The 102,773-nt window shown below is 72.3% G+C and carries 101 protein-coding genes and 3 pseudogenes (1 of these 104 only partly in view); 46 read left to right on the top strand and 58 right to left on the bottom strand.

What is annotated here, in order from left to right; translation table 11 throughout:
- Positions 1-8: 8 nt before the first annotated feature.
- The 3 genes from AB0K12_RS37770 (at position 9) to AB0K12_RS37760 (ending at position 2,047) form a co-directional block, all read left to right on the top strand.
- Positions 9-137, top strand: coding sequence for an STAS domain-containing protein (locus AB0K12_RS37770; RefSeq protein ID WP_364572108.1), 129 nt, complete (start codon positions 9-11; stop codon positions 135-137).
- 403 nt (positions 138-540) lie between these two features.
- On the top strand, positions 541-672 hold the full coding sequence (locus AB0K12_RS37765; RefSeq protein WP_364572102.1) for a hypothetical protein: 132 nt from the start codon (positions 541-543) through the stop codon (positions 670-672).
- 88 nt (positions 673-760) lie between these two features.
- The gene (locus AB0K12_RS37760) at positions 761-2,047 is read left to right on the top strand and encodes a PP2C family protein-serine/threonine phosphatase (RefSeq protein ID WP_364572100.1); all 1,287 of its coding nucleotides are present in this window, start codon (positions 761-763) and stop codon (positions 2,045-2,047) included.
- Between the two features lie 25 nt (positions 2,048-2,072).
- On the opposite strand, the gene AB0K12_RS37755 is transcribed toward AB0K12_RS37760, so the two are convergent.
- A complete protein-coding gene (locus AB0K12_RS37755; RefSeq protein WP_364572098.1) occupies positions 2,073-2,498 on the bottom strand; it encodes a Tn3 family transposase in 426 nt (141 codons plus the stop codon).
- Here AB0K12_RS37755 and AB0K12_RS37750 point away from each other — a divergent pair.
- The gene (locus AB0K12_RS37750; protein WP_364572110.1) at positions 2,468-2,671 is read left to right on the top strand and encodes a hypothetical protein; all 204 of its coding nucleotides are present in this window, start codon (positions 2,468-2,470) and stop codon (positions 2,669-2,671) included. The genes AB0K12_RS37755 and AB0K12_RS37750 overlap by 31 nt on opposite strands.
- 218 nt (positions 2,672-2,889) lie before the next feature.
- Here AB0K12_RS37750 and AB0K12_RS37745 read toward each other — a convergent pair whose 3' ends face one another.
- On the bottom strand, positions 2,890-3,828 hold the full coding sequence (locus AB0K12_RS37745) for an alcohol dehydrogenase catalytic domain-containing protein (protein WP_364572096.1): 939 nt from the start codon (positions 3,826-3,828) through the stop codon (positions 2,890-2,892).
- Between the two features lie 93 nt (positions 3,829-3,921).
- On the opposite strand from AB0K12_RS37745, the gene AB0K12_RS37740 reads away from it, so the two are divergent.
- Positions 3,922-4,707, top strand: a complete 786-nt coding sequence (locus AB0K12_RS37740; protein WP_364572094.1) for a TetR/AcrR family transcriptional regulator C-terminal domain-containing protein — start codon at positions 3,922-3,924, stop codon at positions 4,705-4,707.
- Positions 4,708-4,832: 125 nt separating this feature from the next.
- Here the strand turns inward: AB0K12_RS37740 and AB0K12_RS37735 are convergent, their stop codons facing one another.
- The 10 genes and pseudogenes from AB0K12_RS37735 to AB0K12_RS37690 form a co-directional block, all read right to left on the bottom strand.
- Positions 4,833-5,561, bottom strand: a complete 729-nt coding sequence (locus tag AB0K12_RS37735) for an AAA family ATPase (protein WP_364572092.1) — start codon at positions 5,559-5,561, stop codon at positions 4,833-4,835.
- Between the two features lie 123 nt (positions 5,562-5,684).
- Positions 5,685-5,771: pseudogene (locus AB0K12_RS37730) on the bottom strand (transposase); the annotation flags it as partial.
- A 105-nt stretch (positions 5,772-5,876) separates the two neighbouring features.
- On the bottom strand, positions 5,877-7,010 hold the full coding sequence (locus tag AB0K12_RS37725) for a thiopeptide maturation pyridine synthase (protein WP_364572090.1): 1,134 nt from the start codon (positions 7,008-7,010) through the stop codon (positions 5,877-5,879).
- On the bottom strand, positions 6,998-7,987 hold the full coding sequence (locus AB0K12_RS37720) for a lantibiotic dehydratase C-terminal domain-containing protein (protein ID WP_364572088.1): 990 nt from the start codon (positions 7,985-7,987) through the stop codon (positions 6,998-7,000). Before AB0K12_RS37720 ends, AB0K12_RS37725 begins: the two co-directional genes overlap by 13 nt.
- Complete coding sequence (locus AB0K12_RS37715; protein ID WP_364572086.1) at positions 7,984-10,566, bottom strand: lantibiotic dehydratase; 2,583 nt, start codon at positions 10,564-10,566, stop codon at positions 7,984-7,986. Before AB0K12_RS37715 ends, AB0K12_RS37720 begins: the two co-directional genes overlap by 4 nt.
- A 120-nt stretch (positions 10,567-10,686) precedes the next feature.
- On the bottom strand, positions 10,687-10,866 hold the full coding sequence (locus AB0K12_RS37710) for a hypothetical protein (RefSeq protein WP_355413690.1): 180 nt from the start codon (positions 10,864-10,866) through the stop codon (positions 10,687-10,689).
- A gap of 38 nt (positions 10,867-10,904) precedes the next feature.
- Positions 10,905-12,446, bottom strand: coding sequence for a SagB family peptide dehydrogenase (locus AB0K12_RS37705; protein ID WP_364572083.1), 1,542 nt, complete (start codon positions 12,444-12,446; stop codon positions 10,905-10,907).
- 23 nt (positions 12,447-12,469) lie between these two features.
- Complete coding sequence (locus AB0K12_RS37700) at positions 12,470-14,374, bottom strand: TOMM precursor leader peptide-binding protein (RefSeq protein ID WP_364572081.1); 1,905 nt, start codon at positions 14,372-14,374, stop codon at positions 12,470-12,472.
- Positions 14,375-14,420: 46 nt separating this feature from the next.
- Positions 14,421-16,355: a hypothetical protein gene (locus AB0K12_RS37695; RefSeq protein WP_364572079.1), complete on the bottom strand. Its 1,935-nt coding sequence runs from the start codon at positions 16,353-16,355 to the stop codon at positions 14,421-14,423.
- 481 nt (positions 16,356-16,836) lie between these two features.
- Positions 16,837-17,277, bottom strand: coding sequence for a hypothetical protein (locus AB0K12_RS37690; protein ID WP_364572077.1), 441 nt, complete (start codon positions 17,275-17,277; stop codon positions 16,837-16,839).
- A 152-nt stretch (positions 17,278-17,429) separates the two neighbouring features.
- Between AB0K12_RS37690 and AB0K12_RS37685 the strand changes: the two genes are divergently transcribed.
- Positions 17,430-18,689, top strand: a complete 1,260-nt coding sequence (locus AB0K12_RS37685; protein WP_364572075.1) for a sensor histidine kinase — start codon at positions 17,430-17,432, stop codon at positions 18,687-18,689.
- Complete coding sequence (locus AB0K12_RS37680; RefSeq protein WP_364572073.1) at positions 18,674-19,321, top strand: response regulator transcription factor; 648 nt, start codon at positions 18,674-18,676, stop codon at positions 19,319-19,321. Before AB0K12_RS37685 ends, AB0K12_RS37680 begins: the two co-directional genes overlap by 16 nt.
- A 207-nt stretch (positions 19,322-19,528) precedes the next feature.
- Here the strand turns inward: AB0K12_RS37680 and AB0K12_RS37675 are convergent, their stop codons facing one another.
- On the bottom strand, positions 19,529-20,491 hold the full coding sequence (locus AB0K12_RS37675) for a VOC family protein (protein WP_364572071.1): 963 nt from the start codon (positions 20,489-20,491) through the stop codon (positions 19,529-19,531).
- Between the two features lie 90 nt (positions 20,492-20,581).
- On the opposite strand from AB0K12_RS37675, the gene AB0K12_RS37670 reads away from it, so the two are divergent.
- Positions 20,582-21,160 (top strand): TetR family transcriptional regulator, encoded by a 579-nt coding sequence (locus AB0K12_RS37670; RefSeq protein WP_364572069.1) that lies wholly within the window; start codon positions 20,582-20,584, stop codon positions 21,158-21,160.
- Positions 21,161-21,358: 198 nt separating this feature from the next.
- Here the strand turns inward: AB0K12_RS37670 and AB0K12_RS37665 are convergent, their stop codons facing one another.
- Complete coding sequence (locus AB0K12_RS37665) at positions 21,359-21,916, bottom strand: GNAT family N-acetyltransferase (protein ID WP_364572067.1); 558 nt, start codon at positions 21,914-21,916, stop codon at positions 21,359-21,361.
- A gap of 104 nt (positions 21,917-22,020) precedes the next feature.
- Complete coding sequence (locus tag AB0K12_RS37660; RefSeq protein ID WP_364572065.1) at positions 22,021-24,723, bottom strand: AAA family ATPase; 2,703 nt, start codon at positions 24,721-24,723, stop codon at positions 22,021-22,023.
- A gap of 136 nt (positions 24,724-24,859) precedes the next feature.
- Here AB0K12_RS37660 and AB0K12_RS37655 point away from each other — a divergent pair, with 136 nt between their 5' ends.
- Both AB0K12_RS37655 and AB0K12_RS37650 read left to right on the top strand, forming a co-directional pair.
- Positions 24,860-25,945, top strand: a complete 1,086-nt coding sequence (locus AB0K12_RS37655) for an alkene reductase (protein ID WP_364572063.1) — start codon at positions 24,860-24,862, stop codon at positions 25,943-25,945.
- Entirely contained in the window at positions 25,942-27,225 is a 1,284-nt protein-coding gene (locus AB0K12_RS37650; protein WP_364572061.1) for an MFS transporter, read from the top strand. The genes AB0K12_RS37655 and AB0K12_RS37650 overlap by 4 nt, the downstream gene beginning before the upstream one ends.
- A gap of 153 nt (positions 27,226-27,378) precedes the next feature.
- On the opposite strand, the gene AB0K12_RS37645 is transcribed toward AB0K12_RS37650, so the two are convergent.
- Positions 27,379-27,681: an SDR family oxidoreductase gene (locus tag AB0K12_RS37645; protein WP_364572059.1), complete on the bottom strand. Its 303-nt coding sequence runs from the start codon at positions 27,679-27,681 to the stop codon at positions 27,379-27,381.
- Positions 27,682-27,923: 242 nt separating this feature from the next.
- Here AB0K12_RS37645 and AB0K12_RS37640 point away from each other — a divergent pair, with 242 nt between their 5' ends.
- Complete coding sequence (locus AB0K12_RS37640) at positions 27,924-31,634, top strand: WD40 repeat domain-containing protein (RefSeq protein WP_364572057.1); 3,711 nt, start codon at positions 27,924-27,926, stop codon at positions 31,632-31,634.
- Here AB0K12_RS37640 and AB0K12_RS37635 read toward each other — a convergent pair.
- Both AB0K12_RS37635 and AB0K12_RS37630 read right to left on the bottom strand, forming a co-directional pair.
- Positions 31,595-32,482, bottom strand: coding sequence for a hypothetical protein (locus AB0K12_RS37635; protein WP_364572055.1), 888 nt, complete (start codon positions 32,480-32,482; stop codon positions 31,595-31,597). The two genes, AB0K12_RS37640 and AB0K12_RS37635, sit on opposite strands and share 40 nt — an antisense overlap.
- 75 nt (positions 32,483-32,557) lie before the next feature.
- The gene (locus AB0K12_RS37630) at positions 32,558-32,938 is read right to left on the bottom strand and encodes a hypothetical protein (protein WP_364572053.1); all 381 of its coding nucleotides are present in this window, start codon (positions 32,936-32,938) and stop codon (positions 32,558-32,560) included.
- Positions 32,939-33,350: 412 nt separating this feature from the next.
- On the opposite strand from AB0K12_RS37630, the gene AB0K12_RS37625 reads away from it, so the two are divergent.
- Positions 33,351-33,956: a hypothetical protein gene (locus tag AB0K12_RS37625; protein WP_364572051.1), complete on the top strand. Its 606-nt coding sequence runs from the start codon at positions 33,351-33,353 to the stop codon at positions 33,954-33,956.
- On the opposite strand, the gene AB0K12_RS37620 is transcribed toward AB0K12_RS37625, so the two are convergent.
- Positions 33,931-35,103: a hypothetical protein gene (locus AB0K12_RS37620; protein ID WP_364572049.1), complete on the bottom strand. Its 1,173-nt coding sequence runs from the start codon at positions 35,101-35,103 to the stop codon at positions 33,931-33,933. The genes AB0K12_RS37625 and AB0K12_RS37620 overlap by 26 nt on opposite strands.
- 147 nt (positions 35,104-35,250) lie before the next feature.
- Positions 35,251-36,132, bottom strand: coding sequence for a helix-turn-helix transcriptional regulator (locus AB0K12_RS37615; protein ID WP_364572047.1), 882 nt, complete (start codon positions 36,130-36,132; stop codon positions 35,251-35,253).
- 128 nt (positions 36,133-36,260) lie between these two features.
- Between AB0K12_RS37615 and AB0K12_RS37610 the strand changes: the two genes are divergently transcribed.
- Complete coding sequence (locus tag AB0K12_RS37610; RefSeq protein WP_364572045.1) at positions 36,261-36,953, top strand: SDR family oxidoreductase; 693 nt, start codon at positions 36,261-36,263, stop codon at positions 36,951-36,953.
- A gap of 67 nt (positions 36,954-37,020) precedes the next feature.
- On the opposite strand, the gene AB0K12_RS37605 is transcribed toward AB0K12_RS37610, so the two are convergent.
- Complete coding sequence (locus AB0K12_RS37605; protein WP_364572043.1) at positions 37,021-37,116, bottom strand: hypothetical protein; 96 nt, start codon at positions 37,114-37,116, stop codon at positions 37,021-37,023.
- Positions 37,117-37,236: 120 nt separating this feature from the next.
- A pseudogene (locus tag AB0K12_RS37600) lies at positions 37,237-37,301 on the bottom strand (hypothetical protein); the annotation flags it as partial.
- Between the two features lie 1,301 nt (positions 37,302-38,602).
- Here AB0K12_RS37600 and AB0K12_RS37595 point away from each other — a divergent pair.
- From AB0K12_RS37595 to AB0K12_RS37585, 3 genes are all read left to right on the top strand, one after another.
- On the top strand, positions 38,603-39,151 hold the full coding sequence (locus AB0K12_RS37595) for an RNA polymerase sigma factor (RefSeq protein WP_364572040.1): 549 nt from the start codon (positions 38,603-38,605) through the stop codon (positions 39,149-39,151).
- Complete coding sequence (locus AB0K12_RS37590; RefSeq protein WP_364572038.1) at positions 39,151-39,972, top strand: hypothetical protein; 822 nt, start codon at positions 39,151-39,153, stop codon at positions 39,970-39,972. Before AB0K12_RS37595 ends, AB0K12_RS37590 begins: the two co-directional genes overlap by 1 nt.
- 100 nt (positions 39,973-40,072) lie before the next feature.
- On the top strand, positions 40,073-40,615 hold the full coding sequence (locus AB0K12_RS37585) for a hypothetical protein (protein ID WP_364572036.1): 543 nt from the start codon (positions 40,073-40,075) through the stop codon (positions 40,613-40,615).
- Here the strand turns inward: AB0K12_RS37585 and AB0K12_RS37580 are convergent.
- From AB0K12_RS37580 to AB0K12_RS37570, 3 genes are all read right to left on the bottom strand, one after another.
- A complete protein-coding gene (locus AB0K12_RS37580) occupies positions 40,605-41,075 on the bottom strand; it encodes a hypothetical protein (protein WP_364572034.1) in 471 nt (156 codons plus the stop codon). The two genes, AB0K12_RS37585 and AB0K12_RS37580, sit on opposite strands and share 11 nt — an antisense overlap.
- A 185-nt stretch (positions 41,076-41,260) precedes the next feature.
- A complete protein-coding gene (locus AB0K12_RS37575) occupies positions 41,261-42,682 on the bottom strand; it encodes an MFS transporter (protein WP_364572032.1) in 1,422 nt (473 codons plus the stop codon).
- Positions 42,683-42,867: 185 nt separating this feature from the next.
- Positions 42,868-43,773: an MBL fold metallo-hydrolase gene (locus tag AB0K12_RS37570; RefSeq protein WP_364572030.1), complete on the bottom strand. Its 906-nt coding sequence runs from the start codon at positions 43,771-43,773 to the stop codon at positions 42,868-42,870.
- A 93-nt stretch (positions 43,774-43,866) separates the two neighbouring features.
- Here AB0K12_RS37570 and AB0K12_RS37565 point away from each other — a divergent pair, with 93 nt between their 5' ends.
- Positions 43,867-44,817 carry an AraC family transcriptional regulator gene (locus AB0K12_RS37565; RefSeq protein ID WP_364572028.1) on the top strand — a complete coding sequence of 317 codons (951 nt, stop codon included), beginning with the start codon at positions 43,867-43,869 and terminating at the stop codon, positions 44,815-44,817.
- On the opposite strand, the gene AB0K12_RS37560 is transcribed toward AB0K12_RS37565, so the two are convergent.
- On the bottom strand, positions 44,774-44,944 hold the full coding sequence (locus AB0K12_RS37560) for a hypothetical protein (RefSeq protein ID WP_364572026.1): 171 nt from the start codon (positions 44,942-44,944) through the stop codon (positions 44,774-44,776). The two genes, AB0K12_RS37565 and AB0K12_RS37560, sit on opposite strands and share 44 nt — an antisense overlap.
- A gap of 339 nt (positions 44,945-45,283) precedes the next feature.
- Between AB0K12_RS37560 and AB0K12_RS37555 the strand changes: the two genes are divergently transcribed.
- Positions 45,284-46,123, top strand: coding sequence for a methyltransferase domain-containing protein (locus AB0K12_RS37555; RefSeq protein WP_364572024.1), 840 nt, complete (start codon positions 45,284-45,286; stop codon positions 46,121-46,123).
- 59 nt (positions 46,124-46,182) lie between these two features.
- On the opposite strand, the gene AB0K12_RS37550 is transcribed toward AB0K12_RS37555, so the two are convergent.
- From AB0K12_RS37550 to AB0K12_RS37535, 4 genes are all read right to left on the bottom strand, one after another.
- Positions 46,183-47,421 (bottom strand): MFS transporter, encoded by a 1,239-nt coding sequence (locus AB0K12_RS37550; RefSeq protein WP_364572022.1) that lies wholly within the window; start codon positions 47,419-47,421, stop codon positions 46,183-46,185.
- Positions 47,418-48,422 (bottom strand): GNAT family N-acetyltransferase, encoded by a 1,005-nt coding sequence (locus tag AB0K12_RS37545; RefSeq protein ID WP_364572020.1) that lies wholly within the window; start codon positions 48,420-48,422, stop codon positions 47,418-47,420. The genes AB0K12_RS37550 and AB0K12_RS37545 overlap by 4 nt, the downstream gene beginning before the upstream one ends.
- Positions 48,419-49,153 (bottom strand): YqcI/YcgG family protein, encoded by a 735-nt coding sequence (locus tag AB0K12_RS37540; RefSeq protein ID WP_364572018.1) that lies wholly within the window; start codon positions 49,151-49,153, stop codon positions 48,419-48,421. The genes AB0K12_RS37545 and AB0K12_RS37540 overlap by 4 nt, the downstream gene beginning before the upstream one ends.
- A gap of 90 nt (positions 49,154-49,243) precedes the next feature.
- Positions 49,244-50,155, bottom strand: coding sequence for an NAD(P)H-binding protein (locus AB0K12_RS37535; RefSeq protein WP_364572016.1), 912 nt, complete (start codon positions 50,153-50,155; stop codon positions 49,244-49,246).
- Here AB0K12_RS37535 and AB0K12_RS37530 point away from each other — a divergent pair.
- Positions 50,126-50,707 carry an Lrp/AsnC family transcriptional regulator gene (locus tag AB0K12_RS37530; RefSeq protein WP_364572014.1) on the top strand — a complete coding sequence of 194 codons (582 nt, stop codon included), beginning with the start codon at positions 50,126-50,128 and terminating at the stop codon, positions 50,705-50,707. The genes AB0K12_RS37535 and AB0K12_RS37530 overlap by 30 nt on opposite strands.
- A gap of 32 nt (positions 50,708-50,739) precedes the next feature.
- Positions 50,740-51,273, top strand: a complete 534-nt coding sequence (locus AB0K12_RS37525; RefSeq protein WP_364572012.1) for a MarR family transcriptional regulator — start codon at positions 50,740-50,742, stop codon at positions 51,271-51,273.
- 5 nt (positions 51,274-51,278) lie between these two features.
- Here the strand turns inward: AB0K12_RS37525 and AB0K12_RS37520 are convergent, their stop codons facing one another.
- Positions 51,279-51,644, bottom strand: coding sequence for an SgcJ/EcaC family oxidoreductase (locus AB0K12_RS37520; RefSeq protein ID WP_364572010.1), 366 nt, complete (start codon positions 51,642-51,644; stop codon positions 51,279-51,281).
- Between the two features lie 89 nt (positions 51,645-51,733).
- Between AB0K12_RS37520 and AB0K12_RS37515 the strand changes: the two genes are divergently transcribed.
- On the top strand, positions 51,734-52,378 hold the full coding sequence (locus AB0K12_RS37515) for a TetR/AcrR family transcriptional regulator (RefSeq protein WP_364572008.1): 645 nt from the start codon (positions 51,734-51,736) through the stop codon (positions 52,376-52,378).
- Here AB0K12_RS37515 and AB0K12_RS37510 read toward each other — a convergent pair.
- The gene (locus AB0K12_RS37510; RefSeq protein ID WP_364572006.1) at positions 52,328-53,539 is read right to left on the bottom strand and encodes an MFS transporter; all 1,212 of its coding nucleotides are present in this window, start codon (positions 53,537-53,539) and stop codon (positions 52,328-52,330) included. The genes AB0K12_RS37515 and AB0K12_RS37510 overlap by 51 nt on opposite strands.
- Positions 53,540-53,657: 118 nt before the next feature.
- On the opposite strand from AB0K12_RS37510, the gene AB0K12_RS37505 reads away from it, so the two are divergent.
- Positions 53,658-54,911, top strand: a complete 1,254-nt coding sequence (locus tag AB0K12_RS37505) for an AlkA N-terminal domain-containing protein (protein ID WP_364572004.1) — start codon at positions 53,658-53,660, stop codon at positions 54,909-54,911.
- On the opposite strand, the gene AB0K12_RS37500 is transcribed toward AB0K12_RS37505, so the two are convergent.
- Entirely contained in the window at positions 54,855-55,406 is a 552-nt protein-coding gene (locus AB0K12_RS37500) for a helix-turn-helix domain-containing protein (protein WP_364572002.1), read from the bottom strand. The two genes, AB0K12_RS37505 and AB0K12_RS37500, sit on opposite strands and share 57 nt — an antisense overlap.
- A 119-nt stretch (positions 55,407-55,525) precedes the next feature.
- Between AB0K12_RS37500 and AB0K12_RS37495 the strand changes: the two genes are divergently transcribed.
- Together AB0K12_RS37495 and AB0K12_RS37490 are read left to right on the top strand one after the other, a co-directional pair.
- Positions 55,526-56,458, top strand: a complete 933-nt coding sequence (locus tag AB0K12_RS37495) for an SDR family oxidoreductase (RefSeq protein WP_364572000.1) — start codon at positions 55,526-55,528, stop codon at positions 56,456-56,458.
- A gap of 240 nt (positions 56,459-56,698) precedes the next feature.
- A complete protein-coding gene (locus AB0K12_RS37490) occupies positions 56,699-57,664 on the top strand; it encodes a hypothetical protein (protein WP_364571998.1) in 966 nt (321 codons plus the stop codon).
- On the opposite strand, the gene AB0K12_RS37485 is transcribed toward AB0K12_RS37490, so the two are convergent.
- From AB0K12_RS37485 to AB0K12_RS37475, 3 genes are all read right to left on the bottom strand, one after another.
- On the bottom strand, positions 57,657-58,901 hold the full coding sequence (locus AB0K12_RS37485; RefSeq protein ID WP_364571996.1) for a hypothetical protein: 1,245 nt from the start codon (positions 58,899-58,901) through the stop codon (positions 57,657-57,659). The genes AB0K12_RS37490 and AB0K12_RS37485 overlap by 8 nt on opposite strands.
- Positions 58,902-59,021: 120 nt before the next feature.
- On the bottom strand, positions 59,022-59,825 hold the full coding sequence (locus AB0K12_RS37480; RefSeq protein ID WP_364571994.1) for a class I SAM-dependent methyltransferase: 804 nt from the start codon (positions 59,823-59,825) through the stop codon (positions 59,022-59,024).
- Positions 59,826-59,834: 9 nt separating this feature from the next.
- Entirely contained in the window at positions 59,835-60,290 is a 456-nt protein-coding gene (locus AB0K12_RS37475; protein ID WP_364571992.1) for a transcriptional regulator, read from the bottom strand.
- Positions 60,291-60,580: 290 nt separating this feature from the next.
- Between AB0K12_RS37475 and AB0K12_RS37470 the strand changes: the two genes are divergently transcribed.
- Positions 60,581-61,363, top strand: coding sequence for a class I SAM-dependent methyltransferase (locus AB0K12_RS37470; protein ID WP_364571990.1), 783 nt, complete (start codon positions 60,581-60,583; stop codon positions 61,361-61,363).
- 68 nt (positions 61,364-61,431) lie between these two features.
- Here the strand turns inward: AB0K12_RS37470 and AB0K12_RS37465 are convergent, their stop codons facing one another.
- Positions 61,432-61,680 carry a hypothetical protein gene (locus tag AB0K12_RS37465; RefSeq protein ID WP_364571988.1) on the bottom strand — a complete coding sequence of 83 codons (249 nt, stop codon included), beginning with the start codon at positions 61,678-61,680 and terminating at the stop codon, positions 61,432-61,434.
- 123 nt (positions 61,681-61,803) lie between these two features.
- On the opposite strand from AB0K12_RS37465, the gene AB0K12_RS37460 reads away from it, so the two are divergent.
- Positions 61,804-62,052, top strand: a complete 249-nt coding sequence (locus AB0K12_RS37460) for a hypothetical protein (protein WP_364571986.1) — start codon at positions 61,804-61,806, stop codon at positions 62,050-62,052.
- Here AB0K12_RS37460 and AB0K12_RS37455 read toward each other — a convergent pair.
- Genes AB0K12_RS37455 through AB0K12_RS37430 form a run of 6 tightly spaced genes read right to left on the bottom strand, consistent with a single transcriptional unit; the run spans position 62,021 to position 70,208 of the window.
- The gene (locus AB0K12_RS37455) at positions 62,021-63,769 is read right to left on the bottom strand and encodes a hydantoinase B/oxoprolinase family protein (RefSeq protein WP_364571984.1); all 1,749 of its coding nucleotides are present in this window, start codon (positions 63,767-63,769) and stop codon (positions 62,021-62,023) included. The genes AB0K12_RS37460 and AB0K12_RS37455 overlap by 32 nt on opposite strands.
- On the bottom strand, positions 63,766-65,811 hold the full coding sequence (locus AB0K12_RS37450; RefSeq protein WP_364571982.1) for a hydantoinase/oxoprolinase family protein: 2,046 nt from the start codon (positions 65,809-65,811) through the stop codon (positions 63,766-63,768). The genes AB0K12_RS37455 and AB0K12_RS37450 overlap by 4 nt, the downstream gene beginning before the upstream one ends.
- A complete protein-coding gene (locus AB0K12_RS37445) occupies positions 65,808-66,701 on the bottom strand; it encodes an LLM class flavin-dependent oxidoreductase (RefSeq protein WP_364571980.1) in 894 nt (297 codons plus the stop codon). The genes AB0K12_RS37450 and AB0K12_RS37445 overlap by 4 nt, the downstream gene beginning before the upstream one ends.
- Positions 66,698-67,660: an ABC transporter permease gene (locus AB0K12_RS37440; protein ID WP_364571978.1), complete on the bottom strand. Its 963-nt coding sequence runs from the start codon at positions 67,658-67,660 to the stop codon at positions 66,698-66,700. The genes AB0K12_RS37445 and AB0K12_RS37440 overlap by 4 nt, the downstream gene beginning before the upstream one ends.
- Entirely contained in the window at positions 67,657-69,186 is a 1,530-nt protein-coding gene (locus tag AB0K12_RS37435; protein ID WP_364571976.1) for a sugar ABC transporter ATP-binding protein, read from the bottom strand. The genes AB0K12_RS37440 and AB0K12_RS37435 overlap by 4 nt, the downstream gene beginning before the upstream one ends.
- Positions 69,186-70,208, bottom strand: a complete 1,023-nt coding sequence (locus AB0K12_RS37430) for a sugar ABC transporter substrate-binding protein (RefSeq protein ID WP_364571974.1) — start codon at positions 70,206-70,208, stop codon at positions 69,186-69,188. The genes AB0K12_RS37435 and AB0K12_RS37430 overlap by 1 nt, the downstream gene beginning before the upstream one ends.
- Positions 70,209-70,461: 253 nt before the next feature.
- On the opposite strand from AB0K12_RS37430, the gene AB0K12_RS37425 reads away from it, so the two are divergent.
- Entirely contained in the window at positions 70,462-70,926 is a 465-nt protein-coding gene (locus AB0K12_RS37425) for a DUF6623 family protein (protein WP_364571972.1), read from the top strand.
- A gap of 16 nt (positions 70,927-70,942) precedes the next feature.
- On the opposite strand, the gene AB0K12_RS37420 is transcribed toward AB0K12_RS37425, so the two are convergent.
- Positions 70,943-71,425 (bottom strand): MarR family winged helix-turn-helix transcriptional regulator, encoded by a 483-nt coding sequence (locus tag AB0K12_RS37420; protein ID WP_364571970.1) that lies wholly within the window; start codon positions 71,423-71,425, stop codon positions 70,943-70,945.
- A 96-nt stretch (positions 71,426-71,521) separates the two neighbouring features.
- On the opposite strand from AB0K12_RS37420, the gene AB0K12_RS37415 reads away from it, so the two are divergent.
- Positions 71,522-71,974: a MarR family winged helix-turn-helix transcriptional regulator gene (locus tag AB0K12_RS37415; protein WP_364571968.1), complete on the top strand. Its 453-nt coding sequence runs from the start codon at positions 71,522-71,524 to the stop codon at positions 71,972-71,974.
- Here the strand turns inward: AB0K12_RS37415 and AB0K12_RS37410 are convergent.
- Together AB0K12_RS37410 and AB0K12_RS37405 are read right to left on the bottom strand one after the other, a co-directional pair.
- On the bottom strand, positions 71,940-73,061 hold the full coding sequence (locus AB0K12_RS37410) for a prolyl oligopeptidase family serine peptidase (protein WP_364571966.1): 1,122 nt from the start codon (positions 73,059-73,061) through the stop codon (positions 71,940-71,942). The two genes, AB0K12_RS37415 and AB0K12_RS37410, sit on opposite strands and share 35 nt — an antisense overlap.
- Positions 73,048-73,617 carry a TetR/AcrR family transcriptional regulator gene (locus tag AB0K12_RS37405; protein ID WP_364571964.1) on the bottom strand — a complete coding sequence of 190 codons (570 nt, stop codon included), beginning with the start codon at positions 73,615-73,617 and terminating at the stop codon, positions 73,048-73,050. Before AB0K12_RS37405 ends, AB0K12_RS37410 begins: the two co-directional genes overlap by 14 nt.
- Before the next feature lie 81 nt (positions 73,618-73,698).
- Between AB0K12_RS37405 and AB0K12_RS37400 the strand changes: the two genes are divergently transcribed.
- The 7 genes from AB0K12_RS37400 to AB0K12_RS37370 all read left to right on the top strand — a co-directional run bounded on the left by AB0K12_RS37400 (position 73,699) and on the right by AB0K12_RS37370 (position 79,525).
- Entirely contained in the window at positions 73,699-73,872 is a 174-nt protein-coding gene (locus AB0K12_RS37400; RefSeq protein ID WP_364571962.1) for a hypothetical protein, read from the top strand.
- Positions 73,873-73,974: 102 nt separating this feature from the next.
- Positions 73,975-74,973: a sugar phosphate isomerase/epimerase family protein gene (locus AB0K12_RS37395; protein ID WP_364571960.1), complete on the top strand. Its 999-nt coding sequence runs from the start codon at positions 73,975-73,977 to the stop codon at positions 74,971-74,973.
- A complete protein-coding gene (locus AB0K12_RS37390) occupies positions 74,970-75,869 on the top strand; it encodes a transketolase (RefSeq protein WP_364571958.1) in 900 nt (299 codons plus the stop codon). The genes AB0K12_RS37395 and AB0K12_RS37390 overlap by 4 nt, the downstream gene beginning before the upstream one ends.
- Positions 75,869-76,825: a transketolase family protein gene (locus AB0K12_RS37385; RefSeq protein ID WP_364571956.1), complete on the top strand. Its 957-nt coding sequence runs from the start codon at positions 75,869-75,871 to the stop codon at positions 76,823-76,825. Before AB0K12_RS37390 ends, AB0K12_RS37385 begins: the two co-directional genes overlap by 1 nt.
- Positions 76,818-78,371 (top strand): FGGY family carbohydrate kinase, encoded by a 1,554-nt coding sequence (locus AB0K12_RS37380; protein WP_364571954.1) that lies wholly within the window; start codon positions 76,818-76,820, stop codon positions 78,369-78,371. Before AB0K12_RS37385 ends, AB0K12_RS37380 begins: the two co-directional genes overlap by 8 nt.
- Positions 78,368-78,505: a hypothetical protein gene (locus AB0K12_RS37375; RefSeq protein ID WP_364571952.1), complete on the top strand. Its 138-nt coding sequence runs from the start codon at positions 78,368-78,370 to the stop codon at positions 78,503-78,505. Before AB0K12_RS37380 ends, AB0K12_RS37375 begins: the two co-directional genes overlap by 4 nt.
- Before the next feature lie 69 nt (positions 78,506-78,574).
- On the top strand, positions 78,575-79,525 hold the full coding sequence (locus AB0K12_RS37370) for a sugar-binding transcriptional regulator (protein WP_364571950.1): 951 nt from the start codon (positions 78,575-78,577) through the stop codon (positions 79,523-79,525).
- 10 nt (positions 79,526-79,535) lie between these two features.
- Here AB0K12_RS37370 and AB0K12_RS37365 read toward each other — a convergent pair whose 3' ends face one another.
- Positions 79,536-80,153, bottom strand: a complete 618-nt coding sequence (locus tag AB0K12_RS37365; RefSeq protein ID WP_345406269.1) for a maleylpyruvate isomerase family mycothiol-dependent enzyme — start codon at positions 80,151-80,153, stop codon at positions 79,536-79,538.
- 57 nt (positions 80,154-80,210) lie between these two features.
- Here AB0K12_RS37365 and AB0K12_RS37360 point away from each other — a divergent pair, with 57 nt between their 5' ends.
- Complete coding sequence (locus AB0K12_RS37360; RefSeq protein ID WP_364374959.1) at positions 80,211-80,825, top strand: TetR/AcrR family transcriptional regulator; 615 nt, start codon at positions 80,211-80,213, stop codon at positions 80,823-80,825.
- A gap of 4 nt (positions 80,826-80,829) precedes the next feature.
- On the opposite strand, the gene AB0K12_RS37355 is transcribed toward AB0K12_RS37360, so the two are convergent.
- Positions 80,830-81,765, bottom strand: coding sequence for a LysR family transcriptional regulator (locus AB0K12_RS37355; protein WP_364571947.1), 936 nt, complete (start codon positions 81,763-81,765; stop codon positions 80,830-80,832).
- A gap of 99 nt (positions 81,766-81,864) precedes the next feature.
- Between AB0K12_RS37355 and AB0K12_RS37350 the strand changes: the two genes are divergently transcribed.
- Positions 81,865-83,052: an MFS transporter gene (locus tag AB0K12_RS37350; protein WP_364571945.1), complete on the top strand. Its 1,188-nt coding sequence runs from the start codon at positions 81,865-81,867 to the stop codon at positions 83,050-83,052.
- A gap of 156 nt (positions 83,053-83,208) precedes the next feature.
- Here the strand turns inward: AB0K12_RS37350 and AB0K12_RS37345 are convergent, their stop codons facing one another.
- The 6 genes and pseudogenes from AB0K12_RS37345 to AB0K12_RS37320 form a co-directional block, all read right to left on the bottom strand.
- A complete protein-coding gene (locus AB0K12_RS37345) occupies positions 83,209-83,739 on the bottom strand; it encodes an ATP-binding protein (protein WP_345406255.1) in 531 nt (176 codons plus the stop codon).
- Between the two features lie 59 nt (positions 83,740-83,798).
- Positions 83,799-84,038, bottom strand: a complete 240-nt coding sequence (locus AB0K12_RS37340; RefSeq protein ID WP_345406252.1) for a helix-turn-helix transcriptional regulator — start codon at positions 84,036-84,038, stop codon at positions 83,799-83,801.
- A complete protein-coding gene (locus AB0K12_RS37335; protein WP_364571942.1) occupies positions 84,038-84,655 on the bottom strand; it encodes a DUF2975 domain-containing protein in 618 nt (205 codons plus the stop codon). Before AB0K12_RS37335 ends, AB0K12_RS37340 begins: the two co-directional genes overlap by 1 nt.
- A 76-nt stretch (positions 84,656-84,731) precedes the next feature.
- The gene (locus tag AB0K12_RS37330; RefSeq protein WP_364571940.1) at positions 84,732-85,016 is read right to left on the bottom strand and encodes a hypothetical protein; all 285 of its coding nucleotides are present in this window, start codon (positions 85,014-85,016) and stop codon (positions 84,732-84,734) included.
- A complete protein-coding gene (locus AB0K12_RS37325; RefSeq protein WP_364571938.1) occupies positions 84,988-85,749 on the bottom strand; it encodes an ABC transporter permease in 762 nt (253 codons plus the stop codon). Before AB0K12_RS37325 ends, AB0K12_RS37330 begins: the two co-directional genes overlap by 29 nt.
- Positions 85,750-85,826: 77 nt before the next feature.
- A pseudogene (locus AB0K12_RS37320) lies at positions 85,827-86,450 on the bottom strand (ATP-binding cassette domain-containing protein); the annotation flags it as partial.
- Between the two features lie 87 nt (positions 86,451-86,537).
- On the opposite strand from AB0K12_RS37320, the gene AB0K12_RS37315 reads away from it, so the two are divergent.
- The 4 genes from AB0K12_RS37315 to AB0K12_RS37300 are packed head-to-tail and all read left to right on the top strand — an operon-like array spanning position 86,538 to position 91,390.
- Positions 86,538-87,641: a sensor histidine kinase gene (locus tag AB0K12_RS37315; RefSeq protein WP_364571936.1), complete on the top strand. Its 1,104-nt coding sequence runs from the start codon at positions 86,538-86,540 to the stop codon at positions 87,639-87,641.
- Positions 87,638-88,285, top strand: coding sequence for a response regulator transcription factor (locus tag AB0K12_RS37310; RefSeq protein WP_364571934.1), 648 nt, complete (start codon positions 87,638-87,640; stop codon positions 88,283-88,285). The genes AB0K12_RS37315 and AB0K12_RS37310 overlap by 4 nt, the downstream gene beginning before the upstream one ends.
- Positions 88,286-88,304: 19 nt before the next feature.
- Positions 88,305-89,051, top strand: a complete 747-nt coding sequence (locus AB0K12_RS37305; protein WP_364571932.1) for a beta-phosphoglucomutase family hydrolase — start codon at positions 88,305-88,307, stop codon at positions 89,049-89,051.
- Complete coding sequence (locus tag AB0K12_RS37300) at positions 89,048-91,390, top strand: glycosyl hydrolase family 65 protein (RefSeq protein ID WP_364571930.1); 2,343 nt, start codon at positions 89,048-89,050, stop codon at positions 91,388-91,390. Before AB0K12_RS37305 ends, AB0K12_RS37300 begins: the two co-directional genes overlap by 4 nt.
- Before the next feature lie 3 nt (positions 91,391-91,393).
- On the opposite strand, the gene AB0K12_RS37295 is transcribed toward AB0K12_RS37300, so the two are convergent.
- A complete protein-coding gene (locus tag AB0K12_RS37295; RefSeq protein WP_364571928.1) occupies positions 91,394-92,686 on the bottom strand; it encodes an NB-ARC domain-containing protein in 1,293 nt (430 codons plus the stop codon).
- Between the two features lie 177 nt (positions 92,687-92,863).
- On the opposite strand from AB0K12_RS37295, the gene AB0K12_RS37290 reads away from it, so the two are divergent.
- The 3 genes from AB0K12_RS37290 to AB0K12_RS37280 are packed head-to-tail and all read left to right on the top strand — an operon-like array spanning position 92,864 to position 99,625.
- Positions 92,864-96,400 carry an AAA family ATPase gene (locus tag AB0K12_RS37290; RefSeq protein WP_364571926.1) on the top strand — a complete coding sequence of 1,179 codons (3,537 nt, stop codon included), beginning with the start codon at positions 92,864-92,866 and terminating at the stop codon, positions 96,398-96,400.
- Between the two features lie 37 nt (positions 96,401-96,437).
- Positions 96,438-97,085, top strand: a complete 648-nt coding sequence (locus AB0K12_RS37285) for a hypothetical protein (RefSeq protein ID WP_364571924.1) — start codon at positions 96,438-96,440, stop codon at positions 97,083-97,085.
- Positions 97,082-99,625, top strand: a complete 2,544-nt coding sequence (locus tag AB0K12_RS37280; protein ID WP_364571922.1) for an NACHT domain-containing protein — start codon at positions 97,082-97,084, stop codon at positions 99,623-99,625. Before AB0K12_RS37285 ends, AB0K12_RS37280 begins: the two co-directional genes overlap by 4 nt.
- A 450-nt stretch (positions 99,626-100,075) precedes the next feature.
- Here the strand turns inward: AB0K12_RS37280 and AB0K12_RS37275 are convergent, their stop codons facing one another.
- Both AB0K12_RS37275 and AB0K12_RS37270 read right to left on the bottom strand, forming a co-directional pair.
- The gene (locus tag AB0K12_RS37275) at positions 100,076-100,639 is read right to left on the bottom strand and encodes a F0F1 ATP synthase subunit B (RefSeq protein WP_364571920.1); all 564 of its coding nucleotides are present in this window, start codon (positions 100,637-100,639) and stop codon (positions 100,076-100,078) included.
- Positions 100,640-100,654: 15 nt separating this feature from the next.
- The gene (locus AB0K12_RS37270) at positions 100,655-101,326 is read right to left on the bottom strand and encodes an MFS transporter (RefSeq protein ID WP_364571918.1); all 672 of its coding nucleotides are present in this window, start codon (positions 101,324-101,326) and stop codon (positions 100,655-100,657) included.
- Between AB0K12_RS37270 and AB0K12_RS37265 the strand changes: the two genes are divergently transcribed.
- The gene (locus AB0K12_RS37265) at positions 101,316-101,585 is read left to right on the top strand and encodes a hypothetical protein (protein WP_364571916.1); all 270 of its coding nucleotides are present in this window, start codon (positions 101,316-101,318) and stop codon (positions 101,583-101,585) included. The two genes, AB0K12_RS37270 and AB0K12_RS37265, sit on opposite strands and share 11 nt — an antisense overlap.
- Positions 101,586-101,622: 37 nt before the next feature.
- Here the strand turns inward: AB0K12_RS37265 and AB0K12_RS37260 are convergent, their stop codons facing one another.
- Complete coding sequence (locus AB0K12_RS37260; protein WP_364571914.1) at positions 101,623-102,438, bottom strand: nuclear transport factor 2 family protein; 816 nt, start codon at positions 102,436-102,438, stop codon at positions 101,623-101,625.
- Positions 102,439-102,545: 107 nt separating this feature from the next.
- Here AB0K12_RS37260 and AB0K12_RS37255 point away from each other — a divergent pair, with 107 nt between their 5' ends.
- Positions 102,546-102,773: the 5' end (the start) of a helix-turn-helix domain-containing protein gene (locus AB0K12_RS37255; protein WP_364571912.1), read on the top strand. It continues 348 nt past the right edge of the window; only the first 228 of its 576 coding nucleotides appear in the window; its start codon is at positions 102,546-102,548; its stop codon lies off the right edge, out of view.

Below are 102,773 nucleotides of genomic sequence, written 5' to 3'. Positions count from 1 at the left end.
GGATCGGCGTGCTGATCGGCGTGCGAGCCCGTGCCCGGGCACGGGGCATCACGCTGGCCCTGACCGGCGTTCCCCCGCGCGTGGCCCGGCTGCTGCGCATCACCGGGCTGGACCACCGCTTCCCCGTCATGGCGTGACGGGCATGCCGACCGCCACCCGCACCACCGCAGAGGCGGCCTAAGACGGCCATGCGCCGTTCCCCCGGCCCGCCGTCTGGTGCGCCGCCTCCCTGCTGCTGCCGTTGTTCGCGGCGGGCTGGGCGATCAGCGGCACCCTGTACGGCGCTGTGACCGCGTTCATCTGGGCCGGCCTGGTCCGCATCGCCCTGCTGCAGCACGTCACCTGGAGCGTCAACTCCCTGTGTCACATGATCGGTGAGCGCCGCACAAGACCCGCCGCCACGACCGGTCCACCGACCTGTGGCCGCCGGCGCTGCTGTCCTTCGGGGAAAGCTGGCACAACGGCCACCACAGCCAGCCCGGCTGCGCCCGACACGGCTGCGGCCCACGCCAGATCGACCCCTCCGCCGCGCTCATCCGCATGTTCGAACGCCTGAACTGGGCCACCAACGTGCACTGGCAGCCCGCCGACGTCCTCGGCCACCCACGCATGGTGGCCGGCAGGCACACCCTGCGCACCAGCACCCACCCCAGCGCGCTCAGGGGACGTTAGCCCCGGTCAGCACGCGTGAAAGGAGCTCGTTCCGCATGGAGGAGACGATCTATTGTGAGGGGAGGGGCTCCAGGGGGAAGGCGTCAAGGTGACGGGTGATGGTGAGCGGATGCTGGGCGGCCTGCTGGACGCCACTCAGCTGTCCGCGATGGAGGACCTGCCGGGCCTGGTCGCCGCGTACGGACGGCTGGCCGGCTTCTCTCAGACGATGATCTACGTAGCTGACCTGCAGCAGCAGTTGCTGCTGCCCTTGGCCGGGCAGCGCGACGTGTACGGCGAGCGGCTTGAGGCCATCCGGATCGACGCCACCATGGCCGGGCGCGCCTTCCGCGGCGTGGAGATCGTCGAGGCCCGGCATGTGATGGATCCCGCCGCTCCTGAAAGCGTCCCTGCCTCGCCGGCCGACGAGGTGCCGCAGCGACTATGGGTGCCGTTGCTGAGCGGCACCGAACGGGTCGGCGTCCTGGGAGTGAGCGTGCAGCGGGGATCTGAGGCCGCGGCGTTGCTGGCCGGCCGGCTGGCCTCGCTCGTCTCGCTGCTGCTGATCAGCAAGCGCCCCTACAGCGATTCCTACGCCCGCCTGGTCCGCGCCCGGCCGATGACGCTGTCGGCCGAGGTGTTGTGGAACCTGCTGCCGCCTGGGGGCTTCGCCGACGACAGGGTGGTGGTCAGCGCCGCGCTGGAGCCGGCCTACGAGGTGGGCGGAGATGCCTACGACTACGCGATCGACGGCGACACCCTGCATGTGTCGATCTTCGACGCGATGGGGCACGACACCGCGGCCGGGCTCACGGCCACCATCGCCATCGGGTCCGCTCGCACCAGCCGCCGCCAGGGCACGAACCTGCCTGCGACGAGCGAGGCGATCGACGCGGCGATCGCCGAGCAGTTCACCGGCCGCTTCGCCACCGGCGTCCTAGCCGATCTCGATCTGCGGACCGGCCGGCTGGCCTGGGTCAATCGAGGGCACCATCCGCCGTTGGTGATCCGAGGCGGCCAGCAGGTCGCCACCTTGACCAGCGTGCCCGACCCCCCGATGGGTCTGGGCTGGGGAGTGTCCACCGGGCTGCTGCATTACCAGCTCGAACCCGGGGACCGGCTGCTGTTCTACACCGACGGCATCATCGAGGCCCAGAGCCCGGACGGGAAACTGTTCGGGCTGGAGCGCTTCATCGACTTCGTCATCCGCCGCGAGGCCGACGGCATGTCGGCCCCGGAGACCCTGCGCCGCCTGATCCAGGCCATCCTGGCACACCAGCGCGGCCGGCTGCAGGACGACGCCACCGTACTGACGGCCGAATGGCGCACCCAGCGGCAACAGCCGCTCACCCTGGAACGCTCCAGGATGACCGCGCCGCATGAGGCAACACGATGATCAACAGCCGTCGGCCCGCCGAAAATCAGGCGGCCAGCTCGGCATCGGTGAAGTCGGCCTCTTTGAGGAGGGGATCGAACGGGTCTGGCTGGCGATGGAGGTCGTCGGTGGCGTAGGCGCCGAAGCGGCTGATGTGGGCCCGCAGGTACGGGGCGATCTGGCCGAGCTGGTCGGCGGTGATCCCCCAGCCCTCGGCGACGAGCTGCCGCACGACGTCGGAGACGTCCAGGGCGTTCTGGAAGACGACCAGGTTGGCCGGCAGCGTGTTGAACTTGATCAGTTTCTCCTGCTCTTCGGGGTCGTTTTCGGCGGGCACGCCGCCGAAGCCGAGCCACTTGGAGAACCCGTTGCAGGACTCGGCCTTGTTGGTCGCCGCGGTGATGCGCGGGTGGTGATGCGGACCAGGCAGGCGCGCTGGTCGTGCACCTGCTCGAGGTCGACCATGACCCACCGCAGCCAGGTCTCCTGCAGGACGTCCTCGGCGTCGGCGGCCGAGCCGAGCATCTCGGCTACGACAAGCACCAGCGCGGTGCCGGCGAGACGGGCGGCAGCCGCAACGGCGCCCGGTCCAAGACCGTCCTACGCATCAGGTGCATTCTCCTTGATCAGGAGTTACACCAGTGACCGTGCAGACCCCCGCTCCGGGGACGCGAAACCACCCCTGCCCCTCGAAGTCGATCACAGTGCCGTCCCTGGCAGGTGCGGCCCTGTCGGATACTCGTCTGGATCTTCGTGCGCCTCTGGAGGTCGCAGTGCAGCCTTGGCCTCGGGTCGGTTGCCATGGGTCCCGAGTAGAGCGTCGCCGCAGGCCACAGCGGGTGATGGCGGCGGAGAGAGGGCCGTCAGGGGTGGAGGACGACCTTGATGGCTCCGGAGGCCCGGTCACCGGCCACGCGGAAGGCCTCTGCGGCATCGTCGAGGGGGAAGCGGTGGGTGATCACCGTCTGCGCTATCGCAGGGTTGCCGGCGAGCAACGCTGCGGCCTGTTCGGTGTCGCGGATGCCGTCGTGCCGGCTGTAGGAGATGGAGTTGATGTAGGTGAGTTCCTTGACCAGGCTGGCGACGCCCGGGATGGGTACGGTGTGCACGTAGACGCCCAGCAGCACGATGCGACCGCCGGGGCGGGCCAACTCGGCGCACCGGGCGAGACCGGACTCGCTGCCGGCGGCGTCGATCACGACGTCGTAGAGGCCTTCGGTTGGGCCGGCTTCGAGACGTTCCGCAGCCATCCTCTGGTGCTTGTGGCGCACCTCGATATCAACGTCGTGGCCGCGCTGCCGGGCCGCGGCCACGGCCAGCAGCCCGATGCTGCCGCCGCCGACGACCGCCACCCGCTCGCCCGGCGTGAGCGCCGCCCTGCGGACGCCGTGCCAGGCCACTGACGCCGGCTCCACGAGGCAGGCGTCGCGTACGTCCAGGCCGGCCGGAAGCGGGACAAGCATGTTCTCCGGGACCGTCACGGCATCGCACATACCGCCGTTTCGGAATATGCCGAGCGTTCCGTGCTCCGGGGCAGTGCACCGCTGGACATGGCCGGTGCGGCATTGGTCGCACTGTCCGCAGTAAACCAAGGGTTCGACGGCATAGCTCCGGCCGTCGGCGGCGGTACCGGCGAACTCGTGGCCGTAGGTGTAGCCCTGAACGGTGTAGCCCTGAACGCCGCCGGCCGCGAAGTTCACGTCGGTCCCGCAGATGCCCGTCGAGGCGATGGTGAGGCGTACGCCGGGCGCTACCGGTTCGTCGATCTCGGTCACGAGGATGCCCTGGTCGGTGTTACGCACTGCGCGCATGATGACCTCTTCAACTCGCCGCTATGTGAACGCTGTTAGCTTATGGTAAGTGATCGGTGTTCGCCTAGGCCGTATCGTGGTCCCGTGCGCGAACCCACCACGACAGGCATGGCCGGCGAGCTGCCGCCGCATGACCCGCGGGAGAACCAGCAGGCGGAACCGAGGCCGGGCACGGCGGCCTGGTGGCTTGCCCAGGAGAACGAACCGGCGCGGCGGCGGCGGCGCAGATCACTGACCCTCGATGCCGTCCTCGACACGGCCATGGCCCTGCTCGACACGCGCGGGGTGGCCGCGCTGACGATGCGCAACATCGCCGAGGGACTCGGCTGCACGCAGGCGTCCCTCTACCGCCACGTGCGCAACCGCGAGGAACTGGTGACCCTGCTGGTCGACCGGGCACTCAGCGTGGCGAGCTCGGTGCCGCCCGGCGACACGGACTGGGCCGAGAAGGCGGCGTGGTCCGCACGCCTGTTCCGCGAGCACCTGCTCCGGCACCCCGGCGTGGCCTCGCTCCTTCGCGGGACCGAGCGGCTCGGCCCCAACTCGCTGGCCGGGGTGCAATACTCCCTCGAACTGTTCATCGGCGCCGGCTTCAGCCCCCGGCTCGCGTACGCCGCCGCATCGTCGCTGGCCACCTTCATCATCGGCTCGGTGAACTTCAATCTCGGCCTGGACTCGTCAGATCCCGAAGAGAGCCGTCACCGGCGCCTGCTGTACCGCTCCCGAGACGCCGCGGCCTTGCCCCTGATCGTGCAGCACGCCGACGCCCTCGCGGAGGTCAGCAGCGACGATGAGTTCGAAGTAGGCCTCAAGGCATTGTTGACCGGCTTCCGGGCCCTGGTCCAGAACCCGGACATCACGCACGCTTAGCGCACCTGGCCGGCCTTCAAGCTGCTGACCGGCTCCAATGACGGTCGCCCGGAAGCGGCCCCTGGGTCGGCCGCGCGGAGAGCGTCGGCCTCGACACGCAGGCGGGCGGGGGACCTCTGAAGGAGTCAGCCTTCTTCCGTCACGTACCGCAGGTAGAAGTCCGGCTTGGCGAGAAAGCGCCGCCAGTCGTCGACCAGCTGAAGCTCCTCCCACCTCGTGGCCTGAATGCCGTGCTCTCCCAATTCGATGATCTGTGCGCCAGGAAGGCCGGCCAGGATCGGCGAGTGCGTCGCGCAGATGATCTGGCCGCCTTCGAGCGAGACGCGGTGCATGAGACCGAGCAGGCGAAGGCAGGATCGAAACGACAGGGCCGCTTCGGGTTCGTCCAGCACATAGAGTCCCGGCCCGGACACCATGCGGTCGAGAACCGTGAAGAACCCTTCGCCGTGGGACTGCTCCGTGAGGTCGTCCTCCCAGAATCCAGGCATGCCGGACACGTTCTGTCCCAGGTTGAAGAGTGTCTCGGCGCGGAAGAAGAAACCTCGTCGCTTACGTCGAGGACCGCGCAGGAGTTTGAGCCCTGTCGCGGTGAGTTCGGCGTCGAGCGCCTCTCCCAGCGGAGAAGGCATCCCTGTCGATGCGTACCTCGTACCGGCTTTGCCGCCCTCGGAGTTGATGCCGCACACGTCGGCGATGGCCTCGATCAAGGTGGATTTCCCTGAGCCGTTATCCCCCACCACGAACGTCACCCGGTCGGTGAAGGCCAGCCCAGACGCCTCCAGATGACGGACCAGGGGCAGTGCGGCAGACCAGCCGGCCAGAGGGCGCGAAACGTCAAGCCGCGTCAGCAGCACGTCAACCGCCTTTCCACCGCTTCGAGAAGCTCATCTGTGTTCACAAACCGGGTGTTCGCCGCCCCATCAGGATTGCACGACCCTGTCCGGCGTCGAGTCGCACCACAGGAACGCCCACCCCGGAACCGCGCCCACCAGACGGATGATCGCCGCCCGGTCGGGGAAGATGCCCACCACGTCGGTGCGGCGGCGGATCTCCCTTGACGAACGCGAGAACGTCTGCAGCCGTGGCGAAGATGCCGCCGGCCTCCGCCGCCGAACCGGCACGCGCCGCCGACCTGGTCGCCGAGCTGAAACGCGCACTCACCGCCTACCTCAGGAACACGCCGGAGACCCCGTGACCCTGGTGAAGCGGCGCAGCGCCTCCACCCCCGACACGCCGTAGACGTCCTCCACCGCGTCCGCCAGCAGGTGACAGGTCCTGAACCGGTCCAGCGGGGTGAGCCCGAGCCGCGTCAGATGCAGATACGTGTAGTTCAGCAGCACCCGGTACCGGCGGAAGGCCGGGCTGCGGAAGATCACCTCGTGGTAGGCCGGGTTGTCGAACACGAGCCGCTGCAGCTCGCTCGGCTCCCGCTGCGGCGCGCGCGGCTCCCCCGGCCGGGCCGCGAACGCCTCACCGGGCTCGATCGCCGGCTGCACCAGCCGGCCGTCGTCCATCATCGCCGCGATCCGCGGCCGGTAGCGCTCCAGCAGCGCCGCCCACTCCCGCACGAACGGCACCGCCGCCGCGCCCGGGTCGTCCAGGCAGGCCACGACGTCGCGGACGCGCCCCGTCAGCGCCGCCCGCCGCTCGGCGAACACCCGCTCGAACGACGCGCGGGCCGCTGCAGGGTCGGCCGCCCACGTCAGGTACCCCTCGGCGTGCATCCGGAACGACAGGTAGCTGCGGTCGATGCGCTGCGAGGTGTGCGCGATGGTCAGCATGAGGCTCAGCGCCAGCCCCGTCTTGCCGTCATGGCCGTCCCGTACGTGCTCCAGCATCTCGAACAGCAGCGGGGTCGCATCAGCGTAGAACGCGGCCAGCAGCTCGGCCTCCTCATCGGTGCCCAGGACGTGCCGGCGCGAGTCGTAGGCGGCGTCGCGGATGGAGTTGTCCGGCGGCCACGGCGTCAGCGGGCCGCGCTCCTGCTCCCGCATCGCCATCAGCCGGTGCCTGGGCAGACTGTCGGCCGGATCGAGCACGGCTGTGGAGGGGTGCTCGCGCAGGTACGCGCCGACCACCTCGTCCACGCGCGGCCGCACCACCCGCTCCCACGCCTCGGGCGCCGCCTTGACGTTGATCCGCAGGTGCGGGCCCTGCCGCCAGTGACGCAGCACGTACGCCTGCTCGATCTCGCCGCGCAGCCCCTCCAGCAGCGGGCGCACCGCGTCCAGCAGCAGGGCGTCCTTGCCGGGCGCGTGGTAGTAGACGTGCACGCAGTGCCAGACGGGAGTCAGGGGGACCACCTCCGGGAGTCGGCGAGACCGGCCACGGCGCGGCCGGCCAGGAACGTCGTGTGCTGCTCGGCTCCGGCACGCAGCCCCAGCCGGTTGTGGAACAGATGAACGCACCGCATCAGGATCAGCGCCACCGTGCGCCGCTCGGGCGGCGCCGCCAGCGCGAGGGCCGCGTGCGGCGAACCCGGATCGCGCGGCACACACCGGCCTTCGGCGTGCAGCACGTCCAGCTCATCCCGCAGGGCCCGCAGCGACGCCGCCCACGCGGCCAGCAACCCGCCGGCCGACTCCGGGCCCTCCCACAACCTGCGGGTCTGGGCGAGCAGCGCGTCCTTCCGCCGCCGCCAGTCCTCCTCCACCGCCGCCGCCGCTGCGGCGGGGCCGCGCATGGCGGCGGCCAGGCGGTGGGCGGCCGAGGGCAGGTCGGGCTCGCACGCGGCGACCGCCATCGTCAGCGCGGCCAGCCCGATCGCGGTGCGGCGGCCCATGTCCGTGCCGGCGGCCAGCACCTCCAGAGCGAGGCGGCTGGAGACGGCGAAGTGACGCTCGGCGGCGGCCACGCAGGCAGCGTCACCGTACGCCTCGTACTCCGGCAGGTACCCGATGAACGCCACCGTGCCCGGCTCGTGCAGCCGATCGTCATAGTCGGCACGGCGCTCACCCCTGGCCATCGCGGCGGCGAACGCCCGATAGGAGTCCGCATCCACCGCCGGGGACGGATGACCGGCGAAATGCGCCGCAGCACGCTCGCGCACCAGGTTACGGACGTCCTGCTGGCGGGCGGGGTCGGGCACCTGCAGCCGCAGCCGCACATGCTGGCCGCCCTCCCAATAGCGCAGGAAGAAGGCGCGGCGGATCGTCCCGCAGGCCACCAGCTCCCGCGTCACCGGCCTCACCACGCCCATGATCAGCGGGTCCAGGTCGCCGAAGTGGAACAGGTGCGCGCTGACCCACCGGTCCTCGCCCGCGATCGGATGCGCCGTCATGACGCCGGCCTGGCGGACAGCTGGATGACGTACTCGGTGACCCGCGCCTCGTCGCCGTAACGGGGGGCCTGCGAGGGGTCGGGCAGGGCCTCCTCCACAACCAGCAGCGCGCCCGGGTCGCGCAGCGTGCGCACGAAACCGGTCAGCAGCAGCAGGTCGGTGACGTCCACGTACATGGGCTTGCGGTCCTTGCTGAGCAGCCCCGCCAGCAACCCCTGACCCACATCGACGACCCGGGCGAAGAAACGGCGCGGCACCCCGTGCCCGGCCAGCCACTCGGCCAGCCTCGGCAGGTACGCCGCCTCGCTCTCCCCCTTGGCCGGCACCGGGAACACCCCGGCCCGCATCCGCCACGCCGCCCGCGCCACCGTCACCCGCCCCACGTCCATGCGCGGCCAGCACTCCACCACGCCCTCCTGCGGCGGCTCACTCCGGGTGCGGAACACCCACCCGGGCACCATCGCCGTGGACGGCTCCCCGAACACCCGCACCAGGAACTGCAGCCACGGCGGCAGCCAGTACTGAGCCGTCATGCCCAGATGCACCGGCCTGACCGGCCGTCCGGACCCGTCCAGCAGGGTCAGCCGGTCGTGCTCCCGGTCGTAGCCGACGGTGAGCTCCGCCGGCGTCACCGCCGGCAGATGCGCGTCCGGTGCGGTGAACGGGTGATCGAGCGCGACGTCCGCCGTGGCCGGCCGCACGTTCAGACCGCCGCCGGCCAGGCCGCGGCACTCGGCCACCAGCACATCACCCTGCGCCGCCCGCAACTCCTCGACGGGCGGCGCCTCGCCGCCGGCCAGCGTGACCAGCCGGTGCAGCCGCGACAGGCCGCGCCCGTACCCGGCGGAGACGGAGTTGACGACGGCCCGCATACCGGCCGGGCCGGGTATCGCCTGCACGTAGCAGCAGATGGAGCCGGGCGGCCGCACGAAGCCCGGCCAGCCGTCCGCCAGCGCGGCCAGGCGGGCGGCCGTGAGATCCACCACCGAAGCCCCGCCGCCCGTGGCAGGCCCCGCGCCGAGGCGGTCCCAGAAGCCGCGCCGCAACTCGGTCAGGCGTTGCAGACCAGGAGGCACATCGACGTCGGGCAGGGCGCGGGTGCCCGCGACCGGGTCGCGCAGCATCGCCCGCAGCAACTCCCCGCCCGCGCCCGGCGCGCCGCTGTGGACGTCGCGGTACAGGGCCATCGCGTGCAGGCGGCTGGCGGGGCCGTACCGGTCCACGAAGTACGCGGCGGCGGCGACCTTGACGGGCAGGTCGGGGTCGAACAGGCCCAGCAGCCCGCGCAGCGCGTCGAGGTCGTCGCACACGCCCCGCCAGGCGGAGGCGTTCAGCCGCCCCGCGGCGCCGGGGATGACCGCGCTGTGCCACAGCAGGTTCTTCTCCGGCAGGGACGGCCCCGGCGGCAGCACCTCCCGCAGCGCCGCCCGTACGACGCCGGAGTTCCTCGCCGGCTCGGCCTGGAGCGCATCCGCGACGCGGGAGACGGCCAGCGCGTACGGGGCCGGCCCATCGGCCGCCAGCCACGACGCCAGCTCCCCCATCGGATCAGGCCCCTGCTCGTCATACGGCGGCACATACTCCACCAGCCCCGCCTCGGCCAGCGGCTCGATCCCCGGGGCGGCCGCCAGCGTGGCGTCGTCCTGCCGCCGCACCCAGTCCAGAGCCTGCCGCACCTGCGCCGTCGCCGGCACCGACGACAGCGGCTCCCCATGCCCGGGGCTGAGGAACCACACACGCTCCCCGTCGTCGGCGGCGGACGGGTTCACCCGCAGCCGAGCCCGCTCACGCACCCGCCGGTGCCGCGTCAGCACCGCCCACAGCGGGCGCAGGACCGCCCGGTCGAGCTCGGCCATGACCAGCCAGGACGGCTCACCGCCCGTGGCCACCGCCGGCCCGTCCGTCTCCCACCGGCCCAGCCCGCCGGCCGTGAACGTCGCGTACGGACTCGTCTTGACACTCGCCCTGGCCAGATAACGCGCCAGCCGCAACACCTCCTGCCGCTCCGGCGGCCGGCCGCCCAGCCACGCCTCAAGCCGATCGGCCAGCACCGCGCTGCCCTGCGCCAGCCCGTGCCGGAACCCGGCATCGGACACCGCCTCCCGCAGCACCCCCGTCTTCTCCCGCGCCTCCTCGGCGAGCACACCGGGAAGCGCCGCCCGCAGCTCATCGGCGCGCCGCCGCAACGCCGTCCACGCCCCGATCCTGGCCGCCAGGCCCGCCGGCAGCGCGCCCAGCACCTCGGCGGACACCGCCCGCCCGCCCAGGCGCCGGCCCGCGAACACCGCGCGCCGCAACGCCACCAGCCCGGCACGCAGCGGCCCCGCCGCCACACCGCCGATCACCTCGTGCAACGGCTCCGACAGCTCCGCGCCCTCCCGCCGCAACCGGGACGACACGTCCGCCAGCTCGTCCACCAGCCGCCACGTACGGGTGCACCGCATCCGCTCCAGCCCCGCCACCGGCAGCCCCGCGACACGGACCGCGACAACGGGCGACAGGGCATAATCGGGGTCAGCGAGCCTTGAAGAGTCACCGTCCCCCGCGACGGGGACGGCGGCGTGCGCTATCTGGGTCAAAGGAAACGCGCTCCTCGAAGGGGTTCGTCAGGGGCCGAGGGCGCTCACGGCACGGGCGCCCTCGGCCCTGCTCGTCATCCCGGTGGCCGCGGCGGGCTCACCGGAGGACCGGCACCGGCGCTACAGCTCCGGAGCCCAGCAGCTCATCGCCGTCAGGTACGACGAGCAGTAGCCCGGCGACGACGACGCCCCGGTCTCGATGCTGCCGTGGCCCTCGGCCACGATGGAGTCGGCCGACACGACGTCGATCGAGTCGACCTCCAGGCCACGCAGGTCGAGCTTCAGGTTCTCAGCGGACATGTGCACTTCTCCTTCTGCTGTGTATCCGTCGAAAGGGGTCACGCTTGTCGGTCGGGTGGCATCACCTCCTGGCTGACGAGGCCGTGGATCGGGCGGGTCACCAAGGGCCCGCCGGTCGGTGGGGTGCCCATCGCCAGGAACGACAGGCTCCTCAACGGGCTCGCCGCGAGACCGAGCACCTCGTCGGTGGTCTCGTTCGCGCCGTCGGAGTGGATGCGGGCCGCCAGGCCCAGCGCGGTGGCGGCCAGCGCCGCCCGCTGGACGATCAGGCCCGCCTCCATCTGCTGCATCCGGTACCAGCGGTCACCGAACGCCGGCGCGCCCGCCACCGGGTCGCCCACCGGGATCAGGACGGCGGCCGCCCCGCGCAGCGCCACCTGCGTGTTCGGCAGCAGCGGGCCGGTGGTCACCGCGTCGATCGGGATGGTCGCGGGCGGCTCGTGCAGGGTGTGGCCGGCCGGGTCGTACCAGTAGGCGGCGCGTGGCAGGCCGTCCACCCGCAGCGGCAGCAGGCACAGGGCCGTGGCGGCCGGTCCCTTGGTGGTGCCGGGCAGGTCGGACGGGTAACCGGCGCAGGCCGCCCGCAGCACCGCGCCGAGCGCCCCGCCCGCGAGCGGGACCGGGCGGTAGCCGGCCAGGGGTGAGGCGCGGCGTTCCATGCCCGGCTCGTGCGGCATGGGTGCGGGCTCAGGGGCCGGGCGGGCCGCCCGCGCGGGCGGGCGAGGCGGGGCAGGCGGGTCCGACGTGTGAGGGGCTGCGAGCGTGCACGCCCGGTGCAGGGCCGCGGCGAGCCCGCCGGCAGGCATGGGCCGGGGAAGGGGCCTGCTCTCGTCCGCCGCCGGCCGCGAGACCAGCTCATCGAGCGACGGCGGCTCAGCCCGCGGGTGCTTCGTGGGCGCGTGGGACAGGGTGAGGGCGGCCAGGGTCGCTTCGCGGGCGCCGTCGAGGCCGAGCAGCCGATCCACCTCGCCGTCCGCGAACCGCACATGCGCCCCGCCCGCCAGCCCCAGCCGCTCGGCCACGGCCAGCGCCTGCGCGATCAGCACCCCGGTCTCCTGGCAGACCAGCCGGTAACCGAAATCTCCGTACTTGAACATCGACCGCCAGAACACCGCCGACAGCACGACCACCACATCCGCCCGGCCATCCCCGCCGAGCAGGCCGGTCAGCGCAGGGACGTGGTCGCCGCCCCGGACGCGCTCAAGAATGTGGTGCACCGGGTCGTAGTGGTACAGCGCGGCGGGCAGGTGCGGCTCCCCCGCGGCCACGTACGCCTCGACCGGATAGAGACCCCCGCCCGACGGGGCGGGCCGGCCCGCGAGCAGCATCGGCGGCCGCCCCAAAGGCCGGCCGCCGTCACCGAGGTGGTGGGACCAGACGATCCGGGTCAGGCCGAGCAGGTTCCGCAGCAGCTCACCCAGCGGATGTGCGGCGTTCCAGGGGAGCGGCACGCGTTCAGCCCTCGGGTAACGCTTGTGGCGGGTCGGGGCGGCGGCCCAGTCGATGTCCAGCGGGCGCCGGTTCCGCATGGCGGCCAGGTAACGGCTCGTGGCCGCGCCAGGCGCCGTCGTCGTGTGCACGCGGGCTTCCTCTCGGTGACCGGTCACGGGAACGGGTGCGGGTAGGGGTTCAGCTCGTCGGGACGCAGATCCCGGTCCCGATGACCGAGGAGCCTGGGCAGGGCGAGCAGGCGCGGCAGGCCGTGGACGCGCCGGTAGCGGTGACCGAACGTCATGGAAAGCGTCCCCGGCACGATCACCTTCGCCGCGTACATGCCGGCCGCCCGCGCCTCGGGCGAGGTGATGTCGACGGCGATCACGTCCAGCCCGGTCGCCAGGTAACGGCCCGCCAGCTCCGCCACGTCCGCGCAGAGGTCGTCGTGGCGGGGCCAGGCGGCGCGGGCCCTGATCTCAGGCAAGGACAGCGCGGGCCCGTGGCGCGGCAGGAAACCCAGCCTGCCCGCCGCGTCCGGGTGGGCGCAGGCGAGAGGATGGTGCTCCAGCAGCCGCACCTGGTCGGAGTCGGCCACCAGCCGCGCCGACGCCTCGGCGTCGTAACGTTCGAGATGGCCGGCCAGCATGGGGCTCACGTCCTCAAGCGCCCGGCGCAGCGCCCGTTCCGGGTCGAGGTGCGAGGCGGAGCCGCACAGCGCGTACGGACGGCCCGGCCCACCCAGCGCGTCCACCGCCATCACCCAGAACACCGGCACCCGCTGCTCCATCAGCGCCGCGAACGCGTGCACGTCGTAGCCGAGCCGGTCACGGACCCGCTGGGCGAGCATCGGGATGCGCCGGTCCGCCGCCGAACCGAGGTCCACGCGCGGGACGGGCATCCGCGCGTACCAGGTGGCCAGCGCCGCGTCACGCTCGGCCACCTCCAGCAGCCCGTACAGCACCGCCTCCGCCGGATGACCGCCCAAGGCGCAGCCGTTGGAGCACTCGTAGGCGAAACCGAGGTCGTCCTTCGGGCGAGGACCGAAGAACGCGTAGCTCTCCGGCACCAGCACCGGCGCGTCCCGGCCGAACGAGTACCCCCACACCCACGTCGTCGCACGCTCCGGATCGAAACGGGTGAACAGGAAGCCCGGCTGGTCGTACCAGTCGTCCGGATACAAGCCCAGCGCACGCGGATCGAGCGCCCGATCGGCGATCTCGCTGTACGCGGCCCGGACGGTGGTCCGGCGGCTGCGCGGATGGATGCCCGCGATCCGCTCCAGCGCCTCCGCGATCGCGGTCGCCCGCGCCGAGGCGAAGTCGTCGCTGCGGCCGTAACCGTGATGGCTCTCGTGCTCGGTACGCGACGGGCTCAGCCGCGCCACCGCCATCGGACCGCCGCCGCGCTCCTGCGCCACCACCGCCTGCACGATGCCCGTCTCCGCGTCCACGAACAACCGCTCCAGCTCCGCCCCGTCGATCTCCCCGACCCTGAACGTCCCAGGGTCCGGCTTGGGCGCCGGGCGCGGCACGTACCGTCCGGCCTGCGGCCCGTCGTCCGCCCGCATGCCGCAGTCGGGGCACAACGGATCCGGCAGGAACGCGTGCCGCCGCACCGCACCGCTCGTCAGCCGCACTTTCAGCAGCGCGCCGGCCGTACGCGCGGAGCCAGGATCGCGCCGCAACCGGCGAACCTCCTCTGCGACCAGCGCGGCGACCGTCCGCGACACCAGCGGCGTGAGCAGCGTCGTCGCCCGGGACCCAAGATCGGCGCCCCACTTCGAGCGCAGGGCGTCACGGGCCGGCGCATCAGGACGGTTGCCCGCCCGCCGACGCGCCACACACGCCGGGCAACCGGGCCGGCCCGGACGCACGGCCGGACCCACCAGCACCCACCCGGCCTCGACCCGCACCGGCAACCACGCCACACCCCGCTCCGCCGCCAGCCTCGCCACCGCCGGATACGGCCGCACGTCATCGGCATCGCTCGCCACGACGATCGCAGCCCCGGCCGGCTCGGCCGCGAGCGCCCGCCTGATCGCCCCTTGCAGCCGCCCCTCCCCAAGGACGGTCACCAGATCGGGATCCGCGACGGACCCCGCGACGGACCGCACGACGGCCTCACTCATCGAGCAGAACGACTCGAGCCACGAACGGCAACCGCCGCGACACCTCAGGATCACCGTGCAACGGCACCGCAACAGGCACCTTCCCGATCCGCCGCAACGCCCCGGCCATCACCCTGACGGCCTCCACCGGATCACCACCCGGCGGCCACAGGGGATTGAACCGCGCCCCGGACGCTTGGGACTGCCACCGCAGCAGCAGCCGTTCCAGCCCGTCCCGGATCGCATCGGTGAGCGTAGGACCGACGGACACCAGCACCTCCTGACCGGGAACCGCGAGCGCGACGGCGGGCACACCGAGCACAGCGCTGTGATCATGAACGTCCGGGCTCTCCCCCGCGAGGGCAAGCTGCCGCATCAACGCCTCAACCTCCGGGTCCTGCGACGGCCCGATCGGGGCTGCTGTCCGAGCGGGTGGTGATCCATGCGAGAGGCGCTCGCGCAGGAGATCCTCGCAGTGGGCCCGCAGACCGGCCGCCAGCGCCTCCGTCCAGCTCAACCCGGCACCGGTCCCGACCGGCGGCCGCGACGCGCTCTGTGGGGTGCCGAGGCCGGTGAAGCGCACGTCGCGGGGCGAACCGTCAGGCAGCGCCACCCCCCGGACCTCCTCGCCCGGGCGCAGAGCCAGCACGCCGTACGCGGCCAGGGCCGCGAGCAGACAGCGCAACCGAGCCGTCCGCTGATCGGCTCCCCACCCGAACACCTCCCGCGCCGGTGCCCAGCCGGGCAGCACACCGGACGGATCGGAGACCACCGCCCGGCACACCGCCACCGGCGACTGCACCAGCGCCTGCTCATCCAGCATCCCGAGCACACCCAGCCGTGCGTCGACCAGCTCGGCGGTAAGGGCGAGCAACCCGTCCACCTCGACAGCGCCCACCGCCTTGTCCGCCGCGGGAGCCGCGGCGAGCGCCTCCGCCAGCTCTTCGACCGGATCGGAGCTGCCCCCTTGAGTACGGGTGGCGCGGGGGTGGGCCAGGAAGCGGTGCGGAAGTGTGTCGAGAGTGCGCAAATCCACCCGGATCAGCTCACGTTCCGAGCCCGTGTCGAGCCCCGTGACGCGGCTGAAGCAGGCCAGCGCCACGATGGCGGCGACCACCGTGGGCACCGGCCCCGTCAGCAATTCCTCGCCGGGCGGGGCCGGGGACGCGGCGGGCAGGCCGGCGAGCCGGTGCCAGCCCGACTCGGCCGCGGTCTCCGAGGGCCGCCCCACCGGGCCGACCCAGACCTCCGCCGGGCGGACCAGGGCCTGCCCCAGCACGATCCCGGCCGCCTCGCAGGCTCGGGCCGCCGCCACCAGCTCATCGAGGTCCGCGCTCACCTGGAGCACGATGTCGGCGTTCCCGGCGATCGCCCGCATGTCGCCGGGCAAGGGCAGCGTACGGATCTCCTGAAGAGGATCACGGCGAGCGGCGTCCGCGACCCGCCGCACCCGCTCAAGCCCGCCCCGGCCACCGTCCTGCTCAGGGCCGGGGGCGATCACCGTGACGTGCCGCCAGCCCGACCCCACGCACGCCTCCGCCAGCGCCTCCGCCAGCGGCCCCGCACCCACCAGCGCCAGCCGCGCGCGCCGGATCCGCTCGAAGCGCTCCTGCGGCGAGTCGAGCGCGTAGCCGATGAAGGCGACCTCCTCCGCGTACGCCCGCAGCTCCATCTCGCTCAGCCCATGGGCGCGGGCCTGCCGGGCGTCCACCACGAAGCGCCACTCGGCGAGCTGGCCCACCAGCCGCTCGACCATGGCCTTCCGGTCGCCGGACAGGTTCGCGGTGAGCTCGCCTAGGGTGTGGTGACCGGTCAGCGCGGGGGCCAGCCGGGTGAGCCACGCGTAGGCCTGCCGCCCGCGCAACGTGCACGCACCGTAGTCGCTGTGAACGTAGGCGCCGTCGGGGCATTCGACGAACCGTACGTCGTCTCTAAGCTGCGGTCTCATCGCCGAATCGGCTTTTGGGAGCGCTCCCATGAAGTGGATATTACGAACGGAAAGCCTTTATGTAAACCCCATATCACCCCTTTAATGGAGGCCCGATGCCGGTTATAATCCTCAATTCCCCTTCACGGTCACGGAATGTCACTTACCGAAAAAGGGAAGCCTTCGATCGCTCCGGCCACCGGCGAATATCGTCGAACATCAGCGGATCGGGGTGGAGGCTTGGAAAACCTCCACCCCGATCCGGATGCAACCGCATGTCCGCCGTTTCCACCACGCCCGTCGAGAAGCCCGTCGCCTGTCGAGAAGCCCGTCGTCCCAGCACCCTAGCTCTGTGACCGCTCGTCCCAGGATCCACAGGCCATCTGCGAGAAGGCACCGCATCCTGCCCCGGACCGGCAGACGCGGTCTCACGTGGGACCGGCCGGCGCCACCGAAGGTGGGGAGGCGTCACCGGGGGTGGAGAAACGCGCTCGACGCCCGATCAGCGCCTCTTGGGGAAGGCGGCGCGCAGTGCGGAGCTGCGGGTGATGAACGCGACGCGGATGATGGGCAGCATGCAGACGACCTGCATCACGGCGTACCACAGCGGACAAATCCCCGGGATCAGGTCGACGCCGATGATCGCTATCGGCATGATGACGGCGAGAGCACGCACCCGCTCGAAGGCCCGTCGAGATCCCCGGGACGCGGAGACCGTCATCCAGTAGATCAGCACGGCCACCACCGGCAGCAGGGCTGCCCGGACCCACATGAACGTGTTCACCATATGACCGCTGCTCGATACCACGATGACTGCCAACAGGGCGATGGCGCTGAGTGCGCCGTACACCTTGATGCTGTTCTTCGCCGTGCCGAAGGCCCCTCGGGTGCGGGGTGTGCTGAGGAGTGCCGCCCCGGTCGTGGCGTGTGTGTTGGATTCCATGCTCAGCGACGCTACGAAGCGGTCGGTCGAGGCGGTATCGGTCCAGGCGCACGGGTGGGTGGGGCCAGACCCACTCCTTGGCCGGTCAGGGCAGTGGCGCGCTCCGCGCGGTGCACAGTAGAAGCATCGAATGGAGAGGCGAAGGAAGAGGCATGCGGCAGTTGGGTACCTGGGCGGGGCACATCGGCGTGGGGTTCGTGCGGTCGTGCGTGGTGGCGGTCGTCACCATGCTGGCCCCGGCCGTGTGGGCCGCGGCCGTGGCGTGGGCCATCTGGTGGGGTGCAGCGAACCCATGGTCGTGGCTGGGGCCGTTCGTGCTGGTGTGCGTGGGCACCCTCGGGCTGTCCCGACCGGTCTGCCGGCTGGTCCGTTCGCTGGTGGCGAGGTGGACGGGCACCTTCATCCCCGCCGGCTACCGGGAGGCCGGGCCGGTGGTGCGGATGTCCACCGGGTACTGGTGGAACGGCTTCTCCTACGAGCGCAGCCGGCGTGACGCCCTCCTGGACCAGAAATGGCGGGTGCGGTGGAAGGATCCCGCCGTCTGGCGCGACCTGCGGTTCACCGGGATCGTGCCGTTCGCCGCGGGCGTGGTAGCGGCCGTTCCGCCGGCCGGGGCGGTCGCGGCGGTCCTCGGGCTTGGCCGGCCAGGGCTCACCGCGCGCCTGGCCGCAGTGCTCGGCTTGGTCGTGGCCATCGCCACCGCCCCGTACGCCTGGCGGCTGCTCGTACCAGTGGCCGCCCGCTTCCTGCGCCCGTCGCGCGCGATGGCGATGACCGAGCGGGTGGAGGAACTGACCGCCCAGCGCGCCGACGCAACGGTCGCGCAGGCCGCCGAGATCCGCCGGATCGAACGGGACCTGCACGACGGGGCGCAGGCCCGCCTGGTCGCGCTCGGACTCGCGTTGGCGACCGCCGAGAAACTCATGGAGACCAACCCCGGCCAGGCCAAGGCGCTGATGCGGGAAGCACGGGGCGGTGCCGCCGCCTCGCTGGCCGAGCTTCGCGAACTGGTCAAGGGGATCAGCCCGCCGGTGTTGAACGAGCGGGGGCTCGTCGACGCCGTCCACGCCCTGGCCATGGACATCCCCCTCGACGTGGCCGTCAGCGCCGACGCCGGACTGCGCCTGGACCCCGCGATCGAGGCGGCCGTCTACTTCGGCGTCGCCGAACTGCTGACCAACGCGGTCAAACACGCCCAGCCGTCCCGGGCGCGGATCTCCCTCGCCCAGCACGACGCCGATCTCATCGTCGAGGTCGAGGACGATGGGCGGGGCGGGGCCGATGTGCGCGCCGACGGCGGACTCGCCGGTCTGCGCCGACGCCTTGCGGTCTTCGACGGCACCCTGGAGATCAGCAGCCCACCGGGCGGCCCGACCCGTGCGAGGATGACACTGCCATGCGACTCGTTGTAGCCGAAGACCTCTACCTCCTGCGCGAGGGGATGGTCCGCCTGATCCAGGCGTACGGGCATCAAGTGGTGGCCACCGCGGCCACGGGCCCCGAGACGCTGGAGGCGCTACGGAGATGGCGCCCGGACGTCTCCGTCATCGACGTCCGCATGCCGCCGAACCAGTCCGACGAGGGCCTGCGCGCGGCCCTGGCCGCCCGTGCCGAGATGCCTGGACTGCCGGTCCTCATCCTCTCCCAGCACGTGGAGCAGCTGTACGCCCGGGAGCTCCTGGCCGACGAATCCGGCGGCGTCGGCTACCTGCTGAAGGACAGCGTGTTCGACGCCGACCAGTTCATCGGCGCCCTGGAGCGGGTCGCGGACGGCGGGACCGCCATGGACCCGGCCGTCATCGCCAAGCTGCTGTCCAGCAGCTCCCCTAGCCGCGGGCTCGAGCGGCTCACCGAACGCGAGCACGCCGTGCTGGCTCTCATGGCCGAGGGACTGTCCAACCAGGCCATCGGCCGCCGCCTTTTCCTCAGCGACAGCGCCATCAGCAAGTACACCACCTCCATGTTCGGCAAGCTCGGCATCGTCGACGACGAAGACACCAACCGCCGCGTCCGCGCCGTCCTGGCCTACCTGAACAAGCGCTAGCTCGACGGGGCGCCTGGCACGTTCACCTGACCGCTCATGCCCGCCGAACATGGCCCCCGTCCCCAACCCCGACCTCGCTGGTTGACGGCCGCTGCGACAGCACCCCTGGGTAGCGGCGGTGACCTGCGCGGTGCCTTCGACCTCGACGCCCAGGTGGTCCATGCGGGTGTCCTCGCCCGCCTCGCCTTCCACCGTGCGGAGGTCGCCTCAGTGGTCCTGGCGAAAGATGATCGCGGCGCCCAGGGCGGCGGTGGAAGGCACGAACATCTCTCCGGTACCGGTGTGGGTGACGGGGATGTCGTTGTCGCGCAGGAGCCGCTCGGTGGCGGCGATGTCGCGTACGGACACTGCGTAGGCGACGAACGCCGGCAGGGCCGCCGGGCGTTCACCTGGCAGCAGGCCGGCGAGCGCCGAGGCTGCCACGATCGTGATGTCCGCCCGGTCGAAACGCGTCACCTGGCCATCCCGTGCCTGGCCGAAGTAGGTGCCGTAGCGGTGCTCAAGCTCGGGAAACGCCGAGTCGGCGACGCACAGCACACATTCGACCAGCCCGGTGGCGCCGTTGGGATGGTTGGTGTGCTGCTCGCCCTCCCGTGCCTCGACTGGAGCGTTCTCGGCGAATCCGATCCTGCCTTCCGGCACCCGCCCGGCAGGCAGATGGGGATGGGAGATCTCCAGGTAGCGGGCGGGCTCCATCTTGGTCCCGGTGCTGGTCTCGACGGGTCGCTGGATGGCGTGCACGCCACCATGGCTGACGTCAGCGGCGGTCAGCCGCGCGGCCACGCTGTCGATGTCCGGCGTGTCGGCGATCATGATGTGAAGGCCCTGGAAACGCTGGAGCATGGACGTGATGTTGGCGGCGGTGGCGCGAATGGCCGCCATCAGCCCCGCCAGCTTGTCGTCAGGCACCTGCAGCGGGATGGAGCGGGCGTCGCCGGGCATGCGGCCGGGGCCGTCGATGACGGCTACCAGTTCGATGAAGTTGCGGGGGAAATACACATGGGTGTTGGCCACGCCGAACGGTTCGGCGTGGCCTCCCGCGACGCGCTGGAGGACGGGATAGGCGGGCGCCGGCATGGTGAAGCCGAGCCGGCGGTACCGCTCCATCGCCTGGTTCATGTCCTGCACGACGTGCCCGACGTGATGCAGGCCGTTGATGTCGTCGCCCATGACGGGCCACCTCCGTACCCGAGGAGAATTTGAAAGCTGACTCGCTTTTGAGAGTAAACCATCATTTGCGAGGGCGATAAAATGTGGCGTATGAGTGACAGCGGGCTACGCGAACGCAAGAAAGCCAAGACCCGGGAGGCGATCCTGCGCGAAGCGTTCAGGCTCTTCCGTGAGCGCGGCTACAACGCCACCACCGTCGAGCAGATCGCCGCAGCCGCCGAGATCTCCCCCGCGACCTTCTTCCGCTACTTCCCGACGAAGGAGCACCTGGTCGCACTCGATCGCTTTCCGCCTCTCGTCGAGGCCCTGGCCGCTCAGCCACCGGGCCCACCGGTCACCGTGCTGCGCGGCGCATTCCGCTCGGCGTTCGCCGCCCTGTCCGCCGAAGAGATCGCCGCGGGACACGCACGAGAGGTGTTCGCGGCTACCGTGCCCGAACTACTGGTGGCCAACCTGCGCAAGAGTCCGGGCCTGATCCGCGAGGTCGGCGACATCGTGGCGGACAAAGCCGGATGCGCCGCGGACGACCCGCGGATACGCAACGCCATCGGTGCTGTCATCGGGGTCGTGGCCATGGTCTGGCTCCAATGGGCACAAGATCCCGCTATGGACGGACCCGCCGAGATCAACACGGCGCTGGCGCACCTGGAGTCCGGACTGGGCCTGTAGACCGACGCACCGCGGCCACATCAAGGACATCCCGCCGCCGGACAAGACAGTCGACATGGTCATCTCCATGGGCTGGTGGCGCGAACCCCAGCGGGAAGCCTTCCCTGGCCCCCAGCCGCGCCGGCAGGAGAGCGGCGGCCCGCATGAGTGACAGCGTGATCTTCGTCCCGGCGGGGGCTCCCAAGCACCTCCGCCCGATCACTCATGAGCGGGCCATTCCTCCGCCAGAAGCGCGTACGAAAGACCGTCCAGCCATCCCTTGGTGCGATGAAGTGAATCCCTCACCGTATGCTGCTCCCGGCGCATCCCGACCCGCTCCATCAGCCGCCACGACGATTCGTTGTCGTAGAAGCAGTCCGCATGCAGACGGCGCAGGCCAAGACCCTTGAAGGAGATGTCGATGAGGGCGCGTACCGCTTCGGTCGCGTAGCCCCTGCCGCCGTAAGAGGGATCGAGCGTCCACCCGAGCTCTCCTTGAACGCCTTCCGCCCGGTCAGCAACCTCTTCCTGAGCCCAGCCGTCCTGGACCTTCAGCGTCAGGTCGCCGATCACCCGGCCGTCCAGTTCGACGATGAGCAGATCCGCGAGCCGCTCCTCGCGAAGAAAACGCTCACGGTAGCCGTCATAGGTCTCCGTGGCGGCCACGACCCATTCATGAATCTCCGGCAGCTGCCGGAAGACCCAGGTCGCGTCCAGATCACCCGGGCAAGCCCGGCGCAACAGCAGCCGCTCGGTGCGAATCGGCCAGTCCAGCATGTCAAGAGGATGACGCATGAACCCTCATACTGACAGCGAGCTGCGGTGACGCACAAACGGAATACTGACCGACGACGCTCGCAAAGCCTCCGCGTCCTCGGCGGTCATGAGGAGCCCAGATCGAGGTGGCCCAGCTCGCGGCGAGAGCGGATGCCGAGCTTGCGGAACGCCCGATAGAGATGGTGCTCCACAGTGCGAGGACTGAGGAACAACTGGGCGGCGATCTCCCGGCTGGTGCCGCCATCCGCGGCCAGCCGCACCACCTGAAGCTCCTGCGAGGTGAGCCGGTCCAGCGGATTGGCGGCCGTGGGCTCGGCCATGACGGATGACTCCCCCGTCGCCTTCAGCTCGGCGCGCGCACGTTCCACCCACGGAGCGGCTCGCAACCGCTCGAAAGTCTTCAGCGCCGAGCGCAGCGGGACCCGCGCGTCGCTACGCCGCTTGGCACGGCGCAGCCATTCGCCGTACAGCACCTCAGTCCGAGCCCGCTCGAACGGGCGGTCGGCGCGCTCGTGCGCGGCGAGCGCCCGCAGGTAGTCGTCCTCGTCGTTCGTCAGCAGCGCCCGGCTGAGCGCGGCGAGCGCCTGCGCCCATGGCTGCTCACCCGCACGCGCCCACTTCTCCAGCCGGCGCAGCGGCTCGGCGGCCCGCTCGGGCTCGCCCAACCGCACTGCCGCCTCCACCTGGTACGACCAAGTCACCACGAGCCCCCCGGCGTGCCGCAGCGGCCCCCGCGTGGCCGTCTCCAACCGGTGCAGAGCGGCTTCGTACCGGCCGAGCCCCAGATCGAGCAGGCTGAGCGCGGCGATGCCGGCCACACCGCCGGTATCAGGCTCGACAGCAGCGAGCTGTACACAGCGTTCCTCATCCCCCTGAATCGCGGCGACCTTGGCCAGCACGGCGTTCAGCCGCGGCAACCGCTGCTCCAGCCCGGTGTCGCGGGCGATGCGCACCGCCTCCGCCACAGACGCCTCGGCGTCGCGGTGCCGCCCGGTCAGCACCTGCACCCCGGCCAGGTCCTGCAACACCTGCGGCAGTGAACCCACCAGCCCGTGCCGACGACACCGTGCCACCTGCGCCTCAGCCAGCTCAGCGGCAGCCGCGTCCGCACCGAGAATCATGGCGCAGAACGACGCCCACGACATGGTGATGTCATGGGTGGCGAGTTCGTCCAGCTGCACCGGCATCGCGGGCCGGCCCCCGCTCAGAAGATCCGGTACGGCGCGTGGCGCACCGGCCACGAAGCCCGCCAACAGCGGCAGACCTTGCGCGTAGTTCTCCTCCACGAGATGAGCAAGCCCCACCACCATCGGATCGGCCCGGCCGAGGTCACGCAACCGCGCCGCCGCCGCCCGAATCGACTCCCGGTCACCACTGAACCATCCGTACCCGGCGGCCGTACGCAGCATCGCCACCGCCGAGTCCGGGTCGGCATGCGCGGAGCGTTCCACCAGGACGCGGGCCGCCAGCCGCGGCTCGCCCAGCTCGAACTCCACCACAGCCCGCACCCCCGCCAGCCGCGCCAGCGACTCGCCGTCGTCCACCAGGCGCTCGGCCTCGTCGACCAGCGAGGCGGCCTGCGCCGCCTGCCCGGCCGACAACGCCAGCGACGCCGCCTCACCCAGCCGCACCGCCCGAGTACGCGGATCAGGGGTCAGGCCCGCCGCCTGCTCATACAGCCCCGCCGCAGCGGCGTACGTGACGCGGGCACGAGCGTGCTCGGCGGCGCGGGCGATCTGCGCGGCGACCTCCTCGTCAGGCGAGGTGGTCGCGGCGGCCAAGTGCCGGGCACGCGCACCCTCCTCGACGGCCGTCTCCGCCAACGCCCTATGGACCGTGACCCGCCGCGCCAAGGGCGCGCCCTGGTAGGCGGCGGTGGCGATGAGGGGATGACGGAAAGTGATGACGTTACCCCTGACGTCGACCAGCCCGGCCTTCTCGGCCTCCTCCAGGTCCTCCACCCCGACACCAAGCGCGGCGGCGGCACCCAGCAACGTCGGCAGGTGCCCGCGCCCCTCGGCGGCGGCAGTCAACATCATCAGGCGGGTACGCCGCGGCAACTGCCCGATCCGGGAGCGGAATGACGCCAGCACCCGCTCAGGCACCGGCATCGGGCCGGCCGCGGAGGGATGGCGGCGTCGCGCAGCGGCGAACTCGAGCAGCGCGAGCGGATTGCCCGCCGAATCGGCGATCACCTCATCGCGGAAGAGGGGCATGAGCCCGCGCTCCTCCAGCAGCAGCGCCGCATCCCGAGGTGACAGCCGTGACAGCCGCAGCTCCGGCAGCCCAGCCGCCGCAAAACCCTCCTCACGCGTGGCAAACAGCATCGCCACCCCTTCGGCGGTCAGCCGCCGGGCCGCGAACAGCAACGCGTCGGCACTCGCCCGATCCAGCCATTGCGCATCATCCACCAGGCAGAGCAGCGGTCCGTCCTCGGCCGCCTCCGCCAGCAGAGTGAGCACGGCCAGCCCCGACAGGAACCTGTCGCCCCCAACCGTCCCCTCCTCGCCCAGCACCGCGCGCAACGTGGCGGCCTGCGGGGCAGGCAGCGCCTCGATGCGTTCCTGCATCGGCCACACCAGCTGGACCAGCCCAGCGAACGCCAGGTCGGCCTCCGCCTCAATACCAGTGACGCCCAGCGTCCGCACCGGCTCGCCATGGGCGGCTTCCCGGCGAGCCCAGGCCAGCAGCGCGGATTTGCCGATGCCCGGCTCCCCGCGCAGGACCAAGCCGCCACTGCGGCCGGCACGCGCGGCGTCGATCAGCTCCCGGATCGCCGCCTGCTCGCTCGCCCTGCCGTACAGCACCGACGCCTCCGCCCGCATATACGTACGCCCGACCTTCCGTAGGCAACTACCGAAACCTTACCGATTCGGCCCGTAAACGCTCGCTCATACCGTCGGACCAGCACTAACGCACCGACCATCGCGGAGACACACCATCATGGACACCTTCTTCGAACCCATGACCATGGGTGAACTGACCCTGCCCAACCGCCTCGTCATGGCGCCCATGACGCGCAACCGCGCCCCCGGCGGACTGGTCACCGAACTGACCGCGGAGTACTACGGCCAGCGCGCCGCCGCAGGGCTCATCATCACCGAAGGCACCCAGCCGTGCGCGCTGGGGCAGGGCTACATTGACACCCCCGGCCTGCACACGCCCGAGCAGACGGCCGCCTGGCAGCGCGTCACCGAGGAGGTGCACCGACGTGGCGGCCGGATCTTCGCCCAGCTGATGCACTCCGGGCGCATCGGTCACCCCACCCTCTACCCCGGCGAAGAACTGCCCATGGCTCCCTCGGCGATCGCCTCGGGAGAGCGGCTGTACACCCCCGACGGACTGCTCGACCACCCCACGCCCCGCGAGATGACCATGGCGGACATCGCCCGGACCTGCGACGACTTCGCGACGGCGGCCAGCCACGCGATCCACGCCGGATTCGACGGGGTAGAACTGCACGGAGCCAGCGGCTACCTGATCCACCAGTTCCTCTCCGACAACACCAACCGGCGCACCGACGCCTACGGCGGCTCGGTGGAACGGCGGATCCGTTTCGCCGTGGAGGTCGCCATGGCGGTCAGCGACACCATCGGAGCCGCTCGCACCGGCATCAGGATCTCACCCGGTATCACCTACAACGGCATGGCCGAAAGCGACACCGAAACCCTCTACACCGAACTGGCCCGTGCCCTCGCACCGCTGGGCCTGGCATACCTTCACGTGTCGGAGAACGGCACGCGCGGCGTCACCAAGCTGCTGCGCGCCGAGTGGCCAGGCACGCTGATCCTCAACCCGCACCCCACGGACGGCGACGCCCCGGCCACCCCGCAAGACGGGATGGAGGCGCTGCGCTCAGGCCTCGCAGATGCCGTCGCCTACGGCAGGCTCTGGCTGGCCAACCCCGACCTGCCCGCCCGGATCGCGGCGGGCGGGCCGTACACAGAAGCCGACCCGGCCACCTTCTACGGCGGCGACCACCGCGGCTACACCGACTACCCGACCCTCACCGAAGCGGACACCCGATGACGCGCGACTTCCTGCCCGACGCCCACAGCCGGCTCACCGCACGCTCCCCTAGCGATGAGCGCGTCGCGCAGCGGCGCCCAGGCGGGCAGGCACCCAGCGGCTGGCTGGCGCTGCTCGCCGGACCCATGTCCTTCGGCATCGCCGGACCAGCGCTGGTCCTGCCCGACGCCGCCCGCGACCTGGGCCTGACGACCGCCGCGGTGACGTGGACCGTCACCGCCTACGGCTGGGCCATCGCAGTCGGCACCCCGCTCATGGCGGGCCTGCAGAGCCGGCGCGGCACCCGCACCGCCCTGACAACCTGCACCACGTTGATACTGCTCGGCACGATCCTCGTCGTGACGGTGCCGTTGCTGCCCATGCTGGTGGCCGGCAGCGCGCTGCAAGGACTCGGCGCCGCCGGCCTGACCACGATCGCGATGAGCCTCACCACCTCGGCCCGGGCGATGGGCCTGGTCACCGCGTCGCTGGCGACGGTCGGATCCACCGCGCCACTGGCCGGTGACCTGGTCGCGACCCTGCTGGACTGGCGCGCCACCCTGGCACTGCCGGTGCTCAGCGTGCTCGCCGTGCCCGCGGTACTGAGCAGACGCCCCGAAACGCCGCTACGGCAGACCCGGCTCGATCTATCCGGCGCGATACTGCTGACGGCACTGGTCACCGCGCTGGTGTTCGTCCCGTACGCGTGGCAAGCGGCCGGCACCGTCGCGGTGGCCGCCGGGGTGGCGTTGGCGCTGTGGGTACGGAAGCGGCCGGACGGGTTCGTGCCCGCCGTGGTACTGCGGTCCCCGCTCTTCCCCGTCGCGGCCGCAGCGGCTTTCCTGCTGGCTGTGGCGAACTTCGGGATGATGTACGCCCTGCCGCCTCTCCTCACGGAGGGCGCGGGCTGGACCGGCGCCCAGGTCGGAGTGGCGATCACCTGGCCGCTGCTGTTCGGCGGGCTCGCGTCCTACGGATTGATCACAGTGAGCGCGAGAGTCCCGTTCAGCGTCCTCGCCACGCTCTTCCCCACGCTCGCCGTAACAGGCGTCGCACTGGCGGGCCTGGTGGCCGCCACGGCGCTGCCGGCCGGCGCCGCATCAGGAGCAGCTCCCCTCGCCCTGCTCTTCGCCCAGGGGCTCACCTCGATCGCGGCCGCCTCCGGGCAGGGAGCGTTCGCCGCGCGCACAGGCGCCGCCGTGCCAGAGGCGGCGCGCCCCGCAGCGATGGGCCTGTTCAACCTGGCCTACCTGCTCGGTGCCGCCTTCGGCCCAGCAATCGCCACGCTGCTGGTCGGTTGACCGTGATGATGGAGAATGATCGCTTCCCGCCTCACCGAGGCCAACGGCGAGCCCATGATCCGGATTTGTCGTCGAAGGACGTACGGGCGAAGCCCGTGCATGTGTGAGGGTAGGTGTTGCATCAGCCCGGCGCCTTTACAAAGTAAGTTAGGACTACGTGGTCGTCCCGCCCGAGGCGTCGAGCCGGTGGCCGGTGACGTAGGCGCTGTCGTCGCAGGCCAGGAAGACGACAGCGCCGGCCACGTCCTCCGGCGTGCCCAGCCGGCCCAGGGGCGTCTGGGACATCAGCCAGGCCAGCGCCGGGCCGACCAGCCGCCCCTCATGCATGTCCGTGTCGATGACGCCGGGCGCCACGAGGTTGACCGTGATCCCCCGTGACCCGAGCTGCTTGGCCAGGGCGACGGTCATGACGTCGAGCGCGGCCTTGGACATGGCGTAGTCGATCGCCCTGGGCATGGCGTCGATCTCGATCGACCCTCGACTCCCGCACCGCCCACCTCTCCCCCGAGGAACGCTTCCGGCAAGGACGCGACCGCATCCTCGACGCCATCGCCGCGCTGATCCCCTCGCTTCACGCTCGGTGAGCGAAGTGGTCCTGCAGCATCACGGCACGGCTCAGGGATGTCCCTGGCGGGTTGACGCCGACCGGTCACTGATCACGATGGAGTGCGGGCGGACACCGGGAAGCGGGGGACGACATGACCGGACGTGGCAGGAACAGGGCGGGCCGGCCGGAACGCCCGGTGGATCCGGACTCGGGACCCGTCGCCCGCTTCGCCGGGCAATTACGGCAGCTACGGGAGGAGGCCGGCACCCCCAGCTACCAGGTGCTGGGCAGGAAGGCGCACTACGCGGCCAGCACGCTGGCGGCGGCCGCCAAGGGCGACCGGCTGCCGTCACTGGAGGTCACGCTGGCGTATGTGGCGGCGTGCGGCGGCGACGAGGAGGAGTGGCGGGTACGGTGGCAGGCCGCCGCCGATGCCGCCGCCGGGCAGGGCAGGTACACCGCCGGGCCGTGCCCCTACCCCGGGCTCGCCCCGTTCACCGAGCAGGACGCGCCCGTGTTCTTCGGCCGCCAGCACCTGGCCGACCACATCCGCGAGGAGCTGCGCCGGCCGGACGCGCGGGGGATCCTCGCGGTGTTCGGAGCCTCGGGCAGCGGCAAGTCGTCCCTGCTGCGGGCGGGGGTGCTGCCGTCGCTGGGCCCCGGGTGGCGGCACTGCCTGCTGACGCCGGGTGACCGGCCGGCGGCCGCCCTGGAAACCGCTCTCGCCGAAACCGGCGACGATCAGGAGTCCCGGCTGGTGGTGGCGATCGACCAGTTCGAGGAGATCTTCACGCTGTGCGCCGATCCCGGCGAACGGGAGTCGTTCCTGAACACCGTCGCCGGCATCGCGGGCGACGTCCGCGTCCTGATCACCGTACGGGCCGACTTCTACCCGCACTGCTCGCGCCACCCGCGGCTGGTCACCGCCCTGCGGGAGGGGACACAGATCCCGCTGGGACCGCCGAGCCCGGCGGACCTCCACGCCATGATCACCCGGCCCGCCGGGCTCGCGGGGGTCAAGCCGGACGGCGACCTGGTCGCCACCCTGCTCGCCGAGGCCGCCGACCAGCCGGGAGCCCTGCCCATGCTGGCGCACTGCCTGCGGCAGACCTGGCACCGCAGGACGGGGACGACCCTGCGCCTGGCCGACTACCGCGCCGTCGGCGGCCTGCGCGGCGCGATCGCCCAGACCGCGGAGGAGGTCTACGTCCGCAGCGACCCGGCCGGCCAGCTGCTCCTGCGCGACCTGTTCGTCCGCCTGACCGCGCTGGGGGACGACACCGAGGACACCCGCCGCCGCATGTCCCTGGCCGAGCTGCACGGATGGGGGCACGGCGCCGACGTGGAGCGCCTGCTCGACGAGCTCGCCAGGGCCCGGCTGGTCGTCGTGCAGGACGACACCGTCGAGGTCGCCCACGAGGCCGTCATCTCCGCCTGGCCACGGCTGCGCCGCTGGCTGGACGAGGACCGCGAGGCCCTGCGCGTCCACCGGCAGCTGACCGAGGCCGCCACCGCGTGGGAACGGCTCGGCCGCGACAAGGACGCCCTGTACGGGGGCACCCGGCTCGCCCTGGCCCGCCGCATGGTCGAGCATCGCGCCACGCGGCTCAACGCGGTGGAGCGCGGCTTCCTGGAGGCCAGCGTGGCCGCGAGCAGGCGGCGCAGCAGGCGGGCCCGCCAGTCGGTCGCGGCGATGGCGGTCCTCCTGGTGCTGGCGCTCTGCACGACCGCGCTGGCCGTACGGGAGCAGCGCGCGGCCACCCGCCAGCGCAACGTCGCCGTCGCCGAGCAGGTCGCCGAGCAGGCCGCCGGGCTGCGGGGCCGCGACCCCGCCCTGGCCGCCCAGCTCAGCCTGGCGGCCTTCCGCCTGGCCCCGACCACCGGCACGCGCGGCGGCCTGCTCAGTGCCCTGCCTGGCCCGCACGCCACCCGGCTGACCGGGCACGAGGACAATGTCACCTCCGTGGCCTACGTCCCAGGCGGCGGGCTGCTGGCCACCTCGGGCCGGGACCGCACGGTACGGCTCTGGGACGTCGCCGACCCGCACCAGCCGCGCCGGCCGGCGACGCTGACCGGGCACACCGACGTCGTCAACGCGGTCGCGGCGAGCCCGGACGGCCGCACCATCGCCAGCGCCGGCTGGGACGACACCGTCCGGCTGTGGGACGTCGCCGACCCGCGCAGGCCACGCGCGGCGGCGGTGCTCGGCGGGCACACCGGCGACGTCAACGGCGTCGCGTTCAGCCCTGGCGGGCGGCTGATGGCCAGCGCGAGCACCGACAGGACCGTACGCGTGTGGGACGTGGCCCGCCCGTGGAACCCCGAGCCCGCGGCCGTCCTGACCGGCTCCCGTGACACGGTGGTGCGCGTCGCCTTCAGCCGCGACGGGCGCACGCTGGGCGCCGTCGGCTGGGATCGCACGCTGCGGCTGTGGCGGCTGGACGCGGACGGGCGCGCCGTCGCGGGCGCCGCCGTTCCGACCGGGCACACCGCGCCCGTCGGCGGACTGGCCTTCTCCCCCGACGGGCGTACCCTCGCCACCTCCAGCGCGGACCGCACCGCCCGGCTGTGGGACGTGGCCGGCCTGCGGACCAGGCACCTGGCGACCATGACCGGGCACCGCGACTCGGTGCGATCCGTGGCGTTCGGCGCCGGCGGCCGCCTGCTGGCCACCGCTGGGCTGGACTACGACGTACGGCTGTGGGACCTGTCCGACCGGCGCCGCCCGTGGCGCTCGGCCACGCTCTCCGGCCACTCGGGCGCGGCGGTGTCCGCGGCCTTCAGCCCCGACGGGCGCGTCCTGGCGACCAGCGGGGACGACCACACCGTCCGGTTGTGGGACCTCGCCACCGTGCCGCTGACCGGGCACCGCGATCTCGTCAGCGCCGTGGCGTTCAGCCCGGACGGCCGCCTGCTGGCCAGCGGCGGCAGCGATCACACCGTCCGGCTGCAAGCCGCGGACGGCACAGGCCCGCTGATGAACCCCCTGACGGGACACACCGGGCACGTCAACGGTCTGGCCTTCCGTTCCGACGGCCGCCTGCTGGCCAGCGCCGCCTTCGACGGCACCGTACGGCTGTGGGACCTCACCGACCCGCGCCATCCCGAGCCGCTGACGAAGCTGACCGTCGATGCCGGGCACGCCAACGCGGTGGCCTTCCGCCCGGACGGCCGCGTGCTGGCCACCGCCGGCTCGGACGCGGTGGTGCGGCTCTGGGACGTCACCGACCCGCGCCATCCTGCCGAACTGGCGGAACTCATCGGCCACACCGACGGCGTCAACGCGGTTGTCTTCCGTTCGGACGGCCGCCTGCTGGCCAGCAGCGGCTGGGACCGCTCGGTACGGCTCTGGGACGTCACCGACCCGCGCCGCCCCACCGAGCAGGCGAAACTGACCGGCCACACCGACGGCGTCAACGCCGTGGCGCTCTCCCCCGACGGCCGCACCCTGGCCACCGCCGGTTTCGACGGCACCGCGATCCTGTGGGACCTCCTCCGCCCGAGACGCCTGGCGACCCTGGCCTTGGAGGCGGGCACCATGTACGCCGTGGCGTTCGCCGCCGAGGGGCGCGTCCTGGCCACCGCCGGCGCCGACGGCATGATCCGCCTGTGGGACCCCGCAGCCCCGCGTTCCGGTCCCACCGCCGTACTGAGCGGCCACACCGATCGCGTGCACGCGGTCGCGGCGGCGGCGCGCGGCTCCGCCCTCGCCTCCGCCGGCGCCGACCGCACCGTGCGGCTGTGGGACGTCGACCCGGGCCGCGCCGCCGCCGCGATCTGCGACCGCGCGCATCCGCGCCTCACCCACGCCGAGTGGCGGCGCTACTTCCCCGACGTGGACTTCCGGTCGCCCTGCCCCTGACCGGCCCCCAGGACGTCCGCGGCGTTCCGCACGATCCGATCGAGCCTGCGGCGGTGGCGTTCGAGCCGGTCGAGGTGGCGGGCGGCGAGTGTGCGCTGTGTCGCCAGCTCGGCGTCCACCGAGGCGCGGACGAATCTCGACGCGTTCTTGCACCTGATGTCGTCGAGCGCGGCGCGGCGTTCCGCCGCCGTCGGGTGCGGGTCCCCGTTCCTGGCCCTGCTCCAGTGGACGTACGGCGCCTTGACCGGGTCCTCGAAGCGGTACCCGGCGTGCGCCATGCAGCTCTTCCATGCGTCGGCCGCCTTGAGCACCGACGGGTGCCGCTGCGCGATCTCCCAGCCCTGCCTGTCGAGCCGGGGAACCGGGTTCCCGGTGTCCGGGGACGTGCCGCGTTCCAGCACGCGGTTCGCGGCCGCCCTGCAGCCTCCGGCGGGCAGGCCGTCGATGCCGGCGGGACGTCCCCGGGCGTCCGTGCCGTTGACGACGAGGTACGCGTGGGACTCGACGTCGATCATGCCCTCCCACGGAGGGGCCACGATGCCGGGGACGCTGAGGCGGTATCCCCATTTCCTGGCCGTGGCCTCGTCGTACAGGCCGTAGCGGTCCAGGTACGGCACCCGCCGGGGGCCCTGGGGCAGGGCGGGGAGCACGGCGCCGAACTTCGCGGCGCACCGGCCGGTGAGCAGGTATCTGGCCCGGATGGTGGTCTCCAGCTCGGCATCGGTGAGGTCGTAGGCGTCCAGCGGATAACGCACGCGGCCGAGATCGACCGGCGCGGGTTCGCGCACGTTTCCCGCGCAGCCGGCGGCGAGCAGCGCGACGAGGATGAGGAGCCCGGTGCGGGCCATGACGAGGACCTCCTCGGGAGGGTTCCGAAGCCCGCGCCGGGACCCGCTCGGGACGGGTCCCGGCGCGCGCGGTCACTAGCAGATCCTGGCCGTCGCGCTCCGATCGTTCTCCCAGGTCGCCAGGTCACGGACGCCGGTGTTGGGGTGCGTGCGGAAGGCCAGGCTCCCGTTGGAGTCGTACACCCTGGCGTAGGCGCCGCCGGTCTGCCGGTCCCAGTACGAGCTCACCCGGTTGTACAGGTAGCCGAAGGTGATCCATTCGCAGACGGTGTAGCGCTCGACCGCGCCGCCGCAGCCGGAGCTCTCGTAGAAATGCACCCAGCCTGCGCTCGGCGTGGCGCAGGCCTGGGGCGCGGGCGCCGCCTGCACCGTCGCCGCCGTCGCGGCGGCCGGCGCCACGCACAGAGCGACCGCGAGCGCCGCGCCGACAGCTCCCAGCTTCGAAACTCTTCGCATTTCTTCTCCTCTTTCCCGATGAAGCTCGGACGCCGCCGACTTTGTCACCATAAAACGCACTCCAGCAAGACATCCCCGAGGCACGATAAATTGCTGTCAATGCGATGAGCTGCACCAACACCATTGTCCAGGGTTTATCCGATGCATTATCCGGCGATTATCCGACGGCCATCATCCGCGCCACCCGTTCGGGCGTCCGCGCCAGAAAGCGATATTCCAGCTTTGTCGTGCTTACGCACGGGACGCCGCTCGTCCCGCTCCTCCCCGATGACCCCTCCCCGATGACTCCTCACTGACCTTCCAGGACTGAGCGACAGGCGAGCGTATGCTCGTGCGTCGTCACGGGTGTGCGGTGCCGACGGCGGGTGCCATGCCGTGAGTACGCTGCCGGCGAGCCGAAGAAGGTGGAGACGTGACGGGACTTCCCCAGGCCGTCGCCGACGCACCGGGCCTCGCCCTGAGCCGGGCTTCCTCGTCGCGCGTGGTCCTGCAGGGCGCCTCGGTCGTGCTGCACTACGAGCCCGTCCAGGCCGAGCTCGACCGGCGGCGGCGCTGCGGGCTGGGGGCCATCACGTCACCGGACGCGTTGCGCGTGCTGTCGGATCTGCCGGTGAACGCGCCGATGCCGCCGTCGGTCATCGACAGGGCCGCGCTCGACCTGCTGCCGAGCGGCGCGATCCAGGTGGACCGGGGCCGGGTCACCCGGTTGGCGGTGGCACCGATCGAGGCGCGTCTGGCGGTGGTGCCGGCCCGATCGTGGCGTGCGGGGCTGGAGCGGGCGGGCCGGTTCGCGCCGTTCTGTTCCCGCGCGATGCTGCTCCCCAAGCCGCCGCGTGATCTCGACGTGGTACGGATGGAAGCCGACTTCTACGGCATCGGCGTGATCGTCGACGCCGAAGGCGAATCGTGCGTGCTCGTGCCACCAGCGCCCTTCGAACGCCGCCGACGCACCGCCGCGGGGTGGCTGTTCCTGGAGCAGGCCTACCGGCAGATCACTCCGTCGCCTGCGGAGTCATGACCGGCTGATCATCGGTGCCGAGCGGCAGGCCGGCCCACTTCTCCAATGACTTGGGCGGTTTGAGGCGATGGGGCTGCTTGAGGCGGGCGTTCTCCAGTTCGTGTGCCTGCACGGCCTGCTTGCACCGGGCGCGCCACCAGATCTGCCGGTCGGCGGGGGTGGGTTGTTCCAGCAGCTCAGGTAGCCACGCGTTCCAGGTGGCGCTGTTGTGCGCGTGCGCCGCCGCCTTCGTGGCGTTCGTGAGGCCGAGGAAGCCGTCCAGCGGTCTGCCCTGGCACCGGCTGCACGTGCAGGTGGGCGGGACGGTGTTGGCATAGAGATCGGCGATGAACTTGGCGCTGCTGAAGCGCAGCAGCTCGGGCATGAGCACCGACGGATAGATCGCTCCGCCGCCGGAGGTCTCGGCGGCTTCACCGGCGGGCACGAGGTGCCGCAAGGAGCCGCCCGCGCCGATGCCGGCGAAGCCGGCGCCGTGGGCGAGCGCGTCGAACCCGGCCAGGTCGGTACGCCACAGCCCGGTGCCCGGCACCTCGGCCAGCAGCCGGCGAAGCTGCTGCGGGGCGGCCGCGAACTGCTGCAGCGGGTCGTACTGCCCGCCGAGGACGAGCGCGACGGGGTGCTCCATCGCGCGGATCGCGGCCACCAGCGTGGGGCGCGTCTCTGGCCGCAGCCAGTCGATCGAGACGGCGAGCGTCACCACGACGTCGCCGCGCCGCAGTGCCTTGACCTGCCTCACCACGGCGTCCAAGGGCGCGGGATCGCCGGCCCTGATGTAGCGGGTCGGGGTGATGGCGAAGGATGCCCCGTTGTCGAGCTGCTCCTGAAGCGCGCTGTCCAGGTCACCGCCGAACAGGGCGTCCTCCGGCAGGCGGAACGGCGCGTCAGGGGTGGCGACCTCTTTCTCGTAGGCGGCCCGATCTTCGGCCAGCACTCCGGTGAAGGTGCGGCGCAGCGCGTTCAGCCGGGTCGAGGAGCCGGCGCCGCACACCACCAGGCCGCCGTAGTCGGGATGCAGGTGGTCGGGTGCTTCGGGCAGGAGATCGGCGCGCTCCAAGGTCAGGGCGCGCCCGGCGATGGCGCGGCCGGCCGGCGAGGTGAGCGAGGGGGTCGCGACGGTACGGGTCGATGCGCTGGTGCGGTCGTCCATGTCCTCACCTCGTGAGACAGCTCCAGGCCGGATCTCGCCATGCACCGCTGTTCCGATTCTCAGGTTACGACGACGGGCTGTTCCTCCCGGCAGAAAGGATCAAGAGGGTGTCTTCAGAGGAAGGTGGTCGGGGAGGGAGAAACGGAATCATCGGTGGCCGGCGGACGCGGTCCAGCTCGCGAGGAGCTTGAGGCGTTCCTCGGTGGGGGTGCCGGGCTCGGTCGTGTAGATGATCAGGTCGTGGACGGCCCGTTGCGGCAGCGGCAGGTCCAGGTGCCGGAACGTCATCTCCAGGCGGCCGGCCTCGGGATGGTCCAGCCGCTTGTCGCCTTCGTGACGGATGCGGACGTCGTGACCGGCCCACATCGCGCGGAAGCCGGGGCTGAGCGTGGACAGCTCGCCGACGAGCTCGCGCAGGGCCTGGTCGTGGGGTTCGCGTCCCGCTTCGGCGCGAAGCACCGCGACCGTGGCCCTGGCACCGTCCTCCCAGTCGACGAAGAAGTCCTGCGAGCCGGGATCGAGGAAGAAGTAGCGGGCGAAGTTGGCGCGGCCCCGGTCGGCGGTGGTGCCGCTGGCGAACATGGGCGCGTACACGGCCCTGCACAGCGCGTTGCTCGCGACGATGTCCAGCCGCCCGTTGCGGACGAAGGCCGGGGCCATGGTCATGGAGTCCACCATCCACTGGACGGAGGGCGGGAGCGTGACGTCCTTGCGGCGCCGCGGCCTGCGGCCGGCTAGGCGGGCCGCCCTGGCCAGATCGAGCAGGTACGTGCGCTCGTCCTCGTCGAGCCGCAACGCCTGCGCGACCGCCTCCAGCACGCTCTCGGAGACGCCGCCGATGTGGCCCTTCTCCAGCCGGGTGTACCACTCGGTGCTCACGCCGGCGAGCACCGCGACCTCCTCGCGCCGGAGCCCGGGAACCCGCCTGCGCCCGCCGGTGGGCAGCCCGACCCGCTCCGGGGCGAGCTTGGCGCGCCGGCTGACGAGGAAATCGCGGATGTCCGACCGGTTGTCGGCGGGGGCCTCCATGCCTCCACCGTAACCGCGGTGCGGCCGTCAGGGAGGTTGCGTTCGTACCCCCCATAAAGGCGACCTTGGCCCGCTCGGACGGCGCCGCTTCCATGAAGGTGTCTTCCTCACCTCAAGGAGTCCTGACCATGACCGGCAAGACCGTACTGATCACCGGCGCCACCAGCGGCATCGGCGCCCGCACCGCGCGCTCGCTCCTCGACCGCGGCCACCGCGTGGCCGTCACCGGCCGCGACGAGAGCAAGCTGAAGACGTTCCTCGACGAGGCGGGCCACGCCGACCGGCTGCTCGGTCTCGTCGCGGACGCGGCGGACTGGGCGGACACCGAGTCGGCCGTCACCCGAACCGTGGCGCGCTTCGGGGCCCTCGACGCGGCCGTGGCCAACGCCGGGTTCATGTCCGGCGACTCCATCGGAGCCGGCGACCCGGCGTCGTGGGCGCCGATGGTGCTCACCAACGTCCTCGGCCCCGCCCTGCTCGCGCATGCCGCCCTCCCCCACCTCGAGGCCGGTGGCGGGCGCCTGGTGCTCATCGGCAGCGTCGCCGGCGTGAAGAACTCCCCCGGCAACCTCTACTCCGCCACCAAGTGGGCCACGACCGGGCTCGCCGAGAACCTGCGCCTGCTCGCCACGTCCCGCGGCGTCGGCGTCACCCTCGTCAACCCCGGCATGATCAACACCCCGTTCTGGGGCGGCGCCGACGTCCCGCCCTTCGCCCTGCCACCCCAGCCCATCGCCGAAGCCGTCTGCTTCGCCCTCGACCAGCCGCCCGGCGTCGACCTCAACACCCTGACCATCCGCCCCCTGGGCCAGCCCGCCTGACAATACTTCGACGGCCGATATGTAATCCGTGCATGATCGCAATGACCGAGGCGACGGTGTGAGCGCCTCACCGCAGGCGGCGGAACCACGACCTGGTACGGCGGAGCAGGTCGATGCGGTGGTTGCGTTCGGCGATGGCGTGGCCCTCGCGCGGGTACACCACGAACTCGTGCTCGACGCCGAACCTGCGTAGCGCCCGGTGCAGGAACTCCGCCTGTCCGGGTCGGCGATTCCCTGCTCGATCAGCAGGTCGATGCCGGTGATCACGTCCTGCCACTCCTCGCGGCCGACCGTGCCGTTCACCGCGAAGGCGTGACCGTGGCCCTGGCCGCCCCGGGGATTGGGCAGGAAGACGGCGTGGCCGTCGGCGGCCAGCCACTGCGCGGGCTCGTGATACTGCAGGAGCAACTGGTCGGCCCAGCGTCCGTACGGGCCGCCGTGCGCGAACGTGACCAGGGAGAACGGGCCGTCATCCCGGGACTTGCCAGGTGGCAGGACGAGCAGGCCGTCCAGCTCCAGCCCGTCGGGCCCCCGGTAGGACAGGCGTTCCTGAGCGCCCCACTCGATCGCGCGCAGCTCGGGCGCGGTGCCGGTGCGCCGTACCAGCGGGCCTTGAACGGGCCCCGCGAAGACCGATCGTGGCTCGTACGCCTCGCTCCTGGCCACCGCGACCGTCGCGCCGTCCGCGTCGGCCGTCAGCCAGAACGCCTGCCCCGTCAACCGCAGGATTTCGACGAGCCTTCGCGTGACCGGGTCGAGGCGGTGGATCGCCGCGTCCAGCCCGTCCGCGACCAGCGCCAGCCCGCCTGAGTTCAGGGTGAGCGGGCAGAACGGCAGACCTTCGGTGAGGTTCCGGTGCTTCCCGTCCGTCAACGCGACGTCGAGGACGGCGTTCCCGCCGACGAGGCCGGGTGGCGTCGTCGCGACGTAGGCGACGTGCCACCCGTCCACCGCCGCCCACCAGGTGAGCGATCCCGCCGGCACGGCGGCCGCGCCCAGCTCCCGCGTCTCCCCGGTGGCCGGGTCGAACAGGTGCAGGCGCGGCGTCAGGTCGCCGGTGTCGGGCGACTTCTGCGTGAGTACGGCGAGCATGCCGCCCCCGGGCCGCTCGGCCACCTCGGCCACATGCCGCCCCTGGAAGACCTCCGGCGTGTGAACCTCGCCACTCCGCACGTCGAGCAGCCGCAGCCGGTGCCGGCCCGCGGCCTCGCTCCACACCCACGGGTCGCTCTCACCGGCGTCCTGCGACAGCACGGCCACGGTGCGGTGGTCGGCGAGCGGCAGGTACGCGGCCGCCTCGCCTTTCCACGATCTTCGGTCGCCGCCTTCGACCCGCTCCCGATGCAGCTGACCTTCCGTCCGGAAGTAGACGTACCGCGAATCAGGCGACCACTTCGGGTCGATCCCTTGGCCCAGCTCCCTCGGTGGTGCGTCCCCGTCCACGCCCACCACCCGGATGGTCCTGCCGGGCGTCACGCCGTAGGCCACCCGGCGCCCGTCCGGCGAGATCACCGGCCCGACGGGCAGGCGTGCGTCGACCACCAGCTCTTCAGTCAGCATCGGCCGATACTCGCACGATCGGGGTGAAACCATCGGGCGAGTCCGGACAAGTACCCGGTGTCGGACTCGTACGGAAGAAGGCAGGCAACGTGGACCGTAAGCAGCGCTTCGAGGTGATCTACGTTGCTCATTACGCCGACATCCTCGCCTACGTACGGCGGCGTACCGAGTCCCCTGAGGACGCCGCCGACGCGCTCGCCGAGACGTTCGCCACCGCCTGGCGGCGCTTCGACGACGTTCCCGAAGGGCGGGACGCGCGCCTGTGGTTGTTCGGGGTGGCCCGCCGGGTGCTGGCCAACGGCCGTCGGGCCGAGTCGCGCCGGAGTGAGCTGGTCGAGCGGCTCGGGCAGCAGCTCGCGTTATGGGCGGCGGAGTCCGCGCAGCCCGGCGACGAGCTGCGCGGCGTGCGGGAGGCGTTCGGCCGGCTGAGCCCGGGCGACCGGGAGATTCTCGCGCTGGCCGGGTGGGAGGGGCTGAGCGCCGACGAGATCGCCGCCGTGCTCGGCTGTACGCGCGGCAATGCCCGGTTGCGGCTGCACCGGGCCAGGAAACGGCTGGCCAAGCAGCTGGCGGCGAGAGGCGTGGACGTGACCCGCATCGGCCTGCGTGCCGTCGCGATGACGAAGGGAGCTCTGTGATGCACGAGATCGACCGCCTGGTGGCCGGCATCGCACCCGACCCCGGTCCCGGCCTGACGCCGATCGGCAGGGAGCTGCTGGACGAGGTCACCTCCGTGCCCGTCGCCGCGCGCCGTCGGCCGAGCGTCCCGAGGTTGCGCAGGTGGGCGGCCGTGCCGGTGCTGGCCACGCTGACCGCGCTGATGTCGTTCGGCGTCGCGCAGGCGCCGGCGTCGGCCGCGCTGGACATCAAGCTGGTGGACGACCACTACGTGATCACGGTCAAGGACCTGGCGGCCGAGCCCGCGGTGTACGAGCGGGAGCTGCGGGCCAGGGGGATCAACATCACGCTCACGCTGGCGGCCACCTCCCCGACCCAGGCCGGGCAGCTGTTCGTGATCAACGACATGGACCGGCTGCGGTCGGGCGAGCCGGTGCCCGCCGAGGGGCCGATCAAGCCCATCGACGGTCCCGGGCCGTGCGAGCGGCCCGGCGGTTGCCCCGTCGGTCTCAAGGTGCCGGTCGGCTTCGACAAGAGCGCGCGCGTCATCCTCGGCCGCCGGGCCGCACCCGGGGAGCGGTACGCGATGCCGACCGGGATCGCCATGCCCGGCGCGCCCCTGCACTGCGTGGACTACGCCAACCGGACCGTCGCCGAGGTCACGGCCCTGCTGCGCGAGCGCGGCGTCACCCCGTCGTACACCGCCCACAGCCGGCAGCGCAGCTTCACGCCTCCGGACGACTGGTACGTGCTGGACGGCGTCATGAGCGCCGACGGCCAGGCCCTCCTGCTCGTCGCCGACAAGCCCGGCGACGAGCGCCCGCAGCCGGCCGGCTGCTGACCCCTCCCCGGCCACACGGCCCCCCGACGACCGCCGTACGGCCGGCCGCTGCCCCCCTCCCCATCGCACGGCTCTCCGGCCGCCGTGCGTTCTCCTCGGCATGCCCCCACACGATCGGATGCACCGTGCTCGCCGACAGCTGACCAGGACGATCGCGCTGCCGCTGCTGCTCGTCGTGCTGGTGCTGGCGGTGCGGCGGGTGGGGTGGCGGCCGGTGGGGGCGCTGGCACTGGCGGGTGCGCTGCCCCTGGCCGGCTACGCCGGCTGGTATGCCCAGTACCACGGCCGGTTCGCGATCAGCGGCGCGGACGGCGTCGCCCGGTGGGCCCGCACCATGACGTTCGCCGGCTGCGCCCGCATCCAGCCGCCGCCCGGCCTCGCCCGCCTGTGCCCGAACGGCACGAAGGTGGACGCGGCCTCCGAGGACGTCCGGGCACCAGGGGCCTCGCTCAACCTGCTGCCCGGCGACCGGTTCGCGCACCATCAGGCGGGAGTACGACCCGGACATCCGGGGCCTGACGCCGGTCTCGCCGTACGCGGACGTTCTCATCGCCTACCAGTACGTCGCCCACCTGTGCGGCCCGTTCCTGGCCGCGCTGCCTGGCCGCCGCCCTCACCTGGTCGAGACCGGCTCATGCCTTGAAGTAGGCGTTGGCCCGGGGCTGGAACATCAGGGTCAGCGCCCCGAACACGGACAGCACGTGCAGGACACGGCTCGTGGCGAAGACCCAGCCCACCGCGTCCAGACCGGCCATGGCTTCGACGATCGAGCCGCCCGCAAGCACGTACTCGATCGGCTCCTTGACCAGCGAGATCGTGCCGAACACGCCAAGGGTGACGGCGAGGGCCCAGCGCGCCCAGTTCGCGCCGCGCCGCAACCGCAGCGCCAGGAACGTCGCCCCCGCGAACACGGCCACCCGGAACCCCATGCCCGGCAGCAGATCGGTCACCTGGACGCCGTCGTACAGCATCGTGACGGCCATGAGCGCGGCCTCTAAAGCGCCGAACGCCACCGCTGCCAGCCACAGCGTGGCGGCGGTGCGGAGGACGGGCGGAGGGGTGGCGGGTGTGGCGGGGGTGGTGCGGAGCTCGGTGACGGTCATGGCGGCCTCCTCAGATGCGTGCGTACCCCTGGAGTCTTCACCGTGCGACCGGCCCGGATCATGCCCGCGCTCCCCCTACTTGAGGTAGGGAACGCCCTACCCCTGACAGGTGCCGGTGCGGCTCACGTCCCATCGCCTTCATGCAGCTGACCGAGGACGAGGAGGCCTTCCGCCAGGCCCGCCGATCAGGGCCGGCAGCTCACCGGCTCCGGCTCGGCGTTCCTCTCGACGCCGGGCCGGGGACGCGGGCGCGGCAGGAACAGCGCGGTGAGCATGCCGATCGCCATAGCGCCCGCCGCGATCAGGAAGGAGGCGCGGAAACCGGCCAGGCTGGGGACGGTGACGCCGCCCAGCTGGTACGCGGTGCCGGCGAGCACCGTACCGATGACCGCGCTGCCGATCGACGAGCCGATCATCCGCATCAGCGTGTTGAGCGCGTTCGCCGCACCCGTCTCCGCGGCGGGGGTGGCCGAGGCGATCAGGGCGGGGAGCGAGGAGTAGGCGAGGCCGGTGCCCACGCCCAGGATCGCGGTGACGACGAGGCTCTGCCAGGCGGCGCTCATCAGCCCGAGCCCCGCGACGTAGCCGGACGCGATGATGAGCATGCCGAGGATCAGGGCGGCCTTGGGCGTCCGGGACAGCCGGGCGTAGAGGGGGGTCGTGAGCATCATGGCCAGACCGAGCGGGGCCATGCACAGTCCGGCCACCACCATGGACTGCCCGAGCCCGTGACCGGTGCTCGTCGGCAACTGCAGGAGCTGGGGCAGGACCAGCGAGACGACCAGGAAGGCCATGCCGACCATGATCGAGGCCAGGTTGGTGAAGAGCGCCGCCGGACGGGCCGAGATGCGCAGGTTCACCAGCGGTGCGGGGAGCCGCAGCTCCATCACCGCCCACAGGACGAGGACGGCCGCCGCCGCGGCGAACAGCCCGAGCGTGACGCCGGAGGTCCAGCCCCAGTCGCCGCCCTTACTGATCGGCAGCAGGAGGAGTACGAGGCCGGCGGACAGCCCCACCGCGCCGCGTACGTCGAAGGTGCCCTGCGCGCGTACCCGTGACTCGGGGACGGCGAGGAGGGTGAGGACGACGCAGAGGGCGCCGAGCCCGGCGGAGCCGTAGAAGAGCACGTGCCAGTCGGCGACCTGCGCGACCAGCGCGGCGGCGGGCAGCGCGAGGCTGCTGCCGATGCCCATGGACGAGCTCAGCAGCGCCATCGCCGGGTCGCGCCGCTCGCGGGGCAGCAGGTCGCGCAGCAGGCCGAGGCCGAGGGGCACCGCGCTCATCACGACGCCCTGGAGGGTGCGGCCGGCGATCATCACGTACAGGTCACTCGTGAGGGCGCTGATCAGGGCGCCGGCGACCATCGTCGCGAGGCTGACGATCAGCATGCGGCGCTTGCCGTGCAGGTCGCCGAGGCGGCCCATGATCGGGGTGGCGACGGCGCCCGCGAGCAGGGTCGAGGTGATGACCCAGGTGGCGTCGTCCGGGCCGGTGCCGAGCAGGCGCGGCAGGTCATGGAGCACCGGGATGAGCAGGGTCTGCATCACCGAGACCACGATGCCCACGAAGGCGAGCACCGGGACGAGGGCGCTCGAGGTGCGGGTCATGAAGGACGATCTCCAGAACGTGAGGTGTTGCGATGAGGGAGGCGCCGGCCCGTGCCGGTTCACGGGCCGACGAACCAGGGGCAGGTAGCCGACGGGCCGATGCCTCAGGCCACGGGCCGCCGCCTCAGGGGCGGGGGCCTCAGGTGGTCGCCCCAGGCCGATGCCTCAGGGCAGGGGCGGGGGCCTCAGGTGGTCGCCCAGGGGCCGAGGGCGAAGGCGTCGCCGTTGCGCTGGACCTCCAGGGCGCCCGGGCCGCCGAAGTGGGCGGGGATGAGGAGTTCGCGTTCGTCGGCGGCCCGCGCGAGGATCCGGTGGCGGCTGGCCTCGGCCTGTGCGGGGTTCAGGCAGGCGTTGCTGTTGAGGCAGGGGTCGAGGATCTGGACCGGGCTGTGCAGCAGGTCGCCGGCGAAGACCGCGCGGTCGCCGCCCGAGGCCAGCCGCAGCACCGACGAGCCGGGAGTGTGGCCGGGCGCGGACTCCAGGGTGAGGTGGTCGTCGATGCGGTGGTACCCGTCCCACAGCACGGCCTGCCCTGCCCGGTGGATGGGCGCGATGCTGTCCTCGTAGAGCAGGCGGTCCGCTTCCTGTACGCCCCCGCCGTACGCGTTGTCCCGCCCGTAGTGGAAGTCGTCGGCGGCCGGGATGAGGTACTGGGCGTTGGGAAAAGCCGGCGCCCACTCCCCGTCCGCGTCCACGGTGTTCCAGCCGACGTGGTCGACGTGCAGATGGGTGTTGACCACGACGTCCACGTCCTGCGGCCGGACCCCGGCCCGCTCCAGGAGGGCGAGGAACTCGCTCCTGGCCCGGTGGAACGGTCCCATGCCGGGCCGCTCGCGGTCGTGGCCCACGCCGGTGTCGACCAGCACGGTACGTCCGCCGCTGCGCAGCACCCAGCTCTGCAGGGCGCTCACCATGCGGCCGGTGCCGGGCTCCCAGTGGTCGGGCGCCAGCCAGTCCGCGTTGGCCTTCCACACCTCGTCGTCGGCGTTCGCGAAGAACTCTGAGGTGGGCAGGAAGGGTGCGTGCCACTCGAGGACCCGGATGACCTCGACGTCGCCCAGGATGATGCGCTGTGGGTTCTCGTTCGTCATGGTCAATGACCTTAGGAAGCGGCGGGTGATCCGCTCAATGCCTGTTCGGCTCAAGAAAATACGAATGCGTATCACGCGAGATATTCTGGACGGATGGACGTGGTCAGTGACGCGATCTCCGCCGTTCATCTCGGGCACCCGCGGTTCGATCGGGTGGGGTTGGACGGGAGCTGGTGCGCGCGGCTGGACCCGTACGACGGCGCGGGCTTCCACGTCGTCCTCAAGGGCGGCTGCTGGCTCCGCACCGACGGCGGCACCGCCGTATCCCTCAATGTGGGCGACGCGGTGCTGCTGCCCCACGGCACCGGCCACGTGATCGCCGACTCCCCCGGCGACCCGGAGAAGGCGGTGTCGTTCGAGCGATGGCTCGCCGCAGCGGAGCCGCGCCGGCACGGCGCGACGGAGCTGCTCTGCGGCAAATACTGGCTCGACTGCAGCCGCATGCATCCGCTGATGGCCGAACTGCCCGAGGTCGTCCACCTGCCCAGCCGCGTGGGCACCCACCTGGAGCTGCGCGCCGCGATCGACCTGCTCGCCGGCGAGCTGGACGAGGTGCGGCCCGGCTCCCACATCGCGCTCCCGAACCTGCTCGACCTGCTCCTCGTCTACATGATCCGGGCCTGGATGACCCAGACCACCAGCGGCGCCTGGCCCAGCGCGCTGGGCGACCCGGTGACGGCCGCCGCGCTGCGGGCGATGCACTCGCAGCCGGCCGCGCCGTGGACCATCGACCGCCTGGCCGCCGAGGCGGGCGTCTCCCGTCCCACGCTGGCGCGCCGGTTCACCGCCCTGGTCGGGCGGCCGCCGATGGCGTACCTCACCTGGTGGCGGGTGATCAGGGCCGCCTCGCTGCTGCGCGACACCAAGAACACGCTGGCGGCCATCGCCGAACGCGTCGGCTACAGCAGCCCGTACGCGCTCTCGCACGCCTTCGAGCGGGAGTTCGGCACCACGCCAGGGCGGTATCGGGAGATCGTCCGGTCGGGCGCCTCCCCGGTGCCTACTGCGGCGTCCGGCCGCCGACCGGCCGATCGGAGAGCGTGACCTCGACCGTGACGCGCGGGTCGTCCGGCCGCGGGAGCCGCAGGTCACGCTTGAACGCCTCGGCGTCGTCCGGCCGCTCCTTCGGCTGAACGGCGACCTTGATTCGGCCGGTCTCCTTCTCGTACATGCCCAGAAGACGCGCCGGCGGGCGGAAAGGTCCAACTGCTTTTCCCACCACTTCGCTCACGGAAAGTGAAGAAGTCGAGGTAAAAGGCATCGCGCCCTTACTGGACTTTCCATGAAGGGTGCCGGGCGTAAAAAATCATCAGGCCCCGGCGCTTTATCCGGGATTCCTGGGTATGGAGTTGTCTCACCATCCAGGAAAGGAGGTCGAGTCAGCCCGGGCGCAGCTTTTCCGCAAGCCTTCCCTACCGGGGACAAGGCTCTTGCATGCGCTTATAACTCCTGCTCAAGCAGGGGATGAAACGTCCGCAGAATCCTGCATCAGAATTCCGGAGAAAAACGCATGACGCAAACCGCGCATCGCCCGTACAATGTCCGGACCGCGCCGCCGAAAGAAGCCGTCCGGCAGGTTTACGAATTCATCTCCGCCGAGTACGACGACCGCATTCCCGGCCTCACTCCGGCCGACCGCCGATTCACCGACACCGAGCTCGACTTCATTCTCGGCCGGGTCGGTCCCGAGGACTCCGTGCTCGACCTCGGCTGCGGCACCGGCCGGCTCACCCTCCCTCTCGCGGCGCTGGCCAAGGAGGTCGTCGGGCTCGACCTCTGCGACGGGATGCTGGCCGTCGCGCGGCGCAAGGCGGAGGAGGAAGGGGCCGACATCCGGTTCGACCAGGGCGACATGTGCGACCTGCCGTACCCGGACGACAGCTTCGACGTCGTCACGAGCACGCTGGCGCTCATGCACATCCCGCTGGAGGCGCGGGGGACCGCGTTCGCCGAGATCGCCCGGGTGTTGCGGCCCGGCGGACGCCTCCTGACCGGGGTGAAGAACGCCGCGTTCGAGCAGCTCACCCGGGCGGACCGGTTCGCGACGGTGGACATCACCGACGTCGACAACAAGACCCTGGTGTTCACCGGCACCCGCGACGGCGAGCAGCGGGAGGCCCCCTGGTTCAGCTTCACCCCGGACGAGCTGGAGGAGTTGTTCTCCGACGCCGGGCTGCGGCCCGCGCGGCTGCGCGGCAACTGCGTGGTCGCGGCGTGGATGGCCGACCAGATCCTCGCCGACCCCGGCATCTACGCGATCGTCGAGCGGCTGGAGACGGCGCTGAACGAGACGCCGCCGTTCAGCCGGTTCGGCTACTACATCCTGGCCGAAGCGGTGAAGCCCGCCTGACGGGCCGACGGCCGGGAGGGACCGGGAGGACGGTGCCCGTCCTCCCGGTTCTCGCGTGCTCAGGCGGAGGTGGACTCGCGCACCGGAGGCGGCCCGGAGTCCTGCAGGAACGGCGCGCGCAGCCAGGGGAAGGCCGCCGCGCCCAGCGCCGAGGCGGCCAGCGCCACCACCGCGAGCAGCGCGAAGCTGCCGCCGCCGAACACCTGGTACGCGGCCGTCGCCACGAGCGGCCCCGCGACCCAGCCGAGGTCGGAGATCAGCCCGAACCAGCCGAACGCCCATCCCTGACGTCCCTCCCCGAGCCGTCCGATGACCGCCCGCATGTTGACGTAGACCAGTGGCTGCACCGCCATGAGCCCGATGAAGGCCGCGGTGAACACCCCGTACGCGCCGGTCAGCCAGGCCACCGCCAGGGCCGCCGCCTGCACGGCGAAGACCGCGGCCGCCAGGGGGAAGCGGCGCGACAGGCGCATGACCCGGCCGCCCACCCAGGAGAAGGCGGCGAAGACGGCCAGCCCGGCGAAGAAGCTGAGCGAGACCGCCCGCTCCCCCGCCCCGAGCGGCCCGGTGCCGTGCAGCGGGAACAGCGGCTCCAGCGCCGCGTACACCGCGTTGTTGGCCAGATCGAGCAGGCCGAGCACGACGACGAGCGGGATCAGCGGCAGCCGGGAGAGCCGCTCGGCGGGCGCGCGCGACGCGCCGCCGCTCACCGGGCTCTGTCCGGGCCGTCCTGTACGGCGGAACGCCAGCGCCACCAGCACGGTGGCCAGCACCGTCAGCACCGCGCCGCCCGCGAACGCGGACCGGAAGTCGATCACCCCGGACAGCGCCGCGATGAGGCCGGGCCCCACGGTCATCCCGGCCACCGCCGCGGTCCCGAACCAGCCCAGCGTGCGGTCGGAGCCGTGCCCCGACTCGGTGCCGAGCTGCGCGGTGAGCCGGTAGAGGGCCGGCATGGCCAGCCCTTCCCCGATCCCCCACACGAACCGGCAGGCCACCACCTGGCCGGAGGTGGTGGCCAAGGCCAGCGCCCCGGTCGCCACGGCGGTGACGGCCAGGCCGGCGATCGCGATGGTCCTGCCGCCGATCCGGTCCACGAGCCAGCCGCCGAGCGGCTGGCAGAGCGCCTTGGCCGCGGCGAAGCCGGCGAAGGCGACGCCGATGAGCACCGCGCTCATCTGGAAGGCCGTGTTGAGCGTCGGGACGAACGGGATCAGGACGGTGTACGCCACGTTCGCCACGCCGACGGCGCCGAGCAGCGCGACCAGCCGTAACCGCACGCCGGCCCGGCCGCTCATCCGGGTCTGCCCAGGAAGTCGCTGACGCGGCGGTGCATCTCGGCCAGCCGTCCGGCGTAGGCGGCTCTGCGGGCGAGCAGGTAGACCGGGCTCCACAGATCGACCGGTTGGAAGCCGAGGCGCTGCTTGAACTCCAGGTTGCCGCGCCCGAAGTCCACCCACCGGCAGCCGCGATCGGCGGCCGCCGCGATCGCCTCATAAAGCAGGAAATAGTACGGGAAATGGGTCTTGAGCAGCGCGTAGTCGATCCCGGCCGCCCACAGCACCAGACAGCCGTCCCACTCGAAGGAGAGCAGCCCGGCGGCCGGCCGCCCGTCGAGATCGGCGCTGAGCAGCCGGGCGCCCGGCACCTCCAGCAGCGCCCGCAGCGCCGCCTCGCTGTAGAGCGGCGGGGTGCCGTGCCGCTCGGCGGACTGGCGGGTGAGCCGGGCGAACGCGGCCAGCACGTGGCCGGCCTCGGTGCGGTTCCTGTCGTGGTAGGTCAGCCCGGCCTGCGCGCCGCGCCGGTGGTAGCGCCGCAGCCGGCCCCGGTGGGAGGTGGCCAGCCCGTCGAGGTAGCCGTCCATGCCGTCCGCCAGCCGGACGCGGCACGTGGCGTCGAGCCGGACGAGCGCGTCGGGCCGTGGCAGGGACTCCAATGCCGGGCCGGGCTCCAGGTTGGTGACGACCAGCGCCTCCGCGCCCCACTCCCCGGCGATCTCCAGGGCGCGTGCCACCGTCCCCGACGCGTCGGGCACCTGGTTGAGGGGGTTGGCGACGGCGTACACGGTGGACAGGTACGCCACCGGGCCCTCCCACACGGGCGGCAGGTCCGCGTCGCCCTCGTACCCGCGCCACAGGGGCGAGTCCGTGACGAGCTGCAGCGTGACCGGCACGTCGCCGGCCCGCAGCCGGACGTGGGCGGCGGTCGCCTCCATCCCGCCGGCCAGCCAGGCGTCCTGCCAGCGCCCGGTGGCGAAGATCCGGCCGCAGTCGGTGCCGGGGTCCGCGATCGTGGTCACGACGGTCTCCCTTCCTGCAGCGGGCAGCGGTCCACGAGCGGGACGTTGGCGTCCGGCAGCACGTACTGCTTCCACTCCCGCATCTCCGTGTCGCCATAGGCCAGCTCGACCAGCTGGGGATGCGGCGGGACGTCGTCCCAGCGCCCCACCCGCTCGTAGATGCGCTGCCGGATGCGCTCCCCGCCCGGGTCGTCGCGGTTGGTGCCGAAGAACACCCTTCTGGGCTGGAAGCACATGAGGAAGTGATCGCCCATGCGCCGGCTGTGCCGCTGCCGGTAGGCGGGGATGCAGGGAAAGACGAACATGGGGTCGCCGGCGAAGCAGAACTCCCACTCCGGATGGTCGGGGTCGCTGGGGATGTGCGCGGGCCACGGCTCCGGGTCCTGGGCGCGCAGCCGGCGCAGGGTCTCCCAGAAGCGCCGCTCGTGGGCGGCGAAGTCGCGCTCGCCGGTGTCGGGGAAGAAGGCGATGAGCAGGTGGCGGCGGCGCGGGTGCGCGCGGGAGAGCGCGATGAAGTCGGTCAGGGTCGGGGGCAGCACGCCGAGGTCCTGCTCGCCGGCCACCCAGGTGTAGCGGATGTGGCCCTGGGCCTCGGCGGTGGTGCCGAAGGTGCAGGGGAAGCCCGGGTCGCTGATCACGGCCCGGTAGTCCTCGTACGCCTCCCTCACCCAGTCCTGGCAGGCACCACCCGTCAGGTCCTCCCTGGTGAGCAGGCGGGATGTTCTGGCCATGGGGGCTCCTCCAGATGCGCGGGCGATGCACATTGTTTGCGTGCGTCAAGCACACATACCGCGCAGGGCGGCTCCCTAACATGAGGCCGCTCAGCGGAAGAGGTCGCGGTGATCGTGAGCCCACTGGCGGAACGTGCGGGGCGGTCGGCCGGTGAGGTCCTCGACGGTGGAGGTGACCAGGGTCGAGGGTGAGCGGACCTCGGCCGCCGCCAGGAGGGCGTTCACCAGGGCGGGCGGGCGGCCGTCAGCGAGCATCCGCGCCCGTGCCCGCTCGACGGGGACCTCTTCGAAGCGCAGGTCGCGAGCGATCGCCGCGCCGATCGCCCGCACCTGTTCCGGACGGCTGATCGGCCGGGGGCCGGTCAGGCGGTAGGTCCTGCCCGTGTGGGCGTCATCAGTGAGAGCGCGGGCGGCGACGGCCGCGACGTCGCGCGGGTCGATGACCGCCGTCGCCGCCGTCAGCGGGCCGCGGACCACGCCAGTGGTCCGGATCTGGCCGGCCCAGCCCAGCGTGTTGCTGGCGATGGTGTCCACCCGCACGATGGTGCTCGGCAGGCCGGACTGCTCGATCAGGCGTTCCATGCCGGCGTGCATGCTGAAGATGGGGTCGTCGCGTTCCTCGTCGCCGTCCACGCCGATCGATGACAGATAGACCAGGCGGCGGGTGTGGCGGGCGATCGTCTCCACGACGGCGGGCGCTCCTTCCGTGGTGAGGAACGGCCAGATCAGGAAGACCGTGTCGATGCCGGACAACGGGCCGGACAACGGGCCGGACAACGCGCCGGACAACGCGCCGGGCAGGTCTTCCAAGGTGCCGGTCACGGCATCGCCGCCGCGCTGGCCCGCCGTCCCGACACGGCGTGGGTGCAGCTCGTCTCCGGGGGCACGGAGGTGCAGTGCGTCGTCCGCGCCCGCGTCGCCGGTGAGAGCGAGCGGCTTCTCCGTGAACGTCTCCCCCGCCACGGCCAGGTCGTGGACATCACCGCGTACGCGCTGCTGCACACCTACTACGGCTCCCCCGGACGCGTCCGGCTGCTCGACGCTCTCACGCCGGAGGAGGCGGATCAGCTCGGACCCGGACCCGAGGCGGTGACGGGCGCCGGCCTGCCGCACTGCGACGCCGACGACCTGCGGCTGCTGAACGTCCTCGCTCACGACGGCCGCACCGGGCTCGCCGAGCTCGCCGCCGCCACCGGCTGGTCGCAGTCCACCGCGCGGCGGCGGATGGACGAGCTCCAGGCCACCGGCGCGCTGCACTTCTACGCCGAATTCGACCTCTTCCACCTCGGCTATCGCGCGGGCCTGCGGCTGTGGGCCGCCGTGCCGCCCGCCGAGCTGGCCGCCACCGGCGCGGCCCTGGCCGCTCATGAGGAGACGGTCTTCGCCGCCGCCACCACCGGCCCGACCAATCTGGTCGCCACGATGCTCTGCACCGACGCGCACGACGCGTACCGGTACCTCACCGAACGCGTCGCCGCCCTGCCCGCCATCACCCACGTGGAGACGACCCCGGTCGTCGAGACCCGCAAACGGCTCGGCCGGCTCCTGCGCTGACGGGCGATTCCCCGTGTCGTTAGACTCGCACGGTGAGCCTGGAGCGAGCGGTCAACCTGTACGGCGCCTCCGCGCTGGTGGCCGAGGACGCCGTCCGCCGCGCCTGGCAGACCGCGTTGCCCGGTAAGTCCGAGTCGCTGGCGGCGGGGCTGGTCGCGCTGGCCACGTTCGGAGACCTGTTCGTCGACGAGCTGAGCAGGGCGTTGTTCCTCACCCACTCGGGCACCACCCGGCTGGTCAACCGCCTGGAGGAGGCGGGCTGGGCGACGCGCCGCGCGGGCGACGACGACGCCGACCGGCGCCGCGTCCTCGTCTCGCTCACGCCGGAGGGCCGGAAGGTGGTCGGCGACGTGCTGGCCGCCCGGCAGGAGGCGCTCGCCGCGCTGCTCGCCCCGCTCAGCGAGACCCAGCGCGAGCAGCTGTCCGGCATCCTGGAGACGATCCTGCGCAGCCACGGCAGCGACGGGCGCAGCCTGCACACCACGTGCCGGCGGTGCGACCACCAGGTGTGCGTGCCGTGCCCGACGCTCGAGGCCCACCGGGCGGCCACCGCCACGGAGACCTGACGCGCTCAGCCCGCGACCATCGGGGTGGTCTGCGCCAGCGCGATCCGCCAGTCGCCGTCCTCCTTGACCAGCGCGAACGTCAGCGCCCCCGTACGCCCGTCATTGACGTGCTTGACCAGGTGGGCCAGCGCCACGTCGGGCCGCAGGAAGGTCACGCCGAGCAGCTCGTTCTTGGTCAGCACGTCCTTCAGCGGCGTGCTCAGCGCCTTGGACATCACCTCCTTGACCTGGTCGCGCCCGCGCAGCCGGACGCCGGTGAAGTTGACCAGCGCCACCTCCTCGGTCAGCAGTCCCGTGAACCCGGCCACGTCGCCCTGCAGCTCCTCGGCGTCGCGGACGAGCCGCTCGATGGCCTCGATGTCGGCGTTCATGATGCTCCTCCTCAGTTAGCGGAGCGATTCGCTCCGGTCTGCACGTTACTGCGGAGTGAATCGCTCCGCAACTGCTAGGATCCGTGACGATGAGCACGCGAAAAGACCGCGCGGAACGCAACGACCGCGCATTGCTGCAGGCCGCCCGCGACGTGCTGGCGGAGGACGGCGCCCACGCGTCCGTCGCCGCCATCGCGGCCAGGGCGGGCGTCGGCGTCGGCAGCCTCTACCGCCGCTACCGGACCAAGGAGGAGCTGTTCCAGCGGCTCAGCCTGTTTTCCCTCGATCACTGGAACGAGGCGGCCGAGCAGGGCCTGGCCGCTCCCGACCCGTGGGCGGGTTTGACGGGGTTCGTCCGCAGCTGCATCGAGTTCGGGCAGGGCTCGCTCGCGCCCGTCGCCGGCACCATCGAGGTGACCGAGGAGATGAGCGCGAAGTCCCGTCGCGGCGACGAGCTCCTCGACGAGCTGGTACGCCGTGCGCACGCGTCCGGCGACCTGCGCACCGACGTGACCGCGACCGACATCTCCCTGCTCATCGAGCAGCTCGGCCGCTCCCCCGTGGTCGATCAGCTGCGCAGGCAGGGCAGGGACGACCTGCTGCCCGCCGCCGCCGAGGCCCGTCGGCGGCTGATCGCGATCACGCTCGACGGCCTGCGGCCAGGGCACGACCCGCTGCCCGGGTCACCTCCGGGCGATGAGCTGTTCACCGGCCGCTGGTCGGTGGAGGAGTAGCCGGCAGGCGGGCACGAGCGCGAGCCCTGTCATGACCAGCGCGGCCGGCATGAGCCTGCCCGCGTCGAGCAGCGGCGTCACCAGCGCGGCGCCGAGGGGCGGCGTTGCCTGCATGAGCGTACGCAGCCAGGCGAAGCCGCGCCCCCGCCACTCGGCGGGGATGCGGGCCATGCGCACGGTCTGGGCCCACACCGTCATGGGCGCGCTGAACATCCCGATGACCAGGAACCCGGCGGCGACCCCTTCGAGGTGCGGCGCGGCCAGCACGGCGAGGAAACCCATGGCCGCGACGGCCTGGACCAGCCCGATCGCCCGCAGCGGCCGGGAGCCCGGCGATCGGGCACCCGCCACCGCCGCGCCCACCAGCTCACCGGCCGACAAGGCGGCGAGCAGGAATCCCAGCGCCTGCGGCCCGCCGGGCAGCTGCGTCTTCGCCAGCCACGGCCCGACGACCATCAGCATGCCCATGGCGACGTTGAAGGCCATGAACGCCACCGTGGTGACCACCAGCACCCGATCGCGCAGCAGCCCGGCCGGCCGCGTGCTCCCCTCCTTGGACGGCGCGGGCGCGAGTCGGCGGCGTACGAGGAGCGCGCAGGCGGCGAGCCCCGCGTACGACACCGCGTCGAAGGCCAGGACGGCCTCGGCCCCCACCCCGGCGATCAGCAGGCCGCCGAGCGCCGGGCCGATCATGCCCGCCAGGCTGAAGCTCAGGGACTCCAGCGCGTTGGCCGCGTCACGGTCCTCCTCACGGACCAGATCAGGGATGGCCGCCGGGAACGCGGCCAGCGGCACCATCTTGAACAGCCCGTAGACCGCGGCCACCACATACGGCAGCGCCTCAGGCACCTCGCCCACGGCCGCCATGACGGGCACGGCCGCCATCGCGGCTCCCCTGATCACGCTGTCGGCGGCGAGCACGTGCCGCTTGTCGAACCGGTCGAGCACCGGCCCGGCCAGCAGGCCGCCGACGAAGACGGGCAGGGTGTGGCACACGGTCAGCAGCCCCAGCCTGGCGGTGCCGCCGGGCTGGGCGAGCACCAGCCAGGCCAGCGCGACGAACGTCATCCCGTCGCCCACCAGCGACAATGACGAGCCGAACCAGAGCAACCGGAAATCGCGACCCGACAGCGGGCGCCGGTAGTGAGTGACGATGGACATGCGATCAAGGCTGGCGACGAGCCCCGCGATGCGCTGGCGGCCATCGGCCGCCAGCGCCTGCTCGCCGTCCGATGCCCGCCAGCCCGGCCACGCGGCCCCTGGCACCCTAGGAGGGGTGATGGGTGAGGACGCCGTCTACGCGGCGATGGAGAGCAGGGACCCGCGCTTCGACGGCTGGGTCTTCGTCGCCGTCACGACCACCCGCATCTACTGCCGCCCCAGCTGCCCGGCGGCCATGCCCAGACGCGAGCATCTGCGGCTGTTCCCGACGGCCGCGTCCGCGCAGGTCAACGGCTATCGCGCGTGCAAGCGCTGCCTGCCGGACGCCGCCCCCGGCTCCCCCGAGTGGAACCTGCGCGCCGACCTGGTGGGCAGGGCGATGCGGCTGATCGAGGACGGCGTCGTGGACAGGGAGGGGGTCGCCGGGCTGGCGGCCCGGCTCGGCTACAGCGCGCGGCAGGTGCACCGCCAGCTGGTCTCCGAGGTGGGGGCGTCGCCGCAGGCGCTGGCGCGGGCGCAGCGGGCCCAGACGGCCCGCGTCCTGCTGGAGTCGACCGGCCTGCCGGTGGGCGACGTCGTGTTCGCCTCGGGGTTCGGCAGCGTGCGGCAGTTCAACGACACCATCAGGCAGCTGTACGGCACCACGCCGACGGCGTTGCGGGCCAGGGCCGGATCGAGCACGCCCGGCGTGATCGCGCTGCGCCTGCCGTACCGGCCGCCGATGGACGTGCCCTTCATGCTGGCGGCGCTGGGCGCGGAGGCGGTGCCCGGCATGTCCGAGTGTGTGGACGGCGGCTACCGGCGCTCGCTGGTCCTGCCGTACGGCACCGGCGTCGTCACGTTGTCGGATGCACCCACGCACGTGGCCTGCGAGCTGCGCCTGGACGACGTGCGCGACCTCCAGGCGGCCGTGAGCCGCTGCCGCCGCCTGCTCGACCTGGACGCCGACCAGCAGGCCATCGACCGCCGGCTGGGCCCCCTGGCCGCCGCCGCTCCGGGGCGTCGCGTCCCCGGCACGGTGGACGCCGCCGAAGTGCTCGCCCGCGAGCTGCTCGGCCCCGAGCGCCTGGCGGAGCTGGTCGCCCGGTACGGCAAGCCGCTGTCCGTTTCCGTCGGCGGCGTGACCCGTACCTTTCCCCGGGCCGAAGTGCTGGCGGAGCTGGGCATCGGGACCGACCCCGAGCAGGCGGCCGGGCTACCCGAGCGCGCGGCCGCCGTGATCAGGATGCGTGCCCTGCGCGATCCGGACGTCGTCCTCCCGGGTGTCTCGGGCGCGGACCGGTGGCGTCCGTGGCGCTCGTATGCGATGCAGCACCTAGAGGGCGCGCAGGTCGTCGAAGGTCTGGACGAGGTGCGCGTCCAGGCTTTGTGACGGGTCGTCGATCCAGGCCTGGAGCGCCTCGTGGAAGGCGGCCCACCCGGCGCGGGCGGCCAGGATGGCCGGCCGTTCGGGGACGCCGCGTTTGCGCAGCGCCTCCGCCATGGCCTCGGCCATCGACGCGCCCTTGGCGAGGTCGCGCTCGCGCAGCGCCGGCGTCTCGGCGATGATCTGGAGCCGCGGCTCGGCGAAGGGCCGGGTGCTCTCGGGGATGTGCCGGACTTCGCGGAAGGCGTGTTTCAGCACGTCGAGCGGGCCGAGGCCGTCGGGCGCCGCGGCCACCGCCTCGACCACGGCCGTGCGCAGGTCGGCCTCGCCGTCGAAGAGAACCTCGCGCTTGTCGGGGAAGTGGCGGAAGAACGTGCGTTCGTTGACGCCGGCCCTGGCCGCGATCTCGGCGGTGGTCGTCCCGTCGTACCCGCGCTCCAGGTACAGCTCCAGAGCCGCCTCCCGGAGGCGGCGGCGCGCTTCTGCTCCGCTACGTGGCACGCAGGAAGACTACCTCACATGTCAGCCACTGACCTAACTTGACGCCAGCAACTGACACTACTTATGGTCAGTGACTGGCGCTAAGAAACGCCAGTAACTGACATCATCGGGAGAGTGTCATGCATGTCTTCGTCACCGGCGGCACCGGCCAGACCGGCCCCGCCGTCGTCGCCGAGCTCGTCGCCGCAGGTCACACCGTGACCGGCCTCGCCCGCTCGGACACCACGGCCGCCCTGCTGAAGTCACTGGGCGCCGAGCCGGTCCGCGGCTCCCTGGACGACCTCGACGTCCTGCGCGCCGGCGCCGAGGCCGCCGACGGGGTCCTGCACATGGCGTACGGCGGCGACTTCTCCGACCCCGACGCCATGATGCGGCGGGACGTCACCGCGATCGAGACGCTCGGCCGGCCACTGGAGCACACCGGCAAGCCGCTCATCATGACCTCGGGCACGCTGGTCATGCCCGAGGGGCGGGAGTTCACCGAGAAGGACGAGCCCGACCCCGAAGGGCTCGCCTCCTTCCGCATCGCCGGCGAGCGGGCGTGCCTCGACTTCGCCGCGCGAGGGGTGCGGGCGATCGCGATGCGGCTCGCTCCCACCGTCCACGGGCCGAAGGACCGCGGGTTCATCCCCATGCTGATCGCCACCGCGCGGGAGAAGGGCGTCTCGGCGTACGTGGGTGACGGCGCCAACCGGTGGCCCGCGGTGCACCGGCTCGACGCGGCGGCGCTGTTCCGGCTGGCGCTGGAGCAGGCGCCCGCGGGCAGCGTGCTGCACGGCGTGGCCGAGACCGGCGTCATGTTCAGGGACATCGCCGAGGTGATCGGCCGCCGTCTAGGCGTCCCGGCGGTCTCGCTCACCCCGGAGGAGGCCGCCACCCACTACGTCAGCCCGTTCATGGCCAAGGTGTACGCCTTCGACGGCCCCGCCTCCGGCCGCCACACCCAGGAACTGCTCGGCTGGTCCCCCGTCCACCCGGCCCTGCTCGACGACCTGGAGCACGGCGACTACCTGGCCCCCGCCTCAGCGGGTCGGGGCTCGGAGCGACCCTGACACGGACGCGATCCTCGGGCGCGACCACGATCTTCAAGGTCCCCAAGGCCATGACCGCAGGCTCGCACATCGGGTCAGCAGCCGGATCGGGACGCCATTGGTACGGCTGGCCCTACCCCTAGGGGAAGGGCTGGCCGTCCTGCGGTTGGGGGGTCGCCGGGCTGGGGCGGAACCACCCCGGTTCCTACCGTTGGGGCTGTTCCTTCCCCCCTGCGGCTCCCGCTTCGAAAGGGCAGGCCGATGCCCGAGGTCCTCGAACCCGTCCGTCCCGCGGTCCGGCGCCTGCACCGCCCGCTCCTGCTGATGGTCGCCTCCATGACGCTGCTGCTGGTCGTCTCGGCCGCCGGCATGGTGACCGACGACCGCGTCCTGCTCGGCGCGTCCGTCTGGGCGAAACCCCTCAAGTTCGCCGTGTCGTTCATCGTGTACGGCCTCACCCTGGCCTGGATGCTGAGCCTGCCGCACAAGGCGGGCCGCTGGACCTGGTGGATGGCGACGCTGCTGGCCGTCACCGGCATGGTGGACGTCGGCGTCGTCGCGGTGCAGGCGGCGCGCGGCACGTTCAGCCACTTCAACCAGGCGGACGACCCGTTCACCAACGGCATCATGCTGATCTTCGGCATCGGCGTGCAGCTGCTCATGCTCGCGAACTTCGTCCTCGCCGGGCTGCTGATCTTCCAGCGGGTCGGCGACCGGGTGCTGACCTGGGCGATCCGCGCGGGCCTGGCCTTCGTGATCGCCGGGATCGGCCTCGGGTTCTGGATCCCGGCGAGGTCCGCCGAGGTGTGGACGGCCATCGACGCGGCCGGCCACGCGATCCCGCTGGCCTCCCAGCACAACGTGGGCGTCCCGGACGGCGGTCCCGGGCTGCCGCTCACCGGCTGGAGCACGGTCGGCGGCGACCTGCGCATCCCGCACTTCGTCGGCCTGCACGGGCTGCAGGTCATGCTGGTCGTGGCGCTGGTGCTCGGGCTGCTGGCCGGCCGGGTCGCCCGGCTGCGTGCCGAGCGGACCCGGGTGGGCCTGACGCTCGTGGCCGCCGCGGCGTACACGGGGCTGATCGTCCTGGTGACGTGGCAGGCCGTACGCGGTCAGCCGCTGATCCACCCCGACGGCCAGACGCTGGGCGCGCTGGCCCTGCTGGTGGCCGCCACGGCGGCGGCCGGCTGGGCGGTCGTCGCGGCGGGCGGCCGCCGCCTCAGCTGAGCCAGCTCGCCACCTGCGAGCCGACCGAGGAGTGCCAGCCGAGCGTCAGGTGGTTGGCGCTGGCGACGAGCGCGGTGCCGGCCACGTTGCCGATGCCGGTCCTGGACAGCGCGCTGGTGGTGAACACGACGCCGTCGCTGGGCCCGCGGTTCTCGTTGTAGATGCCGACGACCGTGGGCGACCCGCCGGCCAGCAGGTACGTCGCCACCGACGACGGCACCCCCGCCTGCTGGATGCGCGAGATCAGCGACCCGGCGTCGATCGCCGCCTGGATGCCCGGCCCCGCTGTGAAGAAGCCCTGGCCGCCGTAGTAGGTGGTGTACCAGTCCTGCTGGGTCTGGTCGATCCCGTACGTGCCGTCGAAGCGGGCCAGCATCTGCCGCTGCCCCGGGTAGGCGTCGTACCCGCCGGTCGGCACGAACGAGAACTCGGGACGGTAGGCGTAGACGCCGTAGCAGGTCATGTGGGTGTGCGGCGCGGGCGAGTTGACCTGGCCGCCGCACTCGGGCCAGATCGACAGGTCGTGCGCCCAGCCGTGCGCGAACGGGTAGTCGTAGCCGGCGTTGGGGCCGCCGATCGTGACGAGCCTGCGGACGTCGCCGGCGTACGAGCGGCCCCAGCTCGGCTTGACGGACGAGACGTACATGCGCGTGGACATCATGCCCTTGCTCCACCCCACCAGGTCCACGGACGAGACGCCGAGCCTGTCCTTGATGACCGCGATGGCGTCGCCGACCTGCTGGGCCTGCATGAAGTTGTCGCCCTCCTTGTGGGCGAACCCGATCGCGAACACCCGGTGACCGGCGTCGGCCAGGCGCTGCATCAGCCCGGTGCGCGGACAGGTCATGGCCCCGCAGCCGAAGCCGCCCGACTCGCCGGGGTTGGCCCAGGCCCTGTCGGGGTTGTCGTTGGCGCCGTGCACCAGCAGGACCGGCGTGGTCTTGGGGTTGGCGTTCCAGCCGGGCGCGTAGTAGAGCAGGAACCGGCCGGAGAAGGGCCGCTTGACGCCGCCGAAGAAGGTCAGCCGCTGGCCGTCCTGGTCGCCGCGGCCGTCCGGCGGATAGCTCTCCTGGGTGAAGCCGGAGGTGGTGTCGAGGTAGCGCTCCACCCTCGACCAGCCGTTCGCGACGCTGGTGTAGGTGGCCTCCAGGGTCAGGTACGACGGGGTCGCCGCCTGGGCGGGCACCGGCACCAGCAGCGCGGCGAGCAGCACCGCGACCGTCCAGAGGTAACGCATCGAATCTCCTGTCCGCAGGGCACCGGCGACGCCCGCCATCGTCGCCGGATCCCGGCGGCCGTTCCAGCGCCACCCGCCACACATTCGCCGCGCCGTACGTGTGCGCCCGGCACACCGGCCTCAGAACCGGTAGCGCAGCACCCTGACGCCTTGCCGAGACAGCGCGGTGCTGCGGGCGGTGAGCCGGGTCAGCGCCCGCAGGGGCTGCGGGAAGCGGGCCGTCTCCGGGGCGCGGGTGAGGATCTGTTCCTCCTCCAGTGCGAGGCCGGCGCCCCAGGACTCCGGCTCGCGCGGGTCATCGAAGCCCTGGGCGGCGCGGATGCCGAGCGCCCTGATGGTCGGGTGGTACTTCATGGCCCAGGCCGCGAAGCGGGTGTAGCCGTTGAGCGCGAGCTCGCCCGAGGGCAGGTGGCTGGTCAGCGCGCGGGTCATGGCCTGGAAGGTGTCGCCGGGCATGAAGGGCAGCAGCCCCTCGGCGACGATCATCGCAGGCCGGTCGGCGGGGATCTCCTGCAGCCAGCCGGAGCCGGTGAGGTCGGCTCCGACGAGGCGGGAACGGCCGGGCAGGCAGGCGTCGCGCAGCTTCACCACCTCGGGGAAGTCGACGTCGTACCAGTCGACGCCGGGCGGCGGGTCGCAGCGGTGCACTCTGGGGTCGAGCCCGCAGCCCAGGTCGAGCACCACGCAGCCGGGGTGGGCGGCGACGTACGCGCGGACCGCGTCGTCGAGCCTCTTGGTGCGCAGGGCCGTGGTGACGACCAGGTTGGGCTTGATCTTCAGCTTGGCGAAGTCGTAGTCGATGCCGGCGGCCAGTTCGGCCGACAGCGCGTCGCCCAGGATGGGGGCGGGCCGCCCGGCGTCCAGGGCCTTGGCATGAAGGGTGAGCAGCAGCGTTTCCTGGATCAGCCCGAGTCGGGGGTGCATGGTGGTTCCTCAGCGGCGTAGGGGATGGCGGGTGGCGAGGTCCTGCAGCCAGGTCAGTGAGTCGTGAGCGGCCTTGATCCGCTCGGCGCGCCGCTCGTCGCCGCCCGCGATGGCGAGCCCCTCGTCGGCGATCTCGCCGAACGCGCTCAGGCTCTCCAGCTTGCGCTGGATGACCTTCTGCCAGGCGTCGTCCTCGATGCGGTAGTAGGCGGTGCGATCGCCCGGCCGGCGGACCTTCTTGACCAGGCCGATGGCCGTGAGGAAGCGCATGTTGGAGGTGAGCGAGGCCCGGCTGGCCTGGATGACGTCCGCGATCTGACCGGCGGACTGCTCGGCCGGGTCGCAGATCATCAGCCAGCCGAGGATGCGCCCGGTGATGGGCGGCAGTCCCCACTCCTCGACGCAGAACGCCGCCACCCGCTCGACCCAGCGCAGCGTGCGGTCCTGCTCTTCCTCAGTGGTCATCGTCCGTGTCCTTCTGTGGTGATCGTGTGCCGGTTCACTGTGCCATGGCGGCCACCGACTCGTACGTGCAGGCCGGAGCGGCGTCCGCGTCCATGGTTCTCCTCTCTGTGCTGCTAGACATTTCAATCATGACTGAAATAACTAGCATTATCAAGCGGGCGAGCCTGGCCGCGTCGCGCGACGGGCGGCACGGCATGCCGGAGAGCCTCGCGGGGCTGCCGGGGCGGGCCGGGCACCGGACCCGGGCCTTTGCCGCCGATCCCCGCCTTCCGTCATGATCAAGTATGGCGATGACTCAAGAGCTGCTCACTTACTACGAGCAGGACAGAGAGCACAGCCGCCTTCGAGAAGGGCGCGGCCGGTTGGAGTTCTGGCGGACACAAGATGTCCTGCGGCGGATGCTTCCGCCGGCGCCAGCTCGGGTGCTGGACGTGGGCGGCGGCACGGGCGTGCATGCCGAGTGGCTGGCCGCTGATGGGTACGACGTCGAGTTGCTAGACCCCATCCCACTTCACGTGGAGCGGGCGCGCGAGCTAACCGGGATATCAGCACGGTTGGGCGATGCACGCCAACTGCCTGTGCCCGATGAGAGCGTAGACGTTGTTCTGCTCCTGGGCCCGCTTTACCACCTGACCGAGCGGGCCGACCGAGTCGGAGCTCTGGCAGAAGCCCGGCGTGCCGTACGACCCGGCGGCCTAGTGGTGGCAGCGACCATCAGCCGCCACTCGGCCGTCCACGATGGAGTACGCCAGGGGTTCTACCTCGACGAGAAGTTCCGCGCGGCAGCCCATGGCGCCGCCGCAGGCGGGATCATGCGGTCGCCAAGGTCAGGGTTCACCGCATACTTCCACGAGCCGGAGGAGATTCCACTCGAGTTCGCCGACGCGGGATTTCCCGAAGTCAAGCACTACGGACTGCAGGGCGCCTTCTGGTTGTACGGGGATGTCGACGACTGGCTTGACGATCCAGAGCGCCGCACCCTCATGCTGGATGCGCTGCGCTCGATGGAATCAGTGCCGTCGCTTCTTGGAGTCAGCGGGCACATACTCACCGTCGCCCACCGCGAGCGATGACTATCGGGGGCAATTGCGCTCAACACCTTACAGTTGCCTCCTCCCGAGGAGAGTTCGGTGCAGATCGTCTACTCCCGCGTCTCCACCGCGACCCAGTCCCTGCTGCGGCAGCGCCACATCCTCACCGAGGCCGGCCTTCTTGTGCGCGCCGAAGGCGTCGCGGAGGGATTTCGGCCTGCCGACGGCGTCGACCTGTCGTACTCCGCCAGCAACGCCGGCTCGACCTTCACCTGGCCGGCCACGTAGTCCACCGCGGCCTTGGGCAGCTCACCCACGTGCCGTGGGAACCGGCCCTCCTGCTCGAAGAACTTCAGCATCAGGCCGAACCCCATACGACGCGCCGATGGGCGCCACGCCGTGCCGGTGAGCCTGCTCGAACGGCCCGCACTCACCTCGCCCGTCCGCGTCTCGCCGCCGTCCCGCCGGCGGGTTCCGCCGCCGTGGCGATCTGGCTGCCCGCCTACGCCGCCGTCCTGAGCCGCCTGCCGCAGGGCGCCCTTTTCCCCGTCGGCGCGGTCGTGGTGCAGCTCGCGCTGGTGCTCGCCACCCTCCTGCTGCCGGAGCAGGTGAGGCTCTGGCCGCCGACCTGCGGCTTCGGCTACTGGGACGAGGCACACCAGTTCTGGCGGGCGATGCTGCCGCTGCCGTACCTCTGGCTCATCCTCGCCGGGCGAGACCTGCGGCGCTGACGCGCAGCCGCCTGGTGGCCTCCTGGTTCACCTCGAACGTGACCGGGTCCACCACCACGCCGTAGTCGCGGGCCGCGGACCCCACGCTGACGAAGCCGTTCCGGACGTCCGCGGCCACCTGGGCAGGCTCGCGTTCGAACGGGTCGTCGTAGCCGCCACCGCCGCCGGTGTTGTTGACCAGCACCTCCCCCGCGTCCAGGCGGTTGTAGCTGCCGCCCTGCCGGACCTCGCGGTCGGTGCCGGGATTGAGGATGACGTGGTTGCTCTCGCCGGGCAGGCCCTCGCCGATCGACCACGGCTGCGTCCTGGTCTTGTAGACCAGGCAGATGCCGGTCGAAGGAGCGGTGAAGCGGTACGTACGGCCCACGCCGACGCCGCCGCGGTGCCGGCCGGGGCCACCGCTGTCGGGGCGGTAGCCGTACGACTCGATGAACATCGGCGACTTGGTCTCCAGCACCTCCACCGGGTTGTTGCGGCAGCCCGGCTCCGACAGGTGCATGATGCCGTCCTCGCCGTCACCGCCCGCGTGCGCGCCGAACCCGACGGCCTCGTTGGTGGCCTCCAGCCACGCCTCCCCGGTACGCGGGTTGACGCCGAGCCCCATCATCGAGCACACGTCACCGCCCGAGCAGGCAGGCACGCGGTCCGGCATGCCCTGGGCCAGGGCCTTCAGCACGACCTCGCCGCCGAGCAGCCCGGTCCACAGCGTGAACGTCGGCATCGGCGGCACCGCGTGCATCACCGACCCTGGCTCGGTGACCACCCGCAGCGGCCGGAAGTTGCCCGCGACGACCGGCGTGTCCGGCGTTGTCAGGGCCTTGAAGACGAGGCTGCAGAACGCCTCCGTCTGGCCGACGGGCAGGTTGATGGGGCCTTTGACGTCGCGCTCGCTGCCGGTCCAGTCGATGACCATCTCGTCGTCGCCGATGGTCACGGTGACGTTCATCTTGATCAGGCGGTCGGCGTCCACGCCGTCGCTGTCCACGAAGTCGTGCGCCGTCCACGTGCCCTTCGGCAGCTTGGCCAGCGCCAGCCGGGCGAGGCGCTCGCCGTGGTCGTTGATGGCGTCCATCGCGGCGGCCAGCACGCCGGCCCCGTACTTGGCGGCGATCTGCTGGGTGCGGCGCACGCCGGTCACGCACGCGGAGACCTGCGCCTGGATGTCGCCGATGGTCCGCTCCGGCATCCGGCTGTTGAAGCGGATGATGTTGAACACGTCGTCGTTCTGCACGCCGCGCCGGTAGAGCTTGGAGCAGGGGAAGAACAGCCCCTCCTGGTACATGTCGGTCGAGTCCAGGACGTAGCCGGGGTCCTTCTGCTTCAGGTCGAGCACGTGGATCCGGCAGGAGGCGAAGCCGATCAGCTCGTCCTCGTGGTGGATGGGCGCGAACACCAGCGGGTCGAGGGTGTGGGCCGAGGCCCAGTACGGATAGTTGAGGATGAACACGTCACCCGGCTCCAGCGCGTCCCGGCCAAGGAACTCGACCGCCCGCTTGATGCCGTGGTCGTTGCCCCGGGTGAACACCGCGATGCCCGGCGCGTCGGCCACCACGTCGCCCTGGGCGTCGTGGATGCCGATGCCGTAGTCGTGGATCTCGTACACGACCGTGTTGTACGCGGTGCGGCACAGGTTGCGGGCCATCTCGTCGGCGGCGGCGAGCAGGCCGTGCCGGATGATCTCCGTCGTGATGGAGTCCGTCGTGGTGGTGGGGCTCACTGCTGCCTCCCGGTCCTGTCGTTCACGGAAATGACCAGTTCGCCGTAGCGGCCGACGCGCAGGGAGTCGCCGGCGTGGATGACGGACGTGGCCGTGTGCTCGGTGATCACCGCCGGCCCTGCGACGACGTCGCCCGCCAGCAGGTCCTCGCGCGTGTAGACGCGGTATTCGACGGCCTGCTCGTCCGCCGACAGATGGACCTGGCGGGTGCCGGCCGGGTGGGGCTCGCCCGACGGACGTTCGGCCACGGTCGGCAGCTCCGGTTTGTCGACGGTGCCGGTGGCGCGCAGCCGCAGGGTGGTGACCTCGACCGGGTCGTCCATCGTGTGGCCGTACTGCCGCTCGTGCAGCTCGGCGAAGGCGGCTGCGACGTCGGTGGCGAACGCGGCGGGATCGTCGGGGAAGGCGACCGTGACCGAGTGCTCCTGCCCCTGGTAGCGGACGTCGAGCGTGCGCGTGAGCGCACGCCGGTCAGGGCCGAAGCCCTCCGATTCGAGCTGCTCGACCGCCGCCGCCTCCATCTCCCGGTAGACGGCGTCGGCGGCGGCCGCGTCGAGCGTGGCCAGCGGCGTGACGAGGGTACGGGCGAAGTCGTGCTGGACGTCCGCGAGCAGCATGCCGAACGCGGAGAACGCGCCCTGCCCCGGCGGCACGATCACGGTCGAGATTCCCAGCTCCCTGGCCACCTCGACGGCCACCAGGCCCCCTCCCCCGCCGAAGGACAGCAGCGCGAAGTCCTTAGGGTCGCGGCCCAGCTCCACGGTGATCGCGCGGACCGCGCCCATGATCTTCATGGTGGAGATCTGCACGATGCCGCGGGCCAGCGCCTCGGTGGTCAGGCCGAGCCGGGTGGCGATGGGCTGCAGCGCCTTGTCGGCCAGCTCGCGGTCGAGCGCCAGCTTGCCGCCGAGCGGGCTGTCGGAGCCGAGGTGGCCGAGCACCAGCGCGGCGTCGGTGAAGGTGGGCGCGGTGCCGCCCCTGCCGTACGAGGCGGGGCCCGGAACCGCGCCCGCGCTCTGCGGGCCGACCTGCAGCGCGTCCGCCTCGTCCAGCCACGCGATGGAGCCGCCGCCTGCGCCGATGGTGTGGATGTAGAGCGACGGGGTGTTGATCGGCAGCCCCTCGAACTCCGCGCCCTGGTAGAGGACCGGCTCGTGGTCGAGGATCAGCGAGGCGTCGAGGCTGGTGCCGCCCATGTCGATGGTGATCAGGTTGGGCTCGTCCAGCAGTCTGGACAGCGCCGCCGCGCCGATGACGCCGCCCGCGGGGCCCGACAGGATGAGGCTCACCGGCTGCTCGCGGGCCGCCTGCGCGGTCATCGCGCCGCCGCCCGAGCGGGTCATCAGGAACCGTCCCAAGAAGCCGCCGCCGGCCAGCTCGCCCTCCAGCTCGCGCAGGTAGCGGTGGACGATCGGCTTGACGTACGCGTCCAGCACGGCGGTGCTGGTCCGCTCGTACTCGCGGTACTCCCTGGACAGCTCGTGCGACAGGGTGACCGCGACGTCGGGGGCGACCTCGGCCAGCACCTCGCGCATGCGCAGCTCGTGCTCGGGGTTGGCGTAGGAGTGCAGGAACGCCACCGCCACCGAGCCGTACCCGCGCTCGGCGACGACTTCGGCCACCCGGCGGGCGTCATCGACGTCGAACGGCGTGTGCACGGTCCCGTCGAACCTGCACCGCTCGCGCACCTCGAACGTGTCGTAGCGCTCCAGCAGCGCGGGCGGCTTGCGGTAGGTGATGTCGTAGTTGGTCCTGCGGTCGGTACGGCCGAGCAGGTAGACGTCGCGGAACCCCTTCGTGCCGATCACGGCGGTGCGCGCGCCCGTGCGGGTGAGCAGCGCGTTCAGTCCGAGCGTCGTCCCGTGCGTGAACATCGTGATGGCCGGCGTGCCGGACTCGGCCAGGCCGAAGGCGTCCATGACGCCGCGCGCCGGCGCGTCGGGGGTGGTCGGGACCTTGCCGAAGCTGAGCGCGCCCGTGCCGGGGTTCAGCTCCACCACATCGGTGAACGTGCCGCCGACGTCGATCGCAAGCCTGCTCATCGTTCCGCCTTTCTCGGTAGTGCGTGCGTGGCCGCGACGTGCTGCAGCGCCTCGGACGGCATCCCCCTCGCGTCGTCCCCGCGCGGCCAGTGCAGAGTGATCTCGTCGAAGCCCGCGTCGCGCAGCCGGCCGGCGAAGTCGGCGTAGCGGCCTGGGCTCTCGAACGGCCAGGTCATGTCCAGGGCCACCTGCGCGATCCGGCGCAGCGCGCCCAGCGGTTGGCCGGCTGCGTCGAGCACCGCGTCCAGCCTGCGTCCCTGCGTCTCCACGGCGGCGAACCAGTCCGCCGGCGCGTCCTGCCTGCGGTAGGCGCCGTAGGTCACCCATCCCTGGCCGTGCCGGGCGGCCAGCGCCAGCGCGCGCGGGCCGGTCGCGGCGACGGTCAGCGGTACGCGCGGACGCTGCAGGCAGCCGGGGATCTGCCTGGCCTCCACGGCGCTGTAGCGCTCGCCGCGTACGGTGCTGACGTCGTGGGTGAGCAGGTGGTCGAGCAGGCCGAGCCATTCGGCGAACCGATCGGCCCGCTCGGGGAGCGAGCGCGGCGGGTCACCGAGCACGGCGGCGTCCGCGCCCTCGGCGCCGGCTCCGACGCCGATGTCCAGCCGGCCGCCGCTCAGGTGGTCGAGCGTCATGATCTCCTTGGCGAACGTGACCGGGTGGCGGTAGTTGGGCGTGGCCACCTGGGTGCCCAGGCGTACCCGGGTGGTGGACACGGCCGCCGCCGCCAGCATCGGCACGGCGGCGTGCCAGGGCCGGTCCTTCAAGGGGGTCCAGGTCAGGTGGTCGTAGGTCCAGACGGTGCGGACGCCGAGCTGCTCCGCGGCCCGTACGTCGGCGACGAAGGCCGCGGGATCCCGGTCGGGCAGCACCAGGACGGACAGGTCGATCATCGTCTGCTCGCCACGCTCAGCGCCACCGCGGCCAGGATGACCACGCCGGTCGTCAGGTCCTTGAAGAACGGGTTGGCGTTGAGGATGTCGAACCCGTTGTCGATCAGCGCCAGCAGGTAGACGCCGCAGACCGAGCGCCAGATCGCGCCGACGCCGCCGTAGATGCTGGTGCCGCCGAGGATGACGGCGGCGATGGCGAGCAGCTGCATGCCGTCGCCGGCCTGCGGCTGCCCGGTGCCGATCCGCGAGACCCCGATGGCGGCGGCGATGCCGGCGGCCAGGCCGCTGTAGAGGAACGTGTACAGCTTGATGCGGTTCACCCGGATGCCGGACAGCTCGGCGGCCTCGGCGTTGCCGCCGACGGACAGCACGTACCTGCCGAAGGCCGTGCGGTTCAGCAGGAAGCCCGACAGCAGCGCGAAGAGGGCAAGGATGACGATCGCGTAATAGACCGGGCCGATGCCGCCCCGGCCGAGCGCGGTGAACCCGCCCGCGGGGACGCTGATGAGGAAGCCGCCGGTGATCAGCACGGCGAGCCCGCCGTACACGAGGCTGGAGGCCAGCGTGGCGAGGAACGAGTGGATGCGCAGCCGGGTGATCGCGGCGCCGTTCACCAGCCCGAGCGCGGCGCCGGCGAGGGGCGCGGCGATCAGGCCGAGCACGGGGCTGTCGAGGTGCACCGCGACCCAGGCGGCCACCACGTTCGCGACGCTGAAGATGGCCCCGGTGGACAGGTCGAAGCCGCCACAGATGACGACGAGCGTCCCGGCCACCGCGATGATCGCCAGCGGGGCGTTCTGGTTGAGGATGTTCAGCAGGTTCGTGAGGGTGAGGAACGACGACGTCGACACGCTCAGCACCACGAAGAGCGCCACGAGCATGATCAGGACGGCGTAGTGGCGGACCAGGGCCGGCACGTTCACGCCGGACCCCGCTCGCGCCTGTGCGGTGGCGGTCATGGGGTTCCTTCTGTTGCTGGGGGTGGCTCGACCTCGAAGAGGCGCTGCAGGAGCCCGTCCACGGACGTCCCCGGGCCCGGCACCTCGCCGATGACCGTGCCGCCGCGGACGAGGTGGATCCGGTGGCTGAGACCGGCGACCTCCTCCAGCTCCGACGAGATGAGCAGGATGCCGGTGCCGGCCGCGGCGATCTCGACGATGAGCTGGTAGATGCGGGACTTGGCGCCCACGTCCACGCCCCTGGTGGGCTCGTCGAGGATGAGCAGCTCTGGCCGGCCGAGCAGCCATTTGGCGAACAGCACCTTCTGCTGGTTGCCGCCGGAGTAGACCGACACGTCGCCGTCGAGCGCCGCCGGGCGTACGCCGAGGCGTTCGACCAGCTCGCGCGCCGCGGCGCGCTCGCCACCGCGCGTCAGCACCCCGGCGCGGGAGAAGCGGGCCAGGTGCGGCAGCGTGACGTTCTCCAGGACCGGGCGCAGCAGCACCAGGCCCTGGGCGCGGCGGTCCTCGGGGATCATGGCCATGCCGCGGGCGATCGACGCGCGCGGCGAGGCGGCGGTGACCGGTTCGCCGCGGAACAGCACCTCCCCCGACTCGACGGGGTCGCAGCCGAACAGGGCGCGGGCGATCTCCGTACGGCCGCTGCCGACCAGCCCCGCCAGCCCGACGATCTCGCCGGGCCGCACCCGGAGCGACACGCCCCGGACGGCGCCGCCGCGCACGTCGCGCATCTCGGCCACCGGCGGCGTGTCAGGGGGCGGCGCCGGCGGGCGGTCGGGCAGCAGCATGTCGACGGGCTCGCCGAGCATGGCCTCGACCAGGCCGGCCTTGGTCTCCTGCGCGGCCGGAGCCGTCCTGATGACCCGGCCGTCCCGCATGACGGTGACGCGGTCGCAGTTGGCGAGCACGTCGTCCAGGAAGTGGGTGACGTAGACGACGGTGGTGCCGCGCTCGCGCAGCCAGCGCATGATCCCGTGCAGGCGCTCGCTCTCGTCGGCGGTCAGCGAGGACGTCGGCTCGTCCATCACGATGACGCGCGCGTCGCGGGCGAGCGCCCGCATGATCTCCACCTTCTGCTGGTCGGCGATCGGCAGCGTCTGGACGGGCGCGTCGGCGGGCAGCCCGAAGCCGCAGATCTCCTCCAGCTCCCGGTAGCGGGCGCGCAGGTCCCCGTGCAGGACGCCGAACGTGCGGCGTTCCCTGCCGAGGAACACGTTCTCCGCCACGGTCAGCGCCGGGACCAGGCACAGCTCCTGGGCGATGATCACGACGCCGGCGTCCTGCGCCCGCCTGGTGTCCCAGCGGTGCACGGCCCGGCCGAACACCTCGAGCCCGCCCGAGTCCGGCTGGTAGAGCCCGCCGACGACCTTGCCGAGCGTGGACTTGCCGGCGCCGTTCTCGCCGACGAGGCCGTGCACCTCGCCTTCGAGGAGGGACAGCGAGACCGCGTCGAGTGCCTGGGTGGAGCCGAAGCGGACGGACAGGTCGCGGACGGTGACGGCCACCGCCGGGGTCGGTCCGTCCATCAATCGGCCCACTCGCCCGCGAAGTCGGGGTGCTCGTCGAGGATCTCCTTGGTGACGATCACCGGTACGGGGCCGAGCGTGTTCGCGTCGATGACCAGGGTGACCGGCTTGCCGCGCACGGCGTTGACCAGCTGCTCGACGGCGGCCTTGCCCATGCTGTTGGGGAAGTCCACCTGGTCGGCGGCCCATTTGCCGGCGCGTACCTGCTTGATGGCCTCCTGGTTGCCGCCGCCGCCCGTGACGTACATCGTGCTCAGGTCGACTCCCGCGCTCTCCAGCGCGACCTGGGCGCCGATGGTCTGCTGGTCGGCGTTGGACAGCAGCACGTCGAGCTTGGGGTTGGCCTGCAGGATGTTCTGCATGGCCTTGAGTGAGGTGTCGCGGTCGTAGTTGCCCTGGCCGGTGGCGACCACCTTGATGTTGGGGTGGCCGTCGAGCACGGACCGGTAGGCCTTGTTGCGCAGGTTGTCGAAGGGGAACTGGAGCTGGCCGATGAGGATCGCAACCCGGCACGGGTCCTTGTCCTCGCAGTACTTCACCGCGCCTTCGGCGAGCTTCTTGGAGTTCTCCTCGGTGTTCGCCGCGACCGTGGACACGATGCCGTCCACCTGGGGTTTCAGCTCGGTCAGGTTGGGGCCGACGGGGAAGAGCGTGGTGACGACCGGGATCTTGGCCTGGGCGGCTGCCGGGATCGCGGCGGCGATGCCCACGTTGTCGTTGGGCACCAGCAGGATGCCGTCGTAGGCGCCCTGGCCGGCGACGTTCTGGACCTGGTTGAACTGGGTCTGGCTGTCGAACTTGCCGTCGAAGACGGTCACCTCGACGTCGCCGTACTCTTGCGCCTTGGCGACGGCGCCGTCGTAGACGGCCTTGTTGAAGCCGTTCTGGCTGGAGGAGGCCAGCAGGGCGATCTTCACCGGGCCGGTCTTGGCGGCGGTCGGGGTGCTGGAGGAGTAGACCTGGGACACGTCGGAGTTGCAGCCCGCGAGCGTGAGACTCAGGAGCGCACCGGCTGCGATCACCAGCCTCCGATGAGGAATGGACAGTGACTTCACTTGCACCTCTATCTCATGGTGCGTATGTTTCCGCAGGTGACGAGCTGTCTTGAGGCAGTACAATGTCACACTGCAGCGGGCTGGGTCAACGGTGCGATGTCGATTCCTTGCCCGCGATCACGCGCCTGACGCGCGGAACTGAGCATGGGGTACTCATGCCGTCACGCGCCGCGCGGCCCATTCTCGAAGGGTCTCAGCGTCCAGACCCTGGGGAGAGGTCATGGCAGACAAACTGTACGCATCGTGGGCGTCCGGGTACGCGGCGTTCCCCGAGACCGCCGGCCTGCGGACGTTCCGGCAGGGGTTCGGCGTCACCTTCACCATCCCGGCCGGCCGGGCCGAGTGGATCCACCTGCCGGTACCCACGCCGGTGATCGTCGGCAACGACCGGGCCAACCTGGAGAAGGTCATCGTCCTCTACCACGCGCGGCAGAACAACGAGCTCATCGAGGTGCACGTCTTCGACGGGCCCCGCCGGATCTCCAAGTTCTCCGGGATGCGCTTCACCGGCGACCACTCGCAGGGCGTCGAAGGAGGGCTCAGCCCCAAGAACGTCTTCGTCGTCCGCCAGCCGGACATCGCCTTCGGCATCGGCGTCACCTTGCTCGTCAGCAACACCTCGCGCACGACCGACAGCGAGTTCTTCATCAGCAGCTTCGGCGGCGACTTCTTTCACACCCTCTGACGCTGCCCTGAAGAGGTCATGCGGTCACCGTGCCGTCTGACGTGGCGTGAGAGCGCTCGGCGCCGGGATGGGGGGCGGCGGACAGCAGCGTGTTCGCGCGAGCCAGGACGGTGTCGAGGACGCGGCCCGCGGCGGCCAGGTCCTCCGGCGGCAGGTCGCCCCACAGCCGGCCGGTGACGTCGGTGATGGCGGCGCGGACCCTCGTCCACTCGGCCTTGCCGTGCTCGGTCGGCTCGACGGTGCCTTCCTGGGTGGCGCGAATCAGGCCGGCCGCCGTCAGCTCGGCGAGGAGCCGGTGAACGGTGGCCTGGTCGACCTTCAGGGAGTGGGCGACGCGTTCGGCGAGGGCGTCCGCGGACAGGGTGCCTTCGCTGACGACGGTCAGGGTCAGCGTCACCCACTGGGGTTCGGTGATGCCGGTCCCGGCCAGCAGGCGGTCGAGGAGGGCGTTGAGGGCCTTCTCGGTCTGGCCGATCATTTGGGTGCTGAAGGCAGGCATGAATCTCCTCCATTATTAGTTGGTTTGGCCAACGTTGGCACTGCCAACAGTAACGCCCATTCGTGGGTCGCGCCAACCATTTGTTAGGGTCGGGTCGTGAACACTCCCGAGGGGCCGCAGGCGGAGCGGCTGCGCAGGCTGCCGACCAGGCTGACCAACGGTGCGGCGCTGATCGCCAACCGGCTCGTGGACCAGGCGCTCGCCAGGGCCGGCGCCCGCCGCTACCACTACGCCCTGCTCGCCACCCTGGAGGAGTTCGGCCCGGCCAGCCAGGCCGAGCTCGGCCGCCGCACCGGCATCGACCGCAGCGACGTGGTCGCGGCCGTCAACGACCTCGCGGAACGGGACCTCCTCGAGCGCACGCCCGACCCCGGTGACCGCCGCCGCAACATCGTCACCATCACCCCTGCCGGCCGGAAGCAGCTCGCCGACCTCGACCGGCTGCTCGCCGCCGTCCAGGACGACTACCTCGCCCCGCTGTCCGCCACCGACCGGCGGACCTTCGTCGACCTCCTCACCCGCCTGACCGAGCACCACTCCGGCCGCTGAGGAAGTCACGGACAAGCCGGTCATAGCGGGCGCGGTCCACGTTCCACGCCTCGGTGTGCCCGCCCCGCTCAAACGGCTCGAACCGGATCGGCCAGCCCAGCCGGGCGCCCGTGGCGACGAGGTCGTACGCCTCCTGGATCGGATGCTCGGCGTCGGGGACGGTGTGGATCAGCAGGAGGGGCGGCCTGACCCGGGGCGGGTGGCGGATCAGGCTGAGCCGGTCGGTGTCGACGCCGGTACGCCACTCGGTGACCAGCCCGGCCGACCAGGCCACGAACGCGGGCAGGCCGGCGTTGCGCGCGCCCTGTTCCTCGGTCATCCGTACGTCGATCATGGGCGCGTCCATGATGACGCGGTCGACCACGTCGGCGAGCGGTGACCGGCCGAGGAACTGGCCGACGATCTGGCCGCCCATCGAGGTGCCGTACAGGATGAACCGCCGTGCCCCCATGGTCGTGGCGTGCCGCAACGCCGCCTCCAGGTCGCGCCACTCCGCGTCGCCCAGGTGCAGCAGGCCATCGGGCGAGGGCGGTGCGCCTTCGTCGTTGCGGTACGTGATATCCAGGAACGGCAGCCCGAGCTCGTGCACCACGGGCAGGATCTTCAGCTCGGCCTTGCGCCGCCCGTTCTGCCCGTGCACGGCGACGACCCACGTGGTGCCGTCACCCGGCACGTACCAGGCGGGAGCCGGTCCCAGCTCGGTGGGCACCATGATCTCGGTGTAGTCGATCCCCCAGGCGACCTTCGGATCGCCCGGCGGCACGTTGCCGAAGTGGCCGGGGGTGCCGACCGAGGGGATGGGACCGCGCAGCACCTCGCGGGTGACGCGGCCCGGCGCCTCGGACACGACGTCGCCGAGCATGGAGTGCGCACCGCTCCACTCCAGCCAGTACGTGCCGGGCGCGGCGGCCTGCGGCGTCCGCGCCAGCGTCACGGTGCCGCCCTGGACGGCGAGCACCCGGGTGTTGCCGGTGCCGTGGCGCACGACCTTGATCGACTGGTCGCTGCCGTACCAGGCTCCTGCCCCCGCCGCCACGACCACGAGCACCAGGACGGCCGACGCCGCCCACCACTTAACGGACGCCATCGAAGATCCTGCGCACCGTACGCCGGCACAGCTCGCGGAAGCCGTCCTCCTCCAGGCCGATCCGCCCGCCGAGGTGGAGCTGCACGAGCCCTTGGACGGAGGCCGTCAGCGCCAGCGTCACCTCCAGCGGGTCGTCCTCGCGCAGCACCTTCTCCCGCATGCCCTCCTCGACCAGCGCGACGAGCAGCCCGAAGGGCGGGACGTCACCGCGGAAGTCCTCGGGGAAGCGCCTGGCTCGCTCGCGGCGGTCGGTCATGAGGAACGTGTACAGATGGGGCTGCCTGAGGGCGAAGTCGAGGAAGTCCTCCAGCAGCCCGAACGCCCGCTCCTCCCAGGACCCGCCAGGAGCCCGGCTCCCCCAGTCTTCGCCCAGCCCCCGGAAGGCCCGCGCGGCCACCGCGTCGAGCAGCGCCTGCCGGCTCGGGAAGTGCTTGTAGGCCGCCATGGGCGACACCCCGGCCAGCCCGGCCACCCGCCGCATGGTCACGGCCTCGACGCCTTCGCTGACGAGAATGCCGCGCGCGGCGTCGGCGATCCGCTCGGCTGCGGTGCTCATGGTGTACACCGTAAACCATAAGGTTTACGGTGTACACCCCGTTATGTCGGCTGGTCTTCGTCGAGCAGGGCGCGGGCCGTCGTGACGTCGGTGATGATGACGTCGACCCAGCCGCCGGTGATCCCCGCGCGGATGGCCGCGTGCTTGCGCGTCGGCGATGTCGGCCTGCCGAGCGCGGGTGGCCGGAGGCACGCCGTGGTGGATCACCGCGAGAAGAAGCGGTTCGCACCACCGAAGGTTGCGCAACGTCATTGACACGCATCGCGCGGATCAGCCAATCTACGAGCACGGGAAATTATTCACTGTCGCATAAATATTCACCACGCACCGCCGGCGCCACCAAGGGATAAGGGAGTGATGACCATGCCGACCTTCGGCGCAGGTATCTGGCACTTCGCCACCTACAAGGACCGTTACGCCACCGACGGCTACGGGCCGCCGGTCGGGCTGCTGGAGCAGATCGACCGGGCGGGAGCCGTGGGCGAGCTGTCGGTGGTGGACCTGAACTGGCCGTTCGTCGGGTTCGACGGCACTTTGGACGACGTCAAGGCCGCCCTGGCCAAGAACAATCTGAGCGCGATCGCGATCACACCTGAGATCTATACGCGCGACTTCGTCAAGGGCTCGTTCACCAACCCCGACCCGGCCGTGCGCAAGAAGGCCATCGCGTTGATGCACGACGCCACCGAGGTGGCTCTGGAGCTGGGCTGCTCGTACGTGAAGCTGTGGCCGGGCCAGGACGGCTGGGACTACCCGTTCCAGGTGAACTACCACGACGTCTGGCAGCTCGCCCTCGACGGCCTGACCGAGCTGTGCTCCGCGCACCCCGAGATCAACTATGTGATCGAGTACAAGCCGCGCGAGCCCCGCGTGAAGATCATCTTCCCGAGCGTGGCCCGCACGCTGCTCGGCATCGAGCGCATCGGCCTGCCCAACCTGGGCATCCTGCTCGACTTCGGTCACTCGCTCTACGGGCAGGAGACCCCGGCCGACGCCGCCCAGCTCGCCATCGACCACGGCCGGCTGTTCGCCATCGACGTCAACGACAACATGCGTGGCTGGGACGACGACATGGTCGTCGGCTCGGTGCACCTGGTGGAGACGTTCGAGTTCTTCCACACGCTGCGCAGGAACACCTGGGACGGCGTCTGGCAGCTCGACCAGTTCCCCTTCCGCGAGGACAGCGTCCAGGCCGCCAAGCAGGCCATCCGTTTCCTGAAGGCGATCGACCGCGCGCTCGGCGCCCTGGACGACGAGGCGCTCGCCCAGGCACAGGCCGCGCACGACGCGCTGGCCGCCCAGCGGCTCGTCCAGAACGCGCTGCTGACCTCGATGGCGGGCCTGGTGGAGGCATGACCGACCTCGCCGAGGCCGTGCGCGGCCACGTCACGCTGCCGGTGTTCGGCAGGGTGGACCGGCGCGCCGGCCGCGCGGAGCAGATCGCGCATCTCGCCGAGGCGGCCAGGCAGATCAGGATCCAGGACCTCAAGCTCATCCACCACGCGGGAGCGGGGCACATCGGCGGCGACTTCTCCGCCATCGACATCCTGACCACCCTGTACGGGGCGGTGCTGGACATCAGCCCGGAACGGGTCACCGACCCCGAGCGCGACCGCTTCATCCTCAGCAAGGGGCACGTCGCGGGCGCGCTCTACACCACGCTGGCGGCGTTCGGCTACCTGCCGGCGGCCGAGCTGGCGACGTTCCTGCAGCCGCTGTCGGCGCTGAACGGGCATCCCAACCGCACGAAGGTGGCGGCGGTCGAGGCCAACACGGGGCCGCTCGGGCACGGCCTGCCGGTGGCGGTCGGGCACGCGCTGTCGGCCAAGCTGGACGTGTCGCCGCGCCGGACGTACGTGCTGGTGGGCGACGGTGAGCTGCAGGAGGGCAGCAACTGGGAGGCGATGATGGCCGCCTCCCAGCACCAGCTCGAACGCCTCACCGTGATCGTCGACCGCAACCGGCTCCAGCAGGGCGCCACCGTCAAGGAGACCAACGACCTCGACCCGCTCGCGGACAAGGCGGCCGCGTTCGGCCTGGCCGTGGTCGAGGCCAACGGGCACGACCACGGCGAGCTGCTGGACGTGCTGTCGTCGGTGCCGTACCGGCCGGGCAGGCCCACGTTCGTGATCGCCCACACCCACAAGGGACATCCGATCTCGTTCATGAGCGGCGACGTCGCCTGGCACCACAAGGTGCCGGACGAGGCGCAGTACCTGCAGGCGCTGAGCGAGCTGGAGAAGGAGCGTTGATGCCGCGTACCTCGGTCGCCGACCTGCCCCGCTTCGACTGCAGGGACGCCTACGTCGCGACCCTGTCCGAGCTGGCGGGCGCCGACCAGCGGATCGTCGGCGTGGTCAACGACTCGGTCGGCTCCAGCAAGCTGGCCGGCTTCCGCCGGTCGTTCCCCGACCGGCTGATCAACGTCGGGATCGCCGAGCAGGACATGGTCGGCGTGGCCGCCGGGCTGGCCAACGGCGGGCGCATCCCGTTCGTCTCCGCCGCCTCCTGCTTCCTCACCGCCCGCGCGCTGGAGCAGATCAAGGCCGACGTCGCCTACTCCAACCACAACGTCAAGCTGTGCGGCATGAGCCCCGGCGTCGCCTACGGCGAGCTGGGACCGACGCACCACTCCATCGAGGACATCGCCTGGCTGCGGGCCATCGCCAACCTGACCGTCATCGTCCCGTCCGACCCGGCCGAGACCAGCGCCGCGCTGCGCTGGGCCGCCGCCGTCGAAGGGCCGGTGTTCGTCCGGGTCAGCCGCATGAGCGTGCCCCAGGTCAACCCCGACGACTACGCCTTCGTCCCCGGCAGGGCGGTGACCCTGCGCGACGGCGGAGACGTCACGCTGATCGCCAACGGCACCGTGCTGTGGCGGGCCCTGGTCGCCGCGGAACGGCTGGAAGCCGAGGGCGTCTCGGCCCGGGTGCTGTCGATGCCGACGGTCAAGCCCCTGGACACGGAGGCGGTCGTGGCCGCCGCGCGGGAGACCGCCGGCATCGTGACGATCGAGGAGTCGACCATCGCCGGCGGCCTCGGAGGCGCCGTCGCCGAGACCGTCGTCCAGCGCCATCCGGCCCGGGTCGCGATCCTCGGCATCCCCGAGTTCGCGCCGACCGGCTCGGCGGCGTACCTGCTCGACCGCTACGGCATGTCGCCTGAGGGCATCGCCGATGCCGCACGGAGCCTGCTGCGCCATGGCTGACCCGCTCATCCTGGCCGTCGACCAGGGCACAAGCTCCACCAAGGCGCTCCTGGTCGACGCGTGCGGCCGGGTCGTCTCCCGCGCGGTCGCTCCCCTGTCAGAGTCGCAGCCGCGCCCCGGCTGGGTGGAGCAGGACCCGGCCGAGCTGTGGCAGAGCGTGCGGCGGGCGGTCGCCGAGTGCGTCACGCCCGCCTGCGCGGGACGTGTCGCGGGCATCGGGATCAGCAACCAGCGCGAGTCGCTGGTGCTCTGGGAGCGCCGCACCGGCGAGCCCGTCGGGCCGCTGCTGAGCTGGCAGGACCAGCGCACCGCCGACCGCTGTCACGAGCTGGCCGGCGCCGCCGAGCTGGTCCGCTCGGTGAGCGGCCTGCCGCTCGATCCGATGTTCTCCGCGCTCAAGGCGCGCTGGCTGCTCGACACCTACGACCCCGGCCGGCGGCGGGCGGGCGAGCTGTGCCTGGGCACGGTCGACTCGTGGCTGCTCAGCCGCTTCGGCGGCGAGCACCTCATCGAGGCCGGCAACGCCTCGCGCACCCAGCTCCTCGACGTCGCCACCGGCGACTGGGACGACCGGCTGCTCGAGCTGTTCGGCGTGCCGCGCGAGGTGCTGCCACGGGTGGTGCCCTCGTGCGCCGCTCTCCCCGCCGCCCGCGGGCTGGCGCCGCTGCCGGACGGGGTGCCGGTACTGGCGGTCATGGGCGACTCGCACGCCGCGATGTTCGCCCACGCCGGGTGGCGGCCGGGCGTGGTCAAGGCGACGTACGGCACCGGCTCGTCGGTGATGGCCATCGGCCGGACCGGCCGGACCGGCCGGACCGGCCAGACCGGCCGGACCGGCCGGTCCGGCCAGACCGGCCAGACCGGCGAGGTCGGCGAGGTTGGCGAGGTCGGCGAGGTCGGCGAGGTGCGGGGCCTGTGCCGCAGCATCGCCTGGGACCTCGGCGACGGCCCCGCGCTGTGCGTCGAGGGCAACATCCGCGCCACCGGCCGGATGGTGAGCTGGCTCGCCGACCTGTTCGGCGTCCCCGTCCCTGAGCTGCTCAAGGAGGCGGAGTCCGCCGACGGCGTGCACTTCGTCCCCGCCTTCGGCGGGCTCGGCGCCCCCTGGTGGGACCCCGGCGCCACCCCCGTCATCACCGGCTTCTCCCTGGGCACCCGGCGCCCCCAGCTCGCCGCCGCCGCCCTGGAAGCGGTCGCCTTCCAGATCGAGGACGTCCTGGTCGCGATCGAGCAGGCCGTCGGGCAGGTCCGCGTGCTCATGACGGACGGCGGGCTGACCCACAGCGACCGGCTGATGCGGCTCCAGGCCGACCTGAGCGGACGCGTCGTCGCCCGCTCGGGCGAGCACGACCTGTCCGCGCTCGGCGCGGCCGACGCCGCCGGGCTGACGGCCGGGCTCTGGACCCTCGGCGACCTCGAACGCCGGCCCAGGCCCGCCGACACCTACGAGCCTGGGCTCGGCGAGGCGGAGCGCCGCGCCAGGAAGCACGCCTGGCACGAGACCGTCCGCAGAGCCCGACCCGCGCGGGAGAGGAACGCCATATGACCACGGCGGCCGCCGCGCCCGAGACGTTCGACGCCGCCGGCCACATCACCGGCCAGGAGGAGAGGCAGGCGATCGACTGCGAGCTGGTCACCGCCGACAACGCCGACGAGTTCGGGCTCTCCGCCAGGCAGTAGGCGTCACGCCCGCACGGCCGCCCGCCCCTAAACTTGGAGCGGCGATCAGCGGCGTGAAGGGCGGGTACGGTGGTCCGGGACTCGGATGGAGTGGACGACGTCTCCAAGGATCATCTGCGGCTCCTTGCCCGCGTCGCCCGCATGTACCACGAACAGGGCATCCGCCAGCCGGAGATCGCCGCCGCGCTCCACCTCTCCCAGCCGCGCGTGTCCCGTCTGCTGAAGGAGGCGGTCGCGCGGGGCCTGATCCGCACGGTGGTCACGCTCCCCGAGGGCGTGCACACCGAGCTGGAGGAGGAGCTGCAGCGCCGCTACGCGCTGCGCGACGCCGTAGTGGTCGACGTCGAGGACTACCAGGACGACGTCGTCCCCTCACTCGCGACGGCGGCCGCCGCCTACCTCGACGTCACCTTCACCGGCGGCGACGTGATCGGCCTCGCCGCGTGGAGCCAGACGCTGCAGGCGGTGGTGCGGCGCCTGCCGCAGAAGAACGTCCAGGTCGCAGACCGGGTGATCCAGCTCGTGGGCGGCCTCGGCAGCGCCGGCGACCAGGTGCGGGCCACCCGGCTCATCGCCCGCCTGGCCGACCTCACCAACGCCCATCCCGTCTTCGTGCCACTGCCCGGCCTGGTCGCCACCCCCGCGACGCGCGAGGCGCTGCTCCAGGACCCCGACCTGGCCGAGGTGCAGGCGCAGTGGCGTGAGGTGACCGTCGCCCTCGTCGGCATCGGCGAGCCGGCCTCCGCGCCCGTCAGGGACACCGACCGCGACGAGCTGCGCGCCGTCGGCGGAGTCGGCGAGGTCTGCCTGCACTTCTTCGACGCCACCGGCAAGCCCGTCGCCTCCGACCTCGACCGGCGCGTCATCGGCATCGACACCGCCTCCTTCGGCGCCGTCGGGCGGCGCATCGCCGTCGCGGGCGGCCAGCGGAAGCTGCCCGCGATCAGGGCGGCGCTCGAAGGCGGCTGGGTCAACATCCTCGTCACCGACCTGCGCGTGGCCCGCCGGCTCTGCTCCTGACCTTCGACGCTCAGGCGGCCACGTAGCGGTCGCTCACCTCGCCGCGCAGGTGACCGGGCGGCAGCTTGCGGCCGTAGGTCAGCAGGAGGAGGTCCTGCGCCGAGCCGGTCAGCGGGACGCCGGTGCCGAAGGACCAGTCGAGGTCGTCGGCGCGCAGCTGCACACCGCCGAGGTCGGCGCCGAAGAACCGCGCGGTCCTGGGGGTGACCTGCTCCAGGAGGAGGCGTACGCGCTCTTCTGGGACGCGGCGGCCGAGGCCGAGGGCGACGGTGATGTCCAGGCCGTGCACGACGTCGTGGCCGAGCGCCGCCGCGATGCCGCCGACCGGTGGCCGCCAGGGGTGGCGGGCGTTGTCGCGGAGCGCGGCGGCCATCTCGGACGTGGACATGGCGGCCGCGTCGAGGCGGGCCCGCCGGTCGGCCATTCTGTTGACGCCGCCGCCCGCCTTGACCAGCTCCCACAGCATCTTGGGCAGCGGGTGGCGGAAGCCCATCGACATGTGCGCCGCGACCTCCCGTACGCGCCAGCCCGCGCACAGGGTGGGCGCGTCCCACTGCTCGGGCGGCAGGTCGTCCAGGAGCGCCGCCAGTTCCGTACGTTCCGCGGCGATGGCGGAGGTGATGTCCACGTGGCACTTCTTCCTCGTCGGCTGACTTTCGTAACGAGATTACGGAATAATGGGATTATGAGAAAAACGAGGGCGGAGGCCAAGGACAGGAACCGGCAGGCCCTGCTGGAGGCCGCGCACCGCCTCGTCGCCCGCGACGGCCATCGGGCCAGGCTGGACGAGATCGCCGAGCGGGCAGGACTGACCACCGGCGCCGTCTACTCGCTCTTCGGCAGCAAGAACGGCCTGCTGATCGCCCTGGTCACCGACTACCTGGCGCCGCACTACGACGGCCTGGAGCAGGCGGTCTCCCCCTCGCTCGGAGCGATCGAGGCGGTGGAGGTCTTCGCCCGCCACTACCGCCGCACGTGCGACGACCCCGACGCGCTGCGCCGGCTATCGTTCGAGATCAGCCTGCAGGACCTCGCGCTGCGCGATCCCGAGTTGCGGCCCAAGCTCGCCGCCTCCGTACGAGCCCACGAGGAACGCCTGACCGGGTTGTTGTCCGGCCGCTCCCATGACGGCGGCACCCTCACGCCCCGGCAGGCGCAACGGCTGGCCACCGCGCTGCGGGCGCTGCTGGTCGGGCTGAGCCAGGGCGTCATCCTCGGCCTGGCCGACGCCGCCTCCGACGACTACTTCGCCGCCGCCGCCCGCGCCCTGGTCACCCCGGACGTCCTCGGCGCGCCCTGAGAAGTCAGCGCGGGATCGCCCAGCTCGGCGTCCAGGTTCCGGCCGTGTCCTGGCCGGCCGCCGTGGTGGCGAGGTAGGCGCGCAGGGTGGCGAGCGCGGGGTGGGGGTCGTCGCGGCGCCACAGCAGCGCGTGCGGGTAGACGGGGGTGGGGCAGGTGACGGGGATGCGGCGCAGGCCGTGGCCCTCGGGCCAGACCAGGCGGGTGCGCTCCCCCATGAACGTGGCCAGGGCCGGGGTGTCGGCGATGGTGTCGAGGAGCGCGTCCGAGCCGAAGTTGGGCCCGGTCACCTCGATGGTCAGGCCGAACTCCGCGACGAGGTCGTCGTAGAAGGTGGCCCATTCGGTGCCGGGGACGATGCCCGGCATCCAGATCCGGTGCCCGGCGAGCTGCGCGACCGTGACCGATCTCGCGCCGGCCAGCTTGTGGGCGGGGCCGACGAGCAGCTGCAGCGGCTCGTCGAGGACGCGTTCCGCCGTCACGTCGTCCGGCAGGGGCCGGCCCGGCATCGTGACGGCGCGGAACGACGCGTCGATGGCGCCCGACCTGATGGCGGCGACGGCGTCGTCGATGCCGAACAGCATCACCACGTCCAGCTCGATCTCCGGGTACGCGCGATGGAACGCCCGCATCACGCCCGACGCCGCGCTGCGCGAGGCGAGCATGTCGACGCGCAGCGGGCGGCGGCCGGTGCGCACGGACGCGACCGCTCGCTCGGCGGCCCGCAACAACTCGCGGGCGTGCGGCAGGAACGCCTGACCGTCGATGGTGAGCTCGGCGCCGCGCGGTGCGCGGATGAACAGCCGTACGCCGAGGGCGCGTTCCAGGGCGGCGATCCGCTTGGAGACGGCCTGCTGGGTGACCCTCAGCTCGGCGGCGGCCTCCTGGAACTGGCCCGCGTCGGCGGCGGTCACGAAGGTGCGTACGGCATCGAGGTCCATGCCGTCACCGTACAACCCAGCGTTGTACCCGGAGTTGTTTGATCTTCCTGTCCCGCACGCGCTTTGCTGCTGGCGATCATCCAACGAGCAAGGAGCGTCATGCGACAGTTCAGGTGGTTCTGGGCCGCGTACGGCACCAGCGCGCTCGGCACGTGGCTCGCCTTCGGCGCGTTCCCGCTGATCGCGATCCAGGTGCTGCACGCGGGACCGGCGCAGGTCGCGGCGCTGTCCTCGGTGGGCGCGCTGGCGGGCGCGGCACTGGCGGTGCCGCTGGGGCCGTGGGTGGAGTTCCGCCACAAGCGGCCGGTGCTGGTCGGGACCGATCTGGTCCGGTTCGCGGCCCTGCTGACGATCCCTGCCGCGTACGCGCTGGGCGTGCTCTCCTTCGTCCAGCTCCTGCTGGTCTCGGTCGTCGTGGCGGCGGCCGACCTCACCTTCCGCGCGGCCTCAGGCGCGTACCTGAAGACCCTGCTCCCGGCCGAGCACCTGCTGGCCGCCAACGCCCGCCTGGAGTCGACGACCTGGACGACCACGATCGCCGGCCCGCCCCTGGGCGGCGCCGCGATCGCCCTGCTCGGACCGGTGGCGACGGTGGTGGCCGACGCGGTCAGTCACCTCCTCTCGGCCCTGTGCCTGCGCGCGACCGGCGGCGGCGAGCCGCGCCCGGAGCCCCGGCCGGGTGCGGCGCCGCGAGCCCGTGACCTGCTGGAGGGGTGGCGGTTCATCCTCGCCGACGCGGCGCTGCGTCCGCTCTTCCTCAACACCGCCCTGTTCAACGGCCTGCTGATGGCCATGGACGCGCTGCTCGCCGTGCTGATGCTGGGCCCGCTCGGGTTCACGTCCTGGCAGTACGGCCTCGCCTTCGCCGCGCCCGCGATCGGCGGGCTGCTCGGGGCGCGGCTGGCCAGGCCGCTCGCCGCCCGGTACGGGCCACACCGGGTCATGGTCGCGGCCGGGACGCTGCGCGCGCTCTGGCCCCTGGGCCTGGCCTTCGTCGGGCCCGGCACCGGCGGGCTGCTGCTGGTGATGGGCGTCCAGCTCGGGCTGATCTTCTGCTGCGCCGTCTTCAACCCCCTCCTCGCCACCCACCGGCTCGCCCGCACCCCGTCCGATCGCATCGCCCGTACGCTGTCCGCCTGGTCGGTGACGACCAGGGTCACGACCGCGCTGCTGACTGCCGCCTGGGGCGTGCTGGGCGGCCTCATCGACCCCCGCCCCGCCATCGCCGTGGCCGGCGTCCTCCTGCTGGCGACCCCGCTCCTCCTCCCCCGAAGAAGCAGGCCCTGACAAACGACCTGGAGATGCCCTTCCCACCCCCGCACAAGCCGAGGTCTGGAACTGCTTCAGCTCCGCCAACACGACGACCCACGTGGCCGGAGGGCCGCCTTCGAGGACGAACGCCGCCGCATCGACACCAAGATCGCCGAGCCCAACGACGTACGCTCAGCGCTGAGCGGCATCATCAGCGCCGGCGAGGCCCTCGCGAGCAGGTGAGCCCGCGAGCGGCGGGGCGTAGAGCGCGAGCTCGGCGTCGTCAGGGGCCTCGAAGAGCGTCACGTACCTCTCCATGCGCGCCCGGCTGATCACGGCCACCCCCGGCTGGCCGTTGCGGGCCTCGACGCGGCGGCACAGCTCGTCGAACGGCGCCGACAGGTAGCGCAGCTCGACGGGCGCGCCGGCGGCACGCCCGACCGCCCGCATCGCGTCCCGCTCGCCCCGTGTCCAGAAGCCGAACTCCATGACCACGCTCTGGCCGAGCCGCAACAGCTCCTGGGCGTGCCCGGCGAAGCGCCGCTCGAGGCGGGCGCGGGTGGGCTCGTCGAACAGGTCGATGCCGAGGTCCTCCAGCCACTCGTCCGGAGACAGGCGTACGGCGGGCACCTCCCGCGCCAGCCGTCTGGCCAGCGTCGTCTTCCCTGACCCGGGCAGCCCGCACAGCAGGATCATCCTGGGCCGCGCCTTGATGGACGTCACCCCGGCATCCTCGCGCAACGGGCACCGTCCGGAAAAGGGCCTTCCACGTGGTGCGGCGGTCACTCCGCCCGGCGGTGGCTCAGCAGGTCGCCCGGCTGGCAGTCGAGGACCTCGCAGAGCCTGGTCAGGGTGGTGAACCTGATGGCCTTGGCCCGGCCGTTCTTCAGGATGGACAGGTTGGCCACGGTCACCCCCACCCGGTCGGCGAGCTCGGTGAGCGTCATGCCGCGCTCTTCCAGGAGCCGGTCGAGGTGGACCGTGATGGCGTGGGTGTCGTGCGCTTCCGTCTCGGCCGGCATCAGACGGTGCCTTCCAGGTCGTCCCGCATGCGCACGCCCGTGCGCAGGACGCTCGCCAGCGCCAGCAGCCCGACCCCGACGAGCGGCACGATCACGGGGATCTCCCGGGGGAGATAGTGGGACTCGTTCGCGGCCATCGTGTCCAGCAGCGCCATCATCGCGACGTGCTCGATCTGCGGGGCCAGCAGGCCGCCGGCGAACAGCCACCAGCCCAGAACTCGCACCTGGCGCGCGACCTGCGGCAGGTAGGCGCCTTCGCGCGCCCGCCACAGCAGCCGCCAGAGCAGGAAGAACGCGACGGCCGTCACGACGAAGCCGGGGAGGGTGCTCAGGGCCTGCAGGATGTACTGGCCGGCGTCGGGCGTGCCGTCCATGAAGTGGAGATCGCCCGCCATCGCCTTGACACCGGGCAGGGCCTCCGCGGCGAAGGCCGGCTCGTCCAGGCCGATGCCGTAACCGGCGGGCGACTGGGCCACCACGTGCGGGTAGGTCAGGCCGAAGAGGCCGGCCCTGGAGTAGAGCACCATCCCCGTGATGACCCCGGTCACCGCGACGAGAACCGCGAAGACCGCGGGTCGCCGGGCCGCTCGACCGAGGGTGCCATGCAGTGCAGCCATCAGCTGAACTCCGTTCCATATCGTTTTTCGATGCTATTGAAAAACGATAGCATCGAAAAACGATACGGCAAGCCGATCAGGCCACGCCGCCCCCGGCCCTGCGATGCTCGTCCTCCATGAGCTCCAGGAACGTCCGGTAGCGGTTCGCGCCGGGCAGCCAGGGGGCGTGGAACCACGCCTCCCACTCCCCCTCGGCGGTCCTGACGCGCGGGTTGAGCAGCACCCACCCCTCGTCCCAGTGCCCGACCAGCAGGAGGTCGGGCAGGTGCTCCTCCCCGCCTCGGCGGCGGGCGGGTGCGGCGGGAACTTCTCCGGGAAGAAGGTGGACCAGGTCATGATCGGGGACGGTACAGACCCCCACCGACATTGGCGCGGATCGCGAGCAGCAGCGGGATGATGGTCCAGGCGGCCAGCAGGGCGAAGGCGGCCGGGTCCGGCATGATGTCGGGCACCTGCTCGATGAGCTGGAGTGCGGGATAGCCCGGCAGGACGCGATTGGCCACGTCACCGCCCGGCAGCACCTGACCGGCGAAGGGGACCAGCCCGAGGAGCACCACCAGCACGGAGATCGCCACGGCGCCGTTGCGGAAGAGCGCGCCGAGCGCCAGCCCGAGCAGCGTGGCCATGACGATCATCAGCGTACCGCCGGCGACCACCGCCCAGGCTCCGGCCGGTGGCGACGTCGGGTGAAACTCGGCGGCCACCGCCAGCCCGTACAGGTAGCCGGGGATCGCGATGAGCAGCGAGGCGGCGACGGCGAGCCCGCCGAGCACGCACGCCTTGGCGAGCAGCACCCGCGAGCGCGACGGCGTGGCGACGAACGTCGTGTCGATCATGCCGGAGGCGTGCTCGCCGGTGATCGACATGGCGCCGAGCATGCCGAGGGGCAGCTGGGCCAGCACGACTCCGACGTAGACGGCCACGACGATCCCCATCGCGGCCTGCTCGCCCGCCTGGCCAGGGTCCCAGCGCGAGATCACCGCGTAGGCGCCGAGCACGGTGAGCGCGAGCGCCGTCAGCACCCCCGCCCCGAGCGACCACCAGGTGGAACGCAACGAGCGCAGCTTGATCCATTCGGCGGCGACCGCGTTCACGCCGTGCTCCCCTCGATGACCCGCATGAACGTCTCCTCCAGCGACATCCCGGGCCGGACGAACCGGCCGATCTCCATGTCGGCCAGCAGCCGCCCGCCCGCGATGACGACGAGGTGATCGGCGGTGACCGCCATCTCGTGCATGAGGTGGCTGGAGACCAGCACGGTCCGTCCCTCGGCCGCCAGCGACTTCAGCAGCCCGCGCAGCCACCTGATGCCCTCGGGGTCGAGCCCGTTGAGCGGCTCGTCGAGCAGCAGCACCTCGGGGTCGCCGAGCAGCGCGGCGGCCAGCGCCAGCCGCTGCTTCATGCCGAGCGAGAAGCCGCCCACCCGCTTGCGTCCGGCGCCGGCGAGCCCGACCAGCTCCATGAGCCCGCCGATGCGCGCAGGGGAGATCCCGTTGGTCCTGGCCAGCCACCGCAGGTGCTCATGGGCGCGCCGCCCGCCCTGCACGGCGGTGGCGTCGAGCACCGCGCCGACGTGGGTGAGCGGCCGCTTCAAGCGCGCGTACGGCACGCCGTGCACGGTGGCCAGGCCCGAGGTGGGCCGGTCGAGCCCGAGGATGATGCGCAGGGTCGTGGTCTTGCCCGCGCCGTTCGGTCCCAGGAAGCCGGTGATCTTGCCGGGCGTCACGGTGAAGGAGAGATCGTCGACGGCGGCGCTCCCTTCGAAGCGCTTGGTCAACCCGATGACTTCGATCATGCCGACCACGATCCCCCGCACGACCCGGCCCGCGTATCGGTCCTGAGACCGATACGCGCCTCCAGGCTCGCTGGTTAGGGTCGACATGTGCGTGATCAGCCCCGGCTGCCCCTGCTGAGCCGGATACCGGACCTGGTCTGGGTGTCCGTTGACACCGTGGTGGCCCTGCTCCTGGCGGCCGGCTTCCTCGGGCTCATCCACTGGCGTAATCCCGCGCCGCCCGGCCTGCTCGACTTCGCGGTGGCGCTGGCCACCAGCCTGCCGCTCGCGGTCCGGCGGCTGTGGCCGCGGGCGGTGTTCGCCGTGGTGCTGGCGGGCGGGCTGGGGATGCAGGAGTTCCTCATCCCGCATGCGGATCCGTTCGGCCTGCCGCTCGTGCTCTACACGCTCGCCACCCGGCGCAAGGCGGTGCCGGAGCTGCTGGTGGCCGTGGCGGTCACGCTCCACGGGGTGGTGGAGCTCCCTCTGGGAAGCCTGAGCCTCGACCAGGTCGGGCTGGTGCCGGCCATCGTGGTCGCGGCCTGGTCCACCGGCACCGCCGTCCGCCAGCGCCGCCTCTACACCGAGCAGCTGGCCGCCCAGACCGAGGAGCGGGCCCGTGCGGAGGCGGCGCGGGAACGGCTGCGCATCGCCCGCGAGCTGCACGACGTCATCGGGCACAGCCTGAGCACCATCGCCGTGCAGGCGGGCGTCGAGCGGCACGTCGGCGACCCCGAGGAGATGCGCTGCACGCTGGGCTCGATCGAGGAGACCAGCAGGTCGGCGCTGCGCGAGACCAGGCGCCTGCTCGGCGTGCTGCGCGACGACGGCCCGGCGGACCTGACGCCCGCTCCCGGACTCGCCGACCTCGGCGATCTCATCGCGAAGACCAGGGCCGCGGGCCTGGAGGTCGAGCTGCGCGTGAACGGCGAGGTCCAGGGCGAGATGGAGCTCACGCTCTACCGGATCGTGCAGGAGGCGCTCACCAACGTGCTCAGGCACGCCGAGGCCGGGCGGGCCACGGTGCTGATCGAGCGACGCGACGAGGAGCTGGTCGTGGAGGTCACCGACGACGGCAGGAACGCGCGTGAGCGGCCCTACGGCCACGGGCTGACGGGGCTGCGCGAGCGCGTGCGCACCCTCGGCGGCGAGTTCGAGGCGGGCGTCCGCCCGGTGCGCGGATTCCAGGTGAGGGCGAGGTTGCCGCTGTGATCAAGGTGCTGGTGGCCGACGACCAGCCGCTCATCAGGACGAGCTTCCGCCGGCTGATCGACGGCGTGCCGGGGTTCACGGTGTACGCGGAGGCCGCTACCGGCACGCAGGCCGTGGCCGTCGCCGCGAGCGAGCCGCCCGACCTGGTGCTGATGGACGTACGGATGCCCGAGATGGACGGCATCGAGGCCACCCGCCGCATCTGCGCCGCGCACCCGCGGGCCCGCGTGCTCATCGTGACCACCTTCGACCTCGACGAGTACGTCTACGGAGCACTCCAGGCCGGCGCCGCGGGCTTCCTGCTCAAGGACACCCCGCCGGCGGAGCTGACCAGGAGCGTGCAGATCATCGCGTCCGGCGACTCCCTGCTCGCGCCCAGCGCCACCCGGCGGCTGATCGAGCGGCACGTACGCCCGCCGGCCCGCCGGCTCGACATCACCGAGCGCGAGCGTGAGGTGCTCGTCCTGGTGGCGCGCGGCCTGTCGAACGCGGAGATCGCGCGCACCCTCTACCTCTCGATGAGCACGGTCAAGACGCACGTCAGCAGCCTGCTGCTGAAGCTCGGCGCGCGCACGCGGGTGCATCTGGTCATCGCGGCCTACGAGGCCGGCGTGGTCCCGGATATTCGCAGGTCGGGCGGGTAGAGGCGCAAGTGGAGGATGCATGCTGGGGTTGCCTGAGGGCATTCGCGGATGCCTGTTCGACATGGACGGTGTGCTGACGCGCACCGCCACCGTCCACGCCGCGGCCTGGAAGTCGATGTTCGACGAGTTCCTGCACAAGTGGGCCGGCCGGACGGGGACGCCGTTCGTGCCGTTCGACGCCGCCGCCGACTACGACCGCTACGTGGACGGCAAGAAGCGCGCGGACGGCGCCCGCGGCTTCCTGCGATCGCGCGGCATCGAGCTGCCGGAAGGGACGCCGGACGACCCGCCTGACGCGCTGACCGTGCAGGGGCTGAGCAACCGCAAGAACCAGCTCGTGCAGGCCGTCATCGAGCGGGACGGCGTCCAGGTGTTCCCCGGCTCGGTCCGCTACGTGGACGAGGTGCGGCGGGCGGGGCTGCGTACGGCGGTGGTGTCGTCCAGCGCGAACACCGCGCAGGTGCTGGACGCGGCGGGCATCGCCGGGCGGTTCGAGGCCAGGGTCGACGGCGTGGTGGCGCAGGAGCGGCGGCTGGCGGGCAAGCCGGCCCCCGACATGTACCTGGCGGCGGCGGAGGCGCTGAAGCTGGAGCCGGGGCAGGCGGCGGTGTTCGAGGACGCGCTGGCGGGGGTGGCGGCGGGCCGGGCGGGCAGGTTCGGCTTCGTCATCGGGGTCGACCGCGTGGGGCAGGCGGACGAGCTGCGCGAGAACGGCGCGGACATCGTGGTCACCGACCTGGCCGAGCTGCTGGAGGGCGTGCGATGATCCGGCATCCGGCGTTCACGATCGAGCCGTGGGCCCTGCGCGAGCACCGGCTCGACCTCGACGTGCTGGCGCAGACCGAGTCCCTGTTCGCGCTGTCCAACGGGCACATCGGGCTGCGCGGCAACCTGGACGAGGGCGAGCCGCACGCCGAGCCGGGCACGTACCTCAACGGCTGCTACGAGCTGCGCCCGCTGCCGTACGCGGAGGCGGGTTACGGCTACCCGGAGTCGGGCCAGACGGTGGTCAACGTCACCAACGGCAAGGTGATCAGGCTGCTGGTCGGCGACGAGCCGTTCGACCTGCGCTACGGCACCCTGCACCAGCACGAGCGGGTGCTGGACCTGCGGGCCGGCACGCTCACCCGCACCGCGCACTGGAGCTCCCCGACCGGCGCCCCGGTACGCATCACCTCGACCCGGCTGGTGTCGTTCACCCATCGCGCGATCGCCGCGATCAACTACGAGGTCCAGGCCGTGGACCGCCCGATCCGCGTCGTCGTCCAGTCGGAGCTGATCGCCAACGAGACCCGCACGGCCGCCTCCGGCGACCCGCGGGCCGCCGCGCCGCTGCGCTCCCCCCTCATCGAGGAGGAGAACGTCACCGGCGACGACGGCCTGGGCATCATGGTGCACCGCACCAGGGAGAGCGGGCTGCGGCTGGCGGCCGGCATGTGGCACGAGATCGAGGGTCCCGACGAGACGCTGACCGAGGGGCGCGGCGGCGACGACATCAGCCGCCTGACCGTCGCCACCCGCCTGTCGCCCGGCCAGACGCTGCGGGTGGTCAAGCTGTTCTCCTACGGCTGGTCGCGCCGGCGCTCGCGGGCCGCGCTGCACGACCAGGTGGCGGCGGCGCTGGCGGCGGCCCGCCTGACCGGCTGGGACGGCCTCTGCGCCGTCCAGCGGCGCTTCCTCGACGCCTTCTGGGACGGCGCCGACGTCGAGGTGGAGGGCGACGACGAGGTGCAGCAGGCCGTCCGTTTCGGGATGTTCCACCTGCTGCAGTCGGCCGCGCGGCTGGAGTCGCGGCCGATCCCGGCCAAGGGCCTGACCGGCACCGGGTACGACGGGCACACCTTCTGGGACACCGAGATCTTCGTGCTGCCGGTGCTCACCTACACCTATCCCCCGGCCGTCGCGGACGCCCTGTCGTGGCGGCGCTCCACGCTGCCCCTGGCCAGGGAGCGGGCCACGCAGCTCGGGCTGGGCGGCGCCGCCTTCCCCTGGCGGACGATCCACGGCGAGGAGTGCTCCGGCTACTGGCCGGCGGGCACGGCGGCCTTCCACGTCAACGCCGACATCGCGCACGCCGTCACCCAGTACGTGGACGCCCTCGACGACGCCGTCTTCGACCGCGAGACCGGTCTGCCGCTGCTGGTCGAGACGGCCCGGCTGTGGTGCTCGCTGGGCCACCACGACGCGTCGGGGCGCTATCGCATCGACGGCGTGACGGGGCCGGACGAGTACACCGCGGTCGTGGACAACAACGTCTACACGAACCTGCTGGCCCAGCAGAACCTGCGCGCCGCGGCCGACGCGGCGGAACGCCATCCCGGCCCGGCGGCGCGGCTCGGCGTCACCGAGGAGGAGATCCGCACCTGGCGCGCGGGGGCGGAGGCGATGACCGTCCCCTTCGACGAGCGGCTCGGCGTGCATCAGCAGAGCGAGGGCTTCACCCAGCACGCGCTCTGGGACTTCGACGCCACCGGCGACCGTTACCCGCTGCTGCTGCACTTCCCGTACTTCGACCTCTACCGGCGGCAGGTGGTCAAGCAGGCGGACGTCGTGCTCGCCATGCACCTGCGCCCCGACGCCTTCACCGCTGAGCAGAAGGCCGCGAACTTCGCCTACTACGAGGCGCTGACCGTGCGCGACTCGTCCCTGTCGGCCTGTACGCAGGCGGTCATGGCCGCCGAGGTCGGGCACCTCGGCCTGGCCTACCGCTACCTCGGCGAGGCGGCGCTGATGGACCTCGCCGACCTGGAGAAGAACACGGTGGACGGCGTGCACATGGCCTCGCTGGCGGGGGCGTGGATCGCGCTGGTGTCGGGGTTCGGCGGGATGCGCGCGGGCGATGGGCGGCTGCGGTTCGCGCCGTGCCTGCCCGCGGGCATCACCCGGCTGGGCTTCCGGCTGCGGTACCGGGGCAGCCTGGTGTGCGTCAGCGCCACGCGGGAGGCGACGACGTACCGGCTGCTGGACGGCCCGCCGATCACGGTGCTGCACTGCGGCGAGCGGGTCGAGCTGGGCGAGGAGCAGGTCACCCGGCCCAACCCGCCGCGCGAGGAACCGGATCAGCAGGTACGCCAGCCGCCCGGCCGCGAACCCCGCCCCCGCTGACGGTCACGCCACGCGGCTCGCCCGGCAGGCGTGGTCACGGACGAGGTCGTGGAACAGGTACCTCCCTGGCGCGGCCTCGCGGAGCAGGTGCGCGTCCAGCAGCCGCTCCAGCAGCCGCTCGGCGTGGGGCGGGCTCGTCCCGAGCAGGGTGGCCGCGGTGCGCGGGTCCACGTTCGCGCCGGCGCCGGTGCGTGCCCCCAGCAGCCGGTACGCACGCCGCAGGTCGGCCGGCAGCCGGTCGTAGGACCGGTCGAGGGCGGCGGCGACGTCGTGCCGGCCCGCCTTCAGCGCGGCCAGCCGGTCACCGGCGAGCCGGTCGAGCAGGTCCCGCACCCGCCACGTCGGGCGCGCCCGCAGCCGCTCGGCGGCGATGCGGACGGCCAGCGGCAGCGCCCCGCACCGGGCCACCACCTCATGCAGCTCGCCGCGCGGCGCCCCGGCCACCCGCTCCCGCCCGGCGACCTCGGCGAACAGGGCGACCGCCGCCGCAGGGGGCAGGACGTCCAGCGACAGCGCGCGGACGTCCCCCAGCCCGCTCAGCCGCCGCCGGCTGGTGACGATGACCCGGCAGCCGGGGCCCGCGGGCAGCAGCGGCTGGATCTGGTCCTCGTCAGCGGCGTCGTCCAGCACGACCAGCACCCGGCGCCGCGCCAGCACGCTGCGGTAGAGCGCCGCGCGGTCGTCGAGCTGGTCAGGCAGGTCCGCGCCTGGCACGCCGAGCGCGCGCGCCATCCTGGCCAGGGCCTCGGCGGGCCCGACCGGGGCCGCGCCGGGCGTGTGGCCGTGCAGGTCCACGTAGAGCTGCCCGTCGGGGAAGCCGGGCGCGAGCCGGTGAGCGGCGTGCACCGCGAGCGCCGTCTTGCCCGTTCCCGCCATGCCGTCGACGGCGACGACCGGCGCCGGTTCCGCGCGGTGCGCGTTCTCGACGATCGTCAGCTCGTGCTCGCGGCCGGCCAGCGCCGCGAGGCCGGCGGGCAGCTGACGAGGCACGATCGGGCTGATGGCCGGCTCGTCGGCCGGAGCGGCGGGCGCGCCCCGGGCGGCGGCGGCCAGCTGCTCGCGCTCCTCGCCGCACAGCCCGAGCGCCTGCGCGATCAGCAGCACGGACCTGCTGCGCGGCTGGAGCCCCCCGCTCTCCAGCCGCCGCACGGTCCTGACGTTGAGTCCCGCCTTCTCGGCGAGTTGTTCCTGGGTCAGCAGGGCACGCTTGCGCCATCCTCGTAGCAGCGCGCCCGCCGCGTGCCCGTCGCCGGTCTCCCCTGCGGCGCCGGGCGGAGTGCATCGTGCCGAGTACAAGTCGTCTCCCGCGATCCCCCATGGAGGGCTCCGGCGCCGGGCCGGGCCTCTCGATCAAGTGGCAGCACGTCCATCAGAACCGCGTTCGAGCCGTTCAGACCATGTATGGGACGACATTGGACGAAATCGGACGCAACCCGTTTGATGCCGGTGGCCCCCTTTGTCAGAATGACCGCCATGGGCGAGCGGGGCGGTCATCCCAACGACATCTGCCCCTACCAGGGTCTCGCTCCGTTCGAAGCGGGACTGTCCGAGCTGTTCTTCGGCCGTACGCGGGCGACCCGCGATCTTCTCGACCGGCTCGGGCGGCGGCTGGCAGGGCGGGGCTCCGTCCTGCTCGTCTCGGGCGCATCGGGCGTCGGCAAGTCGTCGCTGCTACGCGCGGGCCTGCTCCCCGCGGTGGACAAGGGCGAACTCCCGGCCGCCGGGCCGCGGGAGTGGCGGTGCCTGCTCACCACGCCGACCGCGACGCCGTTCCGCACGCTGGCCGAGACCTGGGCCAAGGAGTTCGGCGGCGACGCCGAGACGGTGGCCGCGCGGCTGCGCGCCGACCCGTGGCGGCTGCTCGACGAGGCGGACGGGCGGCCGCTGCTGGTGGCCGACCAGTTCGAGGAGCTGTTCACGCTGGTGGGCGACGAGCACGAGCGCCAGGCGTACGTGGCCACGCTGCACGCACTCACCGGTGGCCCGCACGGCGCGGGCGTGGTCGTCGGGGTCCGCGCGGACCACTGGGACCGCTGCGCCGCCTACCCGCGCTTCGCGGAGGCCATCCAGGACGGGCAGGTCATCGTCGAGCCGATGACGGAGGCCGACCTGCGCCTCGCCATCACCGGCCCGGCCGCTGCCGCCGGCCTGCGGATCGAACCTGGCCTGGTGGAGACCATGCTCGCCGAGCTGCGGACGGGCTCGGGCGACCGTCCTCTGGCCGGCGCGCTGCCCCTGCTCTCGCAGGCGCTGCGCAACACCTGGGAACGCCGTACGGACGGCACGCTGACCCTGCGCGGCTACGAGGAGTCCGGCCGGGTCCGCGACTCCGTGCGCCGCACGGCCGACGAGGTGCTCGGGCGGCTGTCGCCGGAGGACCGCAAGGCCGCGCTGCGCATCTTCCGCCGGCTGACCCTCATCACGGCGGGCGGCCGGGTGGCGCGGCGCGGGGCGCGGCTGGCCGAGATCCACGCCGCCGCCTCGGCGCACACCCCGCAGCGGCGCGAGCAGGTGGGGGCGCTGCTGTCGGCGTTCGCCGACCGGCGGCTGCTCACCCTGCACGAGGACGGCGCCGAGATCTCCCACGACGCGCTGCTGACCGCCTGGCCCACGCTGCGGCAGTGGCTGGAGCCCGACCTGGCCGCGCAGGGGGTCTACGACCGGCTCGTGGAGGCCGCCGCCCAGTGGGCCGACCACCATCGCGACCCCGCGTTCCTCTATCGCGGCGCGCGGCTGCTCGCCGTCCAGGACAGCAGGCCCCGCTGGGAGCGCGACCCCGACAGCTTCCCGCCGCCCGGGCCCGTCGTGGACGGCTTCGTCGCGGCGTCCGAGAAGGAGGAGCGACGCACGAGCCGCCGCCGCAGACTCGCCGTCGCGAGCCTCGCGACGCTGTCGGTGCTCGCCCTCCTCGCCGCCACCCTCGCCGTCGGCGCCGCGGACGAGGCGGGACGCCAGCGCAGGGTGGCGCTCTCCCGCCAGCTCGCCGCGCAGAGCGAGGTCACCGGCGACGTCGCCCTGGCCTCGATGCTGGCCGTCGCAGCCTGGAAGATCGCACCCACCGACGAGGCGCGCAACCGCCTGCTGACCGCCGCGACCGGCACCGGCAGGGGCGAGCTCACCGGGCACGTGCGCGGCATCAGGTCACTCGCGCTCAGCGCCGACGGCAGGATCGCGGTGACAGGCGGCGACGACGGCACCGCGCGCATCTGGGACGTCGCCACCCGGAAACAGCTCGGCGCCCCGATCACCCGCGCCGAGTTCGAGTGCTCCGGCGTCCAGGTGGCGCTCAGCCCCGACGGCAAGACCCTGGCCACCGGGTGCACCAGCACCGTCCGCTTCTACGACGTGGCCACCCGCCGCGTGCTGGGCCCCGATCTGAAACATGACGCGGTCGTGTCGGCGCTGGCCTACAGCCCCGACGGCCGGACGTTCGTGACGGGCGACTTCCGCGGCGTCGTCCGGCGGTGGGACCCCGTCACACACCGCCCGAGCGGCCCCGCCATGGGGCGTCCCGACCACGGGCCCGAGCTGGCGAGCATCGTGCAGCGGGTGGTGTTCAGCCGGGACGGCAGAGCCATGGCCGTCGCCCGGGGCCTGGCCGTACGGCTCTGGGACCCCGCCACCGCCCGCCCGCTCGGCGCCCCGTTCGCCGAGCAGGACGAGGGCCCCCTCTACGACATCGCGCTCAGCCCCGACACCAGGACGCTCGCGACCGCCGGCGGCGACGGCGCGATCCTGTGGGACACGGCGTCGGGCCGGCGCACGGGCGCGCTCAAGGACCGCGAAGGCGGCTTCTCCTCGGTCGCCTTCAGCCCCGACGGCACCAGGATCGCCACCGGCGGGACCGCCGGCCGTACCGCGCTGTGGGACACGACCAGCCGGCAGCAGGTCACCGCGCTGCAGGCCAACTACGCGGGCGTGGGGCGGGTGGCGTTCAGCGCCGACGGCGAGCTGCTGGCCGCCGCGAGCGCCGACGGCGTCGTCCGCTTCGCAGAGCCACGGGTCCACCTGCAGGTCGGCACCCCGATGCGGGCGCAGCACGCGGTCGCGCTGAGCCGCGACGGACGGACGCTGGCGACCGCGGGCCCCGGCGCCCGCGACCCCGACGTGCTGTTGTGGGACGTCGCCACCCAGCGTCCCATCGGCCCGCCGCTGCGCGCGCCCGGCGCCCGCGGCCCGGTGATCAGCATGATGTTCACGCCCGACGGGCGCACGCTGCTGACGTCCGCCATGGACGGCCTGCGGATCTGGGACCTCGCGAGCCGCCGCGTGCTCGCCCATGACCCCGTGTTCAAGGGCGTGGCCGCCTTCAGCCCCGACGGCAGGTTCGTGGCCGTGCAGCACGAGCAGGAGATCGCGTTCTGGGACGTCGCGAGCCGCCGCGAGTCCGGGCCGCGCATCCGCGTGGACGACCACACCGACGTCATCACCGGCATGGCCATCAGCCCCGACGGCAGGACGCTGGCCAGCGCGGGCTTCGACGCCCGGGTACGGCTCTTCGACGTCGCCACCCGCCGCCAGATCGAGGGCACGCCGCCCGCGGTCGCCGGCGGGCTGGTCAACGACCTGGACTTCAGCCCCGACGGCACGGTCCTGGCGTACACGGCGGACGACAACGCCGTGCGGCTGTGGGACGTGCCGCGCCGCCGCACCAAGGGCGTCGCCCTGGTGCCGAAGGACGCCGCGCCCACCACGGTCGCGTTCAGCCCCGACGGCCAGGTGCTGGCCACCGGGCTGCAGGGCGGCGACGTGCTGCTGTGGGACCTGCGCGTGTACCGGCCGCTCGGCCATCCGATGACCGGCCACACGCGCGGCGTGGCCGCGCTCGCCTACTCCCCCGACGGCACGAAGGTGGCCTCGGTCTCCGGCGACGGGACCGCGCGGCTGTGGGACGCCCGCACGCCCGCCGACCTGGTGGCCGCGGCCTGCGCCAACGCCGGCCGCTGGCTCACCCGCGGCGAGTGGGCGACGCTCGTGCCCGAGGAGGAGTTCCGCCCGACGTGTACGTGACGCTCGATCGCACCCATCAATCAGGGGAAGGGCCGGCATGTTCCTGCGAGGGCTGAGACGGCGGACGGGCAGGCCGGTGCCCGAGCTGGTGGACCTGTTCCGGTCGATCATCGACGGGGGCCGCGACTTCCATCCGATCGCCTCCGACTTCCTCGAGCACTTCATGGACGGCGTCGGCGAGTCGCGGACGATGTCGCTGCGCTGGCTGCGCTCGTTCAAGGTGATCAAGAAGGCCGAGCGCAAGAACCAGCGCCGCTTCGAACGCCAGCTCCTGCGCCGGGCCGGCACGCTGGAGGAGCACGGGTCGGCCTGGCTGCACGACTATTGGGACGCCCGTATCAACGCCTTCATCGGCACCGAGCTGTTCTACGTCAGCCGCATGAGCCTGCTGCGCTCGCAGGGCTCGTTCGTGCTGACCAGGGAGGGGCGGGAGGTGCGGGTGTCCGGCACCGTACGGCACCGCTGGTTCGACCCCTACGACTGGGACCGCGGGCGCTGGGTCTACATCCCCCGGCACGGCTTCGTGCCCATCGCCGTCGGGCGTGACCTGGTGGAGGCCGACGAGGCGCGCGACTTCCTCATGGAGGCGCGGCACGTCCAGACTGTGGAGGGGGTGTGCGTCCCCGGCCGGTGGCGGGGGCGGGCGACGTTCACGTGGGCACTGGTCAGGACGGGAGAGCAGTGAGCGAGGATCGTCCCCTTCCGCCCGATCCGGCGCAGGCGGGTGACGCGGCGGAGTTCGTCGCGGCGCTGGTACGGCTCAGGCAGTGGGCGGGCGAGCCGTCGCTGAGCCGGCTGCGGGCGCTCGGCGGGCAGGTCACGGCGGCGGACGGCGCCCTGGTGGACGCGCTGCCGAAGAGCACGACCTCGCATGTGCTGCGGCAGACCGATCGGTTGCCGCGCTGGGAGTTCGTACGGGCGTTCGTCACGGCCTGCCTGCGGTCCTGCGAGCATCCCGAGGAGCTGATCGGCGGGGAGCTGGAACGCTGGCGCGCGGCCAGGGCCGCCCTCGCCGGACCCGCCGCTCCCCCACCGGCCTCTCCTCCAGCGGCGGCTCCCCCGCCGGACGCGGCTCCTTCCCCGTCGGCTCCTTCCCCACAGGCCCCTCCCCCACAGGCCCCTACGCCGGAGGCTCCTTCGCCGGAGGCCCCCTACGCGGGCTCCGACCGCGACCCGGCGGTCGATCTGCTCGTACGCCGGGTGCTGCGCGAGGAGGACAGGGCACGCAAGGGGCTGCTGGGCGGCTACGACATCGCACCCGTCTCCTTCGGCCCGAGCCTGGACGACCTGCACACGATCGGCCGGTTCTTCACCGCCCTGCACCCCCAGCGGCTGCTGGTCGTCGGCGAGTCGGGCGCCGGGAAGACGGTCCTGGCGATCGAGCTGGTGCTGCAGCTCCTGGAGCCGCCGCTGGCCACCGGCCGCCCCCCGCGCACGGTCCCGGTCCGCCTGAACGCCGCCCGCTGGACCCCGGGCAGGCCCTTCGAGAGCTGGCTGGCCGAGCAGCTCGTGCAGGACTTCGGGCTCGCGGCCGGCGACGCGCACCGGCTCGTACGCGACCGCAGGGTCCTGCCCGTGGTGGACGGGCTGGACGAGCTGGACCCCGGCCCGCCCGCCGGCCCGCCGCGCCGCGCGATGGGCCTGCTGGCCGAGCTCAACCGCTACAGCGACCTGTCCGGGCGCCGGGCGGGGGCGGTCGTCGTCACCTGCCGCGCCGACCGGCACGCCGAGCTGCGCGCGGCCGGCGTGTGGCTGGACAACGCCACCGTGATCCGGCTGCACGACCTGAGCGTGGAGCAGATCGCCGTCTACCTGAAGGCGCGCTGGCCGGACGGCCACCCGTGTGCCGACCACCGCGACGGCATCCAGGCGGCGCTGTCGGGGCCTGACGGCCGGGCCGTGCACCTCGCGCTCGCGACGCCGTGGCGGCTGCTGCTGACCGCGACGGCCGTGGAGTCCGGCGCGGACCCGTACGAGCTGCTGCGGGTCGATCCGCACGCCGACTCGCGCGCCGGGGCCGAGGTGATCGCCCGGCGGCTGCTGGAGGCGTACGTGCCGGCCGCGACCCGGCTGACGCCCAGGGCCGCGTACGGGACGGCGTACCAGCCGGAGCAGGTGCGGGCGTGGCTGGAGCACCTGGCGGCGCACCTGCGCCGGCAGGCCGGACACGGCGCGGGCGCCGACCGGCCGCCGCCGGGGCTGACGGCGATCGACCTCGTCCCCCACCTGCTGTGGCCGATCGGCGGCCGGTTCCTGGTGCGGGCGCTGCACGGCGTGTGCGCGGTGACGCTCGCGGTCGTCGCCATGGTCGCGTTCTGGACCGGCTCGGCGGCCGGTGACGTGGGCGGTGACGTTGGCGGGGGCGCCGAGCAGGCGCTCACCTTGGCGCTCATGACGTCCTGGGTGGCGATCGTGACCGGTCTGTCGCTGTCGGCGTGGCCGGCCGCCGCGGGCGGGCGGGCCAACGTACCGCGACGGCGGCGGTTGATCGGCGCGCTGCTCGGCGCGCTGGCCGGGCTGCCCGTCGGCGTGCTGGGCGGGCTGGCCGGGCTGCTGCTCACCGGCGGGACGGTGTTCGGGCCGCTGTTCGCCGTCGTCGCGGGCGGCACCGGCGGGCTGGCGCTCGGGACGGTCATCGGGCTGACCGCCGCGGGCCGGGTCGGTGCCGGGCGCATGACGGTCGCCGAGGCGATCCGCGCCGAGCCGATCACGCTGATGGGCTTCGGGCTGTGCGGGGCGCTCACCGGGCTGGCGCCGCTGCGGCTGGCGCACGCCGGGCCGGTGGAGCTGGTCGCGGGGCTGTGCGGGGCGTTCGTGCTGGCATTCGCGCTCGGGGTCGTCTTCAAGATCACCACCGGTGGGTGGAGCATGGACGCCGAGCTGGCCCACCCGCGCGAGGCCCTGCACCGCAACCCGATCATCGGGCTGGCCTTCGGGCTGACCGGCGGGATCGCGGCGTTCCTGGTGTTCGTGATGAGCCAGGATCTGGTCGTGTCGCTGCTGTGCGCCGTCGTCGGGGGTGTCTCCTTCGGATTGAGCTTCGGCGCCGTGGCGTGGACCCGTACGATGATCGGCCTGATCGTCGCGGCCACGCGGGGACTGCTGCCGCTGCGGTTGTGGAGCTTCCTCGACTGGGCGTGCGAGGCGCGGCTGCTGCGGGTCAGCGGCGCGACGTACCAGTTCAGGCACCGCGAGCTGCAGGACTTCCTGACACCCGCCGACTGAGGAACAATCATCCATCCTTCCCTGCCGCTGATCGAGGAGCGGGCCACCGGCACGAGCCGGATGATCGTCCTTCCGGAGGGCTCGCGGCGTCCCGTACGCGCCGACTTGACGAAGATCTTCAGCGCCACCTCCGCGCGGCACGTCGAGATCATGCCCCGGCCCTGCCGTCGGCGGCAGCACCAGCCTGGCCGTCGTGGGCGCGTACGTGCTCGCCGGTGAGCCGGCCCGGGCGGGCGGCGACCACGCGCGCGCCTTCCCGGCTACCCCGGCCACTGAGCGCCGTGACGCGGCGCGGACGGACGTGCGGGCGGCTCGCCGGCGGGATCGTGTGGCGTTGCCGGCCAACCGCTAGTGCTCCTGAGACACTTCGCGGCCACGGATCGTCGCCGTTTCCGTACCGGCACGGCCACCGAAACCGCGGATTGCCTGGCATTCCGGAGCCCCGTCATCTCACGAGACCGGGCGATTCTCCAGCTCGTCCAGGAATCGCTCCACCACGCCGGTGCGCCGCACGACCTCCTCTAATGACTCCCCGATGATGCGGCCTGCCAGGTCGGCCGACAGGCGGCCGATGTCCGTGCGGAGTTCGGTGAATGCCGCCTGTCTGTCGGCCTCTATCTGGGCGTGTGCCGCTTCGATGAGGTGACGGGCCTCGGCCTGGGCCTGCGCGCGGAGCTCGGCCCTGATCTGCGCGCCCTCCTCGCGGGCCTCCTCCCGCAGCCGTGCCGCTTCGCGCCGGGCCTCCTCCATCTGCTCGTGGTATCGCCGCTGCAGATTCCGGACCTCGGCCTGGATTTCCTCCGCCCTCCTGATTCCGCCGTCGATCGCGTCCGCCCGCTCGGCCAGCGTCTTCTGCAAGCGCGGAACCAGCAGTTTTCCGACGACGAACAGAACGACGAAGAACGTGACCAGGGCGACGACGGGCTCGTGGAAGTTGTCCGGCCAGAGAGGGTTCACGAATAAACCTTTCGTCGGCGCGGCTGTCAAAGCCCGCGCAGCGAATTGCCGACGCACACCTGAGAACCCAAATTAACATTCAGAAGGCGGCCTGGGACCGCTCGATATTCGCCGGGTTGGGGCGCAGGAGCGGAACCGCGAGGACGGCGCCGGCCAGCCACTCGCCGGCAGCAGAACCATCGCGGCGGTGCCGAGCCCCTGGACGGCCAGGCCGGCCGCCAGGATCCGGACCTTGCCGTACGCGCCGATCCGCCGGGCGGTGAACAGCCCGGCGACGAGCGCGGTGAGGCCCTCGGCGAGGAAGCACGTACCGGTGGCGAGGGGCGAGTAGCCCAGTACGTCCTGCATGTACAGGCTGAGCAGGACCGTCGTGCCGCCGTACATCCCGAGCGTGACGAGCCCGGCCGGCCCGCCCCACTTGACCGCCGGCCGGTTCAGCCGCAGCGGGATCAGGGGTGCGGGGTGTCGCCGCTCCACGACAAGGAACCCGCTGAGGCAGACCACCGCCAGGCCGGCGGCCCAGCCGGCTGGCGTGGTGATGCCGTACACCAGGGCGAACAGGCCGACGCTCGCCAGCACCGCGCCCGGCACGTCGAGCTGGGCAGGAACGCGCGGGTCAGGCGTCCCGGAGAGGAGAGTGAGCGCGCCTGCCAGCACCAGCGTGCCGATGACGACCAGCACCAGCATGGTCCAGCGCCAGCTCAGGCCGCTGGTGATCACGCCGCCGCCGAGCGTGCCGAGCACGAAGCCCAGCGACAGCTGGAACCGCGCCGCACACGCCCTGCTGGCCGGCCACCTGCCCTACCAGGCGCCCGACCGTCCCCACGTCGCGCGCCTGGTCTTCCTCGATCCGCACACCCGCGAGCTGTACGCCGACTGGCGCGCCAAGGCCCGCGACACCGTCGCCGAGCTGCGCATGACCGCCGCCCGCTGCCGCAGGACGAGGGCCAGCGCCTGGCGGTCTTCACCGCCGTCCCCGGCTCACCCGACGCGGCGGCCCTGAGCCTCCTCGCCGACCTCGCCACCGTTCCCCGCGCACGTCAGGCCGCGGCCACCGGGATGCCGTAGTCCCGCGAGTGCACGATGAGCCCGTCGCGGACGGTGACCACCATGATGTACGCCGTCGCGAACGGCTCGCCCGTGGCGATGACCGTGCCGTACAGGGTGAACTCGGCGACCACGACCTCCGGCTCCGCGGCCGGCCGCACGCTCACGACGTCGGCCCGCTCGAACCGCCGCAGCCCGCGCACCCCTTCGAGCCGGTCGCGGAACCGGTCACGGCCGACCGACCGGGTGGGCACGCCCGGCGGCGCGAACGGAATCTCGATGACGACATCGGGCGCGTAGAGCGCGAGCAGCGCCTCGTGATCGTTCGCGGCCGACGCGTCGATCATCTGCTTGACGGTGGCTTCGGCGGGTGCCGTCGTGCGCAACTGGAACTCCATGCCCGCCGCTTCGGCGGCGCCGAGCGGGTTGGGGTAGTCGAGGTAGGAGACGACGGCGCCGTCCCGTACGCGGATGACCCCGATGGACGAGGCGAACCTGAAGGGTGCGCCGCTCGTCCGAACCGTGCCGGTGGGCTCGAACTCGACGACGGCCACCTCCGGGTCGGTGGTCTCGTGGACGGTGACGCCTACGTCGTCGAAGGCGAGCAGCCCGGCGAGGCCCCCGGAGACGCCCTGCCGCATGTGCTCGCGGATCGCCCGCACGCCTTCGTACCGGCGCGGCTGCCCCGGCATGCCGAACCGTAGCTCGTAGACGGCGTCATCGGCGAACACGCCGGTGAACGCGTCCACCTCCATTCCCCGCAACGCCTGACGCAGGCGTTCGATGATCGCGTGAAGTTCCTCGGACATGGTGGCTCCCAGAGAAGAACTAGAATCGGAACGAGCGCCCCGCTTTGTCCTGGCGACAATACGGAACGCGCGCCCCGGTTGTCCAATCCGACTGAGAGGAAGGCCGCATGAGCGACCAGCCCGCCCCCGGCAAGCCGCTGCGCGCCGACGCCCGCCGCAATCGGGAGCGGGTGCTGCGCGCCGCCGAGGAGGCGTTCGCGGACGAGGGCATGGCGGTGCCGCTGGACGAGATCGCCCGGCGGGCGGGCGTCGGCGCGGGCACGGTCTACCGGCACTTCCCCACCAAGGAGGCGCTGTTCGAGGCCGTCATGGACGAGCGGATCCGGCAGCTGGGC

This window comes from Nonomuraea sp. NPDC049419 (assembly GCF_040676995.1).
Lineage (GTDB): Bacteria > Actinomycetota > Actinomycetes > Streptosporangiales > Streptosporangiaceae > Nonomuraea > Nonomuraea salmonea.
Note: the sequence above shows the minus strand (reverse complement) of the source record. Positions and strands in the feature narration are given on the sequence as shown.

Bases quoted from the DNA above. Each gene is read 5' to 3' on its own strand.
- AB0K12_RS37445 (WP_364571980.1), bottom strand. From the start codon at position 66,701: ATGATCGACCTGTCCGTCCTGGTGCTGCCCGACCGGGATCCCGCGGCC.
- AB0K12_RS37695 (WP_364572079.1), bottom strand. From the start codon at position 16,355: ATGAGACCGCAGCTTAGAGACGACGTACGGTTCGTCGAATGCCCCGAC.
- AB0K12_RS37640 (WP_364572057.1), top strand. From the start codon at position 27,924: ATGACCGGACGTGGCAGGAACAGGGCGGGCCGGCCGGAACGCCCGGTG.
- AB0K12_RS37635 (WP_364572055.1), bottom strand. From the start codon at position 32,482: ATGGCCCGCACCGGGCTCCTCATCCTCGTCGCGCTGCTCGCCGCCGGC.
- AB0K12_RS37495 (WP_364572000.1), top strand. From the start codon at position 55,526: ATGCATGTCTTCGTCACCGGCGGCACCGGCCAGACCGGCCCCGCCGTC.
- AB0K12_RS37405 (WP_364571964.1), bottom strand. From the start codon at position 73,617: ATGAGCACCGCAGCCGAGCGGATCGCCGACGCCGCGCGCGGCATTCTC.
- AB0K12_RS37380 (WP_364571954.1), top strand. From the start codon at position 76,818: ATGGCTGACCCGCTCATCCTGGCCGTCGACCAGGGCACAAGCTCCACC.
- AB0K12_RS37620 (WP_364572049.1), bottom strand. From the start codon at position 35,103: ATGGACGACCGCACCAGCGCATCGACCCGTACCGTCGCGACCCCCTCG.
- AB0K12_RS37290 (WP_364571926.1), top strand. From the start codon at position 92,864: ATGGGCGAGCGGGGCGGTCATCCCAACGACATCTGCCCCTACCAGGGT.
- AB0K12_RS37440 (WP_364571978.1), bottom strand. From the start codon at position 67,660: ATGACCGCCACCGCACAGGCGCGAGCGGGGTCCGGCGTGAACGTGCCG.
- AB0K12_RS37690 (WP_364572077.1), bottom strand. From the start codon at position 17,277: ATGGAATCCAACACACACGCCACGACCGGGGCGGCACTCCTCAGCACA.
- AB0K12_RS37655 (WP_364572063.1), top strand. From the start codon at position 24,860: ATGGACACCTTCTTCGAACCCATGACCATGGGTGAACTGACCCTGCCC.
- AB0K12_RS37375 (WP_364571952.1), top strand. From the start codon at position 78,368: ATGACCACGGCGGCCGCCGCGCCCGAGACGTTCGACGCCGCCGGCCAC.
- AB0K12_RS37665 (WP_364572067.1), bottom strand. From the start codon at position 21,916: ATGCTGGACTGGCCGATTCGCACCGAGCGGCTGCTGTTGCGCCGGGCT.
- AB0K12_RS37305 (WP_364571932.1), top strand. From the start codon at position 88,305: ATGCTGGGGTTGCCTGAGGGCATTCGCGGATGCCTGTTCGACATGGAC.
- AB0K12_RS37360 (WP_364374959.1), top strand. From the start codon at position 80,211: ATGAGAAAAACGAGGGCGGAGGCCAAGGACAGGAACCGGCAGGCCCTG.
- AB0K12_RS37350 (WP_364571945.1), top strand. From the start codon at position 81,865: ATGCGACAGTTCAGGTGGTTCTGGGCCGCGTACGGCACCAGCGCGCTC.
- AB0K12_RS37540 (WP_364572018.1), bottom strand. From the start codon at position 49,153: ATGGCCAGAACATCCCGCCTGCTCACCAGGGAGGACCTGACGGGTGGT.
- AB0K12_RS37720 (WP_364572088.1), bottom strand. From the start codon at position 7,987: ATGACGGCGCATCCGATCGCGGGCGAGGACCGGTGGGTCAGCGCGCAC.
- AB0K12_RS37425 (WP_364571972.1), top strand. From the start codon at position 70,462: ATGGCAGACAAACTGTACGCATCGTGGGCGTCCGGGTACGCGGCGTTC.
- AB0K12_RS37710 (WP_355413690.1), bottom strand. From the start codon at position 10,866: ATGTCCGCTGAGAACCTGAAGCTCGACCTGCGTGGCCTGGAGGTCGAC.
- AB0K12_RS37670 (WP_364572069.1), top strand. From the start codon at position 20,582: ATGAGTGACAGCGGGCTACGCGAACGCAAGAAAGCCAAGACCCGGGAG.
- AB0K12_RS37355 (WP_364571947.1), bottom strand. From the start codon at position 81,765: ATGGACCTCGATGCCGTACGCACCTTCGTGACCGCCGCCGACGCGGGC.
- AB0K12_RS37450 (WP_364571982.1), bottom strand. From the start codon at position 65,811: ATGAGCAGGCTTGCGATCGACGTCGGCGGCACGTTCACCGATGTGGTG.
- AB0K12_RS37385 (WP_364571956.1), top strand. From the start codon at position 75,869: ATGCCGCGTACCTCGGTCGCCGACCTGCCCCGCTTCGACTGCAGGGAC.
- AB0K12_RS37260 (WP_364571914.1), bottom strand. From the start codon at position 102,438: ATGTCCGAGGAACTTCACGCGATCATCGAACGCCTGCGTCAGGCGTTG.
- AB0K12_RS37630 (WP_364572053.1), bottom strand. From the start codon at position 32,938: ATGCGAAGAGTTTCGAAGCTGGGAGCTGTCGGCGCGGCGCTCGCGGTC.
- AB0K12_RS37565 (WP_364572028.1), top strand. From the start codon at position 43,867: ATGGACGTGGTCAGTGACGCGATCTCCGCCGTTCATCTCGGGCACCCG.
- AB0K12_RS37480 (WP_364571994.1), bottom strand. From the start codon at position 59,825: ATGCACCCCCGACTCGGGCTGATCCAGGAAACGCTGCTGCTCACCCTT.
- AB0K12_RS37575 (WP_364572032.1), bottom strand. From the start codon at position 42,682: ATGACCCGCACCTCGAGCGCCCTCGTCCCGGTGCTCGCCTTCGTGGGC.
- AB0K12_RS37395 (WP_364571960.1), top strand. From the start codon at position 73,975: ATGACCATGCCGACCTTCGGCGCAGGTATCTGGCACTTCGCCACCTAC.
- AB0K12_RS37765 (WP_364572102.1), top strand. From the start codon at position 541: ATGTTCGAACGCCTGAACTGGGCCACCAACGTGCACTGGCAGCCCGCC.
- AB0K12_RS37615 (WP_364572047.1), bottom strand. From the start codon at position 36,132: ATGGAGGCCCCCGCCGACAACCGGTCGGACATCCGCGATTTCCTCGTC.
- AB0K12_RS37485 (WP_364571996.1), bottom strand. From the start codon at position 58,901: ATGCGTTACCTCTGGACGGTCGCGGTGCTGCTCGCCGCGCTGCTGGTG.
- AB0K12_RS37520 (WP_364572010.1), bottom strand. From the start codon at position 51,644: ATGAACGCCGACATCGAGGCCATCGAGCGGCTCGTCCGCGACGCCGAG.
- AB0K12_RS37675 (WP_364572071.1), bottom strand. From the start codon at position 20,491: ATGGGCGACGACATCAACGGCCTGCATCACGTCGGGCACGTCGTGCAG.
- AB0K12_RS37645 (WP_364572059.1), bottom strand. From the start codon at position 27,681: ATGCCCAGGGCGATCGACTACGCCATGTCCAAGGCCGCGCTCGACGTC.
- AB0K12_RS37340 (WP_345406252.1), bottom strand. From the start codon at position 84,038: ATGCCGGCCGAGACGGAAGCGCACGACACCCACGCCATCACGGTCCAC.
- AB0K12_RS37490 (WP_364571998.1), top strand. From the start codon at position 56,699: ATGCCCGAGGTCCTCGAACCCGTCCGTCCCGCGGTCCGGCGCCTGCAC.
- AB0K12_RS37650 (WP_364572061.1), top strand. From the start codon at position 25,942: ATGACGCGCGACTTCCTGCCCGACGCCCACAGCCGGCTCACCGCACGC.
- AB0K12_RS37685 (WP_364572075.1), top strand. From the start codon at position 17,430: ATGCGGCAGTTGGGTACCTGGGCGGGGCACATCGGCGTGGGGTTCGTG.
- AB0K12_RS37550 (WP_364572022.1), bottom strand. From the start codon at position 47,421: ATGAGCGGCCGGGCCGGCGTGCGGTTACGGCTGGTCGCGCTGCTCGGC.
- AB0K12_RS37335 (WP_364571942.1), bottom strand. From the start codon at position 84,655: ATGGCTGCACTGCATGGCACCCTCGGTCGAGCGGCCCGGCGACCCGCG.
- AB0K12_RS37465 (WP_364571988.1), bottom strand. From the start codon at position 61,680: ATGCTGAAGTTCTTCGAGCAGGAGGGCCGGTTCCCACGGCACGTGGGT.
- AB0K12_RS37515 (WP_364572008.1), top strand. From the start codon at position 51,734: ATGAGCACGCGAAAAGACCGCGCGGAACGCAACGACCGCGCATTGCTG.
- AB0K12_RS37510 (WP_364572006.1), bottom strand. From the start codon at position 53,539: ATGTCCATCGTCACTCACTACCGGCGCCCGCTGTCGGGTCGCGATTTC.
- AB0K12_RS37420 (WP_364571970.1), bottom strand. From the start codon at position 71,425: ATGCCTGCCTTCAGCACCCAAATGATCGGCCAGACCGAGAAGGCCCTC.
- AB0K12_RS37580 (WP_364572034.1), bottom strand. From the start codon at position 41,075: ATGACCGTCACCGAGCTCCGCACCACCCCCGCCACACCCGCCACCCCT.
- AB0K12_RS37285 (WP_364571924.1), top strand. From the start codon at position 96,438: ATGTTCCTGCGAGGGCTGAGACGGCGGACGGGCAGGCCGGTGCCCGAG.
- AB0K12_RS37585 (WP_364572036.1), top strand. From the start codon at position 40,073: ATGCCCCCACACGATCGGATGCACCGTGCTCGCCGACAGCTGACCAGG.
- AB0K12_RS37475 (WP_364571992.1), bottom strand. From the start codon at position 60,290: ATGACCACTGAGGAAGAGCAGGACCGCACGCTGCGCTGGGTCGAGCGG.
- AB0K12_RS37680 (WP_364572073.1), top strand. From the start codon at position 18,674: ATGCGACTCGTTGTAGCCGAAGACCTCTACCTCCTGCGCGAGGGGATG.
- AB0K12_RS37410 (WP_364571966.1), bottom strand. From the start codon at position 73,061: ATGGCGTCCGTTAAGTGGTGGGCGGCGTCGGCCGTCCTGGTGCTCGTG.
- AB0K12_RS37470 (WP_364571990.1), top strand. From the start codon at position 60,581: ATGACTCAAGAGCTGCTCACTTACTACGAGCAGGACAGAGAGCACAGC.
- AB0K12_RS37555 (WP_364572024.1), top strand. From the start codon at position 45,284: ATGACGCAAACCGCGCATCGCCCGTACAATGTCCGGACCGCGCCGCCG.
- AB0K12_RS37570 (WP_364572030.1), bottom strand. From the start codon at position 43,773: ATGACGAACGAGAACCCACAGCGCATCATCCTGGGCGACGTCGAGGTC.
- AB0K12_RS37300 (WP_364571930.1), top strand. From the start codon at position 89,048: ATGATCCGGCATCCGGCGTTCACGATCGAGCCGTGGGCCCTGCGCGAG.
- AB0K12_RS37435 (WP_364571976.1), bottom strand. From the start codon at position 69,186: ATGGACGGACCGACCCCGGCGGTGGCCGTCACCGTCCGCGACCTGTCC.
- AB0K12_RS37610 (WP_364572045.1), top strand. From the start codon at position 36,261: ATGACCGGCAAGACCGTACTGATCACCGGCGCCACCAGCGGCATCGGC.
- AB0K12_RS37505 (WP_364572004.1), top strand. From the start codon at position 53,658: ATGGGTGAGGACGCCGTCTACGCGGCGATGGAGAGCAGGGACCCGCGC.
- AB0K12_RS37390 (WP_364571958.1), top strand. From the start codon at position 74,970: ATGACCGACCTCGCCGAGGCCGTGCGCGGCCACGTCACGCTGCCGGTG.
- AB0K12_RS37590 (WP_364572038.1), top strand. From the start codon at position 39,151: ATGCACGAGATCGACCGCCTGGTGGCCGGCATCGCACCCGACCCCGGT.
- AB0K12_RS37560 (WP_364572026.1), bottom strand. From the start codon at position 44,944: ATGTACGAGAAGGAGACCGGCCGAATCAAGGTCGCCGTTCAGCCGAAG.